85 protein-coding genes, 4 tRNA genes and 3 rRNA genes (1 of these 92 only partly in view) are annotated in these 98,257 nt (G+C 38.7%); 27 read left to right on the plus strand and 65 right to left on the minus strand.

What is annotated here, in order from left to right; all coding sequences use genetic code 11:
- Nucleotides 1-418, plus strand: partial view of an anthranilate synthase component I family protein gene (locus tag B9T35_RS01910; RefSeq protein WP_086189435.1) — the end only. It extends 947 nt beyond the left edge of the window; 418 of the gene's 1,365 nt are visible here — the last part of the coding sequence; its start codon lies off the left edge, out of view; the stop codon is at nucleotides 416-418.
- 17 nt (nucleotides 419-435) lie between these two features.
- On the opposite strand, the gene hisC is transcribed toward B9T35_RS01910, so the two are convergent.
- From hisC to B9T35_RS01945, 7 genes are all read right to left on the minus strand, one after another.
- Complete coding sequence (gene hisC / locus B9T35_RS01915; RefSeq protein ID WP_086189436.1) at nucleotides 436-1,527, minus strand: histidinol-phosphate transaminase; 1,092 nt, start codon at nucleotides 1,525-1,527, stop codon at nucleotides 436-438.
- 137 nt (nucleotides 1,528-1,664) lie between these two features.
- Nucleotides 1,665-2,954 carry a histidinol dehydrogenase gene (hisD, locus tag B9T35_RS01920; protein ID WP_086189437.1) on the minus strand — a complete coding sequence of 430 codons (1,290 nt, stop codon included), beginning with the start codon at nucleotides 2,952-2,954 and terminating at the stop codon, nucleotides 1,665-1,667.
- A gap of 232 nt (nucleotides 2,955-3,186) precedes the next feature.
- A complete protein-coding gene (gene hisG / locus B9T35_RS01925) occupies nucleotides 3,187-3,876 on the minus strand; it encodes an ATP phosphoribosyltransferase (RefSeq protein WP_086189438.1) in 690 nt (229 codons plus the stop codon).
- On the minus strand, nucleotides 3,873-5,132 hold the full coding sequence (gene murA, locus B9T35_RS01930; protein ID WP_086189439.1) for a UDP-N-acetylglucosamine 1-carboxyvinyltransferase: 1,260 nt from the start codon (nucleotides 5,130-5,132) through the stop codon (nucleotides 3,873-3,875). The genes hisG and murA overlap by 4 nt, the downstream gene beginning before the upstream one ends.
- Before the next feature lie 7 nt (nucleotides 5,133-5,139).
- Nucleotides 5,140-5,391 carry a BolA family iron metabolism protein IbaG gene (gene ibaG, locus B9T35_RS01935; RefSeq protein WP_086189440.1) on the minus strand — a complete coding sequence of 84 codons (252 nt, stop codon included), beginning with the start codon at nucleotides 5,389-5,391 and terminating at the stop codon, nucleotides 5,140-5,142.
- A gap of 136 nt (nucleotides 5,392-5,527) precedes the next feature.
- A complete protein-coding gene (gene hpf, locus B9T35_RS01940; protein WP_086189441.1) occupies nucleotides 5,528-5,887 on the minus strand; it encodes a ribosome hibernation-promoting factor, HPF/YfiA family in 360 nt (119 codons plus the stop codon).
- A gap of 192 nt (nucleotides 5,888-6,079) precedes the next feature.
- On the minus strand, nucleotides 6,080-7,531 hold the full coding sequence (locus B9T35_RS01945; RefSeq protein ID WP_086189442.1) for an RNA polymerase factor sigma-54: 1,452 nt from the start codon (nucleotides 7,529-7,531) through the stop codon (nucleotides 6,080-6,082).
- Nucleotides 7,532-7,973: 442 nt separating this feature from the next.
- Between B9T35_RS01945 and B9T35_RS01950 the strand changes: the two genes are divergently transcribed.
- The 5 genes from B9T35_RS01950 to B9T35_RS18530 all read left to right on the plus strand — a co-directional run bounded on the left by B9T35_RS01950 (nucleotide 7,974) and on the right by B9T35_RS18530 (nucleotide 11,575).
- Entirely contained in the window at nucleotides 7,974-8,873 is a 900-nt protein-coding gene (locus B9T35_RS01950) for an amino acid ABC transporter substrate-binding protein (protein ID WP_086189443.1), read from the plus strand.
- A gap of 111 nt (nucleotides 8,874-8,984) precedes the next feature.
- Complete coding sequence (locus B9T35_RS01955) at nucleotides 8,985-9,827, plus strand: amino acid ABC transporter permease (RefSeq protein WP_086189444.1); 843 nt, start codon at nucleotides 8,985-8,987, stop codon at nucleotides 9,825-9,827.
- Between the two features lie 2 nt (nucleotides 9,828-9,829).
- Entirely contained in the window at nucleotides 9,830-10,507 is a 678-nt protein-coding gene (locus B9T35_RS01960) for an amino acid ABC transporter permease (RefSeq protein ID WP_086189445.1), read from the plus strand.
- 13 nt (nucleotides 10,508-10,520) lie between these two features.
- Nucleotides 10,521-11,264 carry an amino acid ABC transporter ATP-binding protein gene (locus tag B9T35_RS01965; RefSeq protein WP_086189446.1) on the plus strand — a complete coding sequence of 248 codons (744 nt, stop codon included), beginning with the start codon at nucleotides 10,521-10,523 and terminating at the stop codon, nucleotides 11,262-11,264.
- A gap of 140 nt (nucleotides 11,265-11,404) precedes the next feature.
- Nucleotides 11,405-11,575, plus strand: coding sequence for a hypothetical protein (locus B9T35_RS18530; protein WP_213033343.1), 171 nt, complete (start codon nucleotides 11,405-11,407; stop codon nucleotides 11,573-11,575).
- An 81-nt stretch (nucleotides 11,576-11,656) separates the two neighbouring features.
- On the opposite strand, the gene rrf is transcribed toward B9T35_RS18530, so the two are convergent.
- From rrf to B9T35_RS02000, 6 genes are all read right to left on the minus strand, one after another.
- Nucleotides 11,657-11,771, minus strand: a 5S ribosomal RNA gene (gene rrf, locus B9T35_RS01975).
- 187 nt (nucleotides 11,772-11,958) lie between these two features.
- Nucleotides 11,959-14,855 (minus strand): 23S ribosomal RNA (locus B9T35_RS01980).
- A gap of 369 nt (nucleotides 14,856-15,224) precedes the next feature.
- A tRNA-Ala gene (locus B9T35_RS01985) sits at nucleotides 15,225-15,300 on the minus strand.
- A gap of 74 nt (nucleotides 15,301-15,374) precedes the next feature.
- Nucleotides 15,375-15,451 (minus strand) — tRNA-Ile (locus B9T35_RS01990).
- Nucleotides 15,452-15,512: 61 nt separating this feature from the next.
- Nucleotides 15,513-17,050 (minus strand): 16S ribosomal RNA (locus B9T35_RS01995).
- The 16S, 23S and 5S rRNA genes sit together here with 2 tRNA genes alongside, the layout of an rRNA operon.
- Nucleotides 17,051-17,557: 507 nt before the next feature.
- On the minus strand, nucleotides 17,558-18,154 hold the full coding sequence (locus B9T35_RS02000; protein WP_086189448.1) for a TetR/AcrR family transcriptional regulator: 597 nt from the start codon (nucleotides 18,152-18,154) through the stop codon (nucleotides 17,558-17,560).
- 85 nt (nucleotides 18,155-18,239) lie between these two features.
- On the opposite strand from B9T35_RS02000, the gene B9T35_RS02005 reads away from it, so the two are divergent.
- Nucleotides 18,240-19,448 carry an oxygenase MpaB family protein gene (locus B9T35_RS02005; RefSeq protein ID WP_416202411.1) on the plus strand — a complete coding sequence of 403 codons (1,209 nt, stop codon included), beginning with the start codon at nucleotides 18,240-18,242 and terminating at the stop codon, nucleotides 19,446-19,448.
- A gap of 59 nt (nucleotides 19,449-19,507) precedes the next feature.
- Here the strand turns inward: B9T35_RS02005 and B9T35_RS02010 are convergent, their stop codons facing one another.
- From B9T35_RS02010 to def, 4 genes are all read right to left on the minus strand, one after another.
- Nucleotides 19,508-19,813, minus strand: coding sequence for a hypothetical protein (locus B9T35_RS02010; RefSeq protein ID WP_228147063.1), 306 nt, complete (start codon nucleotides 19,811-19,813; stop codon nucleotides 19,508-19,510).
- A gap of 77 nt (nucleotides 19,814-19,890) precedes the next feature.
- A complete protein-coding gene (locus tag B9T35_RS02015) occupies nucleotides 19,891-21,972 on the minus strand; it encodes a TonB-dependent copper receptor (protein WP_086189449.1) in 2,082 nt (693 codons plus the stop codon).
- Nucleotides 21,973-22,040: 68 nt separating this feature from the next.
- The gene (locus B9T35_RS02020; protein WP_086189450.1) at nucleotides 22,041-22,490 is read right to left on the minus strand and encodes a DUF2946 family protein; all 450 of its coding nucleotides are present in this window, start codon (nucleotides 22,488-22,490) and stop codon (nucleotides 22,041-22,043) included.
- Between the two features lie 91 nt (nucleotides 22,491-22,581).
- Nucleotides 22,582-23,112: a peptide deformylase gene (gene def, locus B9T35_RS02025; RefSeq protein ID WP_086189451.1), complete on the minus strand. Its 531-nt coding sequence runs from the start codon at nucleotides 23,110-23,112 to the stop codon at nucleotides 22,582-22,584.
- A gap of 123 nt (nucleotides 23,113-23,235) precedes the next feature.
- Here def and B9T35_RS02030 point away from each other — a divergent pair, with 123 nt between their 5' ends.
- The 3 genes from B9T35_RS02030 to B9T35_RS02040 are packed head-to-tail and all read left to right on the plus strand — an operon-like array spanning nucleotide 23,236 to nucleotide 26,239.
- Nucleotides 23,236-24,390: a LysM peptidoglycan-binding domain-containing protein gene (locus B9T35_RS02030; protein ID WP_086189452.1), complete on the plus strand. Its 1,155-nt coding sequence runs from the start codon at nucleotides 23,236-23,238 to the stop codon at nucleotides 24,388-24,390.
- Between the two features lie 23 nt (nucleotides 24,391-24,413).
- On the plus strand, nucleotides 24,414-25,628 hold the full coding sequence (dprA, locus tag B9T35_RS02035; protein WP_086189453.1) for a DNA-processing protein DprA: 1,215 nt from the start codon (nucleotides 24,414-24,416) through the stop codon (nucleotides 25,626-25,628).
- Nucleotides 25,629-25,669: 41 nt separating this feature from the next.
- Nucleotides 25,670-26,239: an L-threonylcarbamoyladenylate synthase gene (locus B9T35_RS02040; RefSeq protein WP_086189454.1), complete on the plus strand. Its 570-nt coding sequence runs from the start codon at nucleotides 25,670-25,672 to the stop codon at nucleotides 26,237-26,239.
- A 471-nt stretch (nucleotides 26,240-26,710) separates the two neighbouring features.
- Here the strand turns inward: B9T35_RS02040 and B9T35_RS02045 are convergent, their stop codons facing one another.
- Nucleotides 26,711-27,616 (minus strand): DMT family transporter, encoded by a 906-nt coding sequence (locus B9T35_RS02045; RefSeq protein WP_086189455.1) that lies wholly within the window; start codon nucleotides 27,614-27,616, stop codon nucleotides 26,711-26,713.
- Between the two features lie 88 nt (nucleotides 27,617-27,704).
- Entirely contained in the window at nucleotides 27,705-28,370 is a 666-nt protein-coding gene (locus B9T35_RS02050) for a TetR/AcrR family transcriptional regulator (protein WP_086189456.1), read from the minus strand.
- Between the two features lie 230 nt (nucleotides 28,371-28,600).
- On the opposite strand from B9T35_RS02050, the gene B9T35_RS02055 reads away from it, so the two are divergent.
- The 5 genes from B9T35_RS02055 (at nucleotide 28,601) to B9T35_RS02075 (ending at nucleotide 33,013) form a co-directional block, all read left to right on the plus strand.
- Complete coding sequence (locus tag B9T35_RS02055) at nucleotides 28,601-29,854, plus strand: MFS transporter (RefSeq protein ID WP_086189457.1); 1,254 nt, start codon at nucleotides 28,601-28,603, stop codon at nucleotides 29,852-29,854.
- A 138-nt stretch (nucleotides 29,855-29,992) separates the two neighbouring features.
- Nucleotides 29,993-30,754, plus strand: a complete 762-nt coding sequence (locus tag B9T35_RS02060; protein WP_086189458.1) for an AraC family transcriptional regulator — start codon at nucleotides 29,993-29,995, stop codon at nucleotides 30,752-30,754.
- 202 nt (nucleotides 30,755-30,956) lie between these two features.
- The gene (locus B9T35_RS02065; protein WP_086189459.1) at nucleotides 30,957-31,490 is read left to right on the plus strand and encodes a hypothetical protein; all 534 of its coding nucleotides are present in this window, start codon (nucleotides 30,957-30,959) and stop codon (nucleotides 31,488-31,490) included.
- Between the two features lie 149 nt (nucleotides 31,491-31,639).
- Entirely contained in the window at nucleotides 31,640-32,182 is a 543-nt protein-coding gene (locus B9T35_RS02070; protein ID WP_086189460.1) for a glutathione peroxidase, read from the plus strand.
- Nucleotides 32,183-32,344: 162 nt separating this feature from the next.
- Nucleotides 32,345-33,013 carry a hypothetical protein gene (locus B9T35_RS02075; protein ID WP_086189461.1) on the plus strand — a complete coding sequence of 223 codons (669 nt, stop codon included), beginning with the start codon at nucleotides 32,345-32,347 and terminating at the stop codon, nucleotides 33,011-33,013.
- A 2-nt stretch (nucleotides 33,014-33,015) separates the two neighbouring features.
- Here B9T35_RS02075 and B9T35_RS02080 read toward each other — a convergent pair whose 3' ends face one another.
- Together B9T35_RS02080 and B9T35_RS02085 are read right to left on the minus strand one after the other, a co-directional pair.
- Nucleotides 33,016-33,612, minus strand: a complete 597-nt coding sequence (locus tag B9T35_RS02080) for a hypothetical protein (protein WP_086189462.1) — start codon at nucleotides 33,610-33,612, stop codon at nucleotides 33,016-33,018.
- Nucleotides 33,613-33,624: 12 nt separating this feature from the next.
- The gene (locus B9T35_RS02085; protein WP_416202412.1) at nucleotides 33,625-34,080 is read right to left on the minus strand and encodes a hypothetical protein; all 456 of its coding nucleotides are present in this window, start codon (nucleotides 34,078-34,080) and stop codon (nucleotides 33,625-33,627) included.
- A gap of 122 nt (nucleotides 34,081-34,202) precedes the next feature.
- Here B9T35_RS02085 and B9T35_RS02090 point away from each other — a divergent pair, with 122 nt between their 5' ends.
- Nucleotides 34,203-34,646 (plus strand): ATP-binding protein, encoded by a 444-nt coding sequence (locus B9T35_RS02090; protein WP_086189464.1) that lies wholly within the window; start codon nucleotides 34,203-34,205, stop codon nucleotides 34,644-34,646.
- Nucleotides 34,647-34,660: 14 nt separating this feature from the next.
- On the opposite strand, the gene B9T35_RS02095 is transcribed toward B9T35_RS02090, so the two are convergent.
- From B9T35_RS02095 to B9T35_RS02145, 11 genes are all read right to left on the minus strand, one after another.
- On the minus strand, nucleotides 34,661-34,957 hold the full coding sequence (locus B9T35_RS02095; RefSeq protein ID WP_086189465.1) for a hypothetical protein: 297 nt from the start codon (nucleotides 34,955-34,957) through the stop codon (nucleotides 34,661-34,663).
- A 213-nt stretch (nucleotides 34,958-35,170) separates the two neighbouring features.
- Complete coding sequence (locus tag B9T35_RS02100) at nucleotides 35,171-35,590, minus strand: F0F1 ATP synthase subunit epsilon (protein ID WP_086189466.1); 420 nt, start codon at nucleotides 35,588-35,590, stop codon at nucleotides 35,171-35,173.
- A 27-nt stretch (nucleotides 35,591-35,617) separates the two neighbouring features.
- Nucleotides 35,618-37,012 (minus strand): F0F1 ATP synthase subunit beta, encoded by a 1,395-nt coding sequence (atpD, locus tag B9T35_RS02105; RefSeq protein ID WP_086189467.1) that lies wholly within the window; start codon nucleotides 37,010-37,012, stop codon nucleotides 35,618-35,620.
- 26 nt (nucleotides 37,013-37,038) lie between these two features.
- Nucleotides 37,039-37,908 (minus strand): F0F1 ATP synthase subunit gamma, encoded by an 870-nt coding sequence (atpG, locus tag B9T35_RS02110; protein ID WP_086189468.1) that lies wholly within the window; start codon nucleotides 37,906-37,908, stop codon nucleotides 37,039-37,041.
- Between the two features lie 76 nt (nucleotides 37,909-37,984).
- Complete coding sequence (atpA, locus tag B9T35_RS02115) at nucleotides 37,985-39,529, minus strand: F0F1 ATP synthase subunit alpha (RefSeq protein WP_086189469.1); 1,545 nt, start codon at nucleotides 39,527-39,529, stop codon at nucleotides 37,985-37,987.
- Nucleotides 39,530-39,576: 47 nt separating this feature from the next.
- Complete coding sequence (locus B9T35_RS02120) at nucleotides 39,577-40,113, minus strand: F0F1 ATP synthase subunit delta (RefSeq protein ID WP_086189470.1); 537 nt, start codon at nucleotides 40,111-40,113, stop codon at nucleotides 39,577-39,579.
- A gap of 11 nt (nucleotides 40,114-40,124) precedes the next feature.
- A complete protein-coding gene (locus B9T35_RS02125; RefSeq protein WP_086189471.1) occupies nucleotides 40,125-40,595 on the minus strand; it encodes a F0F1 ATP synthase subunit B in 471 nt (156 codons plus the stop codon).
- Nucleotides 40,596-40,633: 38 nt separating this feature from the next.
- Entirely contained in the window at nucleotides 40,634-40,879 is a 246-nt protein-coding gene (gene atpE, locus B9T35_RS02130) for a F0F1 ATP synthase subunit C (RefSeq protein ID WP_016654735.1), read from the minus strand.
- An 83-nt stretch (nucleotides 40,880-40,962) separates the two neighbouring features.
- Nucleotides 40,963-41,838: a F0F1 ATP synthase subunit A gene (gene atpB / locus B9T35_RS02135; protein WP_086189472.1), complete on the minus strand. Its 876-nt coding sequence runs from the start codon at nucleotides 41,836-41,838 to the stop codon at nucleotides 40,963-40,965.
- 104 nt (nucleotides 41,839-41,942) lie between these two features.
- Entirely contained in the window at nucleotides 41,943-42,341 is a 399-nt protein-coding gene (locus B9T35_RS02140; RefSeq protein WP_086189473.1) for an ATP synthase subunit I, read from the minus strand.
- A 170-nt stretch (nucleotides 42,342-42,511) separates the two neighbouring features.
- Nucleotides 42,512-43,354 (minus strand): metal ABC transporter solute-binding protein, Zn/Mn family, encoded by an 843-nt coding sequence (locus tag B9T35_RS02145; RefSeq protein WP_086189474.1) that lies wholly within the window; start codon nucleotides 43,352-43,354, stop codon nucleotides 42,512-42,514.
- A 137-nt stretch (nucleotides 43,355-43,491) separates the two neighbouring features.
- Here B9T35_RS02145 and B9T35_RS02150 point away from each other — a divergent pair, with 137 nt between their 5' ends.
- From B9T35_RS02150 to znuB, 3 genes are read left to right on the plus strand one after another with little or no spacing between them, the layout of a single operon-like run.
- Nucleotides 43,492-43,989, plus strand: a complete 498-nt coding sequence (locus B9T35_RS02150; RefSeq protein ID WP_086189475.1) for a transcriptional repressor — start codon at nucleotides 43,492-43,494, stop codon at nucleotides 43,987-43,989.
- Nucleotides 43,962-44,750 carry a zinc ABC transporter ATP-binding protein ZnuC gene (gene znuC, locus B9T35_RS02155; RefSeq protein WP_086189476.1) on the plus strand — a complete coding sequence of 263 codons (789 nt, stop codon included), beginning with the start codon at nucleotides 43,962-43,964 and terminating at the stop codon, nucleotides 44,748-44,750. Before B9T35_RS02150 ends, znuC begins: the two co-directional genes overlap by 28 nt.
- Before the next feature lie 3 nt (nucleotides 44,751-44,753).
- Nucleotides 44,754-45,554 (plus strand): zinc ABC transporter permease subunit ZnuB, encoded by an 801-nt coding sequence (gene znuB / locus B9T35_RS02160; protein ID WP_086189477.1) that lies wholly within the window; start codon nucleotides 44,754-44,756, stop codon nucleotides 45,552-45,554.
- Between the two features lie 60 nt (nucleotides 45,555-45,614).
- Here znuB and B9T35_RS02165 read toward each other — a convergent pair whose 3' ends face one another.
- A complete protein-coding gene (locus tag B9T35_RS02165) occupies nucleotides 45,615-46,235 on the minus strand; it encodes a LysE family transporter (protein WP_086189478.1) in 621 nt (206 codons plus the stop codon).
- Nucleotides 46,236-46,406: 171 nt separating this feature from the next.
- On the opposite strand from B9T35_RS02165, the gene B9T35_RS02170 reads away from it, so the two are divergent.
- Nucleotides 46,407-47,327 carry a Dyp-type peroxidase gene (locus tag B9T35_RS02170; protein WP_086189479.1) on the plus strand — a complete coding sequence of 307 codons (921 nt, stop codon included), beginning with the start codon at nucleotides 46,407-46,409 and terminating at the stop codon, nucleotides 47,325-47,327.
- A 125-nt stretch (nucleotides 47,328-47,452) separates the two neighbouring features.
- Here the strand turns inward: B9T35_RS02170 and B9T35_RS02175 are convergent, their stop codons facing one another.
- The 4 genes from B9T35_RS02175 to B9T35_RS02190 all read right to left on the minus strand — a co-directional run bounded on the left by B9T35_RS02175 (nucleotide 47,453) and on the right by B9T35_RS02190 (nucleotide 55,525).
- Complete coding sequence (locus B9T35_RS02175; RefSeq protein ID WP_086189480.1) at nucleotides 47,453-48,166, minus strand: hypothetical protein; 714 nt, start codon at nucleotides 48,164-48,166, stop codon at nucleotides 47,453-47,455.
- Nucleotide 48,167: 1 nt separating this feature from the next.
- On the minus strand, nucleotides 48,168-50,357 hold the full coding sequence (locus B9T35_RS02180) for a LysM peptidoglycan-binding domain-containing protein (protein ID WP_086189481.1): 2,190 nt from the start codon (nucleotides 50,355-50,357) through the stop codon (nucleotides 48,168-48,170).
- Nucleotides 50,358-50,360: 3 nt separating this feature from the next.
- Nucleotides 50,361-53,684 (minus strand): type VI secretion system Vgr family protein, encoded by a 3,324-nt coding sequence (locus tag B9T35_RS02185; RefSeq protein WP_086189482.1) that lies wholly within the window; start codon nucleotides 53,682-53,684, stop codon nucleotides 50,361-50,363.
- Nucleotides 53,685-53,827: 143 nt separating this feature from the next.
- Nucleotides 53,828-55,525, minus strand: coding sequence for an NAD-dependent malic enzyme (locus B9T35_RS02190; RefSeq protein WP_086189483.1), 1,698 nt, complete (start codon nucleotides 55,523-55,525; stop codon nucleotides 53,828-53,830).
- Between the two features lie 285 nt (nucleotides 55,526-55,810).
- On the opposite strand from B9T35_RS02190, the gene B9T35_RS02195 reads away from it, so the two are divergent.
- From B9T35_RS02195 to B9T35_RS02205, 3 genes are all read left to right on the plus strand, one after another.
- The gene (locus B9T35_RS02195) at nucleotides 55,811-56,386 is read left to right on the plus strand and encodes a hypothetical protein (protein WP_086189484.1); all 576 of its coding nucleotides are present in this window, start codon (nucleotides 55,811-55,813) and stop codon (nucleotides 56,384-56,386) included.
- 311 nt (nucleotides 56,387-56,697) lie between these two features.
- A complete protein-coding gene (gene argS, locus B9T35_RS02200; RefSeq protein ID WP_086189485.1) occupies nucleotides 56,698-58,503 on the plus strand; it encodes an arginine--tRNA ligase in 1,806 nt (601 codons plus the stop codon).
- A gap of 27 nt (nucleotides 58,504-58,530) precedes the next feature.
- On the plus strand, nucleotides 58,531-59,130 hold the full coding sequence (locus tag B9T35_RS02205) for an SPOR domain-containing protein (RefSeq protein WP_086189486.1): 600 nt from the start codon (nucleotides 58,531-58,533) through the stop codon (nucleotides 59,128-59,130).
- 75 nt (nucleotides 59,131-59,205) lie between these two features.
- Here B9T35_RS02205 and B9T35_RS02210 read toward each other — a convergent pair whose 3' ends face one another.
- The 11 genes from B9T35_RS02210 to B9T35_RS02260 all read right to left on the minus strand — a co-directional run bounded on the left by B9T35_RS02210 (nucleotide 59,206) and on the right by B9T35_RS02260 (nucleotide 68,453).
- On the minus strand, nucleotides 59,206-60,468 hold the full coding sequence (locus tag B9T35_RS02210) for a ParB/Srx family N-terminal domain-containing protein (RefSeq protein WP_416202413.1): 1,263 nt from the start codon (nucleotides 60,466-60,468) through the stop codon (nucleotides 59,206-59,208).
- 140 nt (nucleotides 60,469-60,608) lie between these two features.
- On the minus strand, nucleotides 60,609-61,223 hold the full coding sequence (locus B9T35_RS02215) for an alpha/beta fold hydrolase (protein ID WP_086189488.1): 615 nt from the start codon (nucleotides 61,221-61,223) through the stop codon (nucleotides 60,609-60,611).
- A 15-nt stretch (nucleotides 61,224-61,238) separates the two neighbouring features.
- Complete coding sequence (locus B9T35_RS02220) at nucleotides 61,239-61,880, minus strand: glutathione S-transferase family protein (protein ID WP_086189489.1); 642 nt, start codon at nucleotides 61,878-61,880, stop codon at nucleotides 61,239-61,241.
- Between the two features lie 96 nt (nucleotides 61,881-61,976).
- Nucleotides 61,977-62,375, minus strand: coding sequence for an OsmC family protein (locus B9T35_RS02225; RefSeq protein WP_086189490.1), 399 nt, complete (start codon nucleotides 62,373-62,375; stop codon nucleotides 61,977-61,979).
- Between the two features lie 196 nt (nucleotides 62,376-62,571).
- A complete protein-coding gene (locus B9T35_RS02230) occupies nucleotides 62,572-63,519 on the minus strand; it encodes a pirin family protein (RefSeq protein WP_086189491.1) in 948 nt (315 codons plus the stop codon).
- 328 nt (nucleotides 63,520-63,847) lie between these two features.
- Nucleotides 63,848-64,132 (minus strand): DUF2798 domain-containing protein, encoded by a 285-nt coding sequence (locus B9T35_RS02235; RefSeq protein WP_086189492.1) that lies wholly within the window; start codon nucleotides 64,130-64,132, stop codon nucleotides 63,848-63,850.
- A gap of 100 nt (nucleotides 64,133-64,232) precedes the next feature.
- Nucleotides 64,233-64,535, minus strand: coding sequence for a DUF3861 domain-containing protein (locus B9T35_RS02240; RefSeq protein ID WP_086189493.1), 303 nt, complete (start codon nucleotides 64,533-64,535; stop codon nucleotides 64,233-64,235).
- A gap of 111 nt (nucleotides 64,536-64,646) precedes the next feature.
- A complete protein-coding gene (locus B9T35_RS02245) occupies nucleotides 64,647-65,192 on the minus strand; it encodes a PadR family transcriptional regulator (RefSeq protein ID WP_086189494.1) in 546 nt (181 codons plus the stop codon).
- A gap of 171 nt (nucleotides 65,193-65,363) precedes the next feature.
- Entirely contained in the window at nucleotides 65,364-66,035 is a 672-nt protein-coding gene (locus tag B9T35_RS02250; RefSeq protein WP_086189495.1) for an HNH endonuclease, read from the minus strand.
- Between the two features lie 203 nt (nucleotides 66,036-66,238).
- Nucleotides 66,239-67,807, minus strand: coding sequence for a glutamine-hydrolyzing GMP synthase (gene guaA / locus B9T35_RS02255; protein WP_086189496.1), 1,569 nt, complete (start codon nucleotides 67,805-67,807; stop codon nucleotides 66,239-66,241).
- A gap of 223 nt (nucleotides 67,808-68,030) precedes the next feature.
- Nucleotides 68,031-68,453, minus strand: coding sequence for a DoxX family protein (locus B9T35_RS02260; protein ID WP_086189497.1), 423 nt, complete (start codon nucleotides 68,451-68,453; stop codon nucleotides 68,031-68,033).
- A gap of 207 nt (nucleotides 68,454-68,660) precedes the next feature.
- On the opposite strand from B9T35_RS02260, the gene B9T35_RS02265 reads away from it, so the two are divergent.
- The gene (locus B9T35_RS02265) at nucleotides 68,661-69,320 is read left to right on the plus strand and encodes a DedA family protein (RefSeq protein ID WP_086189498.1); all 660 of its coding nucleotides are present in this window, start codon (nucleotides 68,661-68,663) and stop codon (nucleotides 69,318-69,320) included.
- 7 nt (nucleotides 69,321-69,327) lie between these two features.
- Here the strand turns inward: B9T35_RS02265 and B9T35_RS02270 are convergent, their stop codons facing one another.
- The 5 genes from B9T35_RS02270 to B9T35_RS02290 all read right to left on the minus strand — a co-directional run bounded on the left by B9T35_RS02270 (nucleotide 69,328) and on the right by B9T35_RS02290 (nucleotide 72,170).
- Entirely contained in the window at nucleotides 69,328-69,918 is a 591-nt protein-coding gene (locus B9T35_RS02270) for a LysE family translocator (RefSeq protein ID WP_086189499.1), read from the minus strand.
- A 212-nt stretch (nucleotides 69,919-70,130) separates the two neighbouring features.
- Complete coding sequence (locus B9T35_RS02275) at nucleotides 70,131-70,520, minus strand: hypothetical protein (RefSeq protein WP_086189500.1); 390 nt, start codon at nucleotides 70,518-70,520, stop codon at nucleotides 70,131-70,133.
- Between the two features lie 14 nt (nucleotides 70,521-70,534).
- Nucleotides 70,535-71,371, minus strand: coding sequence for a ParA family protein (locus B9T35_RS02280; RefSeq protein WP_086189501.1), 837 nt, complete (start codon nucleotides 71,369-71,371; stop codon nucleotides 70,535-70,537).
- 85 nt (nucleotides 71,372-71,456) lie between these two features.
- Nucleotides 71,457-71,849, minus strand: a complete 393-nt coding sequence (locus B9T35_RS02285; RefSeq protein ID WP_086189502.1) for a SirB2 family protein — start codon at nucleotides 71,847-71,849, stop codon at nucleotides 71,457-71,459.
- 12 nt (nucleotides 71,850-71,861) lie between these two features.
- Entirely contained in the window at nucleotides 71,862-72,170 is a 309-nt protein-coding gene (locus B9T35_RS02290; protein WP_086189503.1) for a BolA family protein, read from the minus strand.
- A gap of 241 nt (nucleotides 72,171-72,411) precedes the next feature.
- On the opposite strand from B9T35_RS02290, the gene B9T35_RS02295 reads away from it, so the two are divergent.
- Together B9T35_RS02295 and B9T35_RS02300 are read left to right on the plus strand one after the other, a co-directional pair.
- Nucleotides 72,412-72,487, plus strand: a tRNA-Gly gene (locus tag B9T35_RS02295).
- Nucleotides 72,488-72,526: 39 nt separating this feature from the next.
- Nucleotides 72,527-72,602 (plus strand) — tRNA-Gly (locus B9T35_RS02300).
- A 58-nt stretch (nucleotides 72,603-72,660) separates the two neighbouring features.
- Here B9T35_RS02300 and B9T35_RS02305 read toward each other — a convergent pair.
- The 7 genes from B9T35_RS02305 to B9T35_RS02335 all read right to left on the minus strand — a co-directional run bounded on the left by B9T35_RS02305 (nucleotide 72,661) and on the right by B9T35_RS02335 (nucleotide 81,278).
- Entirely contained in the window at nucleotides 72,661-74,001 is a 1,341-nt protein-coding gene (locus B9T35_RS02305; RefSeq protein WP_086189504.1) for an MFS transporter, read from the minus strand.
- A 119-nt stretch (nucleotides 74,002-74,120) separates the two neighbouring features.
- Complete coding sequence (locus B9T35_RS02310; protein ID WP_086189535.1) at nucleotides 74,121-75,155, minus strand: enoyl-CoA hydratase/isomerase family protein; 1,035 nt, start codon at nucleotides 75,153-75,155, stop codon at nucleotides 74,121-74,123.
- A 15-nt stretch (nucleotides 75,156-75,170) separates the two neighbouring features.
- Nucleotides 75,171-75,944 carry an enoyl-CoA hydratase gene (locus B9T35_RS02315; RefSeq protein WP_086189505.1) on the minus strand — a complete coding sequence of 258 codons (774 nt, stop codon included), beginning with the start codon at nucleotides 75,942-75,944 and terminating at the stop codon, nucleotides 75,171-75,173.
- A gap of 26 nt (nucleotides 75,945-75,970) precedes the next feature.
- Nucleotides 75,971-77,098, minus strand: a complete 1,128-nt coding sequence (locus tag B9T35_RS02320) for an acyl-CoA dehydrogenase family protein (RefSeq protein WP_086189506.1) — start codon at nucleotides 77,096-77,098, stop codon at nucleotides 75,971-75,973.
- Nucleotides 77,099-77,119: 21 nt separating this feature from the next.
- Nucleotides 77,120-78,772: an AMP-binding protein gene (locus B9T35_RS02325; RefSeq protein WP_086189507.1), complete on the minus strand. Its 1,653-nt coding sequence runs from the start codon at nucleotides 78,770-78,772 to the stop codon at nucleotides 77,120-77,122.
- 86 nt (nucleotides 78,773-78,858) lie between these two features.
- On the minus strand, nucleotides 78,859-79,749 hold the full coding sequence (gene mmsB, locus B9T35_RS02330; RefSeq protein ID WP_086189508.1) for a 3-hydroxyisobutyrate dehydrogenase: 891 nt from the start codon (nucleotides 79,747-79,749) through the stop codon (nucleotides 78,859-78,861).
- An 11-nt stretch (nucleotides 79,750-79,760) separates the two neighbouring features.
- Nucleotides 79,761-81,278, minus strand: a complete 1,518-nt coding sequence (locus tag B9T35_RS02335) for a CoA-acylating methylmalonate-semialdehyde dehydrogenase (RefSeq protein ID WP_086189509.1) — start codon at nucleotides 81,276-81,278, stop codon at nucleotides 79,761-79,763.
- A 164-nt stretch (nucleotides 81,279-81,442) separates the two neighbouring features.
- Here B9T35_RS02335 and B9T35_RS02340 point away from each other — a divergent pair, with 164 nt between their 5' ends.
- Nucleotides 81,443-82,336, plus strand: a complete 894-nt coding sequence (locus B9T35_RS02340; protein ID WP_086189510.1) for a LysR family transcriptional regulator — start codon at nucleotides 81,443-81,445, stop codon at nucleotides 82,334-82,336.
- 119 nt (nucleotides 82,337-82,455) lie between these two features.
- Here B9T35_RS02340 and B9T35_RS02345 read toward each other — a convergent pair whose 3' ends face one another.
- The 5 genes from B9T35_RS02345 to B9T35_RS02365 form a co-directional block, all read right to left on the minus strand.
- Nucleotides 82,456-83,607 carry an HlyD family type I secretion periplasmic adaptor subunit gene (locus tag B9T35_RS02345; protein ID WP_086189536.1) on the minus strand — a complete coding sequence of 384 codons (1,152 nt, stop codon included), beginning with the start codon at nucleotides 83,605-83,607 and terminating at the stop codon, nucleotides 82,456-82,458.
- A 106-nt stretch (nucleotides 83,608-83,713) separates the two neighbouring features.
- On the minus strand, nucleotides 83,714-85,840 hold the full coding sequence (locus B9T35_RS02350; protein WP_086189511.1) for a type I secretion system permease/ATPase: 2,127 nt from the start codon (nucleotides 85,838-85,840) through the stop codon (nucleotides 83,714-83,716).
- The gene (locus tag B9T35_RS02355; RefSeq protein ID WP_086189512.1) at nucleotides 85,837-87,396 is read right to left on the minus strand and encodes a TolC family protein; all 1,560 of its coding nucleotides are present in this window, start codon (nucleotides 87,394-87,396) and stop codon (nucleotides 85,837-85,839) included. The genes B9T35_RS02350 and B9T35_RS02355 overlap by 4 nt, the downstream gene beginning before the upstream one ends.
- Nucleotides 87,397-87,649: 253 nt before the next feature.
- Nucleotides 87,650-91,909: a BapA/Bap/LapF family large adhesin gene (locus tag B9T35_RS02360; protein ID WP_086189513.1), complete on the minus strand. Its 4,260-nt coding sequence runs from the start codon at nucleotides 91,907-91,909 to the stop codon at nucleotides 87,650-87,652.
- 181 nt (nucleotides 91,910-92,090) lie between these two features.
- Nucleotides 92,091-98,246 (minus strand): Ig-like domain-containing protein, encoded by a 6,156-nt coding sequence (locus B9T35_RS02365; protein ID WP_213033344.1) that lies wholly within the window; start codon nucleotides 98,244-98,246, stop codon nucleotides 92,091-92,093.
- Nucleotides 98,247-98,257: the final 11 nt, after the last annotated feature.

The raw sequence follows: 98,257 nt of genomic DNA on the forward strand, positions 1-98,257 counted from the left end.
TGGCTCAGTGACGACACCTAAACTTTTTGAAATTGAAAGCTTTAATCAAGTTCACCATATGGTCAGTGAAGTCAATGCAACTTTAAAAGAAGATATTCATCCATTAAATGTTCTTCTCTCTGCACTTCCCGGCGGTTCAATCACAGGTGCGCCAAAAATTCGCGCCATGCAAATTATTGAAGAACTTGAAGGTGCACCTCGTGGGGCTTATTGTGGCTCAATGGGTTATTTTAATTATGATGGCACAGGTTCTTGGAATATTTTAATTCGTTCGATTCAAAAATTTCAGGATGAAGTCTCTGTTTGGGCAGGCGGTGGTATTACCATTGCATCTGACTGTGATGCTGAATATCAAGAATGCTTTGATAAAGTGTCTGCCATGCTTGATTTACTCAATACATGGCATAGACCTGAATAACTTAGCTTTAATAAATTTTAGATTAAAATTTGATTTTTCAATCTATCAACAAGACGTTGATTTTGCTCATTTGTGCCAATCGTAATACGTAAGAATTGATTGATCCGTGGTTTATTAAAATGTCGAACAATAATGCCTTGTTCACGTAGCTCTTTTGCCAACGCTCCTGCATCTTTAGTCGGGAGAGTGGCAAAGATAAAATTAGCTTTTGACGGTAAGACCTTAAACCCAATTTCTTTTAAATCTGCAATCAGCTTTTCACGGCTATTCATGACTTTTTGACATTGTGCTTCGAAGTAAGCTTGATCTTCAAATGAAGCCACTGCCGCTGCAATTGCAAAACGATCCATTGGATAGGAATTAAAACTGTTTTTTACGGCTTCTAATCCCGCAATTAAATGTGCTTGAGCAATCGCAAAACCGACACGTAAACCTGCCAATGAACGTGATTTAGACGTGGTTTGACACACCACTAAATTTTCATATTGATTCACTAAACCAATAGCAGATTCAGCGCCAAAATCAACATAAGCTTCATCAATCACCACGACACGATTCGGATTGGCTTGCAAAACCTCTTCAATTTCAGCCAAATTCAAAGCAATGCTAGTCGGTGCATTCGGATTAGCGATGATCACACCACCATTGGTTTGCTTATAATCATTTACATCAATTTCAAAGTTTTCATTTAATGGAATTTCTTTGGTTTTCGTTGCAAAAAACTGACTATAAACGGGATAAAAGCTGTAACTAATATCTGGATAGATAATGGCTTCATCTTGCACGAAAAAGGCTTTAAAGATATGTGCCAAAACTTCATCGGAACCATTTCCAACAAAGACTTGAGTAATATCTACATTTTGCTGTGTCGCAATGGCTTGCTTTAATGCAGTCGCATCAGGGTCAGGATATAAACGCAACGCATCCGCCGAATCAGCTAAGACTGCTTCGACTGCTGCCACTACTTTTGGAGATGGTGGATACGGATTTTCATTGGTATTTAACTTTAAAATATTCTGAATTTTAGGTTGTTCGCCAGGCACATAAGGATCTAACTCACGTACCGCAGGGCTCCAAAAACGCATTTGTTCTGTTGTAATGTTCGACATTTTATTTTCTCAATATTCCCTCTTCTTTTAGGAGATGAGGAGCACTGCTCCGCAAGGAGTGAATCTCCTCTTACGTAGCTTCGCTACTCATCCCTAAGGGAGAGGTACATTCAATACTTAATTATTTAGCCAATAACTTATTTATAACGGTAACGTGCAGAGCGTGCATGGGCATCTAAGTTTTCTTCTTGTGCCAAAATATCGGCTGTTTTCGCCAATGTTTTTACACCTTGTTCAGAACACATGATCAAGCTTGAACGCTTCTGGAAATCATACACCCCCAGAGGTGATGAAAACCGTGCTGTACCTGATGTTGGTAAAACATGATTTGGCCCTGCACAATAATCGCCAATTGCTTCTGGTGTATAACGCCCCATAAAGATTGCGCCTGCATGACGAATCTGTTCTGACATTTTCTGTGCTTCATCTAAACATAATTCTAAATGTTCAGGTGCAACTTGATTAATCAAATCAATGGCTTCTTGGCGGTCTTTCACTAAAACCAAAGCACCACGATTGGCAATTGAAGTCCGTGCAATTTCCGCTTTTGGCAAAGCCTTTAAATGTTCTTCAATGGCTTGTGCAACATCATTTAATAATTGCTCATCTGGCGTGATAAAAATCGCTTGTGCAACTGTGTCATGTTCAGCTTGCGACAATAAGTCCATGGCTAACCATTCAGCGTTATTTTCACCTTCGGCATAAACCAAAATTTCAGAAGGCCCAGCAATCATATCAATACCGACTTGCCCAAAAACAGCACGTTTAGCAGCAGCAACGAAACGATTTCCAGGCCCTGTAATTTTATCGACAGGAGGGACTGTTTCTGTACCATATGCCAATGCAGCAACGGCTTGTGCACCACCAATCGTGAATACACGATGTACACCTGCCAAATGTGCCGTAGCCAAAACCAATGGATTCAATTCACCATTCGGCGCGGGCACGACCATAATAATTTCTTGCACGCCTGCAACATGTGCAGGAATAGCATTCATCAACACAGATGATGGATAAGAGGCCAATCCGCCCGGTACATAAATACCGACGCGATCAAGAGGCGTCACTTTTTGACCTAAAGTATTGCCCAAAGCATCCACATAGCTCCATCCATCTTGCTTTTGAGCCTGATGGAACTCACGAATACGATTTGCAGCAAGTTCTAAAGCATCACGAACTTCATTATTTAAACCATCAAAAGCTGTTTTTAACTGTTCTTGTGACAACTCTAAATCTGAGAATTGATGGGCTGGATGTCGATCGAACTGCTGAGTAAGTTTAAGTACATGTGCATCGCCATGTTGGCGTACATCTGCAATAATTTGGTCGACTGTTTTTAACAGCTCAGGATCACTCACAGTTTCAAAAGCCAATAATTCAGCAAAGATTTGCTTGAAGTTTTGCTCTTGAGTCGATAAACGTCGCATCAATTAACCCATACAGTTGTTTAGGAAAGACTGAGTTTACCTTGTTTTGTATAGCTTGTGGACACGATATCATCATTAAACACGGATGTATGATGGAAAATAACTTTTGAAATGATTGAATAAATAGAGCTTTTAAACTTAATTTTAGCCTTGAGATAAATAACATTATGATCAAAAATAAAACCGCCGAAAATTCGGCGGTTTAAAATCAAAATTTAAATAGAAAGAATACTTAGTTTTGACGCTCTGCGACTGCTTTTTCAAGCTGCGCAAGAATTGGATTAAGTAAAGTTTGCTTACGTTTAAAGCTCGCTTTATTCACAATTAAACGTGAAGATACTTGGCAAATTTCTTCCAATGGCTCTAAACCATTGGCACGTAATGTATTGCCTGTATCCACCACATCCACAATATAATCACCCAAACCGACCAATGGTGCTAATTCCATAGAACCATAAAGTTTGATTACATCTACTTGCTCACCTAAGCTCGCATAGTACTGACGGGTTAGATTTACATATTTAGTTGCAATTTTTAAACGACCTTTCGGACGAACCATGCCCACTTTACCAGCAGTCATTAATTTGCAATTGGCAATTTTCAAATCAAGCGGTTCATAGACATTCTGCGCACCATGTTCCATTAGCACATCTTTACCTGCCACACCAATATCAGCTGCACCATTTTCAACATACGTCGGTACATCTGAAGCACGTAAAATTAAAATACGTACCTGTTTATGAGTGGTTGGGAAAATCAACTTACGTGATTTATCTGGATCTTCCAGTAAGTTAATCCCAGCCGTTTCAAGTAAAGGTAGTGTTTCTTTTAAGATACGCCCTTTACTTAATGCTAACGTTAAACCATGATCAAAATTTCCCATTACATCAAAATTAGGATCATCGTTTCTCATGTCACTCATGAATTTACTCGCTTAATTTGGGCGCCTAAACTTTGTAATTTTGCTTCAATATCTTCATAACCACGATCGATATGATAAATACGATCAATTAAAGTTTCGCCCTCAGCAGCTAATGCAGCTAAAACCAAAGAGAATGAAGCACGTAAATCGGTTGCCATGACAGGAGCTGCTGAAAGTTTTTCAACACCTGTTACAACTGCATCATTACCTTCCACCTGAATATTGGCACCCATACGTGACAACTCAGGTACATGCATGAAACGGTTTTCAAAAATCGTTTCAGAAATTGTGGCAAAACCACGACCAATTGCATTCACTGCCATCAGCTGAGCTTGCATATCGGTTGGAAATTCTGGATGCGGTAAGGTTTGGAAGCTGACAGCTTTAGGCCGTTTACCCATCATGTCCAATTCAATCCAATCATCACCACGGGTCACTTCTGCGCCCATTTCTTCAAATTTATCCAAAACAGCTTCGAGCAGATTTGGATCAGTGTGTGTGGTTTTAATTTTACCGCCTGTAATTGCAGCAGCAGCTAAATATGAACCTGTTTCAATACGGTCAGCAACCACAGCATATTCACAGCCATGCAAACTTTCTACACCCGTCACAACCAGTGTATCTGTATCTAAACCTTCAATTTTTGCACCCATTTTAATCAGCATGAGTGCAAGGTCTGTAATTTCAGGTTCACGTGCTGCATTGCGAATGGTGGTTACACCATCCGCCAATACCGCTGCTGTTAAAATATTTTCAGTACCACCTACCGTCACCATATCAAAGATGACTTCGCCACCTTTTAAGCGACCATCAACTTTGGCATGTACATAACCATTTTCGACTTCAATCTGCGCACCCAAAGCTTCTAATGCTTTTAAATGCTGATCAACAGGGCGAGAACCAATGGCACATCCACCTGGAAGTGAAACTTTCGCACTACCATAGCGCGCCACTAAAGGGCCGAGCACCAAAATTGATGCACGCATTGTTCTTACTAATTCGTACGGTGCAAACTGATTATCCAATGTCGAGGTATCTGCAATCACAGTATCCCCTTCATAACTTATTTTTACACCTAAACCACCAATCAGTTTTACCAAGGTATTGACATCTTTTAGATGAGGAACATTGGTTAAGGTAATTGGAGAGTCTGCAAGAATCATTGCAGCAAGCAGTGGTAAAGCTGCATTTTTAGCACCAGAAATACGAACTTCGCCTTCTAGTTTTACGCCACCTTGAATTAAAAATTTATCCATTAATGCTTTAAGCTCCGAACAGACTAGCTTTACGCCATTCTTCTTTAGTCATTGCACGAATAGTCACTGCATGAACCTCACCACTTGCAATATATGAGTTTAATGGAGCATATACGGATTGTTGACGAGCCACTTGGCGTTTCGCTTCAAACTGATCATCCACAATACGGAGGTCAAATTTACCTGCTTGTCCACTCACAGCAACTTCAGCATTGGGAAAAGCTGCTTTTAATATTTCAGTGAGCTGTTCACTATTCATTGCATCGACCTCTCATAGGACTGACAGTCTAAAAACTGTCTATTTTACTATAACTCACCGAGTTAATTCATTAACTCGTACAAATTTTATCGATAAAAAAGAGGTATATTTCAACCTCTTTTCAAAACAGCTTAAATTATACGGCTGGTAGCTCAATTTCCATCACTTGAAAATTACTTTGTACTTCACCATTAATTTGACGATGTCGTTGTAATTGTCTTTTTATTTTTTCCATCATCTTATGAATTGACTTATACATATCATCAGCAGTTGCCTGAGCAAAAAGTTCTACTCCGGGTAGACGAATAATCGCCTCTGCCACATGATTTTCACTGCCTTTTTTAGATCGCTTATCGACTTGATGATCTTTGGCTAATTTAATCTGCATACTATTAACTTGATCTAGGTGTTTGGTCATCTGAGCAAACTTAATACGAATATTCTCTTCTATTGCAGGGGTAATGCTTAAATGGTGTCCACGAATTGTAATTTGCATAATTATTTCCCTCTCCTTATTAGGATGCGATGAGTCATAGTTAAAACGAATCCATGACAGAACTCACTTGCGGGGAAATTCTGTGTTATACCTCATGTCATCATTTTAACTACTCCGTATAAAACAATATAAACAAAAAAGAGATTCATTATTTTGTCATAATGAATCTCTAGAATTGACACACTTTAAAACTTAGATCAAGACTTTTCTGTCCGATGAGGATGGAATATGTAACGATTCACGATACTTCGCCACAGTTCTTCTCGCAACATCAATCCCTTCTTCCTTTAACAAATTTGCAAGCGTATTGTCAGACAAAGGTTTGCGCGGATTCTCATCTGCAATCAGCTTTTTAAGCTTCGCTCGAATTGCTGTGGAAGATGCTTCCCCACCAGAAGTTGTCCCGACATGACTGGAAAAGAAATATTTCAACTCGAATAAACCACGTGGTGTTAGCAAAAATTTATTTGTCGTGACACGTGATACTGTTGACTCATGCAATTCAACTTCTTCAGCAACTTCACGTAGTACCAAAGGTTTCATTCCCTCAGCACCAATTTCTAAAAACTCACGTTGATGTTGCACAATGCACGTTGCTACTTTTAATAAAGTTTTATGTCGTTCATCCACACTTTTAATAAAGTTTTTTGCTTCTAACATTTGATTGCGCAAATATTGATTATCATCACTCTGATCTGCTCGACGAATCATCCCTGAATAAAATGAATTAATACGTAATTTAGGCATCACATCTGGGTTCAGTTGCACATGCCAATGCCCATTTTTCTTTGAAACCACCACATCAGGAATTTGATAATCTGAATCTTTACTCTCAAACGCTAAACCAGGATGTGGCTTTAAAGTTTTGAGCAATTCAACTGCTTGCTTTAATTGGTCTGCATTTAAACCTGTTTGTTTTAAAAGCTTATTCAGATCATTACTAATTAATAACTCATAATGTTTGAGTAAAGACATCGCCTCTTTGCGTGCAAAAACTGTACTGGCCAAGGCTTCTAATTGTATTTGTAAGCATTCAGCAAGATTTCTGGAGCCCACACCTAAAGGATCTAAACGCTGAATATGCTTCAGAACAACCAAAACTTCATCTTCCTCAACATCAACCTCATAATCCATTTGCTGTAATAAGTGTTGTACCGATGAAGTAATTTCAGCAACATCTGTATCTAAAAATCCCTTTTCATCTAGAGCATCGACTACACAATAGGCAATTAACTTATCAACAGGAGAAAAATGTAAAAGATTAACTTGCTCTAACATGTGCTCTTTTAATGACGTTTGCCCTTCTCTATTATCTTCACGCTCTTCAAATTCAGGTCGTTCCATCGCAGTGGATTGATGGGTATACACATCATCCCAATCCGTATCAACTGCCAGTTCATCAGGTAAATGATCTGCATTAAGTGATTCTGATAAGTCTTTTTCTTGCTGTTCTTGATGGCTATTTTCTATATTTTCATTGGGGTTTTCATCTTCAATTTTTTCTAATAAAGGATTACTGTCCAATTGAATTTGAATCTCTTGCTCAAGCTCTAAGCTCGATAGTTGTAGCAATCGAATGGCTTGTTGCAGCTGTGGTGTCAACGACAACGAGTTTGCAACTTTCAATCCAACCGATAGCTTCATAAATCTCTTCTTCCATCTACATTGTAGCTTACACAAGCAAAATTTGTGCCTATTCGTATTTTTATAGCATAGCTGTTGGATTTTTGGAAAAAAAATTCATCATTTTTTAGATAAAAATCAAATTACTCTCGATGTAGGCCTTATAGGCTCTGCTCATCAATTGATAAAATAGTTTTTAAAAAGCTATAAGCTCAAATAAATACTTAGTCCTATATATTTTTTTTCTATTTCAAATAGAATAAAAGGACAATGGTGATTTACATCACGTTATTTTTGATCAAAATATATTATTTTTTATCCTTTACTTATTTATAGGTGAGGTATAAAAATAATATAAAGAATATGATGGATCAAACTTTCTAGAAAAAAGGATTGGCATGATAAGTGCTTTATAAAAACAAGCGAAATGATTGCCAAAATAACCGTACATGGAGATATTAGAATGAAGAAGTTTTCTACAAAAGTATTAACAACAACACTTGGCGTTTTGATGGCAGGTGGTGCTTTTTCACAGGTTCAAGCAGCAGATACACTTGCTAAAATTAAACAAACTGGAAAAGTAATCATCGGTTATCGCGAATCTTCAGATCCAATTTCTTATGTCGTTGGTGGTAAACCAATGGGTTATGCAGTTGATATTTGTAATAACTTTGCAAATGAACTGAAAAAAGACCTCAAAATGCCAAACTTGAAAGTGGAATATAAGGCAGTAACATCGTCTACTCGTATTCCAGAGATGTTGGCAGGTAATATTGATATGGAATGTGGTACAACCACCAATTCTGTACAACGCCAACAACAAGTTGGTTTCTCTACAAATTATTACGCGACAGAAGTCCGTATGGCAGTTAAAGCCAATTCACCTATTAAATCAATTGCTGATCTAAATGGTAAAGCAGTTGTAACAACTCAAGGTACAACCTCTGATAAATACATTAAAATGGGTGAGAAAGGTGAAAAAGTAAATGTGAATAACGTTTATGGTAAAGATCACTCAGATTCATTTGCCATGATGGCTTCAGGTCGTGCAGCAGCATTTGTTATGGATGACAATATTCTTGCAGGCTTAATCGCGAAATCTTCTAATCCAAAAGATTTTAAAATCGTGGGTCCAGTTTTATCTTCTGAGCCTTATGGCATCATGATTCCAAAAGATGATGCAGCGTATAAAGCAATTGCAGATAAAGTTGTTACAGGCATGTGGAAAAATGGACAAATGGCTGTGCTTTATAAAAAATGGTTCCTCTCTCCAATTGCACCACGTAATGTCAATATGAATATGCCAATGAGTTCATCTTATCTAAAACTCAAAGCTCATCCAACTGATGCTGGTATCCAATAAAACACGTTGTAAACTATATTTCATCAACTGTTGACTAATCCAGACGCTAAGTTCATGACTTAGCGTTTTGATTAGAAAATGAATAATAATCAATAATTTGAAGGAGCACACATGTCCGTTGGCTCACTTAATTGGACAGCTTATTGTCTCCCCTCCAATGAATACAGTTTAGATAAAGCCACTTGGGCAGAATCTGTCTGTAAAGCCATTGGTGGCGCAAGTTACTCCCCTGTTGCAGATGCACCCACTTGGCTTCAGCTTTTAGGCTCAGGCGTTTGGACAATGCTCTGGACTTCATTACTCGCTTTTGCTGTTGCATTCACTCTCGGTTCAATTATCGGGATTATGCGAACAGTTCCCAATAAAGCAATTTCATTTATTGGTACATGCTATGTAGAGCTATTCCGAAATATCCCATTGATTGTACAATTATTTTTCTGGGCATTTGTATTTCCCGAACTACTTCCTTTAAGTTTAAGTACAGGTAGTGGTGAAATGGTCAGCGGTGGTTGGTGGCAAAATCTCCTGAATGATCAGCCTGCTGCGATTGGCGTGTTTGCGTTAGGTTTATATACGGCTGCACGTATTGCTGAACAAGTTCGCTCAGGAATTAATACTGTGCCAACGGGTCAAAAAAATGCAGCCTATGCGATTGGCTTAACTCAAGCCCAAAGCTATCGTTATGTGATTTTGCCTGTTGCGTATCGGATTGTATGGCCGACACTAACGTCTGAAGCCATGAATATCTTTAAAAACTCTGCGATTCTTTATGCACTCAGCGTTTTAAATTTCTTTGCTTATACCAAAACAATGCGTGAAGAAACATCTCAAGATATTGTTATTCTTATCTTATCGACACCTGTGTATCTGATTATTACCTATTCAATCAAATATATCATGGCGTGGATTGAAAAACGCATGTCCGTTCCTGGACTCGGTTCGGGAGGTAAGTAATCATGGATTTCAGTGTATTACAAAATCAAGATGTCATTTCTGCATTACTTGCTGGCTTTAAATTTACAGTGACTGTAACTATTCTATCTGTAATTGGTGGGATTTTAATCGGTACGCCACTGGCAATGATGCGCTTATCCAATAATAAAGCGGCCAATACATTTGCAAAGATTTATGTCGATTTCTTCCGTGGTGTGCCACTGATTCAAGTCATTTTTATCTTCTATTTCTTATTACCTAAGTTCTTTGAATTTCAATCGGATACCTATTACGGACCCTTATTTTCAAGCATCGTTACCTTTGCTATTTTTGAAGCTGCATTCTTTTCTGAAATTGTACGTTCAGGAATTCAATCTGTTTCTAAAGGTCAGGTTAATGCAGGTTATGCACTCGGTTTTACCTATGGTCAGACTATGTCGAATGTGGTTTTACCACAAGCATTTCGTAATATGTTGCCAATTTTACTGACGCAATCGATTGTTTTATTCCAAGACGTTTCTTTGGTTTATGTGATTAGCGCACCTGATTTCTTAGGTAATGCCAATACACTTGCCAATACATATGGTTCAGAAACTAAAGCTACATTCTATTTAGTTGTTGCTATTGTTTACTTCTGTATTTCATTTGCGCTTTCTCGTTTAGTGAAGCGTTTACATCAAAAAATAGCAATAATTCGTTAATTGGAGAATCAATATGCCAATGATTGAAATACAACATATCTCAAAATGGTATGGAGATTTTCAGGTTTTAACTGACTGCTCAACTGCGATTGAAAAAGGTGAAGTTGTTGTGGTTTGTGGACCTTCTGGCTCAGGAAAATCAACACTCATCAAAACAGTAAATGCCTTAGAACCCTTCCAAGAAGGTAATATTGTTGTAGATGGTACTCCACTCAAAGATTCTAAAACTGATTTGGCAAAATTTCGCTCACGTGTCGGTATGGTATTTCAACACTTTGAACTATTCCCGCATATGACTGTTTTAGATAATTTGATGATTGGACAATTAAAGGTTCTCAATCGTTCAAAAGATGAAGCAAAGAAAAAAGCGCTTCAATATTTAGATCGAGTAGGCTTATCTGCACATAAAGATAAATTTCCAGGACAACTTTCAGGTGGTCAGCAGCAACGTGTCGCAATTGCACGTGGTTTATGTATGGACCCCGTTTGCATGTTATTTGATGAACCTACTTCTGCACTTGACCCTGAAATGGTCGGTGAAGTGCTTGAGGTAATGACTCAACTTGCTAAAGAAGGCATGACCATGATGTGTGTGACCCATGAAATGGGCTTTGCACGTAAAGTATCTAGTCGTGTTATTTTTATGGATCAAGGGAAAATTTTGGAAGACTGTGCAACCAATGATTTCTTCAACAAACCTGAAGAAAGACATGAGCGTACTAAATTTTTCTTAGAAAAAATTTCAATTGTGCATTGATAAAATTAGATATTATTTAAAAAAAAGCAGATCAATTCATCTGCTTTTTTTAATTTAGAAATAAATCAACAACAACTATATTAGAGGTGTTACGAGACTCACACTATCCGCCATTATTCTTTGAAGTTTGGGGAGATTATATGAAAGATTTAATTCCTAAACGTGAAGCTTTAATGGATTTTGTAAAAATAACATTAGGCTATGAAATCGTATTATTTGGTGAATTATGTATAGCGCAGCATCCAAGTAATCAATACTTTAAGATTGAAATAGGAGATCAACGCTCTCTTTCTATGGCTCGATTGAAGTAAATATTGCTACTATTTATAAAATAGTGTTTTTGCATAAAAAAACACCCCCTTCATAAGAAGGGGGTGTTTTTAGGAATAATGAGCTGGCGATGACTTACTCTCACATGGGTAACCCCACACTACCATCAGCGCGAAGAGGTTTCACTTCTGAGTTCGGGAAGGGATCAGGTGGTTCACTCTTGCTATTGTCGCCAGCACAACTGTTTATGACTACTTGCTTAGGTCTTATTGAATGCCTTTGCTTTTGTCAAATAAGTTATTAACAGACTATGCAAATTTGAGTTGAATTGTAAATACTAGCGTTGACTAAATCAAGGTTCAATCATGACGATTGCTTGGTTTTGAATCATTTAGATCTTGCGATACAACTGTTTGGGTGTTGTATAGTCAAGCCTCACGAGCAATTAGTATTGGTCAGCTTCATGCATCACTGCACTTCCACATCCAACCTATCAACGTCGTAGTCTTCAACGGCTCTTTAGAGGACATATAGTCCTTGGGAAATCTTATCTTGAGGTAGGCTTCCCGCTTAGATGCTTTCAGCGGTTATCCCTTCCGAACATAGCTACCCGGCGATGCGACTGGCGTCACAACCGGTACACCAGAGGTTCGTCCACTCTGGTCCTCTCGTACTAGGAGCAGATCCTCTCAAATTTCCAACGCCCACGGTAGATAGGGACCGAACTGTCTCACGACGTTCTAAACCCAGCTCGCGTACCTCTTTAAATGGCGAACAGCCATACCCTTGGGACCTGCTTCAGCCCCAGGATGAGATGAGCCGACATCGAGGTGCCAAACACCGCCGTCGATATGAACTCTTGGGCGGTATCAGCCTGTTATCCCCAGAGTACCTTTTATCCGTTGAGCGATGGCCCTTCCATACAGAACCACCGGATCACTAAGACCTACTTTCGTACCTGCTCGACTTGTGGGTCTCGCAGTTAAGCGCGCTTTTGCCTTTATACTCTACGCGTGATTTCCGACCACGCTGAGCGCACCTTCGTACTCCTCCGTTACTCTTTAGGAGGAGACCGCCCCAGTCAAACTACCCACCAGACATGGTCCTCGCTCCAGATAATGGAGCAGAGTTAGAACCTCAATATTACCAGGGTGGTATTTCAAGGATGGCTCCATAGCAACTAGCGTCACTACTTCAAAGCCTCCCACCTATCCTACACAAGTAAGATCAAAGTTCAATGTCAAGCTGCAGTAAAGGTTCACGGGGTCTTTCCGTCTAGCCGCGGGTACACCGCATCTTCACGGCGAATTCGATTTCACTGAGTCTCTGCTGGAGACAGCGCCCCCATCATTATGCCATTCGTGCAGGTCGGAACTTACCCGACAAGGAATTTCGCTACCTTAGGACCGTTATAGTTACGGCCGCCGTTTACTGGGGCTTCGATCAAGAGCTTCGCTTACGCTAACCCCATCAATTAACCTTCCAGCACCGGGCAGGCATCACACCCTATACGTCCACTTTCGTGTTTGCAGAGTGCTATGTTTTTAATAAACAGTTGCAGGGGCCTGGTTTCTGTGGCTGCCAACCGCTCAGGGAGTAAATCCCATCACCGTCAGCAGCGTACCTTCTCCCGAAGTTACGGTACCATTTTGCCTAGTTCCTTCAGCAGAGTTCTCTCAAGCGCTTTGGTCTACTCGACCTGACCACCTGTGTCGGTTTAGGGTACGATTCCTGTGTAACTGAAGCTTAGAGACTTTTCCTGGAAGCATGGTATCAGCCACTTCGCTGTACAAGTACAGCTTGATATCAGTTCTCAGCATAGAGTACCCCGGATTTGCCTAAGATACATGCCTACAACCTTTCACCTGGACAACCAACGCCAGGCTGACTTAACCTTCTCCGTCCTCTCATCGCATTACACAGAAGTATTGGAATATTGACCAATTTCCCATCGACTACGCCTCTCGGCCTCGCCTTAGGGGTCGACTCACCCAGCCCCGATTAACGTTGGACTGGAACCCTTGGTCTTTCAGCGAACGAGTTTTTCACTCGTTTTATCGTTACTCACGTCAGCATTCGCACTTCTGATACCTCCAGCATACTTCTCAATACACCTTCATCGGCTTACAGAACGCTCCCCTACCACTTGCAATAAATTGCAAATCCGCAGCTTCGGCATATAGTTTTAGCCCCGTTACATCTTCCGCGCAGGCCGACTCGACTAGTGAGCTATTACGCTTTCTTTAAAGGATGGCTGCTTCTAAGCCAACCTCCTAGCTGTCTATGCCTTCCCACATCGTTTCCCACTTAACTATAATTTTGGGGCCTTAGCTGGCGGTCTGGATTGTTTTCCTCTTGACTACGGACGTTAGCACCCGCAGTCTGTCTCCCGGATAGTACTCATAGGTATTCGGAGTTTGCATCGGTTTGGTAAGTCGGGATGACCCCCTAGCCGAAACAGTGCTCTACCCCCTATGGTATTCGTCCGAGGCGCTACCTAAATAGCTTTCGGGGAGAACCAGCTATCACCAAGTTTGATTAGCCTTTCACCCCTATCCACAAGTCATCCCCCGGCTTTTCAACGACGGTGGGTTCGGTCCTCCAGTTAGTGTTACCCAACCTTCAACCTGCTCATGGATAGATCACCTGGTTTCGGGTCTATACCCAGCAACTAAACGCCCTATTAAGACTCGATTTCTCTACGGCTCCCCTATTCGGTTAACCTTGCTACTGAATATAAGTCGCTGACCCATTATACAAAAGGTACGCAGTCACCGGACACAATGCCGGCTCCCACTGCTTGTATGCATGCGGTTTCAGGATCTATTTCACTCCCCTCACAGGGGTTCTTTTCGCCTTTCCCTCACGGTACTGGTTCACTATCGGTCAGTCAGGAGTATTTAGCCTTGGAGGATGGTCCCCCCATATTCAGACAAGGTTTCACGTGCCTCGCCCTACTCGTCATCATTATATGTGCCCTTTCGTGTACGGGACTATCACCCTCTACGGTGGCACTTCCCAGAGCCTTCCGCTAGAACACATATAACTTAATGGGCTGGTCCCCGTTCGCTCGCCGCTACTAAGGGAATCTCAATTGATTTCTTTTCCTAAGGGTACTGAGATGTTTCACTTCCCCTCGTTCGCCTTGCATGACTATGTATTCATCATGCAATACCTACCTTATGGTAAGTGGGTTTCCCCATTCAGAAATCTCCGGATCACAGGATATTTGCCGCCTCCCCGGAGCTTATCGCAGGCTATTACGTCTTTCATCGCCTCTGACTGCCAAGGCATCCACCACATGCACTTAATTACTTGACTATACAACCCCAAACAGTCGCTGACACTTACAAGTACGTGTCTTTGACAAGAAAGAATAAATCCTTTCTACACAGTTTGTTGTCTGTAGATTTAACCACAGTACAGCTTCAATCTAAATTCATCTACCAAAACGCTTGATTCAGTTAATCGCTAGTGCTCAGTTCTTCATCGTCATTTCAACGTCACATTTGCATGTAACACTGAAAATCGTATTCAGTTCTGAGTTTAAACAATTTATTTCAACTCAAATTATAATCTGTTAATGAATAAACATGCCTTCGTCAGGTCATGTTTAAAACTGTGATAAATCACAGAAGTTAATAAACAATAGATGTTCATTAAATTCTATAATTTCTTAGCTTAATATAATGGTGGAGACTAACGGAGTCGAACCGTTGACCTCCTGCGTGCAAAGCAGGCGCTCTACCAACTAAGCTAAGTCCCCAGCTTAAGATCTAATATACCTAATTCTAGCTCTGTAACTGAATCAATCTTTCAATTAATCATGGTTAGTAGACTTGGTGGGTCTGACAAGACTTGAACTTGTGACCCCACGCTTATCAAGCGTGTGCTCTAACCAACTGAGCTACAGACCCTTAGGTATATCATCATGAAGAACAACTTGTTGTGGATTCTTACCAATCGTCAATCTTTCGTTAAGGAGGTGATCCAGCCGCAGGTTCCCCTACGGCTACCTTGTTACGACTTCACCCCAGTCATCGGCCACACCGTGGTAAGCGTCCTCCTTGCGGTTAGACTACCTACTTCTGGTGCAACAAATTCCCATGGTGTGACGGGCGGTGTGTACAAGGCCCGGGAACGTATTCACCGCGGCATTCTGATCCGCGATTACTAGCGATTCCGACTTCATGGAGTCGAGTTGCAGACTCCAATCCGGACTACGATCGGCTTTTTGAGATTAGCATCCTATCGCTAGGTAGCAACCCTTTGTACCGACCATTGTAGCACGTGTGTAGCCCTGGTCGTAAGGGCCATGATGACTTGACGTCGTCCCCGCCTTCCTCCAGTTTGTCACTGGCAGTATCCTTAAAGTTCCCGGCATAACCCGCTGGCAAATAAGGAAAAGGGTTGCGCTCGTTGCGGGACTTAACCCAACATCTCACGACACGAGCTGACGACAGCCATGCAGCACCTGTATGTAAGCTCCCGAAGGCACCAATCCATCTCTGGAAAGTTCTTACTATGTCAAGACCAGGTAAGGTTCTTCGCGTTGCATCGAATTAAACCACATGCTCCACCGCTTGTGCGGGCCCCCGTCAATTCATTTGAGTTTTAGTCTTGCGACCGTACTCCCCAGGCGGTCTACTTATCGCGTTAGCTGCGCCACTAAAGTCTCAAAGACCCCAACGGCTAGTAGACATCGTTTACGGCATGGACTACCAGGGTATCTAATCCTGTTTGCTCCCCATGCTTTCGTACCTCAGTGTCAGTATTAGGCCAGATGGCTGCCTTCGCCATCGGTATTCCTCCAGATCTCTACGCATTTCACCGCTACACCTGGAATTCTACCATCCTCTCCCATACTCTAGTCTCCCAGTATCGAATGCAATTCCTAAGTTAAGCTCAGGGATTTCACATCCGACTTAAAAGACCACCTACGCACGCTTTACGCCCAGTAAATCCGATTAACGCTTGCACCCTCTGTATTACCGCGGCTGCTGGCACAGAGTTAGCCGGTGCTTATTCTGCGAGTAACGTCCACTCTCCTAGAGTATTAGTCTAGGGAGCCTCCTCCTCGCTTAAAGTGCTTTACAACCAAAAGGCCTTCTTCACACACGCGGCATGGCTGGATCAGGGTTCCCCCCATTGTCCAATATTCCCCACTGCTGCCTCCCGTAGGAGTCTGGGCCGTGTCTCAGTCCCAGTGTGACGGATCATCCTCTCAGACCCGTTACAGATCGTCGCCTTGGTAGGCCTTTACCCCACCAACTAGCTAATCTGACTTAGGCTCATCTATTAGCGCAAGGTCCGAAGATCCCCTGCTTTCCCCCGTAGGGCGTATGCGGTATTAGCATTCCTTTCGAAATGTTGTCCCCCACTAATAGGCAGATTCCTAAGTATTACTCACCCGTCCGCCGCTAAGTTAGGTAGCAAGCTACCTTTCCCCGCTCGACTTGCATGTGTTAAGCCTGCCGCCAGCGTTCAATCTGAGCCATGATCAAACTCTTCAGTTTAATATTGCTTAGTGCCTTAAAGGGCACCAATCTTGGCTCATCAATTTTCTGACAAATATTTCTCAAATAAACTTCGAGTAATTTCTACCATCAATCAATGAAAATAATTTCGATCAATCAATCAGTAAAAATCCACACAAGTTGTTCTTCATAATCTCTTAATGATCTTCTTCCTGGTTCGTCACCAGCAAGCTAGGTCGGCTATACTACTCTCTTTCGATGAATAGTCAACAGGTTTTGTTATTTAATTCTCTCAACAAATCATTCCTTAACCAATCTTTAAAATTCCAATTCGAAATCTTAACATCTCAATCAAGCTACTGATTTATCAGAAGTTTTATTTAACATCACCGCCGATGGATGTGCATTCTACAGCATTCCTAATCCTACACAACCCCTTTTCTTAATTAATTTTAATTATTTGAACTGGTCGTTCATTTTTCAAACCATAAAATCAATAAATAATTGATTTTTATCATTAATTATTTTTAAATTTAAATAATACTCTTAGTTTTGCTCTAAATAAGCCAAAATCATAGTGGATAATTCATGTTTAAGTTGTTGTTCTGAAATGAGAAAACTATTATTACTCACATAACGCATCATGGTGAATAAGGTGCTATTAATGATGACAAACGACTTATGCTTCAACATTTCAAAGTTCCAATGCGAATAAAAGCGATTAAACACATACATCCCGACTTCAAAAAAGTGCTTTTCTAAAATTTGTGCAGCCTCTGAATTGTTATAGCCATGCCAGTGTTTCAATACTTCTATAAAGAAACCACCATCTGCTTTCATCATGTCAAAACCGAATTGGATACTCATTGGAATAATTTCTTCTAAGCTCAACTCATCTTGTGTAATCGCAATTTGTTTCAGGGCTAATCCTAAGTTTTCACTTTTACGGCGCAATAACTCTTGAACGATCTCTTCTTTATTCTCGAAGTACTGATAAATCGAACCAACACTGACCCCTGCTCTTTCTGCAATTTTAGGTGTAGTTATCTGCAATAGCCCATATTCAGCAATACAAAGTTGCGTTGCTTCAAGCACATTATCAACAATGACTTTTGCACGTTGTTGTTGTGGTTGTTTTCTCATTGTTCTCTCACATTGGAATGCGAATTGAATACGAATAAATATTCGTATTAAAGTTTGATTAAACAATAATCAGGATATTCCTGCAATGTCGATGCTCACAATGCCTAAACGCTTAGCTCCTTTTGAAAAAATGCTAACGACGAATTGGAAGACTCAAGCTCTCAGTTTATTGGTTGATAAAAAATTACAACCCTCCTATGCAGAATACTTATCTTTAAACCAAGCATTACAAAGTGGTGATCCTGCAATGGATAAACTGATCGTTTGGATGTTTCAGAACCCTAAGCAGCATCGAAAGTATTTTGAAACTGCACTCTATCAAGGACTAGATCAACTCCCTCATGAGATTCCTGAATTGACTGAATTCTTTAATTTCGTTGAAAAAACACCTGCTTGGTTTGATCAAGAAAAAATGGATGAGGCATTAAATTTCATTTATAGATTAGGTTTTAACAGTGGCTTTATTCTCCGCGACCTCGCCTTAATGATGGGATATTTATACCCTGGCTTTAACCAACCTCTCATTCTAACGGGCGCATTAAGTAAAAATGCTGGAACTCGTTTGGCTGAAACAACCAAATGGTGGATGGATATTACAGAACAACATGCTTTCAAGCGCTTTAATACAGGTTTTACTTCCACAATCTATGTTCGTTTTATTCATGCTTTAGTCCGCAATCAATTAAGTAAATCAACAAAGTGGGATCGTCATACTTGGGGACTGCCGATTAATCAATACGACCAAGCCATGACTAACATTGCTTTTAGTGGTGTGTTGTTACTGGGAATTCGTGCGATTGGTATTTTTCCAAATAAACGAGAGATCGAAAGTTTCTTACATTTTTGGAAATATGCAGGCTGGCTTATGGGTATAGATGAAAAATGGCTCGTAGATAAGGAATCTGAGGGCTGGAAATTTTTATATTGGATGCCTTTCGCACATCCAAAACCTGATGAATCAAGTATATCTTTGGGAGCAAGCCTTTCTAAAGAACCGTTTGAGCGTCAATATCGTTATTTAAAGCCTTTACAGCAAAAACTCGCCTACCGACAACACTTAGAAGTAACCCAATTTTTCTTAGGTCGTAAAAAAATGCAACAACTCGGTTTAAAGCATCGACCCGCACCTTGGTTTGCTTATTATTTGCTTGCACGAAACGTTGTACTTTACACAGGGGCAAAACACTCTCCCAAACTGAGTCAAAAACTACAACAAAGTGGGCGAAATATTCAAAAATTAGGTTTAGCCCTATATCAAAGTAAAGCCAAACAATTGGCAAGTATGCATCAATAATCTAATACCCAAATAAGAGAAGGAAGCTCTAGGCTTCCTTCTTTATCATTTCAATTGACTTAATGTTGTTGATGCTCGGATTCATTCATGTGCATGGGTAACATCTCTGTTTTTCCTTGCTCAACTTGTTGCGGTTGCATAGTCGGTGCTGTTTTAAACGTTTGCTGTGTATAGTTCTGTTTATGACTTGGCATATATTCAGGATCATTACTGATTGCGAGATAAAAGAAAGACATAAAGATAAAACTTAAAACACACGCAATAATTAAGAGTTTCCATCCCCAACCTGACTGTTCAGGAGATAATTTTTTAGTTGAAGTACGCATAGTATGTTCCACAATAATAGAAGAATAGATTTCTTGCATAAATATGCATCACTGCTTGATCTCTTCTGTTAAAAGAGAAACTAAAAGCTTTATGCAAGAACCTCATAAAAATCGAATTAAAATTTCATACTGATTCGCGCCCAATAATTACGACCTGTATTATTAAACTGTTCATTACTAGCAAAACCAAAACCTGAACTACCTGCTTTATTTAAGTGCTCCGTATAGGTTTTATCTAAAACGTTATCAATACCCACAGCAAGATTCACATCTTTCATCATGTTATAAGAGGCATTTAAAGCCAGCGTTGCAAAACCCTTACTTTCATTCATGTCATAACCTACGATATTACCTTGGTTCAGGCTAATTCGATCTTGTTTTGCCACCACACGCCATAACATGCCTAACGTATATTTATCTTGCACATAACGAAGATTAAAACGACCTTCTAAAGGTGCAATTTGTGGTAAAGCTGTATGATCAGTCGTATTTTCACCCCAAGCATAGGCAGCACTCACATCTGCCTGAATCGCATCAGTAAATTGATAACCCACACCTGCTTCAGCTCCTGCAATGGTTGCATCTACATTTTTAGCGCCTGCACTAAAAGATGAACCATGATCATGTCCACCCATTCCTGCCATTGGATGATTGTGATAACTCATTAAAATGTAGTCATCAATCAAACCTGCATAGGCTGAAACCCAAGAATTTAAAGCACCATGTTGATGTTGATAACCCATATCAAGCTGCAAGGTTTTTTCAGTATTCAAATCATTAAATGCTGGTTTTGACATACCTGTATTGCCATGCGCAGTGCTAAACAATTCCCAATAATCAGGAACTCGCTCTACATAACCTAAACCGATATAGCTTTTTGCATCATGCTCAGGATGTTGGCTTTCTAAACGAATAAAACCACTTGGCAAAGTTTCAGAACGATCATCATTTAATTTCAATGCATCAATTTTGACTTGATCGACCCGCGCACCTGTAACCATTTTATAACGATCATTGAATGCATAGGTCATCTCACCAAATGCACCGTAGGATTGAAATTTCATGTTGGTTTGAAAAGGCGTATTCATGGATGGCATTGCATACATGATCATGTCACCACCATGTTTATTCATCTGTGAATCTACCCCAGTAATAAGACTGATTTTGTCCCATTCACTGGTCATAGCAAACCGTGTGTTTAAAGTACGGCGTGTGACTTGCATCGACATTTTATTTGGAACTTGCATGGTCATCCCATGCATTGTCATTTCAGTCAGTGGCGGTGTTCTTAAACTAAAGTTATCCATCACATGGTTGTTATAACTATAGTTCACTTGCCCTTCGACTTTCTTAATCACATCCGTCAGGTTTTTCTTTTCAAAACGTAAACCTAAACTTTCACGAGCAAATTGCGAACCATCCATATCACGACCAGCATATTCAGCTTCACCATCAGACTTCCCTGCTGTGAGCTCAACCCAAGTATCCTCATTCGGTGTCCAACCCAATGCAAGATCAGTATTCCAACGCTCCCAAGCAGATGGGACTTTATTCCCATCACCATCTTGATAACTATTAGACTCTGAACGATTGGCGTTCAAACGGATGTACTTCTTCTCATCACCCAAAGTAGCTTCGATGTTTTGATCCAAACGACCAAATGAACCAATTAATACACTGGCTTGACCTTGATAAGGCTTTTCTGCATTGAGCTCTGGTTTTTTTCTTTCAAAAATAACTGTAGCTGCTGAACCTGTATTGGCGTATTGAACTGTTTGTGGCCCTTTAATCACAGAAATTTCATCGTAACTTTCAGGCTGTATATAAGATGTAGGTGCATCCATACGTGCAGGACATGCACCTAAGCTTTCAGAACCATCTGCTAATACTTTAATACGTGAACCAAACATGCCCCGAAAAGTCACATCTCCATTGGTTCCACCATTTTTAATAGAACTAAAACCAGGAATACTTTGTAGATAATCCGCCCCATCTGTTGCAGGAATCGGCTGGATGGGTTGTTTCGGATCTGCGTGGATAATCAATCCATTGGCATCATTTGCAGTTTGAGCCGTTACGACTATAGGCGCTAAACTTTTCATCATATTTACAGATTCATCAGCAAATACTGCCCCCGAATAACAAGCAACACAAATCGCAGCCGACAAAGGCTGTAAAAAGAATTTTGGCTGAACCATGTTCATCTCTCTTAAATCATAAATAAAACTGTGCTGGAAACAGTGAAGCCCCAGAAAAAAGGTCTGATTTATGCAAAGATCGGTGGAGCTCGCCCTTGAGGGATTAAATAGAGGCGTTGTAGAACAAAATAAACATGTCTAAAAGCTTTTTGAAAAGCAATTAAACGCACTTGAATTTTGTCTAAAACTTCTTTGACTTCAAGCTCAGGTGGTAAAACTAAATTGCCATATACCGTACAATATTGACATTGATGGTTTAAGTCATGATGGTCATGACCTGAATGCGTTTGTGTCAAAGCTATTTTTTGGGAAGTATGCTGATCATGTGACTTATGATCATGATGGGAAGAATGTTGATGTTTTTCGTAGAAATTAGTTTGAACTAAAACTTGGGTAATAGTTTCACAGACCGGAGCAATCTGATACTGCTTCGGAAGTAAAGGCTGTAAAAAAACAGCAATCTGTAAAAACACTGCGGCAAAACCGAGCAGTAACCCACATCGTAGCAAAACGTTCATCTCAACATTTTTCAATATCCATTATAACAAAGCCCAATCAAAATTGAGCTCAATCATAAAATCAATTTGAATATTCAGAATAAAATTCAAATTAACGCTTTACCGTCACCTTTTCTTTTTGACGCTGACGTACAATTTTTTCCACTTTTTCGCGGGCACGTTGGCGTTTTAAAGGTGATAAATAATCAACAAATAACTTACCACTTAAGTGATCCATTTCATGTTGAATACATACAGCAAGAAGTTCGTCCGCTTCTAATTCAAAAGGTTGACCATCTAAACCAATTGCATTGATTTTGACACGTGACGGACGCTCAACTTTATCGTATATTTGAGGGACAGATAAACAGCCTTCTTCATAAGGTAGAGTATCTTCGGTTAGCGGAGTTACTTTGGGGTTAATGAATACCATTGGTTGATCTTTCGTTTCAGACAAATCCATAACGATAAGCTGAATATGTTGATCGACTTGTGTCGCTGCCAGACCAATCCCTGGTGCTTCATACATGGTTTCAAACATGTCTGCTGCAAGTTGGCGAATTTCATCCGTCACTTCATCGACAGGTTTTGCAATGGTACGCAAACGGGGATCAGGAAAACTTAAAATAGGTAATAAGGCCATACTGTATCCTCACTGGCTATGCCATTGATCTTAAAACTAAATGAAGAATATGCTTCATTAAAAAAATGTGTGTAATATGCGTATTATAACGCAAATGGACACATAATTTTAGGAATTATGATAATGAAAAAGGTTTTCAATGGCATAGTCAATTTTCGTGCCACGGGGTTTAAAAAGCAGGTTCTTGCCGTTGCATTGTGTCTAAGTGCCAGTGTTGCATATATAGATTCAACTGTTGCTGCCAGTCCAAATCAAAATCCACCCTCACTAAAAGCCAATGCACCTCAGGTTTATGTGGTTAAGCGTGGTGATACACTTTGGGATATTTCAGGAAAATTCCTAAGCAGTCCATGGCGTTGGAAAGAAATTTGGGCGAGCAATCCTCATGTTAAAAATCCACATTGGATTTATCCTGGTGATAAATTATTGATGTGTACCTTAGATGGTCGCCCACTGATTGGTGTCGATGAAGGTGATGGTTGTGACGGCATTATTCGTCGCCATCAAGGTGGAACATCTTTAAAACCTCAAGTTCGTGTTGAGTCTTTAAATAATTCAATTTCAGTGATTCCGTTACAACATATTAAGCAGTGGTTAGAACACAGCATCGTTGTTTCCCCTGAATCACTCACCAATATTCCATATATTTTGGGTGCAACGGATAATCGTGTGATTACAGGTGCAGGACAAACCGTATATGCACGGGGCAATGGATTGGTTGTCGGTCAACGATATGGGGTTTACCGTCAAGCCGATCCGTATATGTTTGTCGATGCTAAAGGCAAAAAATACAATGCTGGTTTAGAACTGGTTGAAGTTGCTTCTGCGCTTGCAGTTGCAGGTGAAAATGATATTGCGACTTTAGAACTCACTGACAGTTATAACGCTGAAGTTCGTCGTGGTGATTATGTTTTACCGCAATATGAAAATGACTTACCGAGTTTGTTCTACCCAACTACAACCAATGAAGTCACCAGTGGCGGTAAAGTGGTGCGCGTTCAAGGTTCAATTGGCACAGCAGCACAACACAGCGTAGTCACAGTTGACCGTGGTCGCTTACAAGGTACTAAACCTGGGCAAGTCTTTAGTGTGTATCAACAAGGCGAAGTAGTCCGCGATCCGAAGACCAAAGAAGCGATTAAATTACCAAATCAACAAATTGCGACACTGATGATTTTCAAAAGTTTTGATCAACTCAGTTATGCCTATGTCTTAGAAAGCGCATTACCTATTAAAGTCGGTGCTGAAATTCAACCACCTGCGATGTCAAATAACTAATGCAATCTTTTGTGTAGAATATTATGTTGAACTCGATATCTGATTTGCATCTTCAAACCATCAAATTATGGTATTTGGTTCAACATTCTCTTCCCACCTATCGAAAGCTTATCCACCATTTTTCTTCTATTGAAGAAGCAGTTCATCCCAAAAATTTAATGCGTTGGTCTGAGTTAAAAATTCATCAGACACATCTGCAACGAGTACACGACTTTTTAGCAGATAGCCAACATATTGCATTTGAACAATGTATCGAAAAAATAAAGCGTCATAGCGATTTTATTTTACTTGAATCCGAAGATGATTATCCGCAACAACTTTTACCTTATTCCGATCGACCACCGATTTTATTTGGTCAAGGTTCTTTTCAAAATTTAAGCCAACCGCAAGTTGCTATTGTCGGCAGTCGTAAACCAAGCCCACATGGCAAACAAGTCGCTTATGATTTTGCCTATTATTTAAGTGACAAAGGTTTTTTTATCACCAGTGGTTTGGCTCAAGGTATTGATGAAGCGGCACATTTGGGTGCACTCAAAAACCATCGTACAATTGCTGTCATTGGCACAGGTTTAGATCTTGTTTATCCCTCTCAAAATAGACAGCTCCAAGAACAAATTTTAAGTCATTCAGGCACAATCATTAGTGAGTTTTTACCTGAGACAAAACCCTTACAACAACATTTTCCACGACGAAATCGTATTGTCAGTGGCTTAAGCCTCGGCGTTCTAGTGGCTGAAGCTGCATTAAATAGTGGATCATTGATTACGGCGAAAGCAGCGGCAGATCAAGGTAAGATCACTTTTGCGATTCCAGGTCATATCTATAGTGAATTTCACCAAGGATGCCACCAACTGATTCGTGAGGGTGCTATTTTGGTTGATCATCCTGAGCAAATTATTGAAGATCTCGCTCTGCCCACACATTGGTATTACTCTAAAAAAGAGCATGAAAAAGAACAAGAGTACCCACAAAATTTAGCGGCTACCCCAATTCATATTCAACAGACGAAAACTGTTGATGCTCCAATATTACAATTAAATGCACAGCAACCTGATATTCCAGAACATCTGTTTAAGCTTTATCAGCAACTTGATTGGATTGGGCAAGACCTCGATTCTTTGGTCAGTAAACTCAATCTGAATATTGCAACCTTAACCAGTTATTTAATGGAACTCGAACTTTTAGGCTTATGCATTCAACAATCTGGCTTGTACTTACGTTGCCGTAATAGTTATTAAGGTTCACAATAGCTTTTTATAAACTGAAAAGGTGAATAACCGTGATTACAACCTCAGTTGCTGAAGCTGCCCAATGTTTAACTCAAGGCAAAGTGCTTGCCTACCCGACAGAAGCAGTATGGGGCTTAGGTTGCGACCCGTTCAATGAACAAGCTTTCTTAGAAATTTTGCGTTTAAAACAAAGACCCATAGAAAAAGGGGTGATTCTACTTGCAGGGCAAATCAGCCAAGTTGAACATTTACTTGAAAAAGTAGATGCTCAGATTAGCAAACAAATCATCAGTTCATGGACAGATCGCTCAAATACAGACAGAGCAACAACGTGGTTACTTCCTGCCGATGAGCATATTCCCACATGGATTAAAGGAAACCATCCTCAAGTTGCTGTTCGTGTGAGCAACCATCCTTTATGCACTGCGCTTTGTAATGCTTTTAATGGTTTTATTGTCTCTACCAGTGCAAATCCAGCGGGTTTAGCACCTGCTCGCTCGCTACAAAATGCCAGCCAGTATTTTGGTTCTGAAGTGAATTATTTAAATGGTGATTTGGGACACAATGAACAACCTAGTCAAATTATAGATGCGATAACTGGAAAAATGATTCGTGCATAGTATTCCGCAGAATCAAACCATTTTTCATGCATTTTATCACGCAAAAGATAATCGCCGAAAATGCTGAATCGTTAAATTTTAGACAAAAAAAACTCAGCCATATAAGATTGGCTGAGCATGAAAAAGGATGTGTTTAGTCACATCCAGAGGGTTTGTTAAATCTGATGTTGATGATATAAGTCAAGAAAATCTTAAATATCTACAATGCAAATATTATGCTACAAATCTATTTTCAATACAAATATGATATTTATCAAACAAATGACTCGCATAATCTAAATCCTTCATCATCTTTTAGCATCAATAAAATTAAGTACTTATATTTATTTTATAAATTATGAAAAAACCTTCACTCATATATATGATTATATGTAGTAAGGGAGCAGCCAACCTCAGATTAAATGATAAAAAAATATTTTATTTGTTTAATTTTCACTCAATACTGAGATTTTAATACATACTTTTAATTCATTATTGACTCAATGAAGCAGGTTTTAATTTCTTTTGTGCCAATACAATGCCCGATAAAATGATCACACCGCCAATAGTATGGTAGATCGTCCATGCTTCTTTTAACCAAAAATAAGCAATAATGGCAGTAAATACAGGCATCAAATTCATAAAAATACTGGTTCGATTCGGTCCAATATATTGCACTGCCATCATCCAAAGCAAAGGTGCCACAAGAGATGGAAATGCGCCTGCATAAAATACACTTGCGGCATTTTCAGGTGTAATCGGATCTAAGCCAAACCATAGAATAAAAGGTAAATGGTAGACCAGTGTAAAACCAATTTGAATGTACAAACTAATCAGTAAAGGGATTTGCAACTGCCATTTCTTTAAAAACACTCCATAAAAGGCATAAAAGAACACTGCAAAAACCATAACAATATCGCCCCAATGCCCACCCAGTTGAAGTAGACTCGCAAAATTGCCTTGCGCCATCACATAAAGCAGACCGATGAACGATAAAAGACTACCAATGACTGCAAATCGATTGGGGATTTCTTTTAAAATCGCCATAGAAACAAAAATGGTAAAAACGGGGATAAAGGCATTAATAATGCCCATATTGGTCGCAGTGGTATAATGTGATGCTGAGTATGCAAGCCCTTGATAGAGCACCATTCCAAAAGCACTTAAAACAGCAAATTGAGTAAAATGCTGACGAATCAGATGGCGTTGTTTCCAAACTTTCACAAACATGAAAGGCGTTAAAATAATAAAAGCGACAAACCAACGATAAAAACTAATACTCACAGGTGAAATATAATCTGCAACATAGCGTGTCACAGCAATATTCATTGACCAAATCAGTACTGCAATCACGGGTAAGCAAAATGCCCACCATTGAGCTTGCGCCTTTATATTCATTTCCAATCTGACTCTATGTTGAATGAAGTCTATTTTTAATGAAGTCTGAATTAATTGATATATTGTAATTCAGACATTCATATTGAAATTAAGACATCTCATCTGAAGAAAATAAAATCCATGATTTCATTGAATGACGGACAATTTGATTTAATTCCTCTCTACCTAAACCATCTCTTGCTTGTAAGGTTAGACCTTGAATAACGGTGCTGTAAAAATCAGTCATTTCAAGTAAATTACTCTCTTTTGAAAGATCACCCTCAGCCACTCCTTGGGTTAATCGCTCAAAAATTTTCTGCTTGGTTTTTTGCCGTTTTAACAATAATTCATTTTGTATATCATGATTCTGTTCTGAACAATTCATGGTAGCGACAACCAACATGCACCCTGTCGGCTTATGTTCTTGTACTAATTTTTTTACATTTTCATATAGATATAATTCGATTGCGACTTTTGCAGTTTTTGCTTCTTGAAAAATCCGCTCAATCGGACAAGCCTCATGCTCTAGATAATATTCTAAGCAACGATGAAATAATTGTGATTTGTCACCAAAGCTACTGTAAAGACTCGGTGCTGTAATTTTTAATGCGTATGTTAAATCACTAATCGAGGTTGCTTCATAACCATACTCCCAAAACAAGAGCATTGCTTTTTGTAATGCTTCTTGTTCATCAAAGCACTTCGGTCGACCACGCTTACGCTTAGCTTCCACATTCGGTAGAACCAAGGTTGCTGTATCTTTTAAATCTGTCATAAACTTCGCACATTTTTTATAACAATCGTTATTAAATTAATTGACATCACATTTCAAATCAAATATTTTATTTTTATAACGATCACTATTTAATTATTTATTTAAAAATAAGTAGTCAATATCCTGATCTTTAGACTTTGATGTGCTCATTTTAATTATAGCTTTAAACGTTTCACTTATCAGAGCTCTAACTTTCAGAAATCCAATGATCTCAATATAAATTTGTACAAATCGACCAAGGAATTATCCCCATGGCTCAAAATACGACATCTTCAATATCTGGAACGCCCAGCGAAGTAAAGCCTCCAATAACCCAAGGCAGTTGGTATGCTTTACTCACAGTCGCAGTCACAGCTTTTGCACTAGTTACCAGTGAATTTCTTCCTATTGGTGTCTTAAACAGTATTGCAACCGACTTAGATGTATCCGTTGGAACGGCTGGATTAGTGATTACCTTACCTGGAATTATGGCAGCCTTAGCAGCTCCATTATTACCTGTTTGGGTAAAACTGCTCGACCGTAGATATTTACTGATTGGCTTAACGGCAATTATGGTGATTGCCAATATCATGACGGCGCTATCCACTACATTTGAATTGTTACTTTTTAGTCGTTTCTTTTTAGGTATTGCGATTGGTGGCTTTTGGGCAACTGCAATTGCATTAAGTGGGCGATTAGCACCTGCACACTTACCCATTGCGAAAGCTACCGCTGTGGTAATGGCTGGGGTTACTTTAGCGACTGTACTGGGTGTTCCGATTGGAACATGGTTAAGTGAGTTTTTAGGATGGCGTTCAGCTTTTCTACTCACAGCAGCAATTGGTGCGGTGGTTTTCTTTTTAGAGATTATATTTTTACCGCAACTTAAACCCAGTTCAGCGATTCATTTTCGTGATTTGCCTGCTTTATTACGTGAAAGCAAAGCACGTAAAGGTCTCATCATTATCCTACTGATTGGTTTAGCACATTTTTCTTCATTTAGTTATCTCGCACCCTTCTTTAAAAATGTTGCAGGATTCGATGGAGCAACGATTAGCTCGCTACTATTACTTTATGGAATTGCAGGTATTTTCGGTAATGCTTTTGCTGGATATAGCAGTAATTTAAACGTACGTTATACCTTTGCATTCATTGGATTATGTTTTGCAATCGTATTCTTCAGTTTCCCAATTTTCGCCGTCTATGAAATTGGTGCTTTTGCCTTAACGGCACTCTGGGGTTTTGCATTCGGTGCATTCCCAACCACAGCCAATATTTGGATGTTTGTACATGCACCTGAGTCGGTCGAAAAAGGTATGCCTTTATTCGTTGGCTTCTTTCAAATCATGATTGCAACGGGTTCATTATTTGGGGGCTATATCATCGATCACTTTAATGCCAATACCTTGTTATATAGTGTGGTTGGCTTTATTATTTTAGCGATAGTTTCAATTTTCACATGGTCTCGTGGTTTGAATAATCCGAAAATAGAATGTGAAGCTTAAACTTTTAATCAATGTATAAATGAGACTTCTTGTATAAACATCCATAGCGCCTTTATTTTATCTGTAAAGAATAAAGGAAAAGATGGATGCAAGAAGTTCTTTTTTTTCGCTACTTAACCTCTAATTTCAATACAAGATATGCTCATACCATTAGTGCTCAAAGAAACAATTGAGATTGAAGAATTTCATTACCAAAAGAATGATATTGTGACGCCACATAGTTGTTTATGGGGAGACTTCAATTTTAGCTTTAATGGCGTACTTGAGTTTTCAATCAATCAGAAGGTCTTTTTATCTCCGCCCAGTTATGGCTTTTGGATTCCCCCACAAACTGAGCATTGTTCAGTCGCTGTGGATGAGCAAATCACCCACTACATTTGTATTCGAATTCATCCTCAACTTTGCAATACATTTGCGTCTGAATGTAAAACCTTGAGCATTACCCCTTTCTTTCGACATACCGTCACGGAATTATTACACCAAAAAAAATTAGGCTATCCATCTATAGAATATCAGCAACATCTTCTGCAAATTTTATTGGATCAACTACAGTTCGCACCTTGTTATGATCAATATTTACCACAAACCAAACACCCTATTTTAGAGCCCATTTTAAAACAGCTTGCCGAACCACGATTGTTCAATAAAAGCCTTCAACAAATTTTTGCGCAATTTGATTTAAGCGAACGACATATTTTGCGACTAAGCCAACAAGAACTACACATCTCAATTTCTGAATGGCGTAATCGCGCTAAAATTATTTATGCAACATCACAACTTCAAAAAGGCTTAAGTATCAAGCGTATTGGCTATGAATTAGGCTATCAACACAGTTCAAGTTTTATTGAGTTTTTTAAACGTTACACAGGACAAACCCCGTCTCAAATGCGTGAAATCTGATTTACAAAATTCGTGATATTTACCACTATTTTTTCATAATTCATAAGCTTATCTACAAAAATACTATAGAAGCCTGCATCATAAATGTGCAATTTTATGCACATGCTCAATTTAAAGCATTCGCTATTGAAATAATTGTTTTGAATTTGAATAAATAGAATCAGGTTCATCAAGCAAATTTTGAACAAATAAGGATCAAAAAATGAAAAAACTATTACTTGCTTCACTCTGTATGGCAACTGTCGCTTTAACTGCTTGTGATAAAAAACCTCACGATGCTGCTGCCCCTGCATCTGGCTCATCATCTACATCACAACCTGCTGCAACTTCATTTAGCACAGGTAAAGCTGCTGATATTAAAAGTGATTTAATGCTGATTCAAAACATGTCTACAACCAAAGCAAAAGAAGCTTTAACCTTCCAATCTGAAGTGACTCAAGCTGCTCAAAAAGGCGATAAAGCTGCACTTCAAGGCATTGTTGGAAAAATGAAAACGTATGTAGACAGCTTTAATGCAGATTTAGATGCGTTGTCATTAAAAAGCTCTGAAGTTGATAGCGTTCGTAAAAAAATGAAAGAATCAAACAACCTTGGTGTTGAACTTTCAGAAGCAGGTCTTTCTAGCACACCTGATATGAACAAAATTACTGAATTACAGAAGAAAGCAACTGAGTTACAACAAAGCTTGTTAACAGATATGCAAAATCTTCAAAACACAGCGAATACTGCAAAATAATCGTGTTATGAATGCAAAAAGCAGATCAATTGATCTGCTTTTTTTACGCCATTTGTTTAAGTCTTAACAATAAGTACTTGTTGTCATTTTAGTTTCCCGTTAAAACAATAGTATCAGCTCTATAAATTACGCTTGTTAAGGAACACTGCATGACTTCTGTATATAACATTCCAGTCAAAACGATCAAAGGTGAAGAAATCACACTCAATCAATATCAGGGTAAAGTTCTGTTATTGGTGAATGTAGCTTCAAAATGTGGTTTAACACCACAGTACGAAGGCTTAGAAAAACTGTATCAAGCTGAAAAAGATAAGGGTTTAGAAATTTTAGGCTTTCCTGCAAATAACTTTTTAGCACAAGAGCCAGGTACTGAAGACGAAATTCAAGAATTCTGTTCTTTAACTTATGATGTTCACTTCCCTTTATTTGCCAAAATTTCGGTTGCTGGCGAAGATAAGCACCCACTTTATCAAACCTTGACTCAAGCGATTCCTGAACGTATTGGTGAAGGTCCTTGGTGGAAAGATCTCGTTGATTACGGCTTAACCCCAAATCCAAAACCTGAAGTGTTATGGAACTTTGAAAAATTCTTAATTGGTAAAAATGGTGAAGTTGTGGCTCGTTTTGCGCCAGATATTACGGCAGATGATCCACGTATTGTGGATGCTATTCATGCTGAGTTGGCAAAATAAGCACATAAAATAAATAAGATAACGAATTAAACTGGAGTGCAAGAATGCACTCCTTTCTTATTTGAGCCCTTTTAATCTGTTGTAACTTTGCAACAATTCGATATTTCTCCACATTTCACACTTATATTAAAAGAACCTGCAACATATTCTATTTGGAAGATAATGAAAAAGCTTCTACAGGGTGCATTGCTCCCTTTTGTAATCTTTACTTCTGGTGTTTTACTCATCGGTTGTGATCAACAACCACGTCAAGACAATACCGAGCAAACCAATACAGCAGATTCAGATACAGAACAAAATGATCAAATAGATGCAAAAAATGCCGATCAGGTAGAAAGTCGTCAAGATCAATCAAATGATAACAATTCCAATCACTCAGATACTGAATCCACTTATACACAAGCTGATTTAAAAAGTGGCAATATGTTCTACATCGCTCGTGATGTCGCCAATATGCAAATGAAAACAGGTGATATTGTTGAAAAACTGCAACAAACGCAAACGGATTTACAACAAGCAATTGAAGTTAAAGATCAGCAACAACTACAACAAACCGCGACTGCTTTAAGCCGTCAATTACGTAATTTCAATGAAACGCTGACCTCTTTAGATCTAAAAAGTCAGGAAATAGATTCCATTCGCCAACAAGTCATTCAAGCCAATAAGCAAGTTTTGAATTCCTCTTTCCTGAATGGTCAAATTGATATCAGTAAAGTTGATTTTAATAAAATTGAAAAGCAAATGAATAACATCCAAACGGATATGCTGAAACTAGCGGCAATGTTAATACCTGCGGGTGATTCATCTTCTCATTCTCAAGATGAAAAATAAACTTAGTAAAAACTAAACAACTTGAATTGATCAATTCGATATTTTTTCTGATGTGGATATGAATGAATAATTTGTTTATATCCCGTTTGATTTCGAATGATATTCGTTAAATAAAACTGCCCATTTATCAGTTTAAAGTCATTTTCGACATAAGCGGGATTGCCTTGTCCATAGCTCAGTAAAAGCTTAAAACCATTTGGAGTCGGCAATAAATCTTCGATATAGACATAATCCATCTCACTCAATAACTGATGGTTGAGATTTATTTTCCAACTATGACCCTCTGAAATTACAGTCACAAACTGATAATCATGATTATGAACATCAGTGTATAGACATTGCTCACTTTGCAATTGATTCGCAACATCTAGAATAAGAATATAATCCTTTTGATGATCTTGATTTAGATGCAAAGCCAATTTATTCATCAGCCTATAACGTTCAGACAACCCTAGATTAGGTAAAATTTCCTTAAATGTTTCTATTGCTGTATGACATTGAGGATTATAGGTCGCATGGATTTGAGCAATATTCTGCTGTGGTGTTGCATATCCCATTAAGGGTATACATAAACTCAGGGCAAAAAAATATTGATGCATAAGCAATACTCATTAAAGAAGTTTTGCTGTATTGCATTGCGAATCTAAGCCCAATGCCCTTTTTGTATCTTGTTTAAAACGCGAGTGGGCAAACTTATAATCCGCCGATAAAAAGAGCGTGAGTCGTGTTCTATTTGTATCTACACTTTCAACCAAGGTTTTAGATAAATATGCACCTCCTTCCGTTCGAGCGAATAATGTTCCCATAGCCAATTGCTCATCCAACTTATTATCAGTGAATACAAAATCATCTTCACCTGTAAACGCAATGCATTGCCCATAGGCTTGACGGAGATTTTTAAATGCATCTTTATAGTTAATATCTAATTCAGTTGATAGACCATTGTCCACTGAAGTTGCAACTAAAGCCGCTTCGGTTGGCTGATTTGGCTTTGAGACATATTGGTTTTGACACGCGCTGAGCAAAAATATGGCTGAAAAACAAAGTATGAGCACTTTTAAATTCAATTGAAGCATCCTTATTTTTATAAAATTTAATCATTTTTAGAGTTGAATTCAAATTGTAGCAAACTAATCCTCATGTTTTAATGCTATAGGCGACTTTCATTACTTAAATTAAATCAGAATCTATGCAACTCATTATTTTTACAGGTGTTCAAGCTTCAGGTAAGTCGACATTTTATAAGCACTATTTCTATGATACGCATCTGCGCATCAACCTAGATATGTTGAAAACTCGGCATCGTGAAAATATTTTGTTTGAGGCGGCATTACGCTCTAAAACTCAAATGGTGATTGATAATACCAACATGACGATTCATGACCGTGAACGCTATATGCAACGAGCAAAAGATGCTGATTTTGATGTGATTTCTTTTTATTTTGAAACCAATTTAGAAAGTACTTTACACCGCAATGCACAACGTGAAGGCAAAGCCAATATTCCTGAACAAGGCGTGAAAGCCACTTTCTACAAATTGCAAAAGCCAACATCTGCGGAAGGTTTTGATGCCCTGTTTAAAGTCAAACTGATTGAAAACGATGGTTTTTCTATCCTACCTGTAAATGACTAAAAGCAACCTATGGTTTATTGAGTAGAGCGCCAAACTTTAAAAGTCGTTTGAATTTGTCGTTCAATGTCTATTGAAACTTTTCTTGATTCTAGCGTAGAGAAATCCCCACGATAGGTTTCTTTGATAATTAAATTTATCAATTCTTCAATGATAACCCGACCATTTTTTTGGTAGTGCTGTATTTCATCAATTGTTAACACAATATCCCAACATGACACCACTGAACTCATATCGACTGCGATACTTAAATAATAGTTGGAATCATCTTGATAAAGTTCCCAAAAGTGAGGCTGTTGTTCTATAAGATTCATGAATTATTTTACCTAATTTTCTAAAAGCTTAGCTCAAAATAAATCATAGGAAAATTCAACTTTAGATATAAGAAGTATGAAACTCATTAACCATTTATATTTCAAAGAATCTTATAATCTTTATTTTGCTTTTAACTTTATGGCTCAAAATACTATTTCATCATCCATAAAAAAACCACCCTTACGGGTGGTTCTTCAATCTCGAACTGCGTCTTATTGAGCGCGGTTTTTGATTTTGCGGATCGTGTCCAACTGAGCAGCAGTTTCTGCAAGAGCAGCCAAAGCAGCAGCAGTGTCCAAATCGCTCTTTTGATTCGCAAGCAAAGTTTCAGCGTGTTTACGCGCTTCAAGAATTGCAGCTTCATCTAAGTTGTCAGCACGAACTGCAGTATCTGCAAGAATCGTAACAACATGCGGTTGAACTTCTAAAACACCACCAGATACATAGATTAACTCTTCTGTACCGTTTTCAAGCAGAACGCGAATTGCACCCGGCTTCAGCAAAGTTACAAGCGGAGCATGGCCAGGCATAATACCCAACTCACCGCCGGCACCTTTCGCAATTAACATCGTTACAGCGCCAGAGTACAAAGACTCTTTCACACTTACAACATCACACTGCATAGTCGCCATGAGAATCTCCTAAATTAGAGTTGCTAATTAAAGTTTCTCAGCTTTAGCGATAACTTCGTCAATACCACCAACCATATAGAACGCTTGTTCTGGAATGTGGTCGTATTCACCAGCTAAAAGACCTTTAAAGCCACGAATCGTTTCTTTAAGAGATACTAATTTACCAGGCGCGCCAGTAAATACTTCAGCTACGTGGAATGGTTGAGAGAAGAAACGTTGGATTTTACGCGCACGGTAAACAACCAATTTATCTTCTTCAGCCAATTCATCCATACCCAAGATTGCGATGATGTCTTTAAGCTCTTTATAACGTTGCAAAATGTTCTGTACAGAACGTGCAATTTCATAATGCTCAGCACCAACAACCAATGGATCTAGCTGACGTGAAGTTGAATCGAGTGGATCGATCGCTGGATAAATACCAGAAGATGCGATATCACGGCTTAATACTACAGTTGCATCTAAGTGAGCGAATGTAGTTGCAGGCGATGGATCTGTTAAGTCATCGGCAGGTACATAAACCGCTTGGATCGAAGTGATCGAACCAGACTTAGTTGATGTAATACGCTCTTGAAGAAGACCCATTTCCTCTGCAAGTGTAGGCTGATAACCTACTGCAGATGGCATACGACCTAGAAGTGCAGACACTTCGGTACCAGCCAATGTGTAACGGTAAATGTTGTCAACGAACAACAATACGTCACGGCCTTTACCGTTTTCGTCTTTCTCATCACGGAAATATTCAGCCATAGTAAGACCAGTCAACGCTACGCGTAAACGGTTACCCGGTGGCTCATTCATCTGACCGTAGACCATCGCTACTTTGTCTAGAACGTTAGAATCTTTCATTTCGTGATAGAAGTCATTACCTTCACGAGTACGCTCACCAACACCAGCAAACACAGATAAACCTGAGTGAGCTTTCGCGATGTTATTGATCAATTCCATCATGTTTACAGTTTTACCAACACCGGCACCACCGAACAGACCAACTTTACCACCTTTAGCAAACGGGCAAAGTAAGTCGATGACTTTAATACCCGTTTCTAAAAGATCAGTAGAAGCAGCTTGTTCTGCATATGAAGGCGGTTGACGGTGAATTGGCAAACGTACTTCAGTTGCAACTGGACCAGCTTCGTCGATTGGGCGTCCTAAAACGTCCATGATACGACCTAAACATGCTGTACCTACAGGTACAGAAATTGGTGCTTCAGTATTCGTAACTGTTAAACCGCGCTTAAGACCTTCAGTAGATCCCATTGCGATAGTACGAACTACGCCATCACCAAGCTGTTGCTGAACTTCTAAAGTAGTTTCAGTACCAACAACTTGCAGAGCGTCATAGATCTTAGGAACGCTATTACGTTCAAACTCGACGTCGATAACCGCGCCGATGATCTGAATGATACGACCGCTATTCATTGCTGTCTCCTCAATTCAAAATAATGTTAAACGGCAGCGGCACCACCAACGATCTCAGAAATTTCCTGAGTAATCGCGGCTTGACGCAGCTTGTTATAAATGAGTTGTAGGCTCTTAATGATATCGCCTGCATTGTCTGTCGCTGCTTTCATAGCGACCATACGTGCAGACTGCTCACATGCGATGTTTTCAATCACACCCTGATACACCACAGACTCGATATAGCGAACCAATAAGCCATTTAAAAGCTCTTCAGCTTCTGGCTCATATAAGTAATCCCAACCATATGAACGGTTTAGATTCTCGCCTTCTTCAGCAGCAGCTAAAGGCACGAGTTGTTCGATTTTTTGATTTTGAGTCATGGCATTAACAAAGCCGTTTGATACCAAATAAATGCGATCTAACTCGCCTTTATCATAAGCATCCAACATCACCTGTACAGAACCAGATAACTGCTCAAGACTTGGAGAATCACCGACATTCGTCGTTGCACCAAGTACTTTACCGCCGTAGTTTTTAAAAAACGAAACCGCTTTTTGACCAATTAAAGCAAATTGAACTTCAATTGACTGCTCTTGTTGCTGTTGTACGTGTTTCACAGTTTTCTTGAACAAGTTAATGTTCAAACCACCTGCCAAACCACGATCTGAAGAAACAATGATATAGCCAACGCGTTTTACTGGGCGTTCAACCATATAACGGTGTTTATATTCAGGATTCGCTTGTACCAAATGAGCAATTACACGGTGCATATTTTCGGCATACGGACGGCCTTGAGCCATGCGCTCTTGCGCACGACGCATCTTAGACGCTGCTACCATTTGCATCGCGCGAGTAATCTTTTGCGTGCTCTTGATACTAGCGACTTTGGCGCGAATTTCTTTTAAATTTGCCATACGCTTAACCTAGTATTCGAAGGCTCTTTCAAGCCTCCGAAGGTTGATCCGTGAACCAAACTTAACTAAATCGAACTTAGTAAGTTTGAGTCGCTTTAAAGCTCTCAATACCGGCTTTGAATGCAGCTTCGATGTCTTTAGTATAGTTACCAGTTTCATCGATATTTTGCATTAACGCAGCATTTTCTGCACGGAAGTAAGAAATTAACGCAGCATCAAAGTCTACGATTTTCTTCACTTCAACGTCAGCCATATAGCCTTCGTTAGATGCATAAATAGAAACAGCTTGGTCAGCAATTGAATATGGAGCATATTGTTTTTGCTTCATTAATTCAGTTACACGTTGACCATGTTCTAATTGCTTACGTGTTGCTTCATCAAGATCAGAAGCGAACTGAGCAAATGCAGCCAATTCACGATATTGCGCCAAAGCGGTACGGATACCACCAGACAATTTTTTGATGATCTTAGTCTGCGCAGAACCACCAACACGAGATACAGAGATACCCGCGTTCACAGCAGGACGAATACCTGCGTTGAATAATGATGTTTCAAGGAAGATCTGACCATCTGTAATCGAAATTACGTTTGTTGGTACAAATGCAGATACGTCACCCGCTTGAGTTTCAATAATCGGCAATGCAGTTAATGAACCAGTTTGGCCTTTAACTTCACCGTTAGTGAATTTCTCAACGTAGTCAGCAGATACACGAGAAGCACGTTCAAGTAGACGCGAGTGAAGATAGAACACGTCCCCTGGATACGCTTCACGACCTGGTGGACGGCGTAAAAGCAATGAAATTTGACGATACGCAACTGCTTGTTTAGACAAGTCATCATAAATGATTAACGCATCTTCACCGCGGTCACGGTAGTATTCGCCCATTGTACAGCCAGAATACGGAGCCAAATACAACATTGCTGCTGGATCTGATGCACCTGCTGCGACAACAGTTGTATACGCCATAGCGCCAGTTTCTTCGAGCTTGCGTACAACGTTAGCAATAGTCGATTGTTTTTGACCAATAGCTACGTATACACATTTAATGCCAGAATGTTTCTGAGCGATGATCGCATCGATCGCCATTGCTGTTTTACCAGTTTGACGGTCACCAATGATCAACTCACGTTGGCCACGACCTACAGGGATCATTGTATCTACTGATTTATAACCAGTTTGTACAGGTTGATCCACTGATTGACGCCAAATTACACCTGGTGCTACTTTTTCAACAGCATCAGTTAATTTTGCATCAATTGGGCCTTTACCATCAATTGGGTTACCCAAAGCATCTACTACACGGCCTAAAAGTTCTGGACCAACCGGAACTTCTAATACACGACCTGTGCAACGAGCTTTTTGACCTTCTTGAAGAGTCAAGTAGTTACCTAAAACAACGACGCCCACTGAATCCTGTTCTAGGTTCAGTGCCATACCAAATAAGCCGCCGTCGAATTCGATCATTTCACCGTACATTGCATCAGCAAGGCCGTGAATACGCACAATACCGTCGGAAACCATAACAATGGTCCCTTCGTTCTTAGCGGTCGCGCTGGTGTCCAGATCGCCGATACGCTGTTTAATGAGCGCACTGATCTCGGATGGATTCAGTTGTTGCATTGCGCTATACCTCAATCTTTTATTAGTTCAGTCTTCTTTATAAGCAATTAAGCAAGAAGACGAGTCCGCATCTTTTCAAGCTTGCTAAGCGCAGAATCATCTATCACTTGGTCGCCTGCACGAATAACTACACCAGCGATTAATGCTGGATTCACTTCCACAGTTACTTTCACAGAACTGTTGAAACGTTTTTCCAACGCATGCGCAAGTTTCTGTTCTTGAACTGAGTCAAGTGGAAATGCAGATTCAATAATGACATCTACAGTATTGTTATTCTGTGATTTGAGCTGTTCATATTCCGCTTCAATCTCAGGTAACAAAGCCAAACGGCCATTATCTGCAAGAAGTGTCAAAAAGTTTGACACTGCAGCAGAAGGTTGTTCACCTAAAATTTTCGCAAAAACACCAACTTGCTCAACAGGAGTAAGTTCAGGGCGATTCAAATAAGCTGAAAATGCTTCGTCTTGCACTGCTGCACTAAGCACTTGCAATGCATTAGACCAATCGTCTGTTGCATTCTGCTCAGTTGCATAAGCAAATGCCGCTTTCGCATACGGGCGTGCCAACGTCAAGAGTTCAGCCATATTTGCCTCTCTTAAAGTTTAGCAGCCAGCTGATTAAGCATGGCATTGTGAGCTTCAGCATCAACTTGTTGGTTCAGAATTTTTTCTGCACCAGTCACCGCCAAAGCAGCAACTTGTTGACGTAATTCTTCACGAGCAGTATTGATGTCTTGATCAACAGCTTCTTTCGCTTGTTGACGAATACGCTCACCTTCAGCAGATGCTTGAGTACGCGCTTCTTCGACCAATTGTGCACCGCGACGGTTCGCTTGTTCAATCAAGAGAGCCGCTTGCGCTTTTGCTGCATCAATTTCTTGCTTAACTTGTGCTTGCGCATCAGCAAGATCAGCTTTCGCTTTTTCAGCAGCATTTAAGCCATCAGCGATACGACGCTGACGCTCACTAATCGCATTGATTAGTGGTGGCCATACAAACTTCATACAAAATGCGACAAAAATCGCAAATGAAATCGCTTGACCAATCAATGTGAGGTTAATATTCATTGCTATTCCTCAATAGTTTAATTTAGGAATTAAGCTGATTAACCTACAAATGGATTAGCGAAGATGAAGAACAAGCCAATACCAACACCGATCATAGGCACAGCATCTAAAAGACCTGCGATTAAGAACATACGAGTTTGAAGTTGTGGAGCCAATTCTGGTTGACGTGCAACAGCTTCAAGAAAGCGACCGCCCAAAAGACCAAAACCAATCGCAGTACCTAAAGCACCAAAAGCGATCAAAATAGCAGCTGCAATTGCAACAAGACCAAGACCTAGTTCCATGATAATTCCTCAGAGGTTAGGTTTATACCAAATTAAGTTAAAAAAACTGTACCTAACCACCCGTTGATAGTTAGGTAATACCATTAATGCTTTTCGCTTGCCATGCTTAAATAAACGATGGTGAGCATCATAAAAATAAACGCTTGGAGGGTGATAATCAAAATATGGAAAATCGCCCAAGGCACAGACAACGCCCACTGGATCCAGAACGGTAATAACGCGATTAAGATGAAGATTAACTCACCCGCATACATGTTACCGAAAAGTCGTAGAGCCAATGAAATTGGACGTGCAAGGAAAGTTACCAATTCCAAAAGCAAGTTAAATGGAATTAAAAGTGCTTTAGCGATTGGATTCTTAGGATTGAATGGATTAAGTGCCAATTCACCTACAAACCCACTCACACCTTTTTCACGAATACTGTAGAAAATAATGAGAGCGAATACAGATAATGACATACCTAAAGTAACGTTAGGATCTGTAGTAGGTACAATTTTGAAATACACACTATGCGGATCCATTCCAAACACATTACTACCAATAAGCGTAGCAAGATGAGGAATAAAGTCTACAGGCACTAAATCCATTAAGTTCATGAGGAAAATCCACACGAAAATGGTCAATGCTAATGGTGCAATCAAACGTGACTTTCCGTGGAAAGTATCACGAACACTTGAGTCTACAAACTCAATCATCATTTCAATTGCAGACTGGAACTTGGTAGGAACACCAGCATTTGCAGCTTTCGCTACACTCCAGAACAGCAAACAGAAAATCAGACCTAATCCGATAGACCAACCCATTGAATCCAAGTGAATTGCAGTGAACCCCATCTGATGAGCTTCAGCACCACTTTCAGCCAATTTCCAAGTACCATCTGGCATCTTGCCATAGGTCATATTGGTCAAGTGATGCTTGATATACTCGGTCGAAGTAAGGGCATGTTCTTCAGCAGCCATAAATCACACCTGGTCAATGTCAAGAAACTAATAGAGTGAGCGAACATCGCGTGCTGCTTGATATCTCGCTCATCTCCAAAAAAACTTTTCAATTTCTGCTTCTTTTAAACTTGTTTTTGTAGACGTGATACCAAAAAAGGTGCGACCCACGTCATCGCTTGAACAAGGATAAAACCACAAAACAATGCTGCCGGATATAACGGCTTTACATTGCCTAAAATTAAAATGAAACCAACAATCATAATTGCAAATTTGCCCATCATGCCTCTATACATGTTCGCAAGAACTTGTTTAGAAGCGCGTGCACCTGCAGCTCGAAACGACTGCCAAGAAAAATAACAACTGGCAAGCCAACATATAAATGCACCTAATGCTGCACTTAAAGCCGCAGTCGAGTCTTTCAAGACCCACGCTATTAAAGCTGAAACAGGAATCATAAATGCTTGTAAATAGACCAAAGCTTTTGCTAATCGTCGGTCTATCATGCGACTAGTTCGGCTCATTTTTTATCCACTCACAGCATAAATGCTTGACAAGTTTAGCTGATGATCGTTTTTAATCGCAGGCATTATAGAGTTACACCCCTGAACATGCAATCTTTTCCCGACCTTAGTCGAGATTATTTAAGCTTTGTGTTGCTTTTGATATGTACAATTGTTGCTTATTTTTTGCATCATTTTCGTGCACTAAGTACACAAGCTTGTGTTTCTTTCGCCAAAGATTGCCATGCAACCACAAAATCTTGTTGATTGGCTAAAGTTTCATCAACAGAATAAAATGCAATATCACCCAATTTACGGTACTGACTTGGGCTTGCACTTGCCTCTGCCAATAGGCACATTTTTGAATATGGGCGTGAGTCATTCAGGTATTTTATCTGACTAACGGTTGGCGCAATGTGTGGATCATCCGTTAAAGCACCTGAAAATTTCAAATTGAGTGGGCGTTCTAAATATTGATAAGCATCATGAAATGCCCAATATGGTTTTGACGCCCCTACCCCATTGAATTTTTGTGAAGCTAATAGCATTTCTTGAGCAAATTTTTTCGCATTGTCCCAATACATTACTTTATTTTCAGGATGTTGCTGTGAACGCAATGCTGCAATAAAGAAACCAATCCGTACTGCATTGTTCGGATCTAACCAGACATGCGTATCAATGGTATCTTTTAATGCCACACCGCGTGTACTTCTTAGAGGTAAGGCTTGAATGATGCCTGAATTAAGAATGGAAATAGCTTTGGGATTATCACCCAACACTTTTTCCAATGGTGCTTCATGCTCTTTCCCCACCCAAATCACCAAAGACGCTTCTTGAATGATTTTACGATGTGCTGGCGTTAACTGTACGTCATGCCCTGTCTGATGTTCTAACAATAACTCTGGTTCTTCTATACCTTGAGTAATCTTTTTAGCAATCAAATAAATAGGATGTGTTGAAACCACAAGCGGAGCCTGAGCCCAACCTATACTTGCAAAGAGTAAACACAGACAAAATGCGAAAAAGCGAGACATGGGGACAGCATACCAAAACATAATGTATGTTATAGTATAACAGAAGTTAAAAAATACCTATGCCATTCGTAAGAATGATCTGGCTTCATGGTAAGATTTACCGTTGTTTTTCCACTCAAGTCTTCCAGAGGTCTGCTATGAGCTTATGTTCACACGAGCATCATGATACTTTACACGGTGTACATGACCATCAGAATGTTGAAGCTCGCCTTTCTGAAGCAGAAACTTTATGTGCAACTTCTGGCGCACGACTTACGCCTTTGCGTAAAGAAGTTTTAGAACTGATTTTAACTGCGACTGGACCTGTCGGTGCTTATGATCTTTTGGCAAAATTAAAAGGTTCTTCTGAACGCCCTGCTGCCCCACCTACGGTATATCGCACTTTAGATTTTTTATTGGAAAAAGGTTTTATTCATCGCCTCACCTCTATTAATGCTTACATTCCTTGCTGTCACCCACGCGAAGGACATCAAGCGGCATTTCTGATTTGTACGCAATGTCATACTGTTAAAGAAGCATCTGCGAAAGGTTTGATTCAAGAACTTGATCAGTTGGCTGAATCTGATCACTTTAAGGCTCATCACAGTATCATCGAAATTTCAGGAATGTGTCAGCAGTGCTCAAACAAGGCTTAAATCATCCACTGATTGCTCTAGAGCAAGTCAATGTTCGCATTGATGATCGGGATATTCTTAAAAGTGTCGATTTTTCATTACAAGAAAAAGAAATCGTCACACTTATTGGTCCAAATGGTGCAGGTAAATCAACCCTCATTAAAGTCTTACTCGGAATTGTAAAACCCAATTCAGGCAAAGTACTGAATGATAAAAAATTAAAACTGGCTTATGTACCACAAAAATTTAATCCCTCACACAGTCTGCCTTTACGTGTTAAAGATCTGTTAAGTCTGGAAAAATGCGATAAAACCATTAAAGCTGAAATCATTCGTGATACAGGCATTAGCAAATTACAAGATTCGAAAGTACAGCAACTTTCAGGTGGTGAAAGACAACGGGTTTTATTGGCGCGTGCTTTATTACGCCAACCTAATTTATTGGTTCTTGATGAACCTATGCAAGGTTTAGATATTCAATCTGAAGCTGAACTGTATGACTATGTTCGTAGCTTACCTGATCGTTATGGATGTTCTATTCTGATTGTATCGCATGATTTACAATGGGTTATGCAAGGTACGCAACGCGTGGTTTGTCTCAATAAACATATTTGCTGTAGTGGTTTACCTGAAAATATTCAGCAACATCCTGAGTATCAGGCATTATTTGGTACAAATCGTGCCTTTTATCAGCATCATCATGATCATTGTGCTCATGGTGATTCAGCGACTGCTTGCCAACACGACCCTCGCCCACATATTCACCCTGAACCGGAAGCTTAATCCATGATGGAATGGTTAGAACTGCTATTACCTGCATGGATTATGGGAACATTATTGGTGTTCCTGACCGCACCCTTAGGTTGTTTAATGTTATGGCGTCGGATGTCTTTTTTTGCAGACACGATGGCACATGGAACATTATTAGGCGTTGCGCTGGCTGCTGTTCTTACACTTCCGCTTTGGGTCGGTGTGACCTTTACCGCAATTTTATTGGTTGCTGTACTTTGGGTTTTACATGACCCACGCTTACCCAATGATGCTTTGTTGGCACTCTGTTCTGCGACCTTATTATGTTCTGGTTTATTACTGATTCAGCATTTACCCGCATTAAGACCTGAACTATTAAGCTATTTATTTGGTGATTTGCTCACCATTGAATGGCGCGATTTGCCTATATTTGCAAGCGTGATTCTTGTTGCACTCGTTATTTTATATAGACACTGGCAAGCACAGATTCAAATTGCAATTGACCCAGATATTGCCATCAGTGAAGGTGTCAGTGCGAAGTGGCAACGTCTGATTTTCATGTTACTTTTGGCTTTATTCACTGTTTTAGCATTACGTGCTGTTGGTTCTTTATTGATGGGCGCTTTACTGGTCATCCCCGCCCTTTCAGCACGATTACTTTCACATTCACCTAAGCAAATGGTACTTGTTGCATTTATTATTGCTCAAATTGGAATTACAGTCGGCTTATGGTCAAGCGCTGCTTTGAACATTTCAACAGGTTTGAGCATTGTGCTATGTATGGCCATTATTTTTGCTGTGATTTTTAGTGTGCAAAAAGTGAAAAAGTTGGTTTAATTTTTTCACTGTTAAATTTCAACAGAATAATAGCCCAAGATAATTCATAAGATTTATTGTTTATTGATGCACCAAACTCAATAACCCTGCTGCGCAACTAAACAGAACAGCAAAAGTTCGATTCATATATTTTTGTTGTTTCGGAGATTTTAAAAGTCTTAATACTTTTGCTGCCAAACCTGTATATCCAGCCATAACAATCAAATCAATAGTAATCATGGTGATTGCCATAATCACATATTGAATCCATTGTGGCTTAGACAAATCTAAAAATTGTGGCAAAACAGCCAATAGAAAGACAATCGCTTTTGGATTACTGATATTCACAATAAAACCATGCAAAATCAGCTTAGGAATCGACTTGGTGGGTTGTTCTTTTTCAATATCGATAGATTGAGCAGAAGCTGTCCATTGCATAAAAGCAAGATACAGCAGATATAAAATCCCAAACCATTTCACCACTAAAAAAGCCCAAGGTGTGGTGGCAAATAACACCCCTACCCCTGCAGCTACAACCGCAATTTGTACCAATAAAGCAAGTTGCAGACCGAATGCATTCCAATAACCACGACGGAAACCATAGTTTAGACCACTCGACATTGAAGCAATTGCACCTGCACCAGGTGAAATGCTAATCACCCAACAAGCCAGCATATAAGCCAACCAAACTTGATAAGACATAAAGATAAGAAAGCGATGTTGTACAAGAAAAATCCATTATATGCTTTTTATTACGTTATTTTTCGATTAATTTAAGCATTAAAATCTAGATAAATAAGCTATTCAATTCGCTTTACATCATGCACTATAAACATACTTAGGATAGATAATAATTGAGGAGCCATCGTTAAAATGACAGCCCAATCCGTAATTTTACCTTTACCATCAGACCATGCACGTTTTATTGTTCTGAATTTAAAAGATCTCTCCATTGATGAATTCAAAAAGCGTTTAGATGCTTTATTGAGTACACGTGATCGTTTAATCACACAACACCCTGAAGCTGAAATTAAAACATCTATCGCATTTGGTCCTGAGCTTTGGGCGAAGTTATATGACAAAGCCCCTGAAGGCTTTAAACAGCTTGAACCAATCCAAGGTTCTTTTCATATGCCTGTTGTTCCTGCGGATGTACTGATCCATCTCGCATCTGCACGTACAGATATTTGTTTTGCTTTAAGCCAATCTTTCTTTGATGGCATTTGTGACAAAGTTGAATTGTTGGATGAACGTGTTTGCTTCCGTTATTTAGATGGTCGTGATTTAACAGGTTTTATTGATGGTACTGAAAACCCGCAATTCCCAGATGATCGTGACGAAGTTGCATTACTTGGTGAAGAAGCAGGTATTTTTGCTGATGGTTCTTTTGTTTTTGCACAGCGTTATGTTCATAACTTGGAAAACTGGAAGCGTTTAAAAGTTGATGCTCAGGAGCATGTGATTGGTCGTACTAAATTAGAAAGTATTGAACTGGATGATGATGTCAAACCTGAAAATGCACATATTTCCCGAGCTGTCATTGAAGATGATAAGGGTGAAGAATTAGAAATTTTACGCCACTCTTTACCTTATGGTGATGGCAAAGGCGACCAAGGTTTATTTTTTATTGCTTATACTCAAGATTTAAGCCGTATTGATAAAATGTTAGTACGAATGTTTGGTACCAGTGGTGATGGTATTCATGACCGCTTACTGCACTTTGTTACGGCTGTTGATGGTGCGTATTTCTTTGTACCGAATGAAGAGGTCTTGGAAGAAATTTTGGAAGGGTGATAAAAAATCATTACTAAGTAGTTTTTTAAAGCTACTTAGTAATCAAACATCATCAATACACACTTATTATAAATATAAATAATATTGAATAACTAGACTTCTAATTTACATAAAAGTCCAAAATTTTATAGCTTTTCTTTTATCGTTTTTCCATTTTTCACATAAATTAAATTATAGTTTTTATCTATAATAAATTTTGTTTTCCCCGATAAGTTTTTTTCTGTGACAACTCCAAACTTATCAACAATATTTATATTTAGAAATGTTTCGCCTTCATCTGAAAAAGGTGAAATAACTATCAACTTTCCATCACTACTTTCAGGCAAAACAACTCCACGCCCATACTGAGAATTTATAAAACTATAAGCATGAGTAAGTTTATTAGAAGAAATTAAGTTTACTGATTGGCAACTATCCTTGGAGTTACTTTCTAAACATTTCAAATGATCTTGGGAATTATAAGGTAAATACGTTATCTCTAAATCATCACTATTTTTATCTTTTTGCTTAACCTTATTATCAAGATACTTTATTCGCTCCTTATATCCATCACTATAACATTGCTCTTTTATTAACCCTATACCTTCTCCAGAAGAAAAGCTAATTGTACCTTCACACTTGTTTTTTAGATCTTTCATCCATTTATTATAATCTTGTTGATTTTTATTATTTTTTAAATTTAATTTTGACTGTAAATTAATATTATTATGTTTTATACAATCAGCTTGATGCAATACATTATTACTATAACAGGTTTTTTTATCCTTTTCTGCACAAGCATAAGAGCTCGCACTTAACAAAATAATGATTAATACCTTTTGATAAATATTTTTAAACATATTAAACTCCTTTGAAATCTTTAGGTAAAATTACTGCAAAAGGTTTTGGCATTTTACCTTTTAACTCACTGACAGTTCCGTGAGCGTGGATAGCTTTACCAGTACCTAAAATCATTCCTTTTTTTACAGCTTCATCATGAAATGCATCAACCCATTGTTTTCTATTCTTTGAATCAGAATAATACTTGTTTGCATAGTTTAAATTTTGCCCAATGATAGATTTTTTTCCCTCCGCTCTTTCAATCAAATATTGATTAACAAAACTTCTAATTCTGGCACTAACAGCTGAAGTTGGCATATTTTGAACAGAACCATAAGGTTTTAAATTCGCTGGGCCGGTCATCTTAGAAAACTGGCGATGTGCATTTGCTACACTACTCACACTATTCCCCCACACACCTGACTTAACGCGGTTCATGATAGTATCAACCACACCTGCTGCTTGTTGTTGAAAATATGTTTCCGTTTTAAATTTAATAACTTCAGTTTCTGTAACTTTCATTATATTAAGTATATCATCAGCAGTTAAAATCAATTGATCAGTTAAACTATTTTCGACTTTTGGTACATTAACCAATCCACTACACGATAATATATTTAAATTATTTGAATTTTGAATAATTGCTATCAACATATTTCCATTTAGATCTTGTGTATTTTTCTTAAAAAATTTATCGTTAAAATATTTATTTTCGAAATAAGTAATATCATAATGCACCCAAGTTTTAGCTCCAGCTTTACCATTACTAAATTTTTTTGGTTCTAAATAAATTTTATTCTTAGTTCTTACTTCAGATGCTCCCATTTTAACACTCAATACTGATTGACGAATAAATTCCATATCGGATAGTTCTCTAGTTCTAACTCCATTTTTATTAATATGTAAATCTACAGCCAACCCCATATGATTAACTGTTGTTCTTTTCTCTTTACTCTCGTTATATCCTTTATTATTTTCTATACATCTATAACCAGATGCTATATATCCCACCTCTAATTTTTTAGCTTTAAATTCATTTTTTAAATAAAAGTTTAAGGCTTTAAGAATCCATATTAACGATCTATGTATTCCAGGATATTCATTTGCAGAATTTAGTCCTGATACAACCCCTCTTCTATTATTACCATAACCTGCACACTGACCACATGGACATGAGGCTTTCGCCATAAACCCACTTACTGGATAGTCATAATAAAATTTATCAAGTGCCACCAAAAAATTCCCACAAATCTTTCCTGTTGGTTCTACACCCATATAATCTTGTTGAAACTGCCTAATACATTTAGCGGTTAGTTCAGTAAACTCATCACTAGGCAATGCTCCACCAAAACCTGCTAAACGAATGTTTATCTCCCGAATTAATTCACTATTACCTTTATCAATGCATTGCGGATTTGTTTTACATAAATTTGGTGCATTAGACTTTGGCGTTCCACCATCTTGACTACGATCATCAACTGTTAATATTTTTGTTATTGACCCCACAGCACTATTAAATGTTTTTTTACCTTCTTCATATAAATCATTAGCTTGCTCCAATGCGTTATTACCTAAATCCCCAAGAGTACCTAAAATTCCTATATCCGCTTTAGTTTGTTGAGTCGTTTTAGATGGGCTCTTTGAAGTTGGAGTTTGGGGTACTTTAGGTTTTGGAGCACTTGGTATCTTTGGTTTAGGTTTATCCTGATGAGAATTGCTTCCTTCTGCTGGGATATTCACTGGCAATTTTATTACTTGACCAATACTGATCTTGTTCGGATCATCAATTTTATTTAGAAGCTCTAAGGCTCTAAATGTTGTATGATTTTGAGATGCTATTGAAGTTAAGGTTTCACCTTTTTTTACAATATGCGTTTTACGTTTATATTGCCCACTATTACCTTGATTTGTCAAAGTTTTTAAATCTAAAAGGACTTTAGGGCTTGTGATTTTAACCAACATTCGGTCTCTAGACATCGAAAAACTTTGTACTTTAACCATCAATCCGCCAAACATACTTTTTATATAAACATCTAGAATAGTCCCTTTATCTCGGCTAATCTCAACAATACAACCAGATGAATTTGTAGCACCTGCTGCAATCACTTGACCAGTCCTTTGATTTTTAACTTCATATTGAGCTTTTGAAATAGGGCTTCCAAATATATCAATGACCTGAATTGTAGCTAATGATTTTTTACTATTTGTCATGTTCTAACCCTTGTATTCTTCATTATTATTATTATCATTATCTAAACTTGGATTTTCTTGATTAGAATCATCAAGAAAATCCTCCTCATCAAAGCCTTCTATGGATAATCCCCACTCATCATCTGAACCTACTAAAACTTGTACTTTTGACGGATCTGCTGTACTAATTTTTCCTGTACGACCATGTTCATCTATTTGCCCTGAAACAAATGAATTTGAATCAGGCATAAATGCTTTATAACTTAATTGACTAAAGTCACTTTCCCAAAATAAATCATAAATATCTAACTTATTACTATACATCACATTATTTGGAAGCTGAGGCACCTCATAAGACACCTTCGCCCCACTCACAAAACTATGCTGCCCCGCTTTACTCTCAAACTTACCACCCGTAGTAGAAAATACACCACTTGCATTAATTTTCAGTTGAGAACCACCTGCCGTCAGCACAATTTCTTTTGGACTGGTAATCTCAATTTTATCTTCCGTTGAAATTAACTTAATAACTTTCTTGGCAATCGCTTCAATAGCATCATCTTGGGCTTGAATTTTTATTTGACCTTTCGCAGCATAAGCACTTAAACCTTTTTGTGCGGCAAACAAACTAATTTTATCTTGTGCATGTGCAACTAAGTTTTTCTGCGCACTAAAGTTAATAGATCCTTGAGCACTTTCAGCAATATCTTGCGAAGCTTGTAAAATAATATCTTCCGGCGTGGTTAAAGCAATACCATTCGGTGAAGCCAATAACATCAAGGCTTGTCTAAATAATTTGCCTTGTTCCTGTTTTTTATCATCACTGCTATTTTCTAAACCTTGGGTATAACCTTCCATAAAACCTTGCAATGAACTTAACGCTTTATTTGGAGTAATTTCAAGTTTGCTTCCCTTACTAAATGTTCCGCAAGTACTCATAAGATCAAAATCTTTAATATCAACATTTGCTAAAACTTTACCGACACTTTGAATCGATTCAAAAGGATTCGATTGAATATTGTCCTTTAAACTCGCCAATTTCCCTTTAATGACATCTGTTCCATGCTCCTGAACATTCTCAATAAAATCTTTTAAATTCTGTATGGAGTCTTTGGCGTCTGCAAAAAAGGCATTAAATTCATCCACAACACCTTTCGCATTTCCTCCAAACGAACCGACATCGCTAATAAAGCCACCACAATCTTTTAATGCATTTAAAGGGTCATTACTAATTCCCTCTTTAAATAAACTGACTGTTGAAAGCACGGCCTGAGCTGAATTTTTTATTTCTAAAGATTGAATAAACTTAGGTAAACGACTAATCACATTTAATGCATCTGTTTGTTGCTTCACTGCAATTTCACTTAACATTTTCATGCTTTCATGGCCTTGACTCAATAAAGACTGAGCTTGTGCTGCCTCTAAGTGATCTGCGATTGCATTTTCTTGTGCATAAGTCGTAATCAACATTCCTTTTCCAGCACGCATAGCACCATAAGCATCTGTTCTGAGCTCAAATCCCTCACCGCGTCCATTACTGGTTTCTTTGTCTTTTGGATGACTTAAATTACCCAAATTGAGTTGCGTTGCGGCATGACTACTTTGTAATTGAGTACTAATTTGTCCTGTCGTATCATCAAAACGAAGTTGGTTAAATCCAGCACCAGCCACTTCTTGTGAACGTATACCACTGAGTTTTTTGGTATCAGGCAGCTGTCCTTTAATATCAAACATGGTTTGATGACGTTCAGCTTCATGTATACGCCCCGTTACAAATGGACGATCAACATTACCATCAAAGAAATCAATCACAACAATTTCACCAATACGGGGATGAAATCTTGTTCCATAACCCTCACCTGCCCATGAGGTCAGGACATCTATCCACGCAGAATCGGTGTCGTTATCATTACTTCCAGCGCCACTGTCATGTGTATTATCATCTGCACGCGTAAATAAGAACCGAACTTTAATCCGCCCCCACTGATCCACGTAAATAGTTTCACCTTGTGGTCCAACCACTTTGGCACGTTGCGGATAAGCTGAAGGACGATGACTCAATACATTAAATTCAGGAACAATCGGAATATTACGACGAACTAAAGACAGCTCATTGGCTTGACGTTCATCTTTTTGAACAAAGTTCCAACGGCTTAAATTGACTAAGGATGTCACTTGATTTTGAATATCTTTCGGTAAATTATTTTGGTTATAGAACTGCTTACCTAGAATTAAAAATTCACGATCAGAACCACTATGTTGATCAATTTCAGGATGGTCTGCTAATTCAAACCAATAACCTACTTGAGCATCTCGGACACTACTTACAGCGCTAAAATACTTAGATTGTAAATCTTGATATTGTGATAACTGTGAATTCAGTTTTTCTAATTGTGTACTACTCGATGCAGTGGTTTGATCTTCACCTTTTAAATCACTGGTCCAAGCAGGGCTAATCGTCCAAGCTTGTTCTAAGCTTAAGGTTTCATTGTCTTGTTGTTCACTATGTGCATGATGACTTAAATGAATTTCACCTTGATCTTGCGCCAAGCTATCTGCTTGCCAGCGTTGCACTTGAATAGAGGTCGATTGAAGATGGCGTTGTGCTATAAAACTAGTAATGCTATCAAACCGTTCTGTTGCACTACTGCGATGAAAGCGAATTGTTCTCCGACTCAATGCCTCATATTGGCTATTGTCATCAATTAAGCGAAGCTTTTGTACTTGGATTTGTGTTGCCGACACAGGAACGATTCTTGCAGATTCATCAACTAACCAATTGATACCTTCGCTACGCCATAAGCGTGTTAAAAATTCATAATCTGTTTCATTGGCTTGCATCACAAAAGGACGAATATCGTAATCTTGTTTTAAACCATTGGCATCTAAGCTGAGGCTCACTGCGAATAATGGACTTTTTGTCTGCCATTCTTTAAATAAAATTTCACTAATTTCACGAACACTTTTATTCATAAACACACGACTATTACGACGTTTGTGCCACAGTGCCGTACCATCTTCGATTGTGAGTTTATATAGCGTTAGTGCACCATCACTTTGTCCTTGGCTCGCCCCTGTAATAATACCAGTCGTTCGATATAGCTCGCCAAAATCAGTGACTTGATCTACTGCAACTTGACCGCCTATAAATTGCTTTAATGCAATATGGGCATTGGTCGAAAGGCATAGAATTTCTGCTTTCAGTCCTTGATTAATAAAATGTTGCCCTTGAATACACTGAATAAAAACCTGTGTATTTAAAGCACTATTTGAGAACTGAATATGCAAGGCACGCTTTTGTAAACTCAACCCCAAACTTTCAATCAAAACATTAATATTTTTCAACATGGCTTATTGTTTTTAAACTATTTTAAGCAATTCTAAACGAGCTTTTCGATAAGTCTAGAGTTCAAATTGTTATCATTTATTATCAAAATAAAAAAAAGGAACCAATTATTTGATTCCTTTAGATTTAGTTAAATTGAATAAAATTAGAACGGAACACGTTTATAGTGACGATATTCTGGTTTCCAGAAGTTTTCTTCTAAGCGTTGCTGTAACAATTCATCAGAAATTGCAGGTGCTACACCATCTTCAATGGCTGCTTTGGCCACTTTAAAAGCAATAATTTTAGATACTTGCTGCAATTCATTTAAATCAGGCAATAAATCAGCATCAATATTTTGCAGTTTTGGAGAACAATCCGCCAATGCATTACTCGATGCAATTAACATATTGTCCGTTACTCGAGTTGCTTGTACGGCAATTACTCCCAAACCAATCCCTGGAAAAATATACGAATTATTACACTGTGAAATATTATAAGTTTTACCCTGATAATTCACAGGTGCAAATGGACTACCAGTCGCAATTAAAGCCTTGCCATTGGTCCAATGAATAATATCTGCTGGTACAGCTTCAACACGTGACGTTGGATTTGACAGAGGGAGAACAATTGGATGTTCACAATTTTCAGCCAAAGTTCGAATCACTTCTTCTGTAAATAATCCCGGCTGACCTGATACACCAATCAATACAGTTGGCTTGGCATTTTTCACAACATCGAGTAATGAAATAATTTCATCTGCATTACCCCAATGGGTAATCGCTTCAGGCTTTTGCGCTAGTTTACGTTGGAAATCTAAGAGGTTTGGCTGATTTTCAGTAATTAAACCAAAACGATCGACCATATATACACGTTCACGAGCTTGAGCATCGGTTAAACCCTCAACCACCATTTGCGCCACAATTTGTTCTGCAATACCACAGCCTGCTGAACCTGCTCCCAAGAATGCAACTTTCTGATCTTTCAGTTGTTTACCCGCAGCACGACTGGCTGCAATTAAACTTCCCACAGATACTGCCGCTGTTCCTTGAATATCATCATTAAAACAACAAATTTGATCACGATATTTTTCCAATAAAGGCATTGCATTCTTTTGGGCAAAGTCTTCAAATTGGATCAAGGCAGTCGGCCAACGATGCTTCACCGCAGTAATCACTTCATCAACAAATTCGTAATATTCATCACCACTGATTCGTGGCTGATTCCACCCCATATAAATAGGGTCATTCAATAATTGCTGATTATTGGTACCGACATCAATGGTGATTGGTAGTGTATAGGCAGGGCTAATACCACCACATGCGGTATATAACGATAATTTACCAATCGGAATCCCCATACCGCCAATACCTTGGTCACCTAAACCTAAGATACGCTCACCATCTGTAATCACGATGACTTTCACATTCTTCTTATTCACATTATGCAGAATGTCATTGATATGATTACGGTCAGGATATGAGATAAAAATCCCACGATGACGGCGGTAAATATCAGAAAAACGCTGACATGCCTCACCCACGGTTGGGGTATAGATAATTGGCATCATTTCACTTAAATGATTTTCAATTAAGTGATAAAACAACGTTTCATTGGTGTCTTGTATATTTCGTAAATAAATATGCTTGTTGATTGCGTCATTAAAAGCGCAGTACTGTTGGTATGAACGTTGACTCTGCTCTTCAATGCTTTCAATCACATGTGGAATTAAACCATGAAGGTTAAAGCGAGTACGCTCTTCTTCACTAAATGCCGAACCTTTATTTAACAGTGGAAGTTCTAATAAGGTATTACCTGCATAAGGAATATATAAAGGGTGCTTTTTCAAATGTTCAGTTGTCATTTCCATTCTCATTTTATGCGGACAATGCTGTAATGACCTAAGTCTTTCGCCACAAATACTACTTTCGTCTTATATTAGCTTAAGCCTATTTTTAGCGAAATGGGTATTTAGATACGTGATAATGATATGCTGAGTATTTTACAGAATGATAAATTACTGTATTTTTCATACAAAACGTCACAATAAAGCGTTTTTTAAAGTGAGGTTGCATTTTCAGCGCAATTCATGAAAGATATATCAGGACTTGGTTCTAATCATCACTTTTTTTACAATAAGAATATGACAATGAAAACTCAATTAAAAATAATCTTCATCTGCACCGCAATCCTCTTAAGTGGTTGCCAAACCGTTTCCAAAACAACCTCAAAAATGAAAGATATGGTCGGTTTAGGTGAAAAGAAAGTACCTGAAATTGATCAGAAAGGTGTAGTCGATGTCAGTAAAACCACTTTAGAAAAAATTGAGCAAATGACGCTGAATATGCCGACAGGTCAATGGGTCTATATCGAAAATGATTTACAAGGTATTTATAATTTACAAAACAAAGCTAAAACGGGTGAAATGCTGTTTTTTCGTTTGAACTGTAAAATTCCGTCACAAAAGCAAAGCTTTACTATTCAAAATAAAGATGGACAAGATATCTTAAAAGCCCATGATCCACAAGCAGGCTCAATTCAGTTTTTATTAGACAATAAAAACTTTGCCAACCCTTTTGATGCTGTGAATGCAAAAAAACTTGAACCGTTTAAAACTGCTTTAAAAACGGCAAAAGTGATTAAAATATTTAATGCATCAAAACTCTATACCTTCCAAAATGGTCATGCAGAGTTATTAGAAAAACCTGTGAGCTGTAAAGAATAGTTCTATTCAGAATAGGTTTCTTGGATAGCGCCTTTATTTATAGTGATTCAAGAAACCTATTCTGATGATATTTCTATAAATAATACGGTTAAAGATGAGCATCATGCTTTAAACAACAAACCACTTAGAAGGTGATTTCCTGTCTTTAAATATTGATTTTAAGACTTATTTTGAAGCTTCACTCTTTCATTCTTAGAAAAAAACTGCCTTTTATCACGAATAGCCTTTATTCGATACAAATGCGTTCACCTAAAGACTGTGAAATTTGCTATATTTGCTGTTTTTCTGCGACATTTATTTCTCGATAGATTATGAATACGGCCATACAAGCAGCTCTCGATCATGCAGTTCAATCCCTTCAATCTCAAGGGATTCTCCCATCTGACTGGAAAAACACCAGTACTTTGACGCGTACTAAAGACCGAAGTCACGGTGATTTTGCGTCAAACATTGCCATGATTGGTTCTAAAGCTGCGAGCATGAAACCTCGTGATCTTGCAGAAAAAATCTTAGCAAATTTACCTGAAGTTGCAGATATCACCAAAGCTGAAATCGCAGGTCCAGGCTTTATCAATTTCTTTTTGAATGCAGGACAACGTTTTGCAATTCTTGATCAAATTCAAGCGCAAAAAGATGAGTTTGGTAAAACCCAAGCCAATGCTGCTAAAAAAATCCAAGTTGAATTCGTTTCTGCGAACCCGACCTCTAGCCTACACGTAGGTCATGGTCGTGGTGCAGCGTATGGTATGACGGTTGCGAATTTACTTGAAGCAACCGGTGCTAAAGTTGATCGTGAATATTATGTGAATGATGCAGGTCGTCAAATGGACATCCTTGCAACATCAACCTATTTACGTTACCTCGAACTCACAGGTCAAAGCTTAGTCTTCCCAAAGAATGCTTATCAAGGCGACTACGTTAAAGAAATTGCACAAAGCATTATTGATAAACATGGTGATGCTTATGTACACCCTGTTGCTGATGTCTATAAAGATGTGCCTGAAGATGTTCAATACGCTGAAGAACTTGATGCTGAAGGCAACAAGGTTGTACTTTCAGGCGATAAAGAAAAACACATTGATGGTTTAATTTATAACTCACAAGCTTTAACTGGTACAGGTTACCGTGTTTTCCATCAAGCTGCTTTACATGCCATTTTAGATGACATTAAAGATGACTTGGGTGAATTCGGGGTAACTTTTGACAAATGGTTCAGCGAAGCTGCTTTAACTGAAAAAATTGATGAAGCACTACAGACGCTTGATCAACGTGGTTTCTTATACGAAAAAGATGGCAACATCTGGTTTAAATCGACTGACTTTGGCGATGAAAAAGACCGTGTTGTGAAACGTCGTAATGGTCAAACCACTTATTTTGCATCAGATATTGCGTATCACTTGAATAAACTGCAACGTGGTTATACTGATATTATTGATATTTGGGGTTCAGATCACCATGGTTATATTGCACGTGTAAAAGCTGCCATTGATGCAATGGGGTATGACTCTAAAAAATTGACCGTGCTTTTGGTTCAATTCGTCAGCTTATGGCGTAGCGGTGTGATGGTGCAAATGTCATCTCGTTCAGGTCAATTTGTGACTTTACGTGACCTACGCAAAGAAGTCGGCAATGATGCCGCACGTTTCTATTATGTAATGCGTAAATCTGAACAACACATTGATTTTGACTTAGATCTTGCTGTATCGCAAAGTAAAGACAATGCGGTGTATTACATTCAGTATGCGTATGCACGTGTGAACCGTATGGTTGATTTGAAAGCACCTGAAAAAAATATTCCATTTAGTCGTGAGCAATTAGCCAATTACGATGCATCTTTACTCACACTTGAAGCTGAAACTGAAATTCTTGCAAAATTAGCAGCGTATCCTGAAATTGTGATTCGTGCTGCCAATAGTTATGAACCGCATCAAATCGGTAACTACTTGAAAGAATTGGCTGCACTCTTCCACGGTTGGTACAACTTAGATGATGCAAAAGTTTTGGATGATCAAAATGTTGCACTATCTCAAGCACGTTTATTATTATCAATAAACGTACAACAAGTGATTAAAAATGGTTTAACATTGCTTGGTGTTTCAGCACCTTATGAAATGTAACAATAAACAATAAGAGAGGAATTCCACGTGTTTGGAAAAACGCAGCGCGGTGTGTCTGAACGACCGAATAAGCCAAAGCAACCATTGATTCCTAAATGGTTAGGTATGCTTGTGGTTATTTTAATCGTGTTAAGTTTTGCAGTAGCGCTCATGCTCTGGAAACCGTGGGCTCCTGTCCAACCGAAAAATGAAGTTACTTCTGAGCATTATCAAGAAGATACTAACAAAGATTATCGGTTTTACGATCTATTACCACAGCAACAAGTTACACCTATTCCTGAACAGGCGATTCCTGAATCACAAACTCAAAGTCAGCCTGTGATTGTAGAAGCTCCTGCTCAAACAGAGCAAGTGGATACTGGTGTAGATGGCTCTGAGCAAGCAGCAGTCCCTGCTCAACCTGAGTATATCTTACAAGTGCGTAGTTACCCTGACCCTGACAGCGCTGATGCACGTCGAGCAGAAATTATTTTAAATGGTTTATCTGCTGATGTGATGAAAAGCACGGAAGGTAATCAAACTTGGTACCGTGTCATTTCAGGTCCATATGAATCTCAAAATGCGGCAGTGATTGCACAGCAAACTTTACAACATAGTGGCATCGATTCGATTGTGGTGAAGCGTTAAGTACTAAGTACAAATTTCAAAAAAGGAACGAATTATTCGTTCCTTTTTTTGTTTTAGATCGTAGAGAAATTTAAATTACCATCCCCAACAGGTGCCTGCTTGTGGCTTACCACACTCTGTATATTTCATTGCATACCACAGACTACCACCTGTTCGTGGTGTCTTATCTTTCTTCACCTCATCACGGTTTAAATCAGTAAAATTCGAGATAGAGGCTGATGTTACAGGGTCTTTAGGCATGTTTTTCTGTAAAAGCAAAGCACCTAGATTCGCAGCCGTCGATGTTCCATAAATAATATCTGTCGGCTTGGTTGTACCCATTAAGACTGAATAATTTGCGATCGCTGCTTGATAGCCTGTTGCACTGCCTGAAACAGTCAAATCCACATTCAATGTACTGCTTGCTAAAACATCTGCTGCACCATAGGTTGTCACATCCGTATGGAAATAACTTAAAGGCTTAACCACACCATTTGCAATTTGCTTATTAAACCAATCTTCCCATAAAAATTCGGTAAAATCTAGCGCACCTGTGACTTGGCTATAGCCAATATCTCGGGTGAAATACACCAAAGAACGGTATGGATCATTTTGCATACCCGTTGGATTCGATACAGAAATTAAACCTAAATTTTTAGGCAATTGTTGATAAGTAATCGGTTGGTTTTTACCATCTTTCAGCCAAGCCTGACCATTTTTAACCAAGGTTGCCCAAAAAGCATCAGCGGTTTTAAGATCACTATAATTTCCAACAACTTTTACCCAAACTTTCAGCTGACCACCGCCATCTGCAATTTCTTTTAATTGCGTCATTGAATGATGACCATCTGTAATATAGGGCTTGCCGTCGTAACCAATGGCTACACTTTTGAGATCGGCTATTTCAGTTCCTGCTTTTTCCAAGCAACTAAATGTGCTCAAATCTTTTAATGTGGCTTTTTGCAATTCTTGAATAGATGCAAAGTCAGCATGACCTTTTGCACCAATGGTTGAACAATAATCATCAAACTTTTTACCAATGGTTTTGTTTAAATACACCAATTGATTGACGGGATCTGCTTGCCAAGTTGGGCGATTGACATCCCCTTGCCAACGACCCAATTTATAATAAATTTGGTCATAACCAACTGCACCTTGCGTTGGAATCATGTCATCAATCGACACTTGAATCACATCACCCACTTTGGCTGTTAAAAAACGCTGATCACGGGTATCTACTGGCGGTTGTGGGGTAACAACAGGCGGATTAGGCTGTACAGTGCTTGAACTATCATCTTTATTATCATTACACGCACTCAGACCAACGAGGCAACTCAATGCGAGGGCTAGACTTGTCATATTATGGCTTATTGTTTTCATACGAGAGATAGACTTAAATTAAAATAGCCTATTCTCACTGCACAATATGAATATTCCGTGTCATTTTTATGTCGGTTTAATGTCAATTTCAAAATATAAGCTTTTAATATAAAAACTTTTTATTTATCGATTTTAGGTACTTTCTGCTGTAAAAATATTTGTATTCGTGTACTGACTTGATCTGCATAGACTTTGGCTAAATCATGCTGACCATTTTCAATGATATGCAATTCAGCTTGAGTAATTTTAGACTGTAGATATTCTCCAATGGTGATAGGACTGATGGGATCATCACCTCCCCAAATGAGCAATACAGGGCATTGAATTCTATGCAGTTGATCATCTAAACATTGCTGATGACCTATAAACCAATCAGGTACAGCAAATGTTTGTTGATATTCTTTGCGCCAATCTGCAACATCAAAAGCACTTAAATCAATGCCTCCTGATGTTGCGACCAAAACCAAAGCCTGAATTAACTCAGGTTTTTGCAATGCCGCCTGAACTGCAAAAATCCCACCCATCGACTGCGCAATCACAATCGACGGCTGATCAATTTGATTGATGACCCAATCCTGCAAATCTGCAAAATGATGCACTTGTGGATGTGCTGGATAGCCACCAAAACAGGGATAGGCAATCACTGATTTTTGATATTCATCTGGCAACTGTTGCATCACAGGTTGCCAAAATTCAGTACTCCCCGATGCGCCAGGTAAGAAAATTAAATTCATATGATTGAACTAAAATTAACTTTCACTTTTAGCTTTCGCACGTGAGAATGCAGGACGTTGCTGAATGCGCTGAGCATAAGCAGCCAGTTGAGGTTTATTGCCTTTGGTTCGCTCTTGCATCGCAATCACAGGGAAGCTCATCTGAATATCCGCAAAAGAAAAATCACCAGCAGCAAATTCATGTTTTGAAAAATAATCTTCTAAATATGCGGTATGTTCTTTTAAACGTGGATTAATAAAGCCCCCCCTAACCCCTTCAGAAATTTTCTTAGCAACAGGTCGAATAATAAAAGGCACATGTTTGGGCATATTGGTCATCACCAAAGTCATGACCAAATAAGGCATCAATGAGCCTTCTGCATAATGTATCCAATAATTATATTGCATTAAATCTTTTGGGTTCTGTGGCTTAAACTTATTTTCAGTGTCATAAGTCGCTTGCAAATATTCCAGAATCACAGCCGATTCTGCAATAGTCAAATCACCATCTGTCAGCACAGGTGATTTTCCTAAAGGATGTACCGCTTTCAATTCAGGTGGTGCAGCCATGGTTGGCAGGCGCTTATAATATTTAATCTGATACTCCACACCCAATTCTTCCAAAGCCCAAATAATGCGTAATGAGCGTGATTGTTCAAGATGATGCAGTGTAATCATTATTTTCGCCTCGAAGAGTTTTATCGAATATAACCGATAGGCATGCAAAAATGACACCTTGTTTTGTACAAAATGCCGTCTATTTTTAGATATGAATTAGATGATTTGAGTATGAATCTCAACACTTCTTAATAAAGTTTTGGTCACAGGTGTTTTCTGACAAATATCCAATACCTTTTGATGTAACTCATCAGACAAAGGATTGATAAAAGATAAGCGACGATCAATCCATTCCTGCCCTTCTTTATTGGCATTAAAATCAGCTTCAACAGTAAATTCACCTAATTCAATGTCTTTGTGTTTTGCATACATCCGTAAAGTGATCATGGTGCAAGAAATTAAACCTGAACAAATTAAATCATACGGTGCTAAACCTTTGTCCTGCCCACCAAAAGATTCAGGTTTGTCTGTTATCAATTGATGCTTTCCACTGGAAATATCACCCGACCACGGTTCAGCTAAGGTTTTTACTTTTGCATTTGCGATAATTGCCATTTTATTTCCTAAATGAATTTATTATTTATAAATCAGCACTATATGAGCTTTTTAAATAAAGCCTTATAAATACAAGCTAGATCTCTTCCAACTTAAGATTTTGAACTGAATTTATCATCATGATTGGTAGGATAGATGTCGTCCGTTGTGCTGAGAAAATAGAAATATTCTCTCAGCACAACACAGGATTTTGTCACTATTTCGAAGCCCGCATACTGTCAGGCAACACAGGTGCTTCCAAGCGAGGGCCTTCATAATCAGGAATATTGCCAAAACGCTGATCCTGATTCACCCACTGATCACGAGCGATCTTCAACTCTTCCTGCGTACGTCCAACAAAATTCCACCACAATAAAATTGGCGACTCAAATGGTTCACCGCCTAAAAGCAATAAACGACTACCTGCATGCAATTGCACTTCAATTTCGGTTAAGCCCGGTTCAAGCACGACTAAATTATTATCATCCAATTCATGACCATGAATCGTTGCAGTTCCTTCCAACGCCAAAAACCCATATTCATATTTTGGATTAAGCTGAATGCGAGTGGTCGTTGATTCTTTCGCAGTTAAATCTACACCTAAAAGTTCTGAATGCACTTTCACAGGTGATTTAGTTTGTAAAAACTCACCGACTAAAACTGTAAATTCAATGTTGTCCTGCTCAACCACAGGTAACTCAGGATAATGATCAAACTGCGGTGGCATATTGATTTTATTATCAGGCAAAGCAATCCAAAGTTGTGCCGCATGCATATGCGTTTCAGTGTCTGGTGCAACTTCAGTATGAGAAATACCATGACCTGCGGTCATTAAGTTGACCTGCTTCGGACGGATCAATTGTTTAGAACCGATACTGTCAGTATGCATCATCGTGCCTTCAATCATCCACGTAAAAGTTTGTAAACCAATATGTGGATGAGGTCCAACATCTAAACCATCACCTTGTGGAAAGACCACAGGCCCTGCATGATCTAAAAAGCACCATGCACCAATCATACGTTTTTGACGACTGGGCAAAGCACGTTTAATCACTGTACCTTTACCGATTTCCGCAGAGCGGATTTGAAAGTCTTGAATATATTGATTGACGTATTTTTCACAATCATCTGAATTTGAAATTTCTGTGTAATTTGTATTGGTCATTTTCTTATCCTAAATTCATTCAGAGCCAAATGATGCTTTGCGATTGGCTGATCATCAAGTTTGTTCTTAAGTTTAGCGATTCTATTCACTTGAACCTATGATTAACTTAATACGCTGAATGCTATAAATAGGACAATTGGAGTTTTGTTTTTGTTGTAAATATTCTTATATTCGGCTGCTTGTATAAAAGCTTTTCCACTCTCTTTATTCAATAAAAAGCTTTGGGATGCTTTGACGTTTATTCAATCACTTAAATAGGTCGATATTTCTAGCAATCACCGTAGATGTATAGCGTGCTGATCTACGATGAATTTAAAGAGAAAAAATCTTATTTAGGCGCATTCGGATGTGGAATATCCACAATTAAACCTGTAATACGGCGCACCAATGGTAAGAAAATCAGTACCGTTGGATAAGCGATTGCCCACGAAAACATCCATATTGATAACCATTTTGAAAAAATACCATCAACAAAACCTAAGTTCATCAGCATATTAATCAATGAAATTGTGCCACTCATGAGTCCAGATAAAAATAAGGGCATAATCCAACCTGCATATTGAGCAGGTAATTTTGGAATAGAGCCGAAAATCATTGGTCTTTTTTGCTGCATGTTTAATCTCGCGTATTGTTTAAATTACTCTTGAAATATGAGTTTGAAGAATGAGACTTTTTGCATAAACTTTTCGTCCATAGGCAAAATTTCGATTCAATCATTCTTCCTTTTTTATTTGCTGTTTCATATTTTTCATAAATTCCAAAAACTGCGGTTTAAAGTCTTTAAATAAAGGATGGTTTTTATTTTCAAGCATCACTTCACCAAAAAGTTTTAAACCTACCGCAAAAGATTTTGTGGTTTCTTCATCAAATAATTCAGCCTTTTGTAGACGGTCCAGAACAATAAAAAGATCATCATGGTTGCCAGTATTAAACTCTATTTTTTCTGTATAGCTTGAAGGATTTCCTTGAGCATCAGCAAGGTGTTGTACAGTGACATGATATTGATGTTGTTTCATTTTTCTTTCCTCATTCTTTCGCTTTCTTGCATAGCCCTTTTTTCTTTCTGCTTACTGAGAAAAATAAAGAATACATGAATCCGCATACAAGATATCGATTTAAAATTTTGATTACAGACGACCAATTTCAACTGCTGCCAAATCAATCTTCTCTGCAATTTGGCGAACTTTGTCTTGTTCAATATCCGTGATATTCAGCTTTAAACGCAAAGCCGTTTTTAAATTTTCCATCGCACGATGAATATCCAATAAATGGTCACTGTTTTGAATTTCACGTTTCAGTTTGAGTTTTTCCCACAGTTTTTCGAGCAGGGCTTGTTGTTCTTCTAAATGCTGTCGCCCTGCTTGGGTAATGTGATATTGCTTACGATCACCTTCAGTATTTTCCACGGTCACAAAGCTCATCTCTTCCAGATAAGTCAGTGTTGGATAAATCGTTCCTGCACTTGGGCTATAACCACCACCGACAAGATCACTAATTTCTTTAATGATTTCATAGCCATGTTTTGGTGCTTGTTGTATTAAATGGAGCACCAAAAGTTTCATTCGACCTGCTTCAAATAGGCGTCCACGGCGCCCACCATGATGTCCTTCTCCACGAAATTCGCCTGAATGTTCAAATGCTACGCGAGGGTGATGATTTCTACGTTCTCTCATCTTTTATCACTCATATTGCTTAAATTAGAACAATAAGATATATCTTAATATGTCTTATGTAAAGTTAAGATATAGCATCAACCACCAATATACTGATAAATATTAAGTTATATTTTTATTAAAAATTATTAAGATATAAAAAAAGGATGCTGATATGCCCTATATTTTTTATCATTGCTCTACTAGAGCATTATGATATTCAAGATATTTTCTATGCTGATTATTAAATTTAAAATCTATTTTTTTAGGGATTTTAAAAAACTCAATATCAATAGAATTCAATTCTCTAGAAAGAATAATCTTTCCATGAAAATCTATAGAAATTAAATTTTTATCAAAAAGTTTATCGAAATTTGGTGTGAGTAAAAGCCCGTTATAAGGATCAATCTTTTCATCATCTGTACTTTTAGACCAAGGTTTAATATGAGAAGCGATTAACAAATTATTTTTTGAGTAGCCTGTTATTATACAATGATCATGAATTAAAAATAATTTTCTTCTAAATCTATGTTGTTGCAATCGAACATTAATCATTCGCTCAGCTTCAACATTAAAATTATTTTTCAAATCAAAAATTTCATCTATATTCGATTGCTTTTCTTTTAGAAAATTTCCGTAATGCTTCAATGCAGCAGAATACATATTATTCCCTACAGAATTTCTCTCTTTATAAATATCTAAATCTTCGATATCTCTTTTTAATACTTCATAATCAATATAATTTTGAGGTAGTTCATAGCTTGGTAACCATTCTTTAATTCGATTTCGAATAACTAAATCATATTTCTGTGCAGTTGCTTCGGATAAATTTTTATTTTCAATTAACCACTGAGAAAAACTCATTCTATATCCTGTTTTACATTTCTTTGAATATACAATGAAAAAGGACGCCTAAGCGTCCTTTTATTCAAATAACTTGTTCACTGGAAATGCTTAGCCTTACCCTAATTGAGGCAATAAGCGTTGCTTCTTGAAGTCTCGCACTGGCGCAGGCAGAACCTTTGCCGTAAAACTGGCATGAAGCGTTGCTTCATGAAATCCCAGTTTTACTCCCATTCAATCGTTGCAGGTGGTTTAGACGATACGTCATAAACAACACGAGATACATCTTTAATTTCATTCATGATGCGCGTTGAAATTTTATCAACCAAATCATAAGGAAGATGTGCAAAACGCGCTGTCATAAAGTCAACCGTTTCAACCGCACGAAGTGCAATCACCCATGCATAACGACGACCATCACCCACAACACCAACAGATTTCACTGGTTGGAACACAGCAAATGCTTGTGCAGTTTTGTCATACCAACCGCTTGCACGAAGTTCTTGCATAAAGATGTCATCAGCAAGACGCAGAATATCTGCATATTCTTTTTTCACTTCACCCAAAATACGCACGCCCAAACCTGGACCTGGGAATGGATGACGATAAAGCATTTCGTGAGGTAAACCTAAAGTTGTGCCTAAACGACGCACTTCATCTTTAAACAAATCACGAATTGGCTCAACCAATTCAAATGCTAAATCTTCTGGTAAACCACCCACGTTATGGTGTGATTTAATTACATGTGCTTTACCATTTTTTGTTGCTGCAGATTCAATCACGTCAGGGTAAATTGTTCCTTGTGCAAGGAAGTTTACGCCATCAAGCTTACGTGCTTCTTCAGCAAATACACCAATGAATTCACGACCGATGATTTTACGTTTTTTCTCAGGATCAACTTCACCTTTAAGCGCAGTTAAGAAACGCTCTTCAGCATCGGCACGAATCACTCGGATACCCATGTTTTTTGCAAACATGTCCATCACTTGCTCGCCTTCGTTCAAACGAAGTAAGCCATTATCTACAAATACACATGTCAATTGATCGCCAATTGCACGGTGTAAAAGTGCAGCCACAACAGATGAATCTACGCCACCTGAAAGACCCAATAAAACTTTTTGATCACCAATTTGTTTACGCAATTGTTCAACACGTAAATCAATGATGTTTTCAGAATTCCAAAGGTTACGACATCCACAAATGCTGTGAACAAAGTTAGACAATAACTCTGCACCTTTTGCAGTATGTGTCACTTCAGGATGGAACTGTACACCGTAAAAACGACGTTTTTCATCGCTTACTGCGGCAAATGGGCAGCTTGGCGTGCTTGCAGTTACTGAAAAACCTTCAGGAATTGCACTTACTTTATCGCCATGGCTCATCCAAACTTTGAGTTTGTTATCGCCATCATCTAAATCACCCAACAGCTGATCACGAACTAAAACATCAACAGCAGCATAACCAAATTCATGTACTGTACCTGGCTCTACTTTACCGCCCAGTTGTTCAGACATTGTTTGCAAGCCATAGCAAATACCCAATACTGGAACACCTAAGTTGAACACAACTTCAGGCGCACGCGGACTACCTTCTTCATGTACACTTTCAGGGCCACCCGACAGGATAATACCGTTCGGATTAAATGCACGAATGTCTTCTTCAGACATGTCATAGGCATACATTTCAGAATAAACACCAGCTTCACGTACACGACGTGCAATAAGCTGGCTATATTGAGAGCCGAAATCCAAAATCAGGATACGATCTTCAGTAATTTGGGTATTGGTAGTCATGGGTAAACAACTATGCAGGCAAACGAATATTAGCGCCATATTCTATCATTTTTATCAACAAGACGCACACCCCTGCATCAGTACAAAGAATATAAACTCAATCTATTGAAAAACATAAGAAAAGACTTACTTTCAGATTCTTTAAAATCCAACATTCATTTTTTACATCAAAAAGCCAGATCACGTATCTGGCTTTAGATTGGCTAAGCTATTATTTTATAAATTATTTTTCAATAGCATGATCAATACTGAGTTTGCCAGCACCATACAACATTAAAATAAATAAACCACCTGTCATACTCAAATTTTTCATAAAACTAATTGCTGAAGCTTGATCTGCACCCTCATGAAAAATAACGGCAGTGATAATACTAAAAATACCTAAGCCGAAAGCCGCTAAACGTGCTTGAAAACCGAATAAAATAGCTAGACCGCCACCAAATTCAACCAAAATAGTGAGTGGTAATAAAGCCGCCGGTACCCCCATAGTTTCCATATATTGTGCAGTTGCTGCATAGCCTGTGATTTTGCCCCACCCTGCAACAATGAATATGTATGCAATAAGCGCACGAGCAATGAGTGCAACAATTGCATTCACTTGCGGTTGATTAACGATATTTTTAACAACGACATTTGGATTAAACATTTTCTTGACCTTTTTTAATCTGTTTTTAAATGATGAAGCTATATTATTCTGATCAATTTATAGGTTAAACAGCATCAATAGCACTTATTGTTCTAAAAATAAAACGATAACTTATTCAAAGCTTGTGTGAATTTATATCATTTTCATACTGACATTATTCAACTAGACTGCTAGGATTTCCGTACATTTTTGTATAGTTTTTGCCTTATGGATTTGATTGATTTTATTCTGCACGTAGATGAGCACCTTCTTGAATTTATAACAAATTACGGCATTTGGATTTATGGAATTTTATTCCTCATTATTTTTATAGAAACAGGTTTAGTGGTCATGCCATTCCTACCTGGTGATAGCTTATTATTTGCTGCGGGTGCTTTGGCTGCTTCAACGGGTGCAATGGATCCGTGGGTACTGGGTATTTTATTATTTATTGCTGCTGTGCTTGGCGATACTTTGAATTACCACATTGGTAAATATATTGGACCACGTGTTTTTGAAATTGAATCTCGCTTTATTAATAAACATCATTTAATTAAAACCAATCAATTTTTTGAAAAACATGGCGGTAAAACCATTATTTTTGCCCGTTTTATCCCTTTTGCACGTACTTTTGCACCCTTCGTTGCAGGTGCAAGTAATATGAACTACAAATTTTTCCTAACCTATAATGCGATTGGTGGATTCTGTTGGGTTGGTTCATTTATTGCTTTGGGTTATTTATTTGGAAATATGCCTATTATTAAAGATAATTTTACCCATTTGATTTTTGGTATTATTATTCTGAGTGTACTTCCAGGAATTATTGGTTATATCCGCCATAAGTTCTTTGCAAAGAAAACAGAGACTACAACGACTGAAATAAAATAATTTAATTTTAGAAAAAACGAACGATTACAGGCAACATACAAAGCATTAACAACATCGCCGATCCTTTATATAGTTGATCGGCGGTGCATAACTTCACTTTACCCACTACTAAATTTTGTCCCCAATAAATCCAAAATAATGTACATGGAATAAGGGTTAGACAAAATACACCTAAAACCCACGCATAATTTTCAAATGAATCCCACGTTTCAATTGGAAAAATTCCTGTCGCAAACAAAATGACTTTGGGATTCTTTAAGGTTGATAAAAACACTTGTTGTGGCTTTAAAGCTTGATAATTTTGACGCTGTTTATCCGCAGGTGAACTTTTCCATAGAAGGAAAGCCAGCCAAAGTACATACATCGCACTGGCAAAATGTAAAAGATGAATCAAAATTGGCCAAGTCGGCATGCTTAAATGGAGCAATAAAGCCCATAAACTAATGCCGTAAACATAACCTAATAATTCAGCAGGAATTAAACGTATGGTTTTGAACACGCCTTGATGATGTGAAGCGTTAGCCAATAATGCATTGGTTGGACCCGGAATTAAGAGCACTGCAATCATTGCAAAAATAAAAAGCCAACTTTCAATCATAGAGTGTCCTGTATCTTAAATGAGGCGCACACCTTAATTGAAAATGCTTAAAAATAACAAGTTTAAATTATGAATAAAAAATGAATATTGAGTATAGTTTTTTATTTTATGGAGATAATTTACTGATTTTTATTATTTTAAATTTGAAATATTTTGTAAAACATGAATAGATCTCCAATTTTCAAAAGAGGAAATCTATCACACTTTTCAACTTATTTTTGGATCTGACGCTTTGGAATATACGGGCATTTTTTAAATTGAGCCGCTTGAGAAAGCGCATCTTGCTGACCATAGAGTCGAGATAATTCAGTATTTTTAGTATCTGAAGACTGTCCCATATTCACTGAAATAGATGGCCCAAAACCCCAACCGCCACGTCCCCAACCACCGCCGAGTCCTAAACCAACACCCATACCAGTACGCTTCGCTGTTTGCACACCATTGTTAATGTACTGCTGAATACGATCAAACTCATTCGACAATTGGGCACAATTCAATGCTTGATACTGTGTTGGTGACACATACATCGGTTTAACCGTTGTTGCACAAGCCGTCATCAACATTGTGCTTAAAGCCAAAAGGCTCAAATTAATGATTTTCATATTAAAAACCTTGATTATTTCTTTTCTATTTCATTGAACAATGATTGATAGGCTTGAGTCAATTTATGATCTGTAGCTAGATGAATTAATGGCATATTTTTATGATGCGACTCTTTCATAAACACCGAAGGAGGCAACATATTTTCCAACACAGGCAAACCTTCGTCTTTCAGCTGTTGCACCACTTCACGTGGTAATTTTGCCTGCGCTTGAAATTGATTCACCACAATGCCTTCAATCTCTAAACGATCATTATGATCATCCTGTGTTTCAATCACATTTTCAATTAAGGTTTGCAAAGCGCGCTTTGAAAATACATCACAATCAAAAGGAATCAGCACACGATCCGCTGTAATTAATGCCGATAAGGTAAAGAAATTAAATGCAGGGGGCGTATCAATATATATTCGATCATATTGATTCGACAAGGTTTGAATAGAATCACGTAATTTATAAATTTTATGTTTAGTGACTAAAGCATGCTCTAAAGCACCCAAACTCGGGCTTGCGGGAAGAACATCTAAATCTTTAAAAGGTGAACGATGAATATATTGTTCAAATCCTTTATTTTTTGATTTCAACAATGATCCAATCGCATTACCAATCAGACCTTTAGATTGGTTGTTTCCAAGTACATCGTCAAAAAAATTCTCAATATTTGGCTCTAATGCTGTTTTATCTGCTGAATAAGTGGCGTCATCACCCAATAAATACTGACTTGAATTGGCTTGAGGGTCTAAATCAATCACCAAAGTTTTAAAACCTTGATATGCACTAATTGCTGCCAAATTCACAGCAATGCTTGATTTCCCTACCCCACCTTTTTGATTAAATACAACCCGTGTAAGCATAATTCCCTCAATACATTGTACTTTTTTGCATATTAAATTCAGTTTAACCTAGAGCACAGGTATGTTGGGAATTTATGTCTAACAATTAGCCAAAAACTGGTTTAATCATGACGAGAGAAATAATCGCCAAAAATGCAACAGAACTAATCACCAATCCAGCACGGCGCTGTGGCAGAAGAATAGAATCATCTTTTTTATAGGTTTTAATTAATGATGAAAGCAACACGAGGAACAAGACAATTTTGGCATAAAACCATGACTGAACTTGAAAATCTTTCATCACCAATAAAATAATTCCAGTAATCGTCAATACGGTAAAGGAAAGATGTTGTAAGGCAACAAAAATGATTCGACCTTTGGGATTCGGTTGTTGATTCTGTGTACCAATAAACAATGTGCTTGCACATGCAATAAAAACAATCAATGCAACTGCAACACTGCTCATATGTATAATTTTAATCAGTAAATGTGTATCCATTATTTATGCCTACTATGCTTTTGGTGCATGTGCACAGTCTGGACTATTCGGTGCTTGACCCTGCCATTCACTCGGTACATAAGCATGTATCGCTAATGCATGAATTTTTCCTGGGTTGAGCAATTCCGCTGCCACGGCGTAGACTTTTTGATGGCGTTGCACTAAACGTAAACCTGTAAATTCTTCGCTCACAATAATCACTTTAAAATGTGATTCTTTACCGGGGAAATAACTACCATGCCCTGCCGATTCGTTAATCACTTCTAAATGTGTAGGTGCAAGTGTGTTTAATCTTTCAATGAGTTGTTGCTCTAAGCTCATGTCTAGTCCTTCGATAAATAACCAATAGCATTTGAGTATAACGTCTATCAGCCCATGACTGTATGGAAAACATGAAACTGCTTCACTACGATGATTTTTCAATCAAAAATCTTCAAGAAACCGAAAAAACTAAGCTAAATTTAAATAAAATGCTGAAAACTGACTTTATTTTATTCAATTAGCACTTTGCTTCGTAAAAAAATGTTGACCCTATTTTTACATCCTGTATTATACACGGCATGCGGGAATAGCTCAGTTGGTAGAGCATAACCTTGCCAAGGTTGGGGTCGAGAGTTCGAGTCTCTTTTCCCGCTCCAAATTTTTTAGTGTAAGTTTTCTATAAAACTGCTCATTTAGCGGGAATAGCTCAGTTGGTAGAGCATAACCTTGCCAAGGTTGGGGTCGAGAGTTCGAGTCTCTTTTCCCGCTCCAGATTCAAAAAAAGCCCTAGTCAAAAGACTGGGGCTTTTTTTTATCATGACTATTTAATTTATGAAACTTGATCTAAACGTGTTTTTTGAACATATTTCTGATCATATTGTTGTTTACCATCTCTTTGCATAAAGCACGTACAAAAAATTGCAACGACAGCCATACTCCCAATATAAATTGAAATGAGATAAGGGTTCCCGTGACCTATACTCAATAATTTGGTTGCAATAATTGGTGCTAAACCACCACCCAATATCCCTGCAAATTGTACTGAAATTGAAATTCCACTATAGCGAATTTCGGGTGGAAACTCTCGCGCAAAAAGCTGAGCTTGTGGTGCATACATAATCGGAAAAACAACTCCTATCGCAAGTACTATTGCGGTCCAAACCAATACAGGCTCTTTGGTGCTCAACATGCTAAAGAATGGATAACAATACAATGCAAGTACAATCAACCCAAACATAAACATATTTCGCTGTCCGACTTTATCTGACAAATGACCACAGAGCGGTGTCATAAACATAATGACACCTGCCCCGCAAATGGTTGCAAATAAAATCTCTTGCCGTGGTAAACCTAATTGTGTCGTTGTATATGCCAGTGCAAAAGTAGAAGCAATATAAAACCATGCATTTTCAGCAGCACGTGCCAAAATAATTAAAATCACTTGTTTTGGATGATTTTTAAAAACTTGTAATGCAGGAATTTTTACTTCTTCAGCTTTAGCTTTTACTTTTTCAAAATCAGGTGACTCAGGTACTTTCACTCGAATATATATACCTACACCTAAAAGTAAAATACTCGCTAGAAACGGTAAGCGCCATCCCCAACTAAATAAAGCAGATTCAGGAAGTAACGAAACAGCGCCCAATGCAAGCGATGCGAGCAATAGACCTGCGCCCGTACTGGCTTGAGGTAAACTTCCCCAAAAACCCTTTTGTCCTTCGGGTGCATGTTCAACCGCCATCAAAACGGCTCCGCCCCATTCACCCCCCATCGCCATGCCTTGCACAAAGCGTAAAATCACGAGGAAAACAGTAGCCCAATATCCAATGCTCTCAAAAGTAGGCAATAAGCCAATCAGAACGGTTGGGATACCCATTAACATCAGTGTTAATAGTAACATTGACTTACGCCCAATTTTGTCGCCAAAATGACCAAAAACAATGCCACCTAATGGGCGACCAATAAAGCCTACGGTATATGTAGCAAAAGCAGCCAAAACACCCATTAAAGGATCTAAATTGGGAAAGAAAAGTTTATTAAAAATAAGTGCGGCAGCAGCACCGTAAATAAAAAAGTCATACCACTCAATAGTTGTTCCGACCATGCTAGAAATACCAGCAAGCCGATGTGAAGATTTTTTCGTCCCTATAGATGTTCCTTGTTGTTCCATATATTCACCTCTGATTCCTTGAGTACTTACATTTTAATATCCATTTATTACGATTATTCATGCCCAATTCAGTGCTAAAACATTCTCTCTAGATCAATGATTTTTTAAAACTTTTAGATTTATGCAAATGCTGTCAAATTCTCTAAAATTTGAACCAATTTAGGATTATGTGACTGCCATTTTGGTTGTTTGTCTTTATCAATAATTAAGGCACGTACACCTTCCATTAAATCACCATGATCAAACCAAATATTTTGTAGATCACGTTCAAGCTGCATACATTGCTCAAGCGATAAACCACGCCCCACTTGCTGTAATTTCAGACTAGTTTGCTTTGCAACCAAAGAACGTTGTTGCAAAATTCCCAATATTTTTTGTGTCCATGCTTGATGCTCAGGATTGTTTTCATTCGCTAAGCTTTGCTCAATTTCCTTAACCGTTTGATACGCAAAATGGGCATGAATCACTTCTGCCAATTTCATTAATTCACTTTCTTTCGGATTTGTAATAAAACGAGCAATAGTTTGTTCTATCTGTTCTTTATTTAAATGAGGCAGTTTCGAAATTGCGGTTTGCAATTCTACTAAGCGCTCACTGGGTACATGGTAATCAATCAAATCTAAATACAGAGCATCACTACTACTGATTTGCTCTCCACTCATTGCTAAATACACACCAATATCATCTAAACGAGAAAGGAAATGAGTCGCGCCAACATCAGGGAAAAAGCCAATCGCTGTTTCTGGCATGGCAAAACGTGATTTTTCACTGCTCACGATAATATGACAGGCTTGTGCTAAACCGAATCCACCACCTAAAACATAGCCATCTAAAAATACCAAAATTGGTTTTTTAAATTGACGTATTGCTGTCAACATACTGTATTCAGCAGCAAAATAATCCTGATAATCTGTATTCCCTGCTTGGTAAGAATCGTATAAATAACGAATATCACCGCCTGCGCAGAAAGCTTTTGGACTATTTGAATTGATTAATACTGCTTGAACATTGGCATCATCACGCCAAAGATCGAGTTGATTTCGAATACCATTAATCATACTTAGCGACAAAGCATTTAAATGAGTGGGCCGATCTAAAGTAATCATTCCCAAAGCACCTTGTGTGCTCACTGCTATATTATTTTCTATGTTCATACTGTTCATTCAACCTCATTGATTGGTAAATTTGGCTGGACGTTTTTCTACAAATGCACGCATGCCTTCTTTCTGATCCAGTGTCGCAAAAATTGAATGGAAAGTACGGCGTTCAAAGCGTAAGCCTTCTGCAAGACTAACTTCAAAAGTACGATTGATGGATTCTTTAATCATCATTACAGCGGTTAATGAATTTTCTGCAATTTTTTCAGCCGCTTGTAAGGTTTGTTCTAATAATTCTTCTTTGCTAAAAACTCGTGCAACCAAGCCACTTTGTTCTGCTTCTTGCGCACCCATTTGACGAGCGGTTAAACACATTTCCATTGCTTTGGCTTTACCTACTGCCAGTGTTAAACGCTGTGTTCCACCAATGCCAGGAAGTACGCCCAAGGTCACTTCGGGCAACGCAAATTTGGCATTATCCGCACAATAAATAAAATCACACATCAACGCCAACTCACAGCCTCCACCTAAAGCATAGCCACTCACTGCAGCAATTAAAGGCTTACGGCGTTGTGCAATTCGATCTGCAAGGCTAAAGAAATCATCAAAATAAATATTAGGGAAACTTAATTCCGTCATTTCTTTAATATCAGCCCCAGCAGCAAAGGCTTTTTCTGAGCCCGTTAGTACAATACAGCCAATTTCAGGATCTTTTTCTAATTGATCAAGCACCTGATTCACTTCACTAATCAATTCTGTATTTAAAGCATTTAAAGCTTTTGGACGGTTTAAGGTAATAAGACCTACACCATTTTTCTTTTCTAATAGAATCGTTTCCCAACTCATCATCTTTTCCTTATTTACCTTCATTTTTATAAACTACGTGCTATCACTAAACGCTGAATATCACTGGTACCTTCATAAATTTGGCAGATTCGAGCATCACGATAAATGCGCTCGATAGGGAAATCTTTTAAATAACCATAACCACCAAAAATCTGTAAGGCTTTAGAACAAACTCGTTCTGTCATTTCTGAAGCAAATAATTTCGCCATAGAAGCTTCATTGAGACACGGCTGCCCTGCTTCTTTTAAGCGTGCAGCGTAATGCATCAATTGTCTTGCCGCTTCAATTTCGGTCGCCATGCTTGCTAATCTAAATGCAATTGCTTGTTGTTCAAAAATAGGCTTACCGAAAGCGACTCGTTCTTTTGCATATCGTGTCGCTTCCTCTAAAGCAGCACGTGCTAAACCAACGGCTTGAGCTGCAATTCCAATACGCCCACCTTCTAAGTTAGACAAGGCAATTTTTAAGCCATCACCCTCTTTTCCTAACATGAGACTTTTGTGAATGCGGACATCTGTTAAGGCAATTTGACAGGTATCTGACGCATGTAGACCGAGTTTTTCTTCTACACGAATCACTTCATAACCTTGGGCTTCACGTGGAACCAAAAATGCACTGATTCCTTTTTTTCCTGCACTGGGATCAGTCACAGCAAAGACAATAATCACACCTGCATTATCCCCAGAAGTAATGAATTGCTTTGCACCATTCAAAATATAATCATCACCGTCTTTTACAGCACGGGTTTTAATCGCAGCAGCATCTGAACCTGTATGCGGTTCAGTTAATGCGAAAGCTCCAATCATTTCACCTTTGGCTAAAGGCACTAAAAAGCGTTGTTTTTGTTCATTATTCCCAAATTTTAAGATTGGGACACAACCTACAGAATTATGCACACTCATAATGGTTGAAGTCGCACCATCAGCAGCAGCGACTTCTTCAAGTGCCAGAACATACGCCAAATTTCCAGTACCTGAACCACCCCATTCTTCTGGAACAAGCATTCCCATGAAACCTAGCTGTCCCATTTGCTGTAAAGCTTGTGCAGGAAAGATACATTTATGATCCCATTCACTGGCATAGGGTTTAATTTGTTCTTGCGCAAAGCTTTGCGCCATATCACGAATTAAGACTTGTTCTTCTGTAAATTGCATCGTTCAATCCCTGTCTATATATTAGTTCGCACTTGTAGCTTGTTGCTTCGTGATCTCCTGATTACGAAGTAAAAAACGTTGAATTTTGCCACTCGGTGTTTTTGGTAATTCAGCGACAAATTCAACTTGTCTTGGATAAGCATGTGCTGAAAGACGTTTTTTCACAAACTGGCTTAATTCCTCTGCAAGGCTTTCTGATGGTTCAGCATCTTCGGTCAAAATCACAAAAGCTTTCACAATTTCAGTTCGTTCTGCATCTGGCACACCGACAACAGCCGCTTCAACCACAGCATCATGCTCTAACAAAGCACTTTCCACATCAAAAGGTCCAATACGATAACCCGATGTCGTGATCACATCATCACTTCGCCCCACAAAACTCATACTGCCATCTGCATGAATTTCTGCGGTATCACCCGTTAAATAATAATGCCCAATAAAAGGTGATTTACGGCTTTCTTTATAACCTGAGAACCACATCATCGGTGACTGACTGACGTCGACTGCAAGAATTCCCGGTGTATCGGCAGGCATTTCTTCACCTTGTTCATTGACAACTGCAATGCGATAACCTGGACTTGGAAAACCTGCAGCCCCTGCACGAATTGAATGTTCTAAACCATGATGATTACACACCACCATCCCCACTTCTGTTTGCCCATAGTGGTCATAAATGGGTGCATCTAAAACTTGTTTAAACCAACGAATCACTTCTGGATTTAAAGGCTCTCCTGCACTACTAACTCTATCAAATTGTCCACGTAATTGAGCCATTTGAGTCGGATCAGCCGCCATCATCATCCGATATGCTGTTGGTGCACCGGCTAAATTGGTAATTTGATATTCTTTTACGATTTGACACAGGCTTTCAATACTAAAACCACCTTCATAGAATAAAGTTGAATGTCCGATGAGCAGAGGTCCTGTAATGCCATAATACAAACCATACGCCCAACCTGGGTCTGCGATATTCCAAAATGCTTCATCGCCTTTTAAACCAATCGCATCTTGCATATAGCGCCCATAAGCAACCAATGCTTTGAGGGGTACTTCCAACGGCTTCGCCAAACCTGTCGTACCTGAGGTAAACATTAGCAAGAAAGGATCATTCATATTCAGCATGACCAAATCACATTCTGAAGACTGCTGATTCAATTCTTGCCAAAAGTTAAAATCTTCAGGATTTAATGCAGTGCCTTGTTGATCTACCACTGTGACAATTGCAGGACATTCTTGTACATCATCTAATTTTTCACGATTACCGACATCCGTGACCACCAATTTACTTTTTGCCACTTGCACACGATGCTCAATGGCTTTTGAACCAAAGGCGGTAAACAAAGGTTGATACACTGCGCCAATTCGCCATGTCGCTAAGATGGTAATAATCAATTCGGGTGTCCGCGGCAATAATCCAGAAACACGATCACCTTTTTCCACACCTTGCGACTTTAAAAAATTGGCAAATTGACTTGACCATTTTTTTAACTGGCTAAAAGTATATTGTTCTTTACGTCCATCCTTCGCTCGCCAATATAAAGCGACTTTGTCTGAGTCAGCATGACGATCACAACATTCATAACACGCATTCAGCGAATCTAAAGAACCTGATAACAATTCACTTGCAGCCTTTTGTAAGTCAAATGCTTGTGCTGCTTCTTGATAATTCAACATTTTTCTAACCTCAGTCTAAATTTTTTCTTATTCACGACAAGGACATTATTTTGAGCAATTCTGCCGCAATCCGTTTGCTATCACTTTTATTGCTGATGGGGTAAATACTGTTGGATAATACTGGAAAAATCTAAGCTTGCATTTCCTTGTAAGCAAAGCTGTTGATAGAGTTGTTGCACTAATCCACCCAATAAAATCGGTTGCTTCACTTGCCCTGCTGCTTCAATCGCAAGACCTAAATCTTTCAACATCAGTTGTGTGGCAAAGCCATCTTGATAACCTCGGGATGCAGGTGCATTGGCACAAATATCTGGCCACGGGTTACAAACTTCCGAACTCCAGCAACGGCCACTTGAACTATTAATCACCCCTGCCAATGCTTGCGGATCAATCCCGAGTTTTACACCGAGCGCCATTCCTTCTGCTACAGCGGTCATTGAAATGCCTAAGATCAAATTGTTGCAAATTTTTGCCACTTGACCTGTACCGACATCACCACAATACACAATATTTTTACCCATAAAACCAAGCACTGTTCCAACGGCTTTAAAGGTTTGCTCATCTGCTCCGACCATAAAGGTAAGCGTTCCTGCTTGAGCACCAATCGTGCCACCTGAAACAGGTGCATCACAAATACTGATCTTTTTTGTTTTACCTATTGCGGCAATATCTTTAATGGTTTGCGGATCAATGGTACTGCTATCAATACATAAACTGCCTGCTTTTAATACAGCAAGCACACCCTCCTCACCTAAATAAACATCACGAACATGTTTAGCCGCAGGTAACATGGTAATCACTAAATCGGCTTCTTTTGCTGCGGCTTGCGGACTGCTACAAACTACACCACCACTTTCAGCAAAATGTTGTAATGCTTTTTCATTCAAGTCGTAACCAAAGACTTCTTGCCTTGCTTTCAACAGGTTCTGAGCCATTGATCCACCCATGTTTCCCAATCCAATAAAGGCAATCTTCATCATCACTCTCCTTAGCGTAGACTGATGGTGGTGTTTACACCGCCCGCATCTTGATTGTCTTCAAACCAACGACTGGTAATGGTTTTGGTCTGTGTGTAAAATTGCACAGCTTGTTTGCCATAAGGACCCAAATCACCGAGTTTAGAACCGCGTGAACCTGTGAAGCTAAAAAATGGAACAGGTACTGGAATTGGAATATTAATACCAACTTGACCAATATTGATTTTATGTTGGAATGTTCGTGCTGTTGCTCCACTTTGGGTAAATAATCCAACACCATTACCAAATGGATTGACATTAATCAGTTCAATGGCTTCGTCTAAACTATCGACACAAATAATGGCCAACACTGGACCAAAAACTTCTTCTTTATAAATCCGCATATCTGTCGTGACTTGATTAAAAATAGTCGCGCCAACAAAGTTACCTTGCTCATAGCCTTTTACTTGAATATGACGACCATCCAGTAATAATTCAGCCCCTTGTTCAACACCACTATTAATCAAATCAATCACACGTGCTTTTGCGCGTGGTGAAATTACAGGTCCAATATCGGTATTCGGTTCATGCCCTGCATTGACACTTAATGTTTTAGTTTTCGTGACCAAATCATTAATCCATTGTTTGCTTTCACCAACCATGACTGCAACTGAAAGTGCCATACAACGCTGACCTGCAGCACCAAATGCAGCACCGACCAAGGCATTTAAAGTCTGTTCTTTATTGGCATCAGGCATCACAACAACATGATTTTTTGCACCCATCATGCACTGTGCACGTTTACCATGCTGACCTGCCAAATTGTAAACATGCGTACCCACTGTAGTAGAACCGACAAAAGATAAAGCTTTAATATCTGTATGTGTACACAGCATATCGACCACTTCTTTGCCACCATGTACCACGTTCAACACACCTGCTGGAATACCAGCTTCAATTGCCAATTCAACCAACATCATGGTTGAAAGCGGATCTTGCTCAGACGGTTTTAAAACGAAGGTGTTACCGCAAACAATCGCCATTGGGAACATCCACAATGGAATCATCGCTGGAAAATTGAAAGGTGTGATGCCTGCACAAACACCTAAAGGTTGTTGTAAAGTATAAGTATCAACACCATTAGCAACCCCTTCAACATATTCACCCATTTGTAAAGTACCGATTGAACAGGCATGTTCAACCACTTCCAACCCACGTTGAATATCACCTTCAGCATCTGCCAAGGTTTTGCCTTGTTCCGCAGTCAGTACTTGAGCAATACTTTTTGCTTGAGCACGAATTAAAGCTTGGAGCTTCAGCATAATACGCATGCGTGCTTGAATCGGTGTTTGTCTCCATCCTTCAAAAGCATTTTGTGCCGCGGCAATTGCAGCATTAACTTCATCATGTGTTGCAAAAGGCACTTGTCCAATCACTTCTTGAGTTGCGGGATTGACAATGTCATGCCACTCTTGCGTTTGTGAATCAACAAATTCACCATTAATCAGCAATTTTGCACGGCTTAATTCTATTTTCTGAATGGTATTCATGACCTCTCCATAGGCAATTTTTATATTGATTCTTTTGCAAAACAAATACTTGAATAATAATATTTTTGTTTTGCTATAGCATGAGACTAACAAATAAAACTTTGACCACCAACGGAAATTGTTGCACGATGATTGTGCAATTTTGCACAGGATGTACAAATAAGATGAAAGTAGATTGGGATCATTTACACATTTTTTTAGTTTTGGCACGTGCTAAAACATTGACCAATGCAGCTCGAATCATTGGGGTTGAACACAGTACAGTGGCAAGGCGAATTCAAGCCTTAGAACTAGCTTTAGGCACACAATTATTTAAACGTGAAGCAACGGGCTATGAGTTAACCATTGAAGGAAGTGCTTTAGTCCCACGTATTGAACAAATGGAACAGGCTTTTTTACAAATAGCACAACCCCATCAACCGCTTGAAGGTCGAGTGCGCATTGGTACACCAGAAGGTTTTGGTACTGCTTTTTTAGCTACTCTTTTGGCTGAGTTTTCTCAACACTATCCTTTACTAACTATTGATCTTATCCCTGTTCCGAAGATGATTAAGCTATCGCATCGTGAAGCCGATATTGTGATTTCGATTGATCGTCCCAAATCTGGTCCTTATATCATTACTCGATTGACTGATTATTGTTTAAAAATTTATGGCAGTAAAAGCTACTTAGCACAAAACCCACCGATTCATCATTTGGATGATTTAACTCAACATCGCTTCGTGAATTATATTGATGATTTGGTCTATAGCCCTGAACTGTATTGCTTAGAACGTCTCCCTTTACAATTAACTGCAAATTTCCGTAGTAGCAGTATTTTGGCACAGCAAATTGCCGTGAGTGCAGGTGCAGGTCTCGCCATATTACCCAAATTTTTGACCGTAGATAAACCAGAACTAGAACAAGTGCTTGCTCAACAAGTTCGTTTTATCCATACTTTTTGGATGCTGACTTTGGTTGATTTACAACATGAACCTAGAATCAAATTAGTCTGGGACTTCTTACGTAAACAGGTCGATGTTCAACAAAATTTATTGATGGATTTAAATGCTCGTTAAATATTGAAGCGCTCTCAACATATCAATTTAGGATTCATCAACTACATAGCAATTTTTATTTGAAGCGATAAAAAAAGCCAATCTTTAGATTGGCTTTTTTTAATACAAATTAACTTGTTCTAACGTTCACGTAGTGCTTCTTTCGCTTTGTTGAATGGTTTCAACAAGTATTCAATAATTGTTTTCTGACCTGTACGAATATCTACAGATGCCACCATACCTGGTGTAATAGAGAACGATTTACCTGCTTTATTCACCAACTTATCGGTATTGGTCCGAATATAAACACGATAATAGAATTGATCTTGTTTCACTTCATCACGAATCGTATCCGGTGAAATAACCGTAACTTTACCTTCCAAACCACCATAGATTGAATAATCATAGGCTGTGATTTTCACAAGTGCTGCCTGACCTGGATGGATAAAAGCAATATCACGAGGTGAAATACGCGCTTCAATTAAAAGCTGTTCATCAATCGGTACAATCGTCATGAGTTTACCATTTTGAGGAACAACACCACCAATCGTGGTAACTGAAATTTCTTTCACAACACCACGAACTGGGGCTTTAAAGGTAGAACGTTTGACTGAGTCAGTACGACCTGCAACGACTTGTTGAAGTGACTGAATATCAGAGTTTGCTTTCGCTAACTCTTCACGAGATTTCACATAATAGTCATTACGCTTGTCATTAATTTGATTTTCAAAATTATTGATATCACGCTTTAAACGTAATACTTCAACTTCAGAAGCTGCACCTTTTGCAACCAATGGTTGTGTCATTTGTAATTCATTTTGAACCAATGCCAAAGCACGTTTTAAACCTGTAATCGATTCATCTAAATTAGCACGGCGTGAAGTATATAAGGCTGTTTCTTCTCGAACCAAATTTGGCATTACCAAAACTTCTTTCGGGAATACGATATTCGTACCATTAACTTCAGCTTCTAAACGTGCAGCTGTTGCTTGCGTTGCTAAAAGTTTAGTCTGACTTTCACCGACTTGCGACTCAAAACGGGTCGGATCGAGTTGCGCTAAAGTTTGTCCTTTCTGAACAATATCCCCTTCTTTCACATCTAATTGTGTTAACACACCGCCATCTAAAGACTGAATCGTTTGCTCTTTAGAAGATGGAATGACTTTACCTGTACCCGTTGATACTTCTTCTAATTTGAACATACATGCCCAAAGCAGAAAAACCAATAAACCGATCGCTATAATCCAAATCACAAAAGTAGATTTAGGTAATGGCGGTTCTGAAAAACTCATTGCAGATGGATTGGTTGGGCGATGTAAAATATCTGGCGCAACTTCGCTTTGAGCTTGAGGCTTAGCTTGTTCTGGCAGTTTTTGTTCTTGTTGTTCTTGGCTCATGCTAAGCTCCTCCTGCATTTGGCTGATTACCAGGATTTAATATTGCATCACGCGGGCCATCTTTTACGATTTTACCGTCATGAATCACAATAATACGATCCACCAGTTGCAAAACAGCAGGTCGATGGGTAGCAACAACCAAAGTACGATGTCCTAACCAATCTTTTAAATGATGAATTAATAGTTTCTCAGATACATCATCAATAGATGCAGTCGGTTCATCCAAAAGTACAATATTAGGATTACGCAACAATAAACGCGTCAAAAGTAATGCTTGGCGTTGACCGCCTGAGAAGCCCATACCACCTTCAAGCACTAAATGATCTAAACCTTCTTTCTTCTGCTCAACAATTTCTAAAGCATTGGTAATTTTTAACGCACGAACAATTTCTTGATCTGTCGCTAAAGGAGCACCCAACGTTAAGTTTTCACGAATCGTACCAAAGAATAACATTGCATTTTGATTCAATAATCCCATATCTCGACGGAGATCATCAGGATCAAGCAATGATTGATCAATACCATCTAAGCTAATTTTACCTTGCACAGGTAATTGCATACCCGAAAGTAACTGTAATAATGTAGATTTACCTGCACCATTACGACCAAGGATTGCAACTTTTTCACCTGCACGAATTTTCAATTGCGGCAAAATAAGAGATGGACGTGGATCTTCATCACTATATTTAAATACCACACCTTTAAACTCATAATCCCCAGTAATCACTTTACGGTGAATCAACTGAGCACGATCAGGACGATCGACAGGTTTTTTCATTAACTCGTCTAGACCTTCTTTCGCGACTTTCGCTTGTTGCCAACGACCTAATACGCCTGTAATTTGCGAAATAGGTGCCAACATACGTGAAGATAAAATTGAACAAGCAACTAATGCACCCGTCGTCATATCGCCTTTCATTACAGCAAAACAACCCACCAAAACGACAATTGCATAGGTCAAACCTTGGATTTTTTGTGTCCAAGCATTTAACCAGCCTGTGATCTTTCTTTGACGCATACTAATGTCAGCAGATACTTCATTCATGTGATTCCATTGATTTTGGAATCGAGCTTCAGCACGTAACAACTTAATATCTTCAATACCTTGTACAGCTTCGACCAAAATTGCATTACGAATCGAAGATTCACGCATCCCCTCTTTCGCCAATTGCGCAAGTTTTTTCTGCGCCATAAAACCAGGAATCAACATCAATGGAACAACAAGGAGCATCACCCAAAAAATGTTGCCACCAATGATCCAGAAGATCACGAGGAATAAGAAGAAGAATGGTAAATCTGCGACAGCACTAATGGTTGTAGACGTTACAAGTTCACGTACACCTTCTAACTCACGGATTTGTGAAATAAAAGAGCCTGTAGATTTTGAACGATCTTTATTACGAATACGTAAAGCATGTCCAAATACCCGGTCAGAAATTTTTAAATCTGCACGCTTACCAATAATATCGGAAAGATAAACACGTGCAATTCGTAAAGCGAATTCAAAAACGGCTGCAATCAGTACACCACCCGCTAGAACCCATAATGTTGGTTCAGATTGGGATGGTACAACTCGGTCATAAACCTGCATGGAAAAGATAATGGTCGCTAATGCCAAAATATTGGCCATCATGGAAGCGACCATAATATCGGTATAGCGTTTCCAGTCTTTTAAGACGATGTCCCAAAACCAGCTTTTCTCATAGGGCTTAATATATTCATCCACACGAGCATCAGGCACTGACGTCTCTGGTCTAAATATATACACTTGCTTCGCATTGGCTTTTAACTCTTGTACGTTAAAAGTCTGTGAAAGTCCTTGATCACCGCTAAGTTGTAGACTTGCATTACCTTGAAGATCTACTTTTTCAATGACAGCAACTTGCCCATCATTAAATTCGACAACGACAGGTAAACGCCATGGATTTAATGCATCAACCGTAAAGTCTGCTTTACGAACATTTAATCCCATCTGACGTGTCATAATCGCAAGTAGATCATCAACGTTTTGATATTTGTTCCAATCTAATTGTAATCGTATCTGCTCTTCAGAAGGCTGTATGCGATAATGCTGTGCAACCGTAATGAGAGCTTGCAGCCAAGGCTGATAATCTAGTGTTTTATTCATGGCTGAACTTCAAACCCTTGAATTTTAGTATTATTTAAATGATATATTTCTCTACTTTTGCCCGTCACATTGATATACACAGCAATGGTGTCATAAATATCAAAGCGAGCTGATTCTCTTTCTGATCTTGAACTATGATATGACTGTTCTGAGCTTAATAAATCTAAAATAGAGCGTTTGCCTAGTTTGTATTGTTCTTCGTAAAGTTCTCTTGTTTTGCCAGTAGAACGTTCGCGATCTAATAAAACCCAAATTTGTTTGTCTGTATTCTCAATATTTTCTCGAGCTGTTCTGGTCGCATCTAAAATATTTAAATACGTCGCATTGAGTTTTGATCTCGCAGCTTGTTCTGCAAAGCCAGCCGCTTTTACTTGAGACCCGACAGCCCCTCCTTGATAAAAGTTACTCGACATCGAAACAGAAATTGAACTATCAGTATCGTTTTCTACGCCAGTATTTGGATTAATCCCATTTAATGCTTTATTCACAGATCCAACCAAAGAAATGGTTGGGTAACGACTGAGCTCTGTTTGTTTTTTCTGACTTTTTGCAACATCAATTTCAGCTTTCGCTGCAATCATGGATGGAATGGTATTCATGGATGGAACATCATATAAACCCGACTTATTCACCAACTCATCTGGTACAGTAAAATCAGTTTGGCTCACATCAATACCCAATAATGTTTTTATTTTTTGCTCTTCTTGTTTTAAGAAATTTTGTTGTGCAATTAAATAGGATTTTGAATATTCTACATAACTCTGTGCTTGCACTGGATCGGCATTACTGCTAATCCCTGCATTTGCTCTGAGTCGTGCAATATCATACAAGCGTGTTACACCAACCACTTGATCTTGTGCAATTTTAACCAGTGCTCTATATTTCAAAAGCCCTAAAATTGCGCGAGATGTTTGCGCTGAAATATCATCAATACTCAATAAAACATTGGCTTGTTCAGCCGTCATTTTATTCTTTTGTGTATCTACGCTTGATTTAACCTTACCGAAATCATAGAGCAACTGACTCGCTTGCATGGTATACACCTGACGCCCACGATCACTCGCAGTAAAGTCACCTGTATTCATTCCTGCACTCAGTTGCGGATAATAACCCGCTTTTGCTACATCAATATTGGCATTTTGAGAGGCCAAAGTTGCAATCGATTGAGCAATATTCGGATTCCGTTTTACTGCGATTTGTACAGCTTCGTCAATACTCAACACTCTTTGTTGTGCAACATTATTAGGCGTTGTTGAAAGACCTTCTGTATACAAATTTTTTAAAGAGGCTTTTTGTCCCACGACAGCAGATGAGCGAATCACAGGAAGTTCTTCTAAGTCTCCTTGTGGTTCAAATTGGAAGTTGGACAACTCTTGCATCTGAGCAGTCGTATACGACTGATCTTCTTTAGGTTTAATTAAACTCTGCACACCATTTGTAAAACTTTTCAAATAACTTTGTTCTTGTGCATATACGGAGGTATGAATACATACGGTTAGACCGACTAATGTACTTAAACTTTTGAAAGAAATAGATGGCTTTTTAGCTTTACACATTCGCAAACTGCACCTAGAAATAGCTTTTAATTAATTCTCAGCATTCGATTTATTTTAAATTTTCCTATACGGGAATTTCTATTCTGACACTATATTAAATTCCAGCAAATCATACTTTTGCTTTTATCGTATTGAACAACATTGATTAAATTTGATTCTACACTAGAACTATATGTATCTAAACATAAATTTAGAAAATAAAAAAGAGAGTCGTAACTCTCTTTTTTTAAAAATAACAAAGATTATGTCAAGATTAGAAAACTAGGTGATTACCTTGTAATAAATCATCCAAATTCAAGTGATTATTCTGAAGAATCACAAGCTCTTGAGGAGTATATTGAGCACCTTTACCGTCAAGATCAATTTTCACGATAGAGTTATTACCATCTTGCTCTACAGTGACATATTGGCTGATCGTTTGAGCTGTTACACCTTTACCGCTTAACAGTGATTGAATATCAATTTTATCACCTTCAGCTTTCGAGAAATCAGTCCATGTATCACCATGACCTGACACTGAATTAAGTGCAGTAAATTTAACGATATCTGCACCAGCACCCATTTGAAGTACATGCATAACAGAATCAGCAGTAAAAGTATCAGCACCTGCAGAGCCCTGAATTGTTTGTTCGAAAGCAATATTCAAATGTGCAGTCGCTGTTTCGCCATTGCTATTGGTTACTTTATAAACAAAGTCTTCAGTTCCCGCTGCACTCGATTTCTGTGCATAACTATATGTACCGTCTGCTTGAATCGTTAATGACCCAAATAAACCTTGAACTGTTGTTCCAGAAGTTGCTACAGCTTTAAACGTTGCACCACCATCAGTAGAAATTGATAATTTGCTACCAATACCAAGTGCATCAATATTTGCAGTTTCAACACCTACACCAGTGAAAATGTTACCTGAAGCAGTACCATTATTATTGACAGTCCAACTGTCATGGTTTTGAGTAGTCACTTGAATTGATGTGTCGTAATTCGATGACCAGCCACCCCATCCAGTTGAAGTATTAAAGTTCACACGGTATTGGCCAGCTTCGGTTACTTTTACTTCAGCACTTAACAGCTCATTACCACTGTTAACACTATTAGAGAAAGTTGAATTAAAGTATTTAGAACCATTTGCACCCGTTACATTTTCCCATTGACCTGTTTTGTCATTGTATTTCTGTAACTGCCATTTAAATGTCGTATCATCAGGATCTTGAGTGGTAGAGTACTGACCACCAAATAAAGATTTCGCAAATGCAGCTTTAAATGCAACTTTAATGGTTGATTCTGAGTTTGCATCTACTTTAAATATATTTGAAGTAACAGCTGCAGACTTATTAAATGATGTGCAAATTGTTCCTGAATTTACAGATGACTGGCTTGTTGTTTGAACCAAAGTAGATTTAACAACATCAAAATCATTATATAGATGTAACATCGTACCTGATTTCGAAGGATCCGTTGGATCCCACTCTACTTTCACTTCATCAGAACCAATTTGAACATATACTTTTGCTTGTGATGTATTACCCGCTTGGTCTTTAATCGTATAGCTGAAAGCATCTACTTTACCAACAACACTTGCATCTTTATTTGGTGTATATGAATAAGAACCATCCGCTTTAATCAGCATTGTTCCAAATTTACCTACCAAAGTTGTTGAACCAGTCGCAGATACATCAACCGATTTACCGTCAGAATTGATAATTTTCGTAACAGTTGTTCCAGCAGTAGTTACGTCATCAGACATTACATTACCAGAAACAACATTGGCTTTCAGTGCTTCTAAATTTGCAGATTTTGTTACAGTATCATATGTAACATTTAAGCTATTTACAGAAAGGAAGCTAAATAATGTTAAGTCTTCAGCAATGATCTTATAATTACCTTGTGCTAAATCACCTGTTTTAATGCGTGCTTGCTCAGGGAAAAATAAGAAGAACTTATTGAATAAGCCAACATCTGTATTTGATGCAACTTTTTCCCAATTCCCTTTATCATTTTGCTTATAAAGCGTTACTTTCACTGCATCAAACAATGATGCAAAACCAAAATTCGTTGCTTTAATGTCAACATTGGTTTTTTGTGTATCACCAACATTAAAGTTAATTTCAGTCGCGTTACAGCCAAGTATAGGAATACCAAGGAATTTAAATACCGAACCGAAAGACTTGGTTTCTGTGTATTTAGAACTCGTTGTTGTGAAACCAAGATCAATATCTGCATGTACTACATCATTATTTGCTTGTAATAACATTGGTGCATTTACTGATTTAGGAACACTTGTATTACCCGCAGCATCTGTACCCGTAACATTTACAAGCTGACCTGCACCATATACTTTACCAAGATCTACAGTAAACTTACCATCTGCTCCTGTAGTTGCTCGCCCAATCACATTGCCATTTACATCTTTAACTTCTATTTGTGCATTTGGTTCTGAAGTACCCGTAACTTGTGTTCCTTGACTATTAAATGCCAAATTATTGACTTCAGGAGCTGTAATATCTGGCGCATGAACAGGTGCATCTGGAGATTTATTACCTGCTACATCCGTTGCATTTACTGTTAAATCTTCACCATTTGCTTGTTTAGGTGCGACTGTTACTGCAAAATTACCACTCGCATCAGCCGTACCCGTACCAATCACGTGACCTGTAGGATCTTTAACCTCAACTTTGGAGTTCGGTTCCGCTTTACCTGTAACCGTTGTACCGCCATTAACTACTGCAAGATCAGTAGGTACATCTGGTGCAGTAATATCCGGCGCATGAACAGGTGCATCTGGAGATTTATTACCAGAAGCATCTGTTGCATTTACTGTTAAATCTTCACCATTTGCCTGTTTAGGCGAGACTGTCACCGCAAAATTACCGCTCGCATCAGTCGTACCTGTACCAATCACTTGACCAGCAGGATCTTTAACTTCAACTTTAGAGTTCGGTTCTGCTTTACCTGTAACAGTTGTACCACCATCAACTACTGCAAGATTAGTAGGTGCATTCGGTGCTGTAATATCTGGTGCATGAACAGGCGCATCTGGAGATTTATTACCAGATGCATCTGTTGCATTTACAGCTAAATCTTCACCATTTGCTTGTTTAGGCGCTACTGTCACCGCAAAGTTACCACTCGCATCAGTCGTGCCTGTACCAATCACTTGACCAGTAGGATCTTTGACCTCAACTTTCGAGTTCGGTTCCGCTTTACCTGTAACCGTTGTACCACCATCAACTACTGCAAGATCAGTAGGTGTATTTGGTGCAGTAATATCCGGCGCATGAACAGGTGCATCTGGAGATTTATTACCAGAAGCATCTGTTGCATTTACAGTTAGATCTTCACCATTTGCTTGTTTAGGTGCGACTGTTACCGCAAAATTACCACTTGTATCAGTTGTACCTGTACCAATCACTTGGCCAGCAGCATCTTTTACTTCTATTGTTGATTTTGGTTCAGCTTTACCTGTAACCGTTGTACCACCATCAACTACTGCAAGATCAGTAGGTGCATTTGGTGCAGTATTATCTTTACCTTGCGCATCAAAAACTTCAGATTGTTTTGGTATTGGTGCTGTATCTGTTGCTGTAACAAATACGTGCTCACCATTGTTTTGTGCAGGGTTCAGGCTAACTGTGAAATTACCATTTGCATCAGTTGTACCCGTACCAAGTATATTCCCAGCTGCATCTTTAACAACAATTGTTGCAGTTTCACTTACTTTACCTACAATGCTCGCGCCTGTAGTTGGGTCAACAACTGCTGCTGTAATAACAGGTGCCATATTATTTGCGACTACTTCCGCAGGTGCTGAAGGGTTGTGTGCAGCATCAGTCGCTGTAACATCTAAAGTTTGACCATTATTTTGAGCAGGATTAACGTTGACTGTAAAATTACCACTAGCATCAGTTGTACCTGTACCAATCACATTGCCAGCAGGGTCTTTAACTTCAATTGTTGCTTTTGGTTCAGCCTTACCTGTAACAACTGTTCCTGCATCATTAATTACTACATCTGTTGGTTTTTCAGGTGGAGTAATATCTGGTGCATGTACTGCTGTAGGATCAGACTCATTTTGTGATGGATCTGTTGCTGTTACTTTTAAATCTTGCCCATTTGCTTGTGCTGGATTAAGAGTAACTTGATAATTACCACTCACATCTGCAATTGCAGATCCGATAATTTGATCATTAGCATCTTTAATTTTAACGGTTGAACCAGACTCAGCATGACCCGTTACACTTGTACCTTGACCATTAATAACTGCAGTCGGTGCATCTGGTGCTTTAAAATCTAACAATGTAACTTCTTGTGAATATGGTAAATTTTGTTTATTGGTACCAGATATGGTTACAATTTCACCATTAATAAACTGATCTGTTGTGTAAGTAAAACTACCATTTGGCGCTACTTGCATTACTACAGTATCTAATACGTTATTGGTAATGGCATCACGAATTACTAATGTAACCTTTGTGCCAGATTTATAATCGGAAGATGTAATTTCATTAGTCGACATATTTATTACCTTTGTGACGCTACTTTTTTATTGGTAGCAAGATGAAATGTTTTAATGTGTGTTTTTTGTACATTATAGCTAGTTTTATGCAAACCAGTTAACACTTTTTTAGTTTTTATTGTTTTATTCTACCTAAAGATAAAACACCACCTATTTACATAGATGGTGTTTCTTCAATTTATTAATAAATAATGTTATTTTTCAATAGATCATTAAAATCAATATGACCTGAATTCTCTAATGTTAGGAACTGTGTCGATTGATAAACACTACCCGCACCATCTCTATCTATACTTAATACTGTTGATACTGCACCAGTTTTCGCATTGATAACATCATGTTCTTGCAAGAACTGACTAATATTGATGCTGTTCACTGTCGTACCTGTTTCTGCCTTGATTTGTGCCATCCAATCTGTCAAATCAATTTTGTCTTTCGATGCATCAAAATGATTCCACATATCCGTCACATGCATACCAACATCAGTACCTTTACCAGTTAAGCCGTCATAGATACCATCACCATTCACATCAACAAAGTCTTTACCTGTTGTATTAATCGAGATTCGGTCATCACCATTACGGTCTATCCAACCATTAGTATTACTATTACCAAAGGTATCTAGATCAAACTGTGAACCATAACCATTGCCAATTGTTGTACCAGTCTCTCCTAGGTATAAACCACCACTATTCATCTCAGCTGTTACTGTATCAAGTACCTTATAGATAACTGTTGTTGCAACACCGTTTGAATAGAATGCGTCATTGTCTCGTGTACTGGTATATACCTGATGGTCAATTGAAGCTTTCCAATCATGAGCACCTGTATCTGCTTGACCTTTAAAGTACTGAATCGGTGCATTAATATTACTATATGAACCAACAACTTGATAAACAGCAGTACCATTATTCCCGCCATTTTTAAAAGCATGAATATCAAGATCAACACGGTAGTTCGCTGTATCTGTCTCTGCCAAGTCTTGCAAATGAGTTGCAACCAATCTTACCCCTGCAAGTTGACCAGCATTTACAGGATTGAAGCCGTTATAACTATATTCCCAATAACCATTTTCATCGACCGTTGTAACTTTTTGGCTAGAACCATCACTGAATTTACTACCATCAGCTAAAGTCAGGTAAACGCTTGTTTCACCCCAATAACCTGTACCATCAAAACGTGTCGCAAAACCAGCTAAATTGGCTGCATCGTTATAGAAGTTAACTCCATCTGTTTCCATGAATGCAGATGCACTAAACTCTTTCAAGTTGTTATATGGTTTGTAATACCACTGTACATAGTTACCTGACGTATATGCTTTTAGTGGATCAGTAAGAACATTAATGTACTTATCTGTAACTGAAACATTACCTGCAGCATCAACTGTTTTGAATACATAGTTTTTAAATGGATCAAGATAACTCAATGCGCTTGCAACATCTAATTTACCATTGGCATCCGTTTTAAATATGACATCTGCGCCAATTTGTTGACTATTTTCATCATGCCCAGCACCACGGTAATCTTCTTTATAAATTGTGAAAACACGCTCACCAGCTTCACTAAATTGGAAGAAAGCACCTTTGGTATTTAAGCCACCAGTAGCATTTGAAGTACTATTAGAGTAGTCAAAATAACCCTGTGCAGCTACATTATCAATTTTATAGTTTTGTGCCGTTGCTTCTGTCGTACCACCCACATAGGTTGTTGCTGTATTACCTGCAAGATCTGTCACTACAGCGCGGAACTTACGATCTACATTATCAAGCGCAAGTTTTGACCAATCCACATCATAAGATGAAGTACCATCAGCACCGATTGTTGCTGTATTTAAATCCGTCCATTGACCATCAATCAAAGTTTGGTAAACAACCTGAGCGCCTTTTTCACCCGTTACGTTTAATGTAAATTGATCATCATTCGAATAGAAATCAGTAGCTAAGTCACCATTATCCTGATAATTACTCATATTGATAGTCGGAGCTGGTTCCAATACTGTATCAATCACAACTTCTGTTAGGGTCTGCTGTCCTAAATTACCAGCTTGATCAACAACACGTGCACCAAACTTATACGTACCGTCTGCTAGAACATGACCTGTATTATCATAACTCCACGTACCATTACCGTTGTTTGTTGCATCAAGCCAAGTTACACCACCATCTAAAGTGATCTGAACCTTATCACCAGCATCTAAAGGAACTATCGGTTTAGCATTGATAATTAATGTGTTATCGCTAGTAACATAATCACCTAGAGTACCCGTATCATCTGAAATCGAAATTACAGCTGCCTTATCCGTTGGTGCTATTGTATCTACAACCACATCAAATGGTGCTGTCGGATCACTCACATTACCCGCTTTATCCGTTTGGGTCGCAGTTAATGCATGTAGACCATCCGCCAAACCTGGAGTTGGAATTGTATAACTCCAATGACCATTTCCATCGGCTTGAATACTACCAACCAGCTGGTTATTGTCATAAATATTGACCCAGTTAAACGCTTCTGCTGTACCTGCAAGCGTTGGTGTAGTGTCATCACTATGATCACCTGATGTTAATGGACCTTGTATTAACCCCACATCATCCATCACTGAATCAATTGTTAAACCAACTGGTTTAGTAGTATCGATATTAAAGTCAATACTTGCTTCCGCTGTATCACCATTCGCTAATTTAGCAGTTGCAGTATATGCCTGTGCTCCATCAGCCTGGTGTGGTAGCTCTGTTGTCCATATACCATTAACATCGGCTGTTACTGAAACAATAGCTTTACCATCTTTATCAGTAATTGTAACGATAGCACCTGCATCCGTTGTACCTGATAATACTGGAGTATCATCATTGGTATAACCACCTTGCATAATCGGACCAATAATTGGCTGTTCATTATCTGAAGCTTCAATCGTGATTTTTACATTACGATCATCTACTTCAAAACTTAATGGATCGCTCGGAATGCTCTTATTTCCGGCTGGATCTGTTTGAGTTACAGTGACTAGATGTGAACCATTATCAAGTGGCGTCGTTGGTGTAAAACTCCATGTCCCATCTGGTTTTACGTATACTGTACCAATTTCAACACCATTATCTACAATCTTAACAGCACTATTTGGTTCCCCTTGACCACTAAAAGTTGGCGTAGTGTCATCAGTTACATCACCAGAATGAATTGGACCTTGTACTTTACCAACATTATCATCTGCTGCTAATGTTGGTTTAGCTGGTGCTGCTGTATCCAGAATAAAACTGAAGTCACCCGTAATTGGACTTAGCTGTCCAGCTTTATCAACAGCTTGCGCAGTTAAGTCTTTAACCCCATCAACACCTAGATCACTTACTTCAACTGACCATGTGCCATCTGGTTGAACTATAGCCGTACCAACTACAACACCAGCACTATAAACATGAATCGTTGTGCCTATTTCACCTGTACCACTTACTGTTGGCATTTTATCGTCTGTTACACCAACAGTCTTTTCAATTGGACCTGTCACACTACCAAAGTTATCTTCAACGCTTGTAATTACAGGTGATTGAGGTGGAGTAACCAATAAATCAAATACCCATGGCGTTGTGACTGGACCTTCATTACCCGCCACATCAATAGGTGTTGCCGTTAAACTATGTTGCCCACCAGTTAATGAAACATCTGGTGTAAAACTCCATGTACCATCTGGGTTAACTGTGGTTGAACCAATTAACTGACCGTTGTCATAAACATTTACCACACTTACATCTGCTGGGGCTTTACCAGTAAATTCTGGACGAGTATCGTCAGTAAATCCATTATTTGGAATGGTTCCTTGGACTTCTCCAACATCATCTTTTAAGTCTAAATCGCTTAAAGGATTTGGTGGCATAGTATCAATCGTGACATCTTGACTGGTCATCGACCCTGCATTACCTGCCTTGTCTACAACTCGTGCTTCTACAACATGCTTACCTTCTGTTAATGGATTTACTGTGTTGTCATATGACCATGTGCCATCTGCTTTTAATGTCGCATCTACCCACTTACCACCATCAACACTGACTTGAACCTTATCACCCGCTTGGATTTGACTCGCGTCAGACACTTTCCCACTAATGATCAATGTTGGATCTTTAGTGATGAAGTCGCCTACAGTACCTGTATCGTCTGTAATGCCTGTGATTGTTGCTGTAACCGTTGGTGGCGTAATATCAATAACAACATCAAATGGTGCTGATGGTGCACTTACGTTACCCGCAGGATCTGTTTGTGTTGCTGTGATCGCATGCTCACCTTCAGTTAGACCAGGTGCAGGTACCGTGTAGTTCCAGTTACCACTTGGATCTGCAACAACACTGCCCACTGGTTTACCATCATCATAAACAGTAACCACATTACCTGGCTCAGCCTTACCTGTAAGCGTTGGTGTAGTGTCATCTGTTGAATCACCTGATTTCAATGGACCTTGTATAGCTCCCACATCATCTGTCACCGAATCAACACTTGGTGCTACTGGTGCTGTGCTGTCAATGGTGAAATCAGTTTTTGCTTCTGCAACAACACCACTTGGTAATGTCGTTGATGCTGTATAGGTATGTGCACCATCAGCTTGAGTCGGTAGTTCTACTGACCATTTACCATTCGCATCTGCTGTTGCACTACCTACAGTTTTGCCTGCTTCGTCTTTAATCGTAACTACTTGACCAGCTTTCGTGGTTCCTGAAAGCACAGGTGTATTGTCATTGGTCAAACCACCTTTCGCAATCGGACCCACGTTTGGTTCTTGGTTATCGCTTGCTGAAATTGTAATTTGAACCGCACTGCTATCCACTGTGAAATCAAGTGGATCACTCTTCGGACTTTCATTGCCCGCAGGGTCAGTTTGACTCACTTCAATTTTATGTGGACCTTCCACCAATGGTGCATCTGGTGTATATGACCATGTACCATCGGGTTTAACTGTCGTCGAACCAACTGGTTGACCATTGTCATAGATCGTGACTTTGTCACCCGGTTCACCTGTACCACTTAGGCTTGGTGTGGTGTCATCAGTCGTATCACCTGGTTTAATGTCACCTACTTTCGGACCAACATCATCTTCTGCAGTTATTGTCCCTGGTTTTGCTGGTGCAGTCGTATCCAAGATAATTGGATATTCACCTGTCATTGGACTTGCTTGCCCTGCAGCATCAACCGCTTGTGCTGTGATGTTCTTCGGTCCATCTACACCTAAATCAGGTAGCTCTAATGACCATGTTTTATCTGGGCTAACCGTTGCTGTCCCGACTTCTTTACCATCAACATAAACATGAACCACTGAACCTGGTTGAGCAGTACCACTAATGGTTGGTGTCTTGTCATCTGTCACACCATTTTTTTGGATTGGACCTTGTACACTACCAAAATCATCTGCAACGGTTTGAATCGTCGGTGCTGGTGGTGCATCGCCGACCACACCAAACTGCCATGGCGCTGACGCAGGACTAACGTTACCCGCTTTGTCTTCCGCAACCGCTGTTAAGCTGTGTGGACCCGCAGTCAAAGGAGTCTCAGGAGTAAATGTCCAAGTACCATCAGCTTTAACTGTCGCTGTACCCAACAATTTACCATTGTCATAGATGTTCACATGATCGGCATCTACTGGTGCTTTACCACTGATGTCTGGACGTGTGTCATCTGTTTTGCTGTCTACGCTATTTGTAATCGGACCTTGAACTGAACCCACATCATCCATCACTGAATCAATGCTTGTTGGGCTATCAATTGGTGCAAGCGTATCAATCGTAATGTCTTGTTTAACCAATGGCGTGTAGTTACCCGCTGCATCAATCACACGAGCTTCTACAACATGATTGCCATCTGTGAATGGATTCGCTGTGTTGTCATATGACCATGTGCCATCTGCATTGACTTTCGCATCAGCCCACTGACCACCATCAATACGAACTTGGACTTTGTCTCCAGTCGCTAATGGTGCTGTAGTATTACCATTAATAATTAAGGTGTTGTCATTGGTAATGTAATCGTGTGCATTAACACCTGTATCATCCGTCACACCAGTAATCACAGCACTTGCCACTGGAATTGTCGTGTCTATCACCACATCAAATGGCGAAGTAGGCGCACTGGTATTGCCCGCAGGATCTGCTTGTGTTGCTGTGATCGCATGCTCACCTTCAGTTAGACCAGGTGCAGGTACCGTGTAGTTCCAGTTACCACTTGGATCTGCAACAACACTGCCCACTGGTTTACCATCATCATAAACAGTAACCACATTACCTGGCTCAGCCTTACCTGTAAGCGTTGGTGTAGTGTCATCTGTTGAATCACCTGATTTCAATGGACCTTGTATAGCTCCCACATCATCTGTCA

The sequence above is a fragment of the Acinetobacter sp. ANC 3832 genome (genome assembly GCF_002135415.1).
GTDB lineage: Bacteria > Pseudomonadota > Gammaproteobacteria > Pseudomonadales > Moraxellaceae > Acinetobacter.

Excerpts from the sequence above, each read along its gene's own strand:
- B9T35_RS02075 (WP_086189461.1), top strand. The coding sequence starts at position 32,345 with ATGAAAAAGCTTCTACAGGGTGCATTGCTCCCTTTTGTAATCTTTACT.
- B9T35_RS01945 (WP_086189442.1), bottom strand. The coding sequence starts at position 7,531 with ATGAAGCTATCGGTTGGATTGAAAGTTGCAAACTCGTTGTCGTTGACA.
- B9T35_RS02260 (WP_086189497.1), bottom strand. The coding sequence starts at position 68,453 with ATGTTTAATCCAAATGTCGTTGTTAAAAATATCGTTAATCAACCGCAA.
- atpG (WP_086189468.1), bottom strand. The coding sequence starts at position 37,908 with ATGGCAAATTTAAAAGAAATTCGCGCCAAAGTCGCTAGTATCAAGAGC.
- B9T35_RS02195 (WP_086189484.1), top strand. The coding sequence starts at position 55,811 with ATGAAAACTCAATTAAAAATAATCTTCATCTGCACCGCAATCCTCTTA.
- guaA (WP_086189496.1), bottom strand. The coding sequence starts at position 67,807 with ATGACTACCAATACCCAAATTACTGAAGATCGTATCCTGATTTTGGAT.
- B9T35_RS02355 (WP_086189512.1), bottom strand. The coding sequence starts at position 87,396 with ATGTGTAAAGCTAAAAAGCCATCTATTTCTTTCAAAAGTTTAAGTACA.
- mmsB (WP_086189508.1), bottom strand. The coding sequence starts at position 79,749 with ATGAAGATTGCCTTTATTGGATTGGGAAACATGGGTGGATCAATGGCT.
- B9T35_RS02065 (WP_086189459.1), top strand. The coding sequence starts at position 30,957 with ATGAAAAAACTATTACTTGCTTCACTCTGTATGGCAACTGTCGCTTTA.
- B9T35_RS02215 (WP_086189488.1), bottom strand. The coding sequence starts at position 61,223 with ATGAATTTAATTTTCTTACCTGGCGCATCGGGGAGTACTGAATTTTGG.
- B9T35_RS02315 (WP_086189505.1), bottom strand. The coding sequence starts at position 75,944 with ATGAGTTGGGAAACGATTCTATTAGAAAAGAAAAATGGTGTAGGTCTT.
- B9T35_RS02285 (WP_086189502.1), bottom strand. The coding sequence starts at position 71,849 with ATGGATACACATTTACTGATTAAAATTATACATATGAGCAGTGTTGCA.
- B9T35_RS02290 (WP_086189503.1), bottom strand. The coding sequence starts at position 72,170 with ATGAGCTTAGAGCAACAACTCATTGAAAGATTAAACACACTTGCACCT.
- B9T35_RS02305 (WP_086189504.1), bottom strand. The coding sequence starts at position 74,001 with ATGGAACAACAAGGAACATCTATAGGGACGAAAAAATCTTCACATCGG.
- murA (WP_086189439.1), bottom strand. The coding sequence starts at position 5,132 with ATGGATAAATTTTTAATTCAAGGTGGCGTAAAACTAGAAGGCGAAGTT.
- B9T35_RS02005 (WP_416202411.1), top strand. The coding sequence starts at position 18,240 with ATGTCGATGCTCACAATGCCTAAACGCTTAGCTCCTTTTGAAAAAATG.
- B9T35_RS02030 (WP_086189452.1), top strand. The coding sequence starts at position 23,236 with ATGAAAAAGGTTTTCAATGGCATAGTCAATTTTCGTGCCACGGGGTTT.
- B9T35_RS02325 (WP_086189507.1), bottom strand. The coding sequence starts at position 78,772 with ATGTTGAATTATCAAGAAGCAGCACAAGCATTTGACTTACAAAAGGCT.
- B9T35_RS02350 (WP_086189511.1), bottom strand. The coding sequence starts at position 85,840 with ATGAATAAAACACTAGATTATCAGCCTTGGCTGCAAGCTCTCATTACG.
- B9T35_RS02145 (WP_086189474.1), bottom strand. The coding sequence starts at position 43,354 with ATGTCTCGCTTTTTCGCATTTTGTCTGTGTTTACTCTTTGCAAGTATA.
- B9T35_RS02360 (WP_086189513.1), bottom strand. The coding sequence starts at position 91,909 with ATGTCGACTAATGAAATTACATCTTCCGATTATAAATCTGGCACAAAG.
- ibaG (WP_086189440.1), bottom strand. The coding sequence starts at position 5,391 with ATGAATAGTGAACAGCTCACTGAAATATTAAAAGCAGCTTTTCCCAAT.
- B9T35_RS02235 (WP_086189492.1), bottom strand. The coding sequence starts at position 64,132 with ATGCAGCAAAAAAGACCAATGATTTTCGGCTCTATTCCAAAATTACCT.
- argS (WP_086189485.1), top strand. The coding sequence starts at position 56,698 with ATGAATACGGCCATACAAGCAGCTCTCGATCATGCAGTTCAATCCCTT.
- B9T35_RS02095 (WP_086189465.1), bottom strand. The coding sequence starts at position 34,957 with ATGAATCTTATAGAACAACAGCCTCACTTTTGGGAACTTTATCAAGAT.
- B9T35_RS02080 (WP_086189462.1), bottom strand. The coding sequence starts at position 33,612 with ATGCATCAATATTTTTTTGCCCTGAGTTTATGTATACCCTTAATGGGA.
- B9T35_RS02250 (WP_086189495.1), bottom strand. The coding sequence starts at position 66,035 with ATGAGTTTTTCTCAGTGGTTAATTGAAAATAAAAATTTATCCGAAGCA.
- B9T35_RS02225 (WP_086189490.1), bottom strand. The coding sequence starts at position 62,375 with ATGGCAATTATCGCAAATGCAAAAGTAAAAACCTTAGCTGAACCGTGG.
- B9T35_RS02090 (WP_086189464.1), top strand. The coding sequence starts at position 34,203 with ATGCAACTCATTATTTTTACAGGTGTTCAAGCTTCAGGTAAGTCGACA.
- hpf (WP_086189441.1), bottom strand. The coding sequence starts at position 5,887 with ATGCAAATTACAATTCGTGGACACCATTTAAGCATTACCCCTGCAATA.
- atpE (WP_016654735.1), bottom strand. The coding sequence starts at position 40,879 with ATGGAACTAGGTCTTGGTCTTGTTGCAATTGCAGCTGCTATTTTGATC.
- hisG (WP_086189438.1), bottom strand. The coding sequence starts at position 3,876 with ATGAGTGACATGAGAAACGATGATCCTAATTTTGATGTAATGGGAAAT.
- B9T35_RS02280 (WP_086189501.1), bottom strand. The coding sequence starts at position 71,371 with ATGCTTACACGGGTTGTATTTAATCAAAAAGGTGGGGTAGGGAAATCA.
- B9T35_RS02230 (WP_086189491.1), bottom strand. The coding sequence starts at position 63,519 with ATGACCAATACAAATTACACAGAAATTTCAAATTCAGATGATTGTGAA.
- B9T35_RS02015 (WP_086189449.1), bottom strand. The coding sequence starts at position 21,972 with ATGGTTCAGCCAAAATTCTTTTTACAGCCTTTGTCGGCTGCGATTTGT.
- B9T35_RS02010 (WP_228147063.1), bottom strand. The coding sequence starts at position 19,813 with ATGCAAGAAATCTATTCTTCTATTATTGTGGAACATACTATGCGTACT.
- B9T35_RS02240 (WP_086189493.1), bottom strand. The coding sequence starts at position 64,535 with ATGAAACAACATCAATATCATGTCACTGTACAACACCTTGCTGATGCT.
- B9T35_RS02270 (WP_086189499.1), bottom strand. The coding sequence starts at position 69,918 with ATGATTGAAAGTTGGCTTTTTATTTTTGCAATGATTGCAGTGCTCTTA.
- B9T35_RS02045 (WP_086189455.1), bottom strand. The coding sequence starts at position 27,616 with ATGAATATAAAGGCGCAAGCTCAATGGTGGGCATTTTGCTTACCCGTG.
- B9T35_RS01965 (WP_086189446.1), top strand. The coding sequence starts at position 10,521 with ATGCCAATGATTGAAATACAACATATCTCAAAATGGTATGGAGATTTT.
- def (WP_086189451.1), bottom strand. The coding sequence starts at position 23,112 with ATGGCCTTATTACCTATTTTAAGTTTTCCTGATCCCCGTTTGCGTACC.
- B9T35_RS02180 (WP_086189481.1), bottom strand. The coding sequence starts at position 50,357 with ATGACAAATAGTAAAAAATCATTAGCTACAATTCAGGTCATTGATATA.
- B9T35_RS02265 (WP_086189498.1), top strand. The coding sequence starts at position 68,661 with ATGGATTTGATTGATTTTATTCTGCACGTAGATGAGCACCTTCTTGAA.
- B9T35_RS02175 (WP_086189480.1), bottom strand. The coding sequence starts at position 48,166 with ATGTTTAAAAATATTTATCAAAAGGTATTAATCATTATTTTGTTAAGT.
- B9T35_RS02320 (WP_086189506.1), bottom strand. The coding sequence starts at position 77,098 with ATGCAATTTACAGAAGAACAAGTCTTAATTCGTGATATGGCGCAAAGC.
- B9T35_RS01950 (WP_086189443.1), top strand. The coding sequence starts at position 7,974 with ATGAAGAAGTTTTCTACAAAAGTATTAACAACAACACTTGGCGTTTTG.
- B9T35_RS02150 (WP_086189475.1), top strand. The coding sequence starts at position 43,492 with ATGAGCTTATGTTCACACGAGCATCATGATACTTTACACGGTGTACAT.
- B9T35_RS02310 (WP_086189535.1), bottom strand. The coding sequence starts at position 75,155 with ATGAACATAGAAAATAATATAGCAGTGAGCACACAAGGTGCTTTGGGA.
- B9T35_RS02190 (WP_086189483.1), bottom strand. The coding sequence starts at position 55,525 with ATGACAACTGAACATTTGAAAAAGCACCCTTTATATATTCCTTATGCA.
- B9T35_RS01960 (WP_086189445.1), top strand. The coding sequence starts at position 9,830 with ATGGATTTCAGTGTATTACAAAATCAAGATGTCATTTCTGCATTACTT.
- B9T35_RS02245 (WP_086189494.1), bottom strand. The coding sequence starts at position 65,192 with ATGAGAGAACGTAGAAATCATCACCCTCGCGTAGCATTTGAACATTCA.
- atpB (WP_086189472.1), bottom strand. The coding sequence starts at position 41,838 with ATGGCTGCTGAAGAACATGCCCTTACTTCGACCGAGTATATCAAGCAT.
- B9T35_RS01955 (WP_086189444.1), top strand. The coding sequence starts at position 8,985 with ATGTCCGTTGGCTCACTTAATTGGACAGCTTATTGTCTCCCCTCCAAT.
- B9T35_RS02185 (WP_086189482.1), bottom strand. The coding sequence starts at position 53,684 with ATGTTGAAAAATATTAATGTTTTGATTGAAAGTTTGGGGTTGAGTTTA.
- atpD (WP_086189467.1), bottom strand. The coding sequence starts at position 37,012 with ATGAATAGCGGTCGTATCATTCAGATCATCGGCGCGGTTATCGACGTC.
- B9T35_RS02275 (WP_086189500.1), bottom strand. The coding sequence starts at position 70,520 with ATGAAAATCATTAATTTGAGCCTTTTGGCTTTAAGCACAATGTTGATG.
- B9T35_RS02000 (WP_086189448.1), bottom strand. The coding sequence starts at position 18,154 with ATGAGAAAACAACCACAACAACAACGTGCAAAAGTCATTGTTGATAAT.
- B9T35_RS02050 (WP_086189456.1), bottom strand. The coding sequence starts at position 28,370 with ATGACAGATTTAAAAGATACAGCAACCTTGGTTCTACCGAATGTGGAA.
- atpA (WP_086189469.1), bottom strand. The coding sequence starts at position 39,529 with ATGCAACAACTGAATCCATCCGAGATCAGTGCGCTCATTAAACAGCGT.
- B9T35_RS02220 (WP_086189489.1), bottom strand. The coding sequence starts at position 61,880 with ATGATTACACTGCATCATCTTGAACAATCACGCTCATTACGCATTATT.
- B9T35_RS02060 (WP_086189458.1), top strand. The coding sequence starts at position 29,993 with ATGCTCATACCATTAGTGCTCAAAGAAACAATTGAGATTGAAGAATTT.
- B9T35_RS02020 (WP_086189450.1), bottom strand. The coding sequence starts at position 22,490 with ATGAACGTTTTGCTACGATGTGGGTTACTGCTCGGTTTTGCCGCAGTG.
- B9T35_RS02210 (WP_416202413.1), bottom strand. The coding sequence starts at position 60,468 with ATGACAAGTCTAGCCCTCGCATTGAGTTGCCTCGTTGGTCTGAGTGCG.
- znuB (WP_086189477.1), top strand. The coding sequence starts at position 44,754 with ATGATGGAATGGTTAGAACTGCTATTACCTGCATGGATTATGGGAACA.
- B9T35_RS02125 (WP_086189471.1), bottom strand. The coding sequence starts at position 40,595 with ATGAATATTAACCTCACATTGATTGGTCAAGCGATTTCATTTGCGATT.
- hisC (WP_086189436.1), bottom strand. The coding sequence starts at position 1,527 with ATGTCGAACATTACAACAGAACAAATGCGTTTTTGGAGCCCTGCGGTA.
- B9T35_RS02120 (WP_086189470.1), bottom strand. The coding sequence starts at position 40,113 with ATGGCTGAACTCTTGACGTTGGCACGCCCGTATGCGAAAGCGGCATTT.
- B9T35_RS02070 (WP_086189460.1), top strand. The coding sequence starts at position 31,640 with ATGACTTCTGTATATAACATTCCAGTCAAAACGATCAAAGGTGAAGAA.
- dprA (WP_086189453.1), top strand. The coding sequence starts at position 24,414 with ATGTTGAACTCGATATCTGATTTGCATCTTCAAACCATCAAATTATGG.
- B9T35_RS02100 (WP_086189466.1), bottom strand. The coding sequence starts at position 35,590 with ATGGCGACTATGCAGTGTGATGTTGTAAGTGTGAAAGAGTCTTTGTAC.
- B9T35_RS02140 (WP_086189473.1), bottom strand. The coding sequence starts at position 42,341 with ATGAGCCGAACTAGTCGCATGATAGACCGACGATTAGCAAAAGCTTTG.
- B9T35_RS02340 (WP_086189510.1), top strand. The coding sequence starts at position 81,443 with ATGAAAGTAGATTGGGATCATTTACACATTTTTTTAGTTTTGGCACGT.
- hisD (WP_086189437.1), bottom strand. The coding sequence starts at position 2,954 with ATGCGACGTTTATCGACTCAAGAGCAAAACTTCAAGCAAATCTTTGCT.
- B9T35_RS02170 (WP_086189479.1), top strand. The coding sequence starts at position 46,407 with ATGACAGCCCAATCCGTAATTTTACCTTTACCATCAGACCATGCACGT.
- B9T35_RS02165 (WP_086189478.1), bottom strand. The coding sequence starts at position 46,235 with ATGTCTTATCAAGTTTGGTTGGCTTATATGCTGGCTTGTTGGGTGATT.
- B9T35_RS02335 (WP_086189509.1), bottom strand. The coding sequence starts at position 81,278 with ATGAATACCATTCAGAAAATAGAATTAAGCCGTGCAAAATTGCTGATT.
- B9T35_RS18530 (WP_213033343.1), top strand. The coding sequence starts at position 11,405 with ATGAAAGATTTAATTCCTAAACGTGAAGCTTTAATGGATTTTGTAAAA.
- B9T35_RS02345 (WP_086189536.1), bottom strand. The coding sequence starts at position 83,607 with ATGAGTTTTTCAGAACCGCCATTACCTAAATCTACTTTTGTGATTTGG.